We start from the raw sequence: 107,515 nt of genomic DNA, 5'->3' as shown, positions 1-107,515 counted from the left end.
GCCGCGCTCGCCAGCGCCGCCTTCCCCCCCCCCCCTCCAGGCCTTGTGGGGGGGGCGCCGGGGGGCCCCCCGGGGGGGGCCCCCCCCGCCCCCCCCCCCCCCCCCCCCCGACCCTCTGAGGCGGCTGATGGCCGCGTCAGAGGGCCGGCCGTACGGCCGGGAGCCGTCCCGTCAGCGGTCGTCGCCGCCGTGACCGCCGTGACCGCCGCGGTGCCGGTCGCGGTCATGTCCACCGTCGTCACCGACGTGGTCGTCACCCGCGTTCAGGTGGTCGTCCCCGCCGGCGTGGACACCGTGGTCGTCACCCGCGCGGTCGTCGCCGACGCCCGTGGAGCCACCGCGGTCGTCCCCCGGCAGGTCGTCCCGTCCGCGGGTTCCGCGCCCCCGGTCGTCCCCTGCCGCGTCGCGCGCGCCATGGTCGTCGGCTCCGGTGCGCCCCCCGTGGTCGTCACCCGCGCGGTCGCCGCCGCCGCGCCGGTCCAGGACGACGGCGCCCGTACTGATGTCGACGCGCACTTCGCGGAGGACGTGGTCGGCGCCGACGATGTGCACCTCCCAGTAGCCCGGGTGGTCGTCGTCGGGTCCGACCTCGACGACGGTGCCCGGGTACGCCTTCCGTGCGGCGGCCTCCGCCCGGGCGGCGGTCAGGGAGGCCGACGACGGTGACGGTGAGGATGCCGGCGCGGCCGTGGCGGAGGGCCGGTCCTCGGGACCGCCCCCGTGCCGGTCGGTGCCGCCCGTGGCGAGCGCCGAGTACCCGCCGCCGCCGACGAGTACGGCGGCCACGAAGACGGTGGCGATGGAAGCGGTGCGCTTCATGTCGAACCTCCCCGGCCGGACGGCTGTCCGGCCTGTGTCGTATCTGTGTCCTGCCTGTTCGGTGACGCCCAATGTGCCGAGGGCAAGCTGAAGGGGACCTGAAGCCACCTGAAAATCGCTTCAGGTTCCGTCTGGGAGGCTGGGCACATGCGCCTGTTGATCGTGGAGGACGAGAAGCGGCTCGCGCTCTCGTTGGCGAAAGGCCTGCGGGCCGAGGGTTTCGCCGTGGACGTCGTCCACGACGGGAACGAGGGCCTGCGTCTGGCAGCCGAGGGCGTCCACGATCTGGTGGTGCTCGACATCATGCTGCCGGGCCTCAACGGCTACCGCGTCTGCGCGGCCCTGCGCGCGGCGGGCCACGACGTGCCGATCCTGATGCTCACGGCCAAGGACGGTGAGTACGACGAGGCGGAAGGCCTGGACACCGGCGCCGACGACTACCTGACGAAACCGTTCTCGTACGTCGTGCTGGTGGCGCGGGTGAAGGCGCTGCTGCACCGCAGCGGCTCCGCCGGCGCGTCGCCGGTCCTGCGTGTCGGCAGTCTCGTCGTCGACACTGCGGCCCGCCGCGTGTGCCGGGACGAGACGGAAGTGACGCTCACCGCGAAGGAGTTCGCGGTGCTGGAACAGCTCGTGACACGGGCCGGACAGGTGGTGGGCAAACCCGAGATCCTGGAGCACGTCTGGGACTTCGCCTACGACGGCGACCCGAACATCGTCGAGGTGTACGTCAGCACGCTGCGCCGCAAACTCGGCACGGACACGATCCAGACCGTGCGCGGCGCCGGGTACCGACTGGTGGCCTCGTGAGGCGGCGGCGGTTCGGTTCCGTGAAGGCCACGATGGTCCTGTGGGCCACCGCCGTGGTGACGGTCGCGCTGGTGGCCGCCGGGATCGCGGTACTGATGTCGCTGCGCGTGAACCTCACCGAGCAGGCGCAGAGCGAGGCCAACGACACGGCCCGCAGGATCGCCCTCGGGGTCGCCACCTGGCGCGGGGGTGACGCCCGGCTGACGCTGCCGGAGGGCGCGCGGGAGGGAATCCCGGTGCAGGTGACGGACGAGGACGGCCGTCTGCTGGCGGTCGGCGCGGGGCTGGAGAGCGTCAGCGGCACCGGCGTGACGGCCGTGCGTGTGCCGCGGACCGCCGCCTCCCCCACTGCTCCTGCCCCGTCGCCGTCCCCGTCCGTTTCCCCGGCGCAGGCCCCGAACACCGCCACCCAGCTCGGCACCGGAACGGCCGACGACCACGGCGGCCGCGGCCGGGACAGGAACCGCGGCAGCGACGACAGCGGGTCGGGCAGCCACGGTCCGGACGACCGCAGTACGGACGACGATCACGGCGCGGACGACCACGGCTCCGTCGGCAGTCCGGCACCCCGGGCGAACGATCCGGCCATCGGAACCATCGGCGACACCGTCCTGGAGGGCTCCGGACACGCGGTGGTCTACGGGCGCGGTGCCCCGTACCGGTTCGCCACCGTCAAGGCCACGGATCTCGGCGGCCGGACGGTGCTCGTCCACGCGGGCGCCTCCCTGGCGGCACGCGAGAGCGCCGTCCGCAGCGCCGCGGTGGCGATGCTCGCGGGACTGCCGCTGGTGCTGCTGGTCGTCGGCGGCGTGACCTGGCTGGTGACACGGCGCGCTCTGGCCCCCGTGGAGGGCATCCGGCGGGAGATGGCGGCGATCACCGCCTCCGAGGACCTCTCCCGCCGCGTACCGGAACCCGCCTCGCACGATGAGGTGGCCCGGCTGGCCCGCACCACCAACGAGACGCTCACCGCGCTGGAGGCCGCCGTCGACCGGCAGCGCCGCTTCGTCGCCGACGCCTCCCACGAACTGCGCAGCCCCATCGCCTCGTTGCGCACCCAGCTCGAGGTCGGCTCGGCGCACCCCCAACTGCTGGACGTACCCGGCGCGGTCAAGGACACCGAGCGGTTGCAGCACCTCGCGGCCGATCTGTTGCTGCTCGCCCGGCTCGACGCCGGGGAGCGGCCGGGGCAGGGGCGGGTCGACCTGGGCGAGCTGGTCCGCGAGGAGCTGGAGCGCCGCCCCGCCGACCGCGCGCCGGTGTCCTTCCGGACGGACGGTGTACCTCAAGTGGCGGGTTCACGCGGTCAGTTGGCCCGGGTCATCGGCAATCTCCTGGACAACGCCCAGCGGCACTCGCGCGCCGGGGTCGTCGTGCGCGTAACGGCCCGGGGCGACCGGGTCGTCCTCACCGTCGCGGACGACGGAAGCGGTGTGCCGGCCTCCGAACGAGAGCGGATCTTCGAACGGTTCGTACGGCTGGACGACGCGCGCGCTCGCGACGACGGCGGCGCGGGTCTGGGTCTGGCCATCGCCCGTGACGTGGCGCGGCGTCACGGTGGCACGCTCACCGTGGGCGAGGCGCCTTCCGGAGGCGCGCTCTTCGAACTGCGCCTGCCCGTGGCGGCCGTCCCCTCCCCGGCGCACACGGCCCCGGAGCACTCCCGGGAGTCCTGACCCGGCCGACGCCCTGCGCGGCGGAGCCCGGCCGATGAGACGCCTGTCGGCGCCTCGAGAAGCACGACGGCCTCGCGACGGCCCGACAGCTCGCGGAATCGTCCGTTCCGAAAGGCCCCCGGGCAGGCGCTGCGGCCGCTCCCCCGGACCGCACCCACAGCCGCCCACGCGGACGTGCGGGCTTGCCGGGCGGGCGTCCGGATCCGTCGGGCTTCCATTGAAACCGTTCAATGTTCGGGGACGCGAACCGGCCGGATTCCGCGATGACACGGATCAGCATGGCCGAATTCAGGAAAATACAGCCGCACTTGTTGACCTCAGCCTCCCCCCACCCTACCTTCACCGCCGTGAATCGATTCATAACTCCTAGGTGAGGGGCCGCAGTTGATCAGCAGGAGGAACATCCTGGCGGGTGCGGCGGGCGCCGTTGCCGCGACGGCCACCGGAGCGGGACCGGCCGCAGCCGCACCCGGGTCCGCATCCGCGCCCACGTCCGGACCGGCCGGGGCGCGCGCACGGCGCGGAGCCCCGCGCATCACCGCTCCGACCGTCGAGTACGTCCAGAACCCCTTGGGGCTCGACGCGCAACACCCCCGGCTGAGCTGGCCGATGGTCTCGGACGAGCCGGGGACGCTGCAGAGCGCGTATCGGATCAGGGTCGCGTCCAGTGCCTCGGGCCTGTCCCGGCCCGACGTGTGGGACAGCGGGAAGGTGACGTCCGATCAGTCCGTCCTCGTCCCGTACGCCGGTCCGCGGCTCGCCCCGCGGACGCGCTACTTCTGGTCCGTGCAGGTCTGGGACACCGACGGCTCGGCCTCCGACTGGAGCGCTCCGTCCTGGTGGGAGACCGGGCTCATGGACGCGGGATGGTCTGCGGACTGGGTCTCGGCTCCCGCGGCCCTCACGGACGCGCCCTCCCTCGAGGGCAGTTCCTGGATCTGGTTCCCCGAGGGGGATCCGGCGAGCAGCGCTCCGGCGGCCACGCGGTGGTTCCGGCGGGTCGTCGACGTCCCCGAGGGTGTCACGGCGGCGAACCTGGCCATCAGCGCCGACAACGTTTTCTCCCTCTCCCTCAACGGTGCCGAAGTGGCCCGCACCGACCTGGCGACGGAGCACGAGGACTGGCGCCGTCCGGCCGTCGTGGACGTCCTCGGACGGCTGCACCCGGGGCGGAACGTCCTCGCGGTCGCGGCGGCCAACGCGACGGTGGGACCCGCCGGCCTGGTCGCCGTTCTCACCCTGGGCACCACCTCCGGTGAGCTGCGGATCGTCACCGACGCCTCCTGGAGGAGCACGGACACGGAGCCCTCGGGCGACTGGCGCGGGGACGGCTTCGACGACAGCGGCTGGCCGGCGGCGAAGGTGGCCGCCCGGTGGGGGGCGGGCCCCTGGGGCAGGGTCGTGCCGGTGTCGTTCGCCGCCAACCAGCTGCGGCACGAGTTCACCCTGCCCCGCAAGAAGGTGGCCCGCGCACGCCTGTACGCCACGGCCCTCGGCCTGTACGAGGCCCACCTCAACGGCCGCCGGGTGGGCCGCGACCAGCTCGCCCCCGGCTGGACCGACTACCGCGAACGCGTCCAGTACCAGACCTACGACGTCACCTCGCTCCTGCGGCCCGGCGCCAACGCCATCGGCAGCTATGTGGCGCCGGGCTGGTACGCGGGCGACGTCGGCATGTTCGGGCCCCACCAGTACGGCGAACGCCCCGCGCTGCTGGCGCAGTTGGAGGTGGAGTACGCCGACGGGACCAGTGAGCGCGTCACTTCGGGCACCGACTGGCGGGCCGCGGCCGGGCCGATCGTCTCGGCCGACCTGCTGAACGGGGAGACGTACGACGCGCGTGCGGAGAACGCCGGCTGGACCTCACCCGGTTTCGACGACCGGACCTGGCTCGCGGTCCGCGCCGCAGGCGACGGCACGCCCGCCCGGATCGTCGCGCAGGTCGACGGCCCGGTGCGCGTGGCCGCTGAACGGCCGGCCGAGAAGGTGACCGAACCCGCGCCGGGCGTCTTCGTCTTCGACCTGGGCCAGAACATGGTCGGCTCGGTCCGGCTGCGCGTGTCGGGCGACGCCGGGACGACCGTGCGGATGCGTCACGCCGAGGTCCTCAACCCGGACGGCACCCTGTACACCGCGAATCTGCGCTCGGCCGCGGCGACCGACACGTACACCCTCAAGGGGGGCGGCGAGGAGACGTACGAGCCGCGGTTCACCTTCCACGGGTTCCGCTACGTCGAGGTCACCGGGTTCCCCGGCACTCCCACCGCGGAGGCCGTGACCGGCCGCGTCATGCATACGTCGGCGCCCTTCACCCTGGAGTTCGAGACCGACGTCCCGATGCTCAACCAGCTGCACAGCAACATCACCTGGGGGCAGCGGGGCAACTTCCTCTCCGTCCCGACGGACACGCCCGCGCGCGACGAGCGGCTGGGCTGGACCGGTGACATCAACGTCTTCGCCCCCACGGCCGCCTACACGATGGAGTCGGCCCGCTTCCTGGCCAAGTGGCTCGTGGACCTGCGGGACGGCCAGACCGCCGAGGGCGCGTTCACCGACGTGGCGCCCATGGTCGGAACGGTCGGCAACGGTGTCGCGGGCTGGGGTGACGCGGGTGTCACCGTGCCCTGGGCGCTGTACCAGGCCTACGGGGACAGACAGGTACTGGCCGACGCCTGGCCGTCCGTCCGGGCTTGGCTGGCCTACCTGGAGCGCCACAGCAACGGCCTGCTGCGGCCGGCGGACGGATACGGGGACTGGCTGAACGTCTCGGACGAGACGCCCAAGGACGTCGTCGCCACCGCGTACTTCGCGCACAGCGCCGACCTCGCGGTCCGCATGGCCACGGCGCTCGGCGAGGATCCCGCGCCCCACGCGCGTCTCTTCGAGCGCGTCCGCGAGGCGTTCCGGAACGCCTATGTCGACGCCGGCGGGAGGGTGAAGGGCGACACGCAGACGGCGTACGTGCTCGCCCTGTCGATGAACCTGGTGCCCGACGCCCTGCGCACGGCGGCCGCCGGACGTCTCGTCGACCTGATCCGCGCGAAGGACTGGCACCTGTCGACGGGCTTCCTCGGTACTCCCCGGCTGCTCCCGGTCCTCACGGACACCGGGCACACCGACGTCGCCTACCGGCTGCTCCGGCAGCGCACCTTCCCCAGCTGGGGCTACCAGATCGACAGGGGCTCCACCACGATGTGGGAACGCTGGGACTCCATCCGGCCCGACGGCGGCTTCCAGACCCCGGACATGAACTCCTTCAACCACTACGCCTACGGCTCGGTGGGCGAGTGGATGTACGCGACCGTCGCCGGTATCTCGCCCGGCCGGCCCGGCTACCGGGAGACCGTCGTCCGCCCCCGGCCGGGCGGCGGCGTCACCTCCGCGCGGGCCACGTTCACCTCCGTGTACGGGCCGGTGTCCACCCGGTGGCACCAGCGCCCCGACGGCTTCGACCTGACCTGCGCCGTGCCCGCCAACACCACGGCCGAGGTGTGGATTCCGGCGTCCGGCCCGGACGCGGTCTCGCACACCGGCGCGGCCTTCCTGCGTACGGAGGACGGCTGCGCGGTGTACCGCGTGGGCTCCGGCAGCCACCGGTTCACCACCTGACCGGGTGTTTTCGGGGGAGACAGGGTGGCCGCCCGCCGACAGCGGCGGACGGCCACCCGGTCGCTACGGCGTCGCGTCCACGGTCACCGGGATCTGCTCCTCGTCCGGCCGGCCGGTCCTGAACTGGGTCCGGTACAGCTCCGCGTAGCGGCCGTCCGCCGCGAGCAGATCCTCGTGGGTGCCGCGCTCGACGATCCGGCCCGCCTCGACGACCAGGATCAGGTCGGCGGCCCGGACCGTCGACAGCCGGTGCGCGATCACGACGGCGGTGCGGCCCTCCAGTGCCTCGGTGAGCGCCTCCTGGACGGCAGCCTCCGAGGTGTTGTCGAGATGGGCGGTGGCCTCGTCCAGGATGACGACGCGCTGGCGGGCGAGCAGCAGCCGGGCGATGGTCATGCGCTGGCGCTCGCCGCCGGAGAGCCGGTAGCCGCGCTCGCCGACCACGGTGTCGAGGCCGTCGGGCAGGGACCGGACGAGTTCGTCGAGACGGGCCCGGCGCAGCACGTCCCACAGCTCGTCCTCGGCCGCCCCGGGCCGGGCGAGGAGCAGGTTCTCCCGGACCGAGTCGTGGAAGAGGTGCCCGTCCTGGGTGACCATGCCGAGGGTCGCGCGCATCGACGCGGCGCTGAGCTCGCGGACGTCGACGCCGCCGATGCGTACGGCCCCGGCGTCGGTGTCGTACAGCCGCGGCAGCAGTTGGGCGATGGTCGACTTGCCGGCGCCGGAGGAGCCGACGAGCGCGATCGTCTGGCCGGGTTCGGCGCGGAAGGAGATGCCGTGCAGGACCTCGTCGCCGCCCCGGGTGTCGAGGGCGGCGACCTCCTCCAGGGAGGCGAGGGAGACCTTGTCGGCAGACGGGTAGGCGAAGCGGACATCCTCGAACTCGACGGCCGCGGGCCCCTCCGGGACGGTGCGCGGCTCCGGCTTCTCCTCGATGAGCGGCTTCAGGTCGAGCACCTCGAAGACGCGCTCGAAGCTGACCAGGGCGCTCATGACCTCGACGCGCGCCCCGGCCAGCGAGGTGAGCGGCGCGTACAGACGGGTGAGCAGCAGCGCCAGTGAGACGACGGCGCCCGGCTCCAGGGTGCCGCGCAGGGCGAACCAGCCGCCGAGCCCGTAGACGAGGGCGAGGGCGAGGGCCGACACCAGGGTCAGGGCGGTGATGAAGGCGGACTGCGCCATCGCCGTACGCACCCCGATGTCCCGCACCCGCCGGGCGCGCGCCGCGAACTCGGCGGACTCCTCCCCGGGCCGCCCGAAGAGCTTGACGAGGGTGGCGCCGGGCGCGGAGAAGCGCTCGGTCATCCGGGTGCCCATGGAGGCGTTGAGGTCGGCCGCCTCCCGCTGGAGCTTGGCCATGCGGCTGCCCATCCGCCGGGCGGGGATCACGAACACCGGCAGCAGGACCAGCGCGAGCAGGGTGATCTGCCAGGACAGGGTGAGCATCACGACCAGGGTGAGCAGCAGGGTCACCAGATTGCTGACCACCCCGGACAGGGTGTTGCTGAACGCGCGCTGGGCGCCGATCACGTCGTTGTTGAGTCGACTGACGAGCGCGCCCGTACGTGTACGTGTGAAGAACGCGACCGGCATGCGCTGCACATGATCGAAGACAGCCGTCCGCAGATCGAGGATGAGTCCCTCGCCGAGCGTCGACGAGAGCCAGCGGCCCAGGATCCCGAACGCCGCTTCGGCGACCGCGATGACGGCGATGAGCACGGAAAGACGGACGACGGTGCTCTCGTCACCGTGGGCCACGATCGTGTTCACGACGTGCCCCGCGAGCACCGGCGTCGCGACGGCCAGCAGCGCGGTCACCACACTGAGGAGGACGAACTGCGCGATACGGCGGCGGTGCGGGCGGGCGAAGGCGGCGATGCGGCGCAGCGTCGCGCGGTCGAAGGGTCGACGCTCCTGTTGGGCGTTCATGACACTGTGCAACTGTGTCCAGGCTGTGGTCTCCATGCTCATGGGAGAGACAGTAGGACCTCAAGCTTTGTTGAGGTCAATGGATCCGGGCGCCGGAACCTGCGCGGGCGCTCTCCCGCGCGCGCCGGGGCGGACATCGCACCCGGCACCGGAGTCGGCACCGTGGTCGGCGTCGAGGTGCACGGCCGGGGCGGCACGCGGCACCCGGGGGCCGTCCCTCCCCCGGCTTGCCCGGCGTGTCAGCCGCCGTCTCCGTGCCCGCAACCTCACGTTGGCGCGGCGCGGAAAGCCTCTCCCGATGTGACAGCCGTACGACTTCCCCGGGCGCTGCCCCGGCTCCCCCGCCGCCTCACCCTGCGGCCCGCCGTCCGGCCGGTCCTGTGCCTGCTCCCGCTGGTGCTGGTCCTCGTGGTGGCCGTGCGCCACCGCTCCGTGCTCGCCGAGGGTTTCGGTCAGCTGCGGTCGGCCGAGTGGCCCTGGCTCGTCGCCGCGGCCGCCGCGACCTGTCTGACCTGGGTGGCCGCGGCCGTGACCCGCCAGGGGGCGGTCGTGGAACGGCTGCCCGCGCGCCGGCTGCTGGCCGCGCAGTTCGCCGCGGGCGCCGCGAACCATCTGCTGCCGACGGGGCTCGGCGCCGGGGCGGTCAATCTGCGGTTCATGACCGTGTGCGGGGTGCCCCTCGCCCGTTCCTCGGCCGCGCTCGCGCTGTACCTGCTGGCCGAGGCCGTCGCCCGGCTGACCCTGCTCGTCGGTCTGCTGATCGCGTTCCCCGGGGCGCTCCGGGTCGACGGTCTGATCCCGGACGGCGCGGTCGGACCGCTGCTGCTCGGAGCCGGCCTGGCCGTGTGCGCCGCGCTGGCCGTGCTCGCTCTCGTACGACGGCTGCGCGCGGCCGTCCTCTCCTTCCTGCGCACCGCCTTCGGCGAGGCCCGCTCGGTGCACGCGCGCCCGTCCCGGGCCTTCGCCCTGTGGGGCGGCTCGCTGGCCTTCCCGCTGCTCCAGGCCGCAGGACTGGCCTCGGTGGGACGGGCACTGGGCCTGCCGGTGTCCCCCACGCACATGATGACCGCCTACCTGGCGGCGACGGTCGCGGTCGCGCTGGTACCGACACCCGGCGGGCTCGGTTCGGTGGAGGCGGCGCTGATCGTGGCCCTGGTCGCCGCGGGCGGCCCGGTGGCCGTGGCGACCGCGGTCGTGCTGGCGTACCGGATCATCACGGTGTGGCTGCCGCTGCTGCCGGGGGCGCTCACGCTGGGCGCGCTGGTCCGCTGGAAGGTGATCTGAGGCGAAGGGCCCCGGGGGATCCGGGCGCCCGTCCGCCCCGGGCCCGCGCGTCACGCCGGGCGCTGTGCGTTCCGCCGTGAACCATGGCTGCGCCCGGTGCCCCGCATGCCGCCCGTCCCGGGCCGTGCGTTCCACCGCCGACCGCGCGTTGCTCGGTGAGCCGTGCGCCGTGTCCGCTCCGCGCCGTGCGTTGCGGCGCATGCCGCGCGTTTCGCCGCGGGCCGTGCGTTTCGCCGCGGGCCGTGGTTGCGGCACAGGCCGTGCGTTCCGCCGCCGGCCGTGATACCGATGAGTAACTACGGCGTGCGGTGGGGCGCGTCGGCCGCGGAAAGGGACAGCACGATGCCGGTCCGTATCGAACGTCAGGGTCACGTCACCACCGTCGTCCTTTCTCGGCCCGCGGCCCGCAACGCGGTGGACGGGCCGACCGCCGCCGAACTCGCCGACGCCTTCCGCGCGTTCGAGGCGGACGAGACGGCCCGCGTCGCCGTGCTCTGGGGCGAGGGCGGCACCTTCTGCGCGGGGGCGGACCTGAAGGCCATCGGCACCGAGCGGGGGAACGCAGTCGCCGAGGACGGTGACGGGCCGATGGGGCCCACCCGGCTGCGCCTGACCAAGCCGGTGATCGCGGCGGTCGCCGGGCACGCCGTGGCCGGTGGTCTGGAGCTGGCGCTGTGGTGCGATCTGCGGGTCGCCGAGGAGGACGCCGTCTTCGGGGTGTTCTGCCGCCGCTGGGGCGTACCGCTGATCGACGGGGGCACGGTACGGCTGCCCCGGCTCATCGGCACGAGCCGGGCGATGGACATGATCCTCACCGGCCGTCCGGTCGCCGCCCGGGAGGCGTACGAGATGGGGCTCGCCAACCGTCTCGTCCCGGTCGGCCGGGCCCGCGCCGAGGCCGAGCGGCTGGCCGCCGAGATCGCCGGCTTCCCGCAGTCCTGCCTGCGCAGCGACCGCGCCTCGGTCCTCGACCAGGAGGGGCTGACCGAGAGGGAGGCCATGCGGACCGAACTCCGTCACGGCACGGGCGTGCTGGCGGAGAGCACGGAGGGCGCGGCCCGGTTCGCGTCCGGTGCGGGACGGCACGGTTCCTTCGGCGGGCTCTGACCTCCGCGCACCCGCCGATGCGGGACGGCGGGGCCTGCGGCGGCCCGGGGACGTCGGCGCCGTGCACCCCGTCCGAGCAGGCCGGTCGCGGCAGTTGGGCAGGGGGCTGTCCATGGACCCCCAAGAGTGGTCCCCCGTGGGGCTGGTGACGGAGGGGCAGCCGGATGCGGCAGGATGAGCGGTCTCCCCGGACGACGACGGACACCCGTCCGGGCATGATCGCGCGTTCCCGGATTCGAGCAGGTGGCAAGTGACGACACAGCACATTCGGCCCGCGGGCCCTCACCCCGGCCCCGGTCCGCGAGGAGGTCACCGATGAAGCGCTCCGTCACCCTGGACGACCTGATGATCGCCGGAATAGCCGTGGCGGCCGGGCTGCTGGCGGCGTTCCTGCTGCGGATGCTGCTGCGCTGGCTGGGCAAGCACGCCGAGCGCACCCGCTGGAGCGGCGACGACATCATGGTGGACGCGCTGCGCACCGTCGTCCCGTGGTCGGCGGTGGCCGGAGGTGTCGCCGCGGCGGCCGCGGTGCTTCCGCTGACCGCGCCGATCGGCAAGACCGTCAACCGGTCGCTGACCGTCCTGCTCATCCTGGTCGCGACCATCACCGCGGCCCGGCTGATCACCGGCCTGGTCCAGTCGGTGACCCAGTCCCGCTCGGGCGTCGCCGGTTCGGCCACCATCTTCGTCAACATCACCCGGGTCGTGGTGATGGCGATCGGCTTCCTGATCGTCCTGCAGACCCTGGGGATCTCGATCGCGCCCCTGCTGACGGCCCTGGGCGTGGGTGGTCTGGCCGTCGCCCTCGCGCTCCAGGACACCCTCGCCAACCTCTTCGCGGGCGTGCACATCCTCGCCTCGAAGACGATCCAGCCGGGCGACTACATCCAGCTGAGCAGCGGGGAGGAGGGGTACGTCGTCGACATCAACTGGCGCAACACCACGGTCCGTCAGCTCTCCAACAACCTGGTCATCATCCCCAACGCCCAGCTCTCGGGCACCAACATGACCAACTTCACCCGGCCCGAGCAGCGGATGACGCTCACCGTGCAGGTGGGCGTCGGCTACGACAGCGACCTCGACCATGTCGAGCGGGTCACGAACGAGGTCGTCGCCCAGGTGATGACCGGGATCGACGGCGCCGTCCCGGAGCACGAACCCGCCGTGCGTTTCCACACCTTCGGCGACTCGCGCATCGGTCTCACCGTGATCCTCGGTGTGGGTGAGTTCAGCGACCAGTACCGGATCAAGCACGAGTTCATCAAGCGCCTGCACAAGCGCTACCGGGACGAGGGCATCCGGATTCCGTCGCCCGCCCGGACGGTCGCGCTCCAGCCCGGCGGCGCGGGCTTCCTGGAGACCGCGATCCCCCATCAGCGCGAAGCCGCGAAGCGGCCCTGAGGAACCGGCGGGGGCCGGGCGGAGTGTTCCGCCCGGCCCCCGCTTCCCTGCTCCGGTCCTGCCTCGGGGCTCCGGCCCGCCTCTCGGCTCCGGTCCCGCCTCGCGTCTCCGGCCCCGCCGGTCGCGGCCGACGGGGCCGGTCGCCGGCTCGGTCAGAGCGTGGCGGTCGAGTCCGGGTAGTGGCCGGGCGCGCGGTGGCGCGGCGCGACCAGGCTCGACACCACCGGGGTGACCGTCCAGTCCGGGTGGTTCGGCATGCGCGGTGTCGTCGTCCCGTAGAGCCAGTCGTTCAGGAAGCCCGACTGGTCCGTTCCGGAGATCTCGGTGGCGACCGCGATGTAGTCCGCGGTGGTCGCCGAGCGGTTGCGGTGGCGGTCCAGGAAGGTGCGCTCGATGCGGTGGAAGACGTCCTCGCCGACGAGCTCGCGCAGCGCGTAGAGGACCAGGACGCCGCCCAGGTAGCGCTGGTTGTCGAACAGGTTGACGGCGTTCGGCGCGGCCACGGGCCCGGAGGACTGGCGCCACTGGTCGCCCCTGGCGTACGTGTCCTTCATCCGGGCTTCCATGGTGGTCAGCCCCAGCGAGTCGGCCCAGCCGCGCTCGTAGCGGTAGAGCAGCCCGTAGAAGTCCGCGTGGCCCTCGTTCAGCCACAGATCGGCCCAGTTGGCGGGGCTGACGCAGTTGCCGAACCAGGAGTGGACCAGCTCGTGCATCATGTGCGAGCCGATCTTCTTCTCCTCCTGGAGCAGGAAGTTCGGCTTGTAGAGCGTCAGGGTCTGGGTCTCCAGGCCCGTGAAGTCGAAGGCGTTCGGGTCGTCGGAGTTGCAGGGCAGCAGCCCGTACGTCTCGAACGGATAGGCGCCGAGCCGCTGCTCCAGCCAGTCCAGCAGGCCGGGCGTGAGCGCGAGCGCCGGCTCCAGCGCGGCGGCCCGCGCCGTCGGGACGACGTCCCGCAGCCCCAGCCCGTTCGGACCTTGGCGCTCCTTGACGGTGTAGTCGCCGACGGTGATCTGCACCAGCTCGGTGGCTATCGGGTCGGCCGAGCGGTAGATGTACGCGGTCCGGTCGCCGTCCAGCTTCTCGGTGCCGATCAGCGAGCCGTTCGCGACCCCGCGCAGGGTGTTCGGCACGGTGATGCGGAAGCTGAAGTCCGCCTTGTCCGTCGGGTGGTCGTTGCACGGGAAGACGGTGTGCGCGGCGTCCGGCTGGGGACACACCGCGAAGCCGTCGGGGGTGGGAACCCAGGCGGTGTGCGTGAGCTTCCTGGCCGGGTCGGCGCCGTACTCGACACAGACCGCGACCGCGCAGTCCTTCGGCAGGGTCCGCGCCGGGGTGATCCGCAGCTTCTCGTCCGCCTGCTCGAAGCCGGCCGCGACGGCGCCGACCCGCACCGCACGGACGTCCAGGCCGAGCGCGTCGAGGGAGAAGCGCGAGAGGTCCTGGGTCGCCCTGATCATCAGGATGGCCTTGGCGTCGACCAGCCGGGTCGTCGCGTCGTACGAGAAGTCGAGGTGGTACGCCTCGACGCGGTAGCCGTCGTTGCCGAGGGCCGGGAAGACGGTGTCACCGAGGGTCTCCGCACCCGGGGTGCCCTGAGCAGGCTTTAAGGCCAGCGGCCGGGCCGAGGCGGTGGGGGCGACGGCGAGCGCGGCGGCGGTGCCGAGCAGCGCGGCCGCGGGGGCCGTCACTCTGGTGCGATATCTCATGGTTCGCTTTCGTTCGGGCGACGGAGGGCCGGAAGGTCCGCCGCAAGATCAAGTGCCGGGTCACTCTCAGGTACGTCCGGGCGGGCCGTCCGGTTGCCTCCGGAGGGCCGTTCCCGTTTTCACATCGGCCGTCGTGTTCACATCCGCGGGACCGGCCGGACGGCGTGTTCACGTCCGCGGGCGCGACAGGACGGCGACGGCGGTGGTGGTCGGCGCGGGGGCCCGCTGCGGCACGGAGGGCGTTTTTCCACCACGCCCGGCCCGACGCGGAACGGACCCCTGTCGAGCCGGGGGCGCTCACGAGATATCTTGATGTCGAGCAATGTTGCAGACGTGGAGCGGAGCACCCGGTGACTGACTCGACCATCATTTACACGCACACTGACGAGGCCCCGGCCCTGGCGACGTATTCGTTCCTGCCGGTCGTCCAGGCGTACGCCTCTCAGGCGGGTGTCACTGTGGAGACCCGTGACATCTCGCTGGCCGGGCGCATCATCGCCCTCTTCCCGGAGTTCCTCCAGGAGGACCAGCGCATCGCGGACGCCCTGTCCGAGCTCGGTGAGCTGGCCAAGACCCCCGGCGCGAACATCATCAAGCTGCCGAACATCTCGGCCTCGATCCCCCAGCTGAAGGCCGCGGTCGCCGAGCTGCAGGCCCAGGGCTACGCGCTTCCGGACTACCCGGACGACCCGAAGTCGGACGAGGAGCGCGACATCCGCGCCCGGTACGACAAGGTCAAGGGCAGCGCCGTGAACCCGGTCCTGCGCGAGGGCAACTCCGACCGCCGCGCCCCCGCGTCGGTCAAGAACTACGCCAAGACCCACCCGCACCGCATGGGCACGTGGTCGTCCGAGTCGAAGACGAACGTCGCCACGATGGGCGTCGACGACTTCCGCTCCACCGAGAAGTCCGCGGTGATCTCCGAGGCCGGCACGCTGCGCATCGAGCTGGTCGGCGACGACGGCTCCACCACCGTGCTGCGCGAGTCCGTACCCGTCCTCGCGGGCGAGGTCGTGGACGCGTCCGTCATGCACGTCGCGCCGCTGCGCGAGTTCCTGACCGCGCAGATCGCCCGCGCGAAGGCCGAGGGCGTGCTGTTCTCGGTGCACCTCAAGGCCACGATGATGAAGGTCTCCGACCCGATCGTCTTCGGTCACGTGGTGCGCGCCTTCTTCCCGAAGACGTTCGCGGCGCACGGTGAGACGCTCGCCGCCGCCGGTCTGACCCCGAACGACGGTCTCGGCGGCATCTTCAAGGGCCTCGAGGCGCTCCCGGAGGGTGCCGAGATCAAGGCGTCCTTCGACGCCGAGCTCGCCGAGGGCCCGGCCCTCGCGATGGTCGACTCCGACAAGGGCATCACCAACCTGCACGTGCCGTCCGACGTCATCGTCGACGCCTCGATGCCGGCCATGATCCGCACCTCCGGCCACATGTGGGGCGCGGACGGCCAGGAGGCCGACACCCTCGCGGTCCTGCCGGACTCCTCCTACTCCGGCGTCTACCAGGCCGTGATCGAGGACTGCCGCGCCAACGGCGCCTACGACCCGTCGACCATGGGCTCCGTCCCGAACGTCGGCCTCATGGCGCAGAAGGCCGAGGAGTACGGCAGTCACGACAAGACCTTCGAGATCCCGGTCACCGGCACGGTCCGCCTGGTCGACGCGGCCGGCGACGTGGTCCTGGAGCAGGCGGTCTCCGCCGGCGACATCTTCCGCGCCTGCCAGACCAAGGACGCGCCGATCAAGGACTGGGTGAAGCTCGCCGTCACCCGCGCCCGCGCCACCGGCTCCCCGGCCGTGTTCTGGCTGGACGCGACCCGCGCCCACGACGCCAACCTGATCGCCAAGGTCGAGCAGTACCTGACGGAGCACGACACCGAGGGCCTGGACATCCGCGTCCTGGCCCCCGTCGAGGCCACCAAGCTGTCGGTGGAGCGCATCCGCCGCGGCGAGGACACCATCTCGGTGACCGGCAACGTGCTGCGTGACTACCTGACCGACCTGTTCCCGATCCTGGAGCTGGGCACCAGCGCCAAGATGCTGTCGGTCGTCCCGCTGATGGCGGGCGGCGGCCTGTTCGAGACCGGCGCCGGCGGCTCCGCGCCGAAGCACGTCCAGCAGCTCGTCAAGGAGGACTACCTGCGCTGGGACTCGCTCGGCGAGTTCTTCGCGCTGGTGCCGTCCCTGGAGCAGCTCGCGAACACCACCGGCAACGCCCGCGCCCAGGTCCTCGCCGACACCCTCGACCGCGCCACGGCGACCTTCCTCGACGAGGACAAGTCCCCGACCCGTCGCGTCGGCGGCATCGACAACCGCGGCAGCCACTTCTACCTGTCCCTGTACTGGGCGCAGGAGCTGGCCCGCCAGACCGACGACGCCGAGCTCGCCAAGGCGTTCGCCCAGTTCGCCGAGACGCTGACCGCGCAGGAGCAGACGATCGTCGGCGAGCTGAACGCGGTCCAGGGCAACGCGGCCGACATCGGCGGCTACTACCAGCCCGACCCCGCCAAGGCCGCGAAGATCATGCGTCCGTCCGCCACCTGGAACGAGACGCTCGCGACCCTCGCCTGATCCACCGCACCACCCCGCACGACTCCGCGGGCACAGCTCCGCACACGCCGCCCCGGCCGGATCCTCCGGCCGGGGCGGCGCCGTCGCGGGGGTCTCCCGGCGCGTCACGGTGACGGAGCGGGCCACCTGGGCGAGCAGCGGTGGCGGGGCGGAACGCCCCTTCATAGCTTCGGCCCATGACCAGACAACAGATGGCCTACCTCGCGTGCACGGCGGTCGTCGTGGCGTCGGGCGTGGGCGCCGCCCTGCCCTCCGACCACCCGTCCGTGCACCTGGTACGGCCAGGTGAATCCATCCAGAAGGCCGTGGACTCGGCGCGAGCGGGTGACACCGTCGTCGTCTCCCCCGGCACCTATCGCGAGAGCGTCACCATCACGGTGAAGGATCTGACCCTGCGGGGCGCGAGCGCGAGGTCCACCGTCATCGTGCCGAACACGGCCGCCACCGACGCCTGCGCCAAGGCGGGCAACGGCATCTGTGTGACCGGGACCGACAGCAAGCGCCTCGGCGGCGTCACCGTCGCCTCCCTGACCGTCAGGGGCTTCTCCAAGCAGGGCCTGTGGGCGACCGGGACCGACAGGCTGACCGTGCGCGGGGTGACCGCCGAGAAGAACGGCCAGTGGGGCATCGCCGAGGAGCGGTCCGTCCGGACCAGATTCGTGCGCAACATCGCGAAGGACAACGGCGACGCCGGTGTCTTCCTCTCCAACACGGTCGCCACCGAGGAGGGCGCCCGCGACACCCGGGGAACGGTGGTCGCCCACAACCAGCTGAGCGGCAACCGGATCGGCATCACGGTGCGGCGGCTGCGCAACCTGACCGTCGCCCGCAACGACGCCACCGGCAACTGCACCGCGGTGTTCGTCGTCGGTGACGAGAACAAGCCGCGCGTCGGCGACCTGTCCGTGCGCGGCAACTACATCCACGCCAACAACAAGTCCTGCCCCAAGACCGCCCGGCTGCCCGCCCTCCAGGGCTCGGGGATCGTCCTGACCGGCGCGGAGGACACCCGGGTGACGCACAACAGGGTCGAGGACAACGTGGGCACCTCCCCGCTCTCGGGCGGCATCGTGCTGTTCAAGAGCTTCGTCGGCGCGCTCAGCGAGCGCAACGAGGTGCGCGACAACGTGCTGCTGCGCAACGGCCCGTCCGACCTCGCCAACCGCGACACCGCCGGCAAGGGCAACACGTTCCGGGGCAACTCCTGCAAGGTCTCCGAGCCCGCCGGCATGTGCTGAGCACAGCGCGACATCAGAATCGAGGCACTGAATGACAACGGTCGAACAGAGTCCCCCGCCGTCCTCGCAGCTGCGGGAACTCGTCTTCGGCGCGGCCCGCGCCGCCGCCGTACGCGCCGCCGCCCGGCTGGGTGTGGCGGACGCCCTGGACGACGTCCCCATGAGCGTGGAGGACCTGGCCTCCGCGGTGAAGACCCAGCCGGGCACCCTGCGCCGGCTGCTGCGCGCCCTGACCTGCCAGGGCGTGTTCACCGAGCGTCCCGACGGCACGTTCGCGCACACGGAGATGTCCCGGCTCCTGCGCGAGGACGATCCCAACAGCCTGCGCTACATCGCCCTGTGGTGCACCGAGCCGTGGACGTGGAACGTCTGGCCGAAGCTCGACGAGGCGGTCCGCACCGGCGGCAACGTCTTCGTGGACGTGTACGACAAGGAGTTCTTCCAGTACCTCAACGAGGACGCTCCCGAATCCGCGTACGTCTTCAACCGGGCCATGACGACGTCCAGTTCGCAGTCGGCGCAGGACGTGGCGAAGCTGCTGGACCTCAAGGGCGTGACGTCGGTCGCCGACATCGGCGGCGGCCAGGGTCACGTCGTGGCGAGTCTGCTGGAGAAGCACCCGGGCCTGCACGGCACCCTGCTCGACCTGCCGGGCGTGGTGGAGAACGCCGATCCGCGTCTGCGTGACGGCGGGGCGCTGGCCGGCCGGGTGCGGATCGTGGCCGGGGACTGCCGTGAGGACATCCCGGTCCAGGCGGACGTGTACATCATCAAGAACATCCTGGAGTGGGACGACGAGAGCACCCGCAGGGCGCTCGCGAACGTCCGCGCGGCGGCCCGGCCCGGTGCCCGGGTCGTCGTCATCGAGAACCTCGTGGACGACACCCCGTCGATGCGGTTCACGACGGCCATGGACCTGCTGCTGCTCCTCAACGTCGGCGGTGCCAAGCACACCCGGCAGAGCATGGTCGACCGGCTCACGGCCGCGGGCCTGGTCATCGGCGAGATCCGTCCGGTGAACCCCTATCTGCACGCCTTCGAGTGCACCGTCCCCGGCTGACCGGGCGGCGCACAGGACACGACCCGAGGCCGCCGGTTCCGCTTCGTCGCGGAGCCGGCGGCCTCGGGTCGTGTCACAGGGTCCGCTCAGGAGGCGGTGTCCCGCTCCCAGCGGTAGAAGCAGTGCGCCATGGCGTCCTTGGGGCTGCGCCATGTCTGCGGGTCGTACGCGCTGACGTACGCCGACAGTTCCTCGCTGATGCTCCGGAACTCGGGGTGCCCGGCCACCTTCGCGATGGCGGGACCCGGGTCCCGTTCCGATTCGATGAGGTGCAGGTACACGTCACCGAACTGGAAGAGGCTGCGCCGGTTGACCCCGATGAGGTGCGGGAGCTCACCCCGGTCGGAGGCGGCGAACACGTCGGAGATCGCCGGAGCCGAGTCGGGCGCCATGCGGGCGACGATCAGGGCGTGGTGCATCGGGTGTCCTTTCCTGTGCCGGTTCCGGCGGTCAGCGGGGCATCGCGGCGGGGCTGCGGCGCTCCCGGGCGGCCTGTTCGATCCGGTCCCGGATGAGGGCCATCTGGACGACGGAGTTGCGGTTGATGTTGTCCGTCATCCAGTCGTCGTCGACCGGGGCGTCGGGCTTCATCGCGAAGTCCTGCACCCAGCGCATGTGGGTGCCGGCCGGGGTCTCCTCGTACTCCCACCGGATGTTCATGTGCGCGAACGGTCCCGTCTCGACGCGGCGCGCCCGCACGGTCCGCCCGGGACGGTCGACGGTGCGCTGCGAGACCCAGCTCCACACCTTGCCGTTGTCGTCCGGGTGCATGGTGAGGCGGAAGGTGGTCGTGTCGCCGTCCCGGGTCAGGACTTCGAGGGACGCGTACTCGCTGAACAGCTGTGGCCAGTTCTCGATGTCGTTCGTGATGTCCCACACGAGGTCGAGCGGGGCGTCGATGACGATGCTGTTCTCGGTGTGTCCGGGCACTTCAGGCTCCAGCCTTGAGGGTGTCGTTGACGAGATCGAGGAACTCCCGCGGGGTCTTGCAGCGCTCCGCGTCGGGGGGCAGGGGCCGGCTGTACCGGTTCTCCAGTTCGCCGACGATGCCGAGCAGACCGAGCGAGTCGAGTCCGAGGGTGCCGAACGGCGCGTCGAAGGACTGCGCGAGTTCGAGGGGGTCGACGGTGATCCCGGCGGCCTTCTTCATGAGCGCGGCCAGTTCGTCGACGGTCACTTCGGTGGTGATCATGCGGTTGTTCTCCTCACGTGCGGCCCGGGCTACCGGGCGTGTTCGCCGCCGCGGCGCACGACCAGGGCCGCGTTGGACCCCATGAGTCCCCTGCTGAGGACCAGGGCCGTGCGCAGTTCGGCGGGGCGGGCGTTCGACGTCACCAGGTCGATGTCGTGGCAGATGTCGAACACGTTGGGGGTGGGAGGGACCTGGCCGTGTTCCATGGCGAGGACCGCGGCGGCGGTGTCCAGCAGGGGTGCCCCGCAGTAGGCCCGTCCGATGCCCGTCTTGGGTGCGGTGACGGGGACCCGGGTTCCGTGCGCGCCGAGGGCGTCGGCGATGGCCAGGGCTTCGGCGCGGTCGGCGGCCGGGACGCCCAGGGCGTCGGCGAAGACGACGTCGATCTCCTCCGGGGCGCAGCCGGCCTCGGCGAGGGCGCCCCGGATCGCGTGGGCGAGCCCTTCCCGGGACCGCTCCCACTGCGAGGCGCCGGTGAACGTGGCCGCGTGTCCGGCCACCAGGGCCCGGATCTCGGCCCCCCGCTCGCGCGCGCGCCGCTCGTCCTCCACGACGAGCATGGCACCGCCTTCCGCGGGCACGAAGCCGCAGGCTCCCTCGGTGAAGGGGCGGTAGGCGCGGCCGGGGTCCTCGACGGTGCTGAGTTCGGGGTAGCCGAGCTGGCAGACCATCGAGTACGGGGCGAGCGGCGCCTCCGCGGCGCCGACGAGCATCGCTCCGGTGCCGCGCCGTACGCCGCGGGCGGCGTGGGCGATGGCGTCCAGTCCCCCGGCCTCGTCGCTCGCGACGACTCCGCAGGGTCCCTTGAATCCGCCGCGGATGGAGATCTGGCCGGTGCTGGCGGCGTAGAACCAGGCGATGGACTGGTACGGGCCGACGAACTTGGAGCCCTGGCCCCACAGTTTCTGCAGTTCGCGCTGGCCGAACTCGCCGCCGCCGGATCCGGCGGCGGTGACCACGCCGACGTCGTACGCGTCCTCGGGGGCGCCCGCTCCGAGGCCCGCGTCGTCGAGGGCCAGGACGGTCGCGGCCATCGCGAAGTGGCTGAAGCGGTCGGTCTGGACGAGGAAGCGCTCCTCGATCAGGTCGGCGGCGTCGAAGGCCCGTACCTCGCCCGCGACGCGCAGCGGAAGGTGTCCGCAGCCCTCGCGGGTGATCCGGTCCAGGACGCCGAGGCCTTCCCTGACGGACTTCCAGTAGGCGTCGGCGCGCAGTCCGTTGGGGGCGATGACACCGATTCCGGTGATGGCCGCGTTCCGGGGGCGCTGAGTGCTCATCGTGTCCTCCCAGCCGGCTCGGTCAGGAGCACCGCGGACTGGAATCCGCCGAACCCGCTGCCGACGGAGAGCACGTTCCTGAGCTTCCGCGGGCGGGCGGTGCGCGGCACGTAGTCCAGGTCGCACTCGGGGTCGGGGGTCTCGTAGTTCGCCGTGGGCGGCACCACCTGGTGCTTCAGGGCGAGGACGCAGGCGACGACCTCGATCGCGCCGATCGCGCCCAGCGAGTGGCCCACCATGGATTTGATGGAGCTCATCGGCGTCCGGTGGGCGTGCTCGCCCAGGGAGCGTTTGACGGCGGCGGTCTCGTGCCGGTCGTTCTGCCGGGTGCCGGAGCCGTGCGCGTTGACGTAGTCGATGCGCGTGGGGTCGAGCCGGGCCTGGCCGAGCGTGCTGTCGATGGCCCGGGACATCTCCAGGCCCTCGCTGGTCAGACCGGTCATGTGGTAGGCGTTGCCGTAGGTGGCGTAGCCGCCGAGCTCGCAGTAGACGTGCGCGCCGCGGGCCCGGGCGTGTTCGTACTCCTCCAGGACCAGGACGGCCGCGCCCTCGCCCATGACGAAGCCGTTGCGGTTGGCGTCGAAGGGCCGGGAGGCGTGCTCGGCGTCGTCGTTGTCGGGCGACGTGGCCTTGATGGCGTCGAAGCAGGCCATCGTGATCGGGGATATGGGCGAGTCGGACGCCCCGGCTATGCAGACGTCGGCGCGGCCTTCCTCGATGGTGTGGAAGGCGTATCCGACGGCGTCGAGTCCGGAGGTGCATCCGGTGGAGACGGTCTGCACCGGTCCCTGCGCCCCGAACTGTTCGGCGACGACCGAGGCGAGCGTGCTGGGCGCGAACGCGAGATGGAGTTTCGGGTCGGCCGCGTGGTGGTCCACGTCCCACCGCCGGCCCGACTCGCTGACCTGGACGTAGTCGTGTTCCAGACGGGTGGTGCCGCCGACGGCGCTGCCCAGGGAGACCGCGACGCGCCAGGGGTCCTCCCGGCCCGTGTCGAGGCCGGAGTCGCGGACGGCTTCCCCGGCCGCGACCACGGCGAACTGGATGTACCGGTCGGCGTGTTCGATCAGCTCCGGGTCCAAACCGTGCGCGAGCGGGTCGAAGTCGCATTCGGCGGCTATGCGTGAGCGCAGGCCCGCCGGATCGAAGAGCGTTATCCCCCGGGTCGCGGTGCGGCCGCCTTCGAGGAGGTCCCAGAACGCCTTTGTCCCGATACCTCCAGGAGCGACCACACCGATGCCGGTGACGGCCACCCGCCGCGTCACTTTATGGCCCCGCTTCGTTCGGACGGCTGTCCGTGGTCCGGCGTGGACAGGTGGGGCACGGCCGTCATGAACTCGGGACTCGGCACGGTGTCGTCGGTGGCCTCCGTGTCGACGTGGCCGAGGCTCGGACGGGGGGCGAGCGGGCCGAGGTGGAAGACCATGCGGGCCTCCTCGTCGCCGACGTTGCGGAAGCGGTGCCGCATGTCGATGGGGATCAGCAGGCCCTGATCGGGCCGGAGCGCGAACGCCTCACCGTCCAGGTCCACTTCGAGGGCGCCGCTGACGACGTACACGAACTCCTCGGAGTACGGGTGGTAGTGCTCGCCGATGCGCTCGCCGGGCTGGATGATGGCCAGGCCCATGAAGCCGCTGGTGGACCCGGCCGTGGCGGGTGTGAGCAGGGCCCGGATGTCTCCTCCGCGTCTGCGGTTGGGCTCCGTCTCGCTCAGGTCCACGATGCGTGGATGGTGCTTGATCATGCTTGAACCTCCGGGTGTGGCGAGGACGTCGGATGGACGTCCGGGAACGCGGGCTGCGGCGGTCCGTCAGGCGGGACCCGAGCTCCGGTCGGTGATGGGCAGCATGTCGGCGTGCGACAGGAGGCGGTTGATGTTGCGTTCCGTCCCCAGGGAGCCCTCGACGCCGATCGCGGCGCCGTCGAGGAGACGCTCCAGCTCGGCCGCCTTCTTGGGGCCCTTGAGGCCGAGGGAGGCGACGGGGTCGAGATCGAGGTCGCCGGTGATGTCGATGAGCCGCACCACGATGTCGTCGCGCTGGAAGACGGTGCTGCTGTACACCGGGCTGTTCCTGTCGTCGGCCGCGGCCTCGTCCTGGTGGGCGAGCAGCCGGGCCAGTTCCATGCCGCAGCCCTTGCGGGCCGGGTAGAACAGCGCGTGCCGGGTCACCTTCGCGGGTTCCTCACCGCCGGAGACCACGTGGTGCACGGCGGGGAGCGCCGCCCGGGTGAAGAAGACCCGCGCGGATTCGGGGTCGCTCAGGTCCCGGTCCTGCTCCAGGTAGGGGTTGATGGCTTCCTCGACCGCCCGCACCTCGGGCTGGCGCGACACGTGGCGCAGTGCGGCGAGCAGGTCGCCCTCGACCTCCACGGCCCGCACGACGCGGTTGCCGTGCATGAAGAGCGAGGTGCGGCGCAGCCGGGTGGTGTCGTCGACCTGGGCCTGCGGCGACTGGTAGCCGGCCAGGATCTCCGCGACCTTCGACTCGGATCCGGGCTTGACGGTGAAGGTGAGGGCGTGGCGCGCCACTCCGGTGCCCACGCGGGCCTCGACCTGCCGGGGCCTGGCCGGCCGGGCGGTCTGCTGTTCGGCGGGGCTGGTCTCGCGCAGGATGCTGTAGCGCATCGACCGGGTGTCCCGGACGCAGCTGTGCATGGGCCGGACGGTTTCGACGTGCTCCTCGCTGTTCACCCAGGCCAGGAAGGGCGGGGCGCTCTCCCACTCGCTGGTGATGAGCCACTGCGAGGGGTTCTCGATCGACTGGCAGAGCTGGTCGCTGAGGTGACCGGGGACCGAGGCGACCTGGTTGCGCATGAGTTCGTAGGCGTCGAGGAACTGCTGCTGGGCGCCTTCGTACAGGTCGAGCAGCAGGATCACCCGCAGCTTCGAGCCGTCGAAGGCCGACTGCGCGATACGTCCCGAGTTGGACATTGCGGCACACCTCTCCTTTTCGTCACGGAAGTCAGGAACGACCGCGGTATCCGAAACGCCGGGGCCGCCATGAGCTGATCGTTGCCGGGTGCCCCGGACTGCGCGAGCCCCGCGGGTCAGGCGGGTGAACCGCGCGCCATCCGGGTGCCCCTGCCGCGCGAAGGGGCCCGTACCGGGCATGGAATCTGCATCCCATCCCTGACTCGCGTCCCCGGAGGCGCTGGAGGCAATCGATGAACCGATTCGAAGAGGCCGGCGAGAACGGTCTCCACACGCCTGTCCTCATCGTCGGCGGCTCACTGGTGGGCCTCTCGACCTCACTGTTCCTGGGGCGCCTCGGAGTGCCGCACGTCCTGGTCGAGAAGCACGCGGGCACCTCGATGCACCCGCGCGGGCGCGGCAACAACGTGCGCACCATGGAGATCTTCCGGGTGGCCGGCGTGCAGCGGCGCATCGAGGAGGCGGCGTCCGTCCTCGCGGACAACCACGGCATCCTGCAGACGCCGACCCTGGTGGGCGACGCCGGGGAGTGGCTGTTCAAGGAGATCGACCCCGGCGGCGGGCTGGCCCGCTTCAGCCCGGGGGCCTGGTGCCTGTGCAGCCAGAACGACCTCGAACCGGTGCTGCTGAGGAGCGCGCGGGAGCTGGGCGGCGATCTGCGGTTCTCGACCGAGCTGATGTCCTTCGAGCAGGACTCCGACGGGGTGACGGCGAAGGTCAAGAGCCGGGAGACCGGCGAGCACACGACGATCCTCGCGGACTACCTCGTCGCGGCGGACGGTCCGCGCAGCCCGATCCGCGACACGCTCCGCATCGGCCGGACGGGTCCGGGCGACCTGTTCCACAACGTGAGCCTGACGTTCACCTCGCGCGGTCTCGCGGAGGTCGTCGGCGACCGCCGGTTCATCGTCTGCTACCTGACCGATCCGGCGGCCGACGGGGCTCTGCTGCCCGTCGACAACAAGGAGCACTGGGTCTTCCACGCGCCCTGGCACCCCGAACACGGGGAAACCCTCGAGGAGTTCACCGACGAGCGCTGCGTGGAGCACATCCGGCGGGCCGTCGGCGTACCGGATCTCGATGTGGAGATCACCGGCCGGGCGGCCTGGCACGCGGCCGAGCGGGTCGCCGAACGGTACGCGCAGGGGCGGGTGTTCCTGGCCGGCGACTCGGCCCACGAGATGTCCCCGACCGGGGCGTTCGGCTCCAACACCGGTATCCAGGACGCCCACAACCTCGCCTGGAAGCTGTCCGCCGTGCTGGCCGGCTGGGCGGGCCCGGGACTGCTGAAGTCCTACGACGCCGAGCGCCGGCCGGTCGCGGAGGCGACGAGCGCGCGCGCCTCGTCGCGTTCGGTCGAGCACAGCCACCCCGGGTACACCCCGGAGCCCGGAGCCGGCGGGCAGGGCGGCCCCGGCGGCAGGAAGGGCGGGATCCTCAACGTGGCGCTCGCCTACCGTTACCCGCGGGGCGCGGTCCTGGGCGCCGACACGGCCGCTCCGGTCGTGCCCGAGGGCGTACGGCTGACGGGCGAGCCGGGAAGCCGGGCGCCGCACATGTGGCTGACCCGGGCCGGCTCCCGGATCTCCACCCTCGATCTGTACGAGCGGTCCATGGTGCTGCTGAGCTCGGCGGACGGCGCCGGTGCCTGGCACGCGGCGGCGAAGGACACGGCCCGGCAGTTGTCCGTCCCGGTCGACTCGTACCGGATCGGCGACGGCCCCGAGGCCGACCTGGTCCCGGCCGGCGACGCGGACTGGGCGCAGGTCCACGGCGTGAGCGCGGAGGGCGCGGTGCTCGTGCGCCCCGACGGCTTCGTCGCCTGGCGGTCCGAGGGGCCCTCCAAGGACCCCCGGACGACCCTGCGGAAGGCCTTGGCCACCCTGCTGGACCAGGCCTGATCCGCACCGCACGGGCGGCGGTCCGCGGCCGGCGGCAGAGTGCGGGGCCCGCCGCACCGGCGGCGCACGGAGGAGAAGAACCGGAGGCCGTATCGGAATCCCGATACGGCCTCCGGTCATGATTTCGGTGCCGACCCCGGTCACCCGCCTCGCACCGCCTCGGGAAGAGCCCTCCCCGGCCGACCTGGCTCCATGCGCCGTCCGTCGTGCGCGTGAGCCGATATTCCCCGGCGCTCCGGGCGAGGTGGCCGCGATACTGGGGCGGTGATCGTCATACACGCCGTGCTGGAGACCAGAGCCCTGCCCGACTTCTCGTTCTGGCCGGTCGCCGAGCAGCCGCCGTACCACCTCATGTCCTTGAGCGGTGCCCTGAGCCCCGACCGGATCGGCACCGCCATGGCCACCCTCGCCGACTACAACAGCCGCCGGGCCGACGTGAGGCAGGCCGGGCCGGCCGCCGCGTTCCTGAGCTCACTGCTGCACGAAGAGGGCTTCGTCGCCCCCGGCGGCCTGCGGGTCCAGGACACGGAAACCGGTACGGCCGTCACGCCCGGGTGCTGCTGCGGGCTGGAGGACTGGCGGGAGTGGCTGGAGATCGCCGACGGAGGGGAGACATGGCTCGGCCACGACCCCACTCCGTGGACCGAGCAGCTCGGCGAGACGGTTCTGCTGCGCCCGGACGACAGGACGCCTGAACCCGTGATCGAGATTCCCCGAGCGGAGCTCACCCGGCTGCTGCTCCGCGTGCAGCAGGACCTCGCCGACTTCCTCCTGCTGGTCTCGGCCTGGGCCGCCCGGCACGCCCCTGAGTCGGCCGAGGCCGTGGTCGAGGCGTTCGACCGGTCCCTGGCGATCACCGCACCCTTGCGAACGGCCCGCGTCCGACGGCCGGCTTCCTGACTCGTCACCGCATCGCCCTCGACTCGACGCTGCCGGTCCGGCGCCGCCGCGCGGCACTGCGGACCTGTCTCACGCTGCACGCCCCGTACGGCTTCCGGGCCCAGCCTTCGGTGTCCCGTTCGACCGGTCACGGATTCATCGACATGTGCCGCGCCTGCGGGGCGGTGCCGCGCTCCTGCACGTGCGGCCGAATCCACCGTCCGCGTCCCCGGGAGAACACCCCGCGGCTGTCACCGACGAGCTGTTCACCGGCCGGACAGGACGGCAAGTGCCACCGCTTCACAGGGGTGTTGACGCACGCGGGTGGTCAGGGCGACGGAGTGGCCGTTGAAGACCACTTCCCCAGGCGGTGTGCGAGGTGGAGCAGATCCGCCAGGTGCAGTACTCGCCCGTCGAATCCGGGGAGGGGAACGTGGAGGGGCCGGGTCCAGTGGGCGGGGATCGCTTCCAGGCCGTAGTACGCCCCCGCGAGGCCCCCGGTCACCGCGGCGACGGTGTCCGTGTCACCGCCGAGGTCGATCGCGGCGCGCAGCGCGTCCTCGAAGCCGGTGGTGGTACGAAGGGCCCATACGGCGGAGCCCAGGCAGGGCCAGACGGCGCCGTTGAACTCGGTCGCCCGATCGGGGTGCCAGTCGGGCGCGAGGACCGTCGCGTAGCGCACGCGGTGGTCGGGATGGACGAGGGCGAGGACGTCCGGGAGCGCGGCGAGGGGGTCGGTGCCTTCGAGCACGACACGGATGAGTTCGTGGAAGATCGCGGTGCCTTCCCAGGCCGCGCGGTCGCCGTGGGTGAGGGCGGCGATGCGGCGGGCCGCGTCCATGGTGGCCTCCCGGCCCGCGGGAGCGAAGTGGACCGCGGACGTCGACGCCCGCATCAAGGAGCCGTTTCCGGCGGCTCGCCGGTTGACCTGGAAGTGGACCGCGGCGGCGAGGTCCCAGGTCATGCCGTTGGTGAGGACGTCCTCGGTCTGCAGGCCGATGTCCTTGGGTTCCGACGCCGCCCACCGCTGAAAGCGGGCGAAGATGTCCGGCGGATCCAGTCCGCCCCGCTCCAGCAGGGACTCCGCGACCAGGACGGCCATCTGCGTGTCGTCGGTGGCCTCCCCCGGGTCCCAGCCGCCGCCTCCGCTCATCTCGTCACCGGCGCCCGGCACGGGAAACCGTGCGGTGAACACTCCCGGGAGGCCGAACTCGAAGGGGGCGCCCAACGCGTCACCCACCGCCGAGCCGACGACCGCGCCGGCGACCCGCTGGATCCGCTTCATCCGCTCTTTCCATGCGGGCTGTCCGCGCTCAGGGTGTCGGCCGCCGTCCGAGGCATGAACTGTTCCCGCGCAGGCGGCCTCTCCTCCCGGACGTCGGGCGCTTCGGCCGGGGCGGATACCGTGCGCAGGAATACGCGGTCGTCGGGAGCGACCAGGTCCCGTGGGCCGGCGGCCCGCAGAACGACCTCCAGGACGCGGTCGGGATCGGCCGCGTAGCCATGGGCGAACCAGGGCATGTTCGCCTCGACCACCGCCCACCGTTCGCCACCGGTGTCGGGATCCTGGCTGAGGCCGACGTCGACGGCCACGGCGCCGGGCAGCGAGCCCCGCCGGCTGCGCAGGAGCAGATCGGTGAACGCGCGGACCTCCCGCTCGTGGGCGTCGTCCTCCAGTGCCGCGACGTCGAGCCGCCCGAAACGGGCATAGCGGCTGCCCGTGACGATGCGCCCGTCGAGGACGAACAGCCGGTACTCGACGGCGAAGGTCACCACCTCCGAGACCAGCACCGGGGTGTCGGGGCCGATCCGCTCGCCTTGCCGCGGCAGCCGGGTGCCGTCTGGGTAGACGGCCGCGGGGAACTGCTTGTCGCTCGGTGGTTTGACGAACAGCGGGCGACTCGCGGTCCACGCCTGCGAGAGCGTGGTCAGCGTGATGCGTCGGCCGGTGAACTCCTCGGGCAGCTCGGCGAGCCAGGCGTCGGCCGGCTCCAGCAGCGCCAGGCCCAGCCGGGCGGCGACCCGGTCCGCCGCCAGCGGCCCGCCGTACCAGTGCACGGCGCGCCCGGCCAGGGCATCCACCACGTCCGGGCCGTCCAGTACGACGTGCTCCAGACCGCGCCTCCGCGCCGCTTCCGCGAGGAGCAGTGCGGTGCTGGTCTCCTGGGCCGTGGTGAGGAACACCGGCCGCAGCGCCGTCGCCGTCGCCGTCTCCGTCTCGGTCATCGCCGTCCCTCTCCAACATGGCCGGCCACCCACCGTAGCCACTCCTCGACCGCCGGGACCAGCGGATATCCACCACGGCGGCGGACCGCCCACCCCGCGCCCTTCACGACGGCGCAGGGTGCGGGAGTCAGTTCCCCGGAACGCCGGAGGCCGCTTCCCCGTGAACGAGGAAACGGCCTCTTATCTGCGACAACGGGGCGAACCCCGGTCGGGACGACAGGATTTGAACCTGCGACCCCTTGACCCCCAGTCAAGTGCGCTACCAAGCTGCGCCACGTCCCGATGCGTCTCACTCGCGGTTGCCCGCGTGTTCGCGCACCCGAACCTTACCGCACGTCGGTGGACGACCGCACACACACGGTCATCGCCGCAGCGCAACGGGGGTCATCGCCGCAGCGCAGAAGGGGTTGGTGCCGGACGGAACGGAGGCTCGGCGCCGGGCGCGACGCACGGGGTCGGTGTCCCGGGGCCGGTCAGGCGTTGGGGTCGAAGGCGATGCCGGCCGGCTTCGCCTTCGCCAGGTGGGAGTTGAAGCTGTCGTCCCTGAGGCCGAAGTGGGCGCTGCCGAAGTCGTACGAGGTCAGCTTGTCGCGGAGTCCGGCGGGGTAGCCGTTCCAGCCGACCAGGGTCGGGAACTGCCAGGTGTGGTGGGCGTTCTCCGGCGGCTCGTCGTTGGTGTTGGCGGGCCGGAAGCAGTGCGTGCCGATGCCGTCCTTGTGGTAGACGACCTTGGGGTGGGTTCCGTCCCAGCGGATCCGGTCCCGGTCGTAGATGTTGAAGTTGCCGTGCGCCGACGTGGAGACGTACTTGGCCTCGTTGTCCTGGACCCACACCACGACGTGTTCCCAGTCGTTGCGGTGCCCGCCGAGGCCGCTGCCGACGACGGCCTGGTCCTTCTCCATGTAGAGGCCGTAGATGATGGCGCACCAGCCGTTGTTGCACTTCTCCCGGGAGTACCCGTTGGTGTTGTCGAGGTCCCAGGGGTCGTGACAGTGGCCGTTCAGGGCCCCGGAGGGCTTGAGGCCGGGGTTGACGGTCCCGTCGGGGCCGATGGCGGGGGTCGGGTAACAGCCGTCGGTGTCGTAGTCGAAGGCCGGCTGGAACGTGCTCTCCAGCGCGTCCGCGTTCCCGGGCAAGGCCGCGGGCGGGTCGGCGAGGGCGCTGCCCGGGAAGGCGACGACCAGCGCGACGGCGCTGCCGAGGACGAGCGAGACCTTGCGGGTCCGCGAGCTTGATGTCACTGCTTTCCTCCAGATCGACCGCTGCGTGGGGGCAGGGCAGACCAGGCGGTCATCTTGGCATGCCCAGATCAGACTTCCGGGCGGGCGGGAAAAGCGCCAGAGGCGGCGGGTCTCGGAGCGGTGAAGGATTCACCGACAGGGAGGAAAGGGCAGCCGACCGAAGGGCTCCGCACCGCGCGCGGAGCCCGACTCCCTTGTCCCACCGCCTGGTTACGCGTCCTCGGCGCGCGGCTCCCAGCCTTCGTACGCGGCCGTCAGCAGCCCGAGGACACCGTTCGCGGTGACCTCGCGGGGGTTGGGGTAGGACTCGGCGGCCACCTGGGCCGCCGCACGGGCCAAGTCGGCCTCCTTCAGGCCGAGTTCGGCCAGGGTGCGGGGAGCACCGAGGCGCCGCGCGAGCTCCTGGAGGGCGCGGGGGGCGTCGGGGGCGTCCAGGGCCCGCGCCAGGACGGCCATCGCCTCGGGCGCGGCGGACGCGTTGTGGGCGAGGGTGTACGGAAGGACCACGGTGTGGGTCTCGGCGTGCGGCAGACCGAAAGTGCCGCCGAGGACATGGCACAGCTTGTGGTGCAGGCCCATGGTCGTCGCGCCGAGGCAGGAACCGCAGAGCCAGGCGCCGTACAGGGCCCGGCCGCGCGCCCACGCGTCACCGGGGTCCGCGGCCACGCCGGGAAGCGCGCCGGCCATCGCCCGTACGCCCTCCTCCGCCATGAGGGACACGAGCGGGGAGGCATCGGGGGCGTACAGCGCCTCGGCCGCGTGCGCGAGGGCGTTGACCCCGCTGGTCACCGAGAGCGGGACCGGGAGGCCGAGGGTGAGGTCGGGGTCGTAGACGACACAGCGCGGCTGTACGGAGGAGTCGCGCCCGGTGCGTTTGACGCCCCGCTCGGTCAGGCCCCACACGGACGTCATCTCGGAGCCCGAGTAGGTGGAGGGCACGGCGATCAGCGGCAGGCCGGTGCGCAGCGCGATCGCCTTGCCGAGGCCGATCGCGGATCCGCCGCCGACGGCGACACACCCGTCGGCGCCCGCGGCGCGGGCCACCTCGACGGCCCGGTCGGCGACCTCGACGGGCACGTGCATCCGGGCGCCGTCGTGCACCCCCACACAGCTGTCGCCGAGCGCGTCGGCCACCGAGCGGGCGGCCTCCGCACCCCGGCCGCCGCACACCACGAGCACCCGGTGCAGCCCGAGCCGCGCGGCCTCCCCCGGCGTCGCGGTCACCGAGGCACCGGACCGGAAGACGACCCGGACGGGCCGGGTCTCGTGGGTGAAGTCGAGCGGGGCGCTCGGCGGGGTCGTCATGCGGGCTCCAGTACGAGGTCGAAGCGGGCGTGCCTGAAGGGGTTCGGGACGCCGAACTCGCGTGCCAGGGAAGGGTCGTCGGTCTCGGCGAAGTCCTGGACGAGACTGCTCTTCACGGCGAAGACGGCGTCGGAGTCCAGGTAGGGGCTGCCCGCCACGAAGATGTGCGTGGTGACGGGGGCGTGGCCCTCGGCCGAGACGATGAAGTGAATGTGGGCGGGGCGCCAGGGGTGGCGGCCGGCGGCCCCGAGCAGGGCGCCGACCGGACCGTCCGTGGGAATCGGGTACGGGCTCGGTACGCAGGTGCGGAAGCGGAAGCGGCCCTCGGCGTCCGCGGTGAACAGCCCGCGGCCGTTGCCGGGCGGCTGGACGTCCGGCCGCTGGACGTCGTAGAAGCCCTCGCCGTCCGCCTGCCACACGTCGAGGACCGCGCCCGGCAGCGGACTACCGTCCCGGGACAGCACCCGGCCGCTGACCACACACGGCTCGCCGGTGCCCACCAGGTCGACGGTCGCGCCGAGTTCCCGCGCCGGCGACCGGGTCATGTGGAACGGTCCGAGGACCGTCGACTCCGTCGCACCCGGGCCGCCGTGCCCGTTCAGGGCCTCCACCAGCATGGACACGCCGAGCACGTCCGACAGGAGGATGAACTCCTGCCGGGTGTCCGTGCACATGTGCCCGGTCTCCGCGAGGAAGGCCATGGCGCTCTCCCACTCCCCCGTCGTCGGCCGCGTCTCGCGGACGAAGGCGTGCAGATGGCGGGTGAGCGCGCCGAGCAGCTCGCGCAGCCTCGGATCGGCCGCGCCCGCGAAGCTGTCGACGACCGCGTCGGTGATCTCGGTGGTGCGTTCCCTGGCCATGCCGCTCCCGTGGTCCAGCCCGTCGTCCGCCGGTCGTCCCGTTGATCGTCCCGCCGGTCGTGCACCAGGCTACGAGGCCGGCGGGGCGCTCCGCCCGGAGTCCGCGGACCTCCGCGCCACGCCCGGCCTCCCGGGGCCGAAACGTCGCGGCCGAAGCCGAAGAACACACAATGACCCTTTCCGTGAGTCATCGTTGACCTGGAGCATCACGCCCGCACCGGACGCACGGAAAGTATGATCAAGCAATGTCTGACTTGACCGATACCACGCCCGGCTGGCTGTCCCGCGACGATCTGGAATCGGCCCGCGCCCGCATGCCGATCCTGTACGTCGAGGCCGTTCCGGTGCGCGTCGACGACAGCGGCGAAGTCACCCACATCGGGCTCCTGCTCGGCATCGGTCCGGACGGGACGGTCACCCGCTCCCTCGTCTCGGGCCGGGTGCTGCACCACGAACGGGTCCGCGACGCCCTGCTGCGCCATCTGGAGAAGGACCTCGGCCCGGTGGCCCTCCCCCGGATCCCGGCCTCCCTGCAGCCCTTCACCGTCGCCGAGTACTTCCCGACGCTGGGGGTCACGCCGTTCCACGACCCGCGCCAGCACGCGGTGTCCCTGGCGTACATCGTGCCGGTCACGGGCGACTGCCGCCCCCGTCAGGATGCCCTGGACCTGGTGTGGTTCAGCCCGGAGGAGGCCGCGTCCCCCGTGGTCACGGACGACATGCCGGGCGGTCACGGTGTACTGCTGCGGCAGGCGCTGGCGCACGTCGGACGGATCGCCTGAGGCGGGTGCCGGTGCGAGGCCCCCGGACATCGAGGGCGGGAGCGATCCCGCCCGCAGCGGCGGCCGGGGCGCCCGCTCACTCCTCGTCGCCCGCCTCCCGGCGCGCCGGGAGGCGGACCGCACCGGCGGTCAGACCGCCGCGGCCGCGGCATGCGGGCGCAGGACCATGAGCGAGTCCTCCGCGGCCGCCACCATGGCGAAGGGGAAACGGTCGAGCTCCAAGCAGAGCGCGACGTCATCGGGATGAACTCCTTGACGCACGCCCGTCGCCAGCTCGGCCGCGGCGCGCGACCCGGCGGCACGGCGGAGGAACCCGGCCGCGTCCGTCCCGGCCTCGCCGGCCCTCCGGGCGATGTACTGGGCGCACGCCAGATCCTCGTCGGCTCGCCCGTCCTCGCCGGTGACCACGAACGTGACGCTGTCGCACCCGCGTGCCCGCAGGAGCCGCGCCGTCGCCTCCGCCACCACGAAGGCGGCGCACAGCACCAGCGACGCGTCCTTGACCGCGAGGGCGCCGACCGTCCCCGCCGTGGTCTTCTGCACCACGGTCCGTCCGCCGAGGTCGAGGGACCGCAGCAGGCCCGGTGAGTTGACGGTGTCGAAGCCGGGCGCGGGCGGACCGTCCTTGAGCGCCACCCAGTCCGGGTGGCGGGCCTTGAGCGCCAGGACCTCGTCCGGCGACTCGGCGAGAACGATCTTCTCCGCCCCCTGGGCGAAGGCCCAGGCGGCCACCGTGAAGGCGCGCATGACGTCGACCACGACCGCCACGGACGGGGTTTCGGCCAGCTCGGCGATGCCGAGGAAACGGGCGTCCATCCGGTCATGATCGCGCGGATCCGACCCGGAACACCGGGCGAGTGACCCGCATCACATCGACGGACCCGGGGATCCGGGCCGAGGCCCGCGGGCGCCCCACAACCGTGCGGGCCGGGGGCGTCCGGCGTCGGCCACGTCTCCCGGAACAACGGAAAAGGCCGTTCCCGCATCTGCGGAAACGGCCTGCGACCTGCGTCGAGCAAGTCGGGACGACAGGATTTGAACCTGCGACCCCTTGACCCCCAGTCAAGTGCGCTACCAAGCTGCGCCACGTCCCGGTGCCTTCACCCGCGGTGACCCGCGTGATCGTGCGAACAGAACTTTACCCCACGCCGGGCGCTGCTCCGCCGGGGGACGGGGCGCGCGACAATCGGCGTATGACCGGGACACCGAAGACGCGACGGGCCGACGGACGCGACCGGGACGCCGAGGGACGGGCTCGCAACGCCCGGCCCCGCGACGGACTGGGGCGCCCGCTGCCCTACGGCGCGGCCGGGGTGGAGCGGGCGCCGGAGGGCGTCGTGCGCCGTCCCGAGGAGACGGTCGCCGAGGCGCAGGCGCTGCTGGACGCGGGCAGGCCGTTCCACGCGCACGAGGTGTTCGAGGACGCCTGGAAGTCCGGTCCCCAGGACGAGCGCGGGCTCTGGCGGGGGCTGGCCCAGCTCGCTGTGGGACTCACCCACGCGGCGCGGGGCAACGTGACGGGCGGGGCACGGCTGCTGCGGCGGGGAGCCGGGGCGGTCGAGGAGTGGACGGCGCAGACGGGACGGCTCGGGCCGTACGGCCTGGACCTCGCGGACATCACCGGCTGGGCACGGGAGTTGGCGGCCGTCGTGGAGCGCGACGGCGGACGGATCGACGCGGCGGAGGCGGCGCCACGGCTGCGGGGCCGGACCGCCTGACGAGGGCGTGCCGCCGGCTCCCGAGCAGGCACGCGTTCCGGTGACGCTCGCGCACCGACGGGCGGTGCGTCCACTGTCAGTGGCGTACGGCAGACTCCCGGTGTGCGAAAGATTCATGTCATCGGCATCGGAGCGGGCGACCCCGATCAGCTCACGCTGCAGGCGGTCAAGGCGCTGAGGAGCACGGACGTGTTCTTCATCCTGGACAAGGGCGAGGTGAAGTCGGACCTCGTCCGACTGCGCCGCGACATCCTCGACGCGCACGTACCCGAGGGGGCGTACCGCCTGGTCGAGGCACGGGACCCGGACCGGGACCGGACCGCGGGCGGCTCGGCGTACTCGCCCGCCGTCGGGGACTGGCGCAGCGCCCGCGCCGCCATCTACGAACGGCTGATCGCCGAGGAGCTGGGCGAGGACGAGAGCGGCGCGTTCCTCGTGTGGGGCGATCCGGCCCTGTACGACAGCACGCTCGGCATCCTGGAGGAGATCCTGGACCGGGGCGCGGTGACGTTCTCGTACGACGTGATACCGGGGATCAGCAGTGTCTCGGCGCTCGTCGCCCGGCACCGCACGGGGTTGAACCGGGTCGCGCGGCCCGTGCAGATCACCACCGGGCGGCGCCTGGCCGAGGGCTTCCCGGACGGGGTGGACGACGTGGTCGTGATGCTCGACGCCCATCAGACGTTCCGGCGGTACGCGGACGAGGACATCGACATCTACTGGGGCGCCTACATCGGCACACCCGACGAGATCCTCGCCTCCGGTCCGCTGGCGGAGGCCGCCCCCCGCATCGAGCGGCTCCGCGCAGAGGCCCGGGAGCGCAAGGGATGGATCATGGACACCTATCTGCTGCGGAGGAATCCGGGAGGCTGAGCAGGGGCCGGGGGCCGGGAACACGCCGGGGGACCACGAGCGGGGCCGGGAAGCCGGGATCGCGCCGCGAAGCCGGGAACGGGCCGGCCGGCCCGTCCACCGGGCGGATCGCCCCGCATGCACCGGGAGCCCACCGGTGTGAGGGTGGCGATGTGACGATCACGGAGGACACCGCGCCGGCCCCGGCGGGGGCGCCCGGACCGCCGGTGCTGGACAGCCGCCGCCGCAACGTCGTCTTCGCGACGATCTCGCTGGGTCTGCTGCTCGCCGCCCTGGACCAGACGATCGTGGGCACCGCGCTGCCGACGATCGTGTCGGATCTGGGCGGCGCCGCGCACATGTCCTGGGTGGTGACCTCGTACCTGCTGGCGGAGACCGTGGCCACGGTGCTCGTCGGCAAGTTCGGCGACCTGTTCGGCCGCAAGGTGGTCTTCCAGGCGTCGGCGATCATCTTCATCACGGGGTCGTTCCTGTGCGGGCTCGCCACGAACATGTCGCTGCTGATCGCCTGGCGGGGTCTGCAGGGCGTCGGCGCGGGCGGTCTGATGGTGACCTCCATGGCGCTGATCGCCGATGTCATCCCGCTGCGCGAGCGGGGCAAGTACCAGGGTGCGATCGGTGCCGTCTTCGGTGTGGCCACGGTCATCGGGCCGCTGCTCGGCGGCCTGTTCACGGACCATCTGACCTGGCGCTGGGCGTTCTACATCAACGTGCCCCTCGCGATCCTCGTGGTGATCACGGCGGCGCGCACCATTCCCGTGGTCAAGTCGGCGACCCGGCCGGTCATCGACTATCTGGGCATCGCCCTGGTCGCGGTGGGGGCCAGCGCCCTGATCCTGGCGACGAGTTGGGGCGGCAACGAGTACGCCTGGGGATCGCCGGTCATCATCGGCCTGTTCGTCGGCGGTCTGGTCGCGCTCGGTCTGTTCTGTCTGGTGGAGACGCGTGCCGCCGAACCGATGCTGCCGATGCGGCTGTTCTCCAACCCGGTCTTCTCGGTCTGCTCGGTCCTCAGTTTCATCGTGGGCTTCGCGATGCTCGGCGCGATGACGTATCTGCCGACCTATCTGCAGTACGTCGACGGGAACTCGGCCACCGTCTCCGGGGTGCGCACGCTGCCGCTGGTCATGGGGCTGCTCATCGCGTCGGTCTTCAGCGGCAACGTGGTCAGCAAGACCGGGCAGTACCGGATCTTCCCCATCGTCGGCTCCCTCGTGATGGCCGTCGGGCTCTATCTGATGTCGCGCATGGGGCCGGGCACCGGGGCGTGGCTGGAATCCCTGTACATGTTCGTGCTCGGCACCGGGATCGGACTGTGCATGCAGGTACTGACGATCGCGGTGCAGAACACCGTCGAGTACACCGACCTCGGCACCGCGACGTCCGGGGTCACCTTCTTCCGTACGCTGGGCAGTTCGTTCGGCACGGCCGTCTTCGGCACGATCTACACCAACGCGCTGAAGCCCAACCTGGCCGAAGGGGTCAGGGCCGCCGCCGAGACGGGTGCGGCCCCGCCCGCCGTCATCGCCCGGGCGGCGCAGAGCCCGGAGGGGCTGCACAAACTGCCTCCGAGAGCTGCCGCGCCCATCGTCGACGCGTACGCCGACACCATTCACACGGTGTTCCTGTGGACGGTCCCGGTCGCGGTGCTCGGCTTCGTCGTGGCCCTGTTCCTCAAGCAGGTGGAGCTGCGCGACAGCGCGCGCATGGGGTCGACGGACATGGGCGAGGGGTTCGCGTCGCCGTCCACCGCGGACTCCCGCAGGCTGCTGGAGGCCGCGGTCGGGAAGATCATCGGCACCACGGAGATGAACACCGCGCGCCGGATCGTGCTGGACTCCGACACCCGGCTGGATGTGGCGGGCGCCTGGGCCGTGATGCAGGTGGAGCTGTTCACCCGCATGGTCGGTCACGCCAACCTCGCGCTGATCGCCGCCCGGCGCCGGCTGCCGCCCGAGGTGCTTCTCCCGGTCTTCGACCGCATGGTCGAGGAGGGCTATCTGACCCGGCACGGATCACTGTTCTCGCACACGACGGCGGGCGAACGCGAGGCACGGGTGATCAGTGAGGCCTGGGGCCGCTGGCTCGCCGCACGGGTGGAACGGGACCTCGGCCGCCCGTCGGGCACGGAACTGCGCGCCGCCGTCGACACCATCGCCAAGCGGCTGCTCGTCGAGGACCTGACACAGGGTCTGCAGCCCGACCGGCCCCCGGAGCTGACCTCGGCCACCACGGGCTGACCGGCGCCGCGCCGCCGAGGCGGGGACGGCCGAGCAGGGGCGGCGGTCAGCGGAGCAGCAGCTGTACTCCGCCCACCACCGTCGCCGCGATCACCAGACGGTCGAAGAGCAGCTGGTTGATGCGCTTCACCGCCCACTTCCCGAGGAACGCCCCCGGCACCACGAAGACGGCCAGCGCCGCGTCCAGCAGCAGCGAACGGCCGTCGATCAGGCCGAGGCCCGCGCTGAACGGCAGCTTGGAGACGTTGACGATCAGGAAGAAGAAGGCGGAGGTGCCGAGGAAGCCGAGCTTGCGGAAGCCCGCCGAGAGGAGATACATCGACATGACCGGGCCGCCCGCGTTGGCGACCATGGTGGTGAATCCGCCGAGGACGCCGTAGGAACGCGCCCTGACGCGGCCCGCGCGGGTCACGACGGCGTCGGGTTCCTCGTCCTGGACGGCCGCCCGGCGGCGCCACAGCGTGATCCCGGTCATCAGCAGCAGGGTCACGCCGATCGAGGCCCGTACGACGGCGTCGTCCGCCCACACTAGGAACACCGTGCCGAGCACGACACCGGCGGCGACCGCCGGGAACAGCCGCCACAGCGTGGGCCAGTGGGCGTGGCGCCGGTAGGTGGCGACGGCGAGCACATCGCCGACGATCAGGAGGGGCAGCAGAACGCCCGTCGAGGCGCGAGCGGGCAGTACGGCGGCGAAGACCGCCAGACTGACCGTGTTGGCGCCGCTGACGGCGGTCTTGGAGAAGCCGACGAGCATCGCCGCGGCGGCCAGAGCGGCGAACTCCCCCATGGATATGTGCCAGAGCGTCATCGTGTTCATGCGGGGGTCGATGCTATGCCCACGCTTCTCGCCGCCCCGACGAGGGTCCCGCGGGGTGTTCGATCCGGGCCTCCGGCGGACCGGGGCGACCGGCGGACCGGGGCGGGCGGGTCCACCCAGGTCGGCCTGTCCACCCGGGTCAGCCGGTGTCCGAGGTCGTCCGGTGTACCGGGCGGACCCGGCCGGGCGGGCGCGCGCGAGGGCGTACGGCCACCCGTGACGTCCCCGCTCCGCGTAGTGACGCCCCCGCGTACGAGACCCGCGGCCCGGGATCCGGAGCCCGGGACGTCAGTGGCGCTCCACCAGGACCGCGCTGCCCTGCCCCACACCGACGCACATGGTGGCCAGTCCGCGCTCGGCGCCCGTGCGGCGCATGCGGTGCAGCAGGGTGGCGAGGATGCGGGCTCCCGAGGCGCCGAGCGGGTGCCCCAGCGCGATGGCGCCGCCGGTCGGGTTGACGAGGTCGGGGTCGATGCCGAGCTGGTCCACGCAGGCGAGGGCCTGGGCGGCGAACGCCTCGTTGAACTCGGCCTCCTGGATGTCGGCGACGCTCCAGCCGACGCGTGCGAGCGCCTTGCGGGTCGCGGGCACCGGGCCGATGCCCATGACGTCGGGATGGACACCGGCCGAGGCCCCGGCGACGTAGCGCCCGAGGGATTCCAGCCCGAGGTCGTTCAGGGCTTCCTCGCTGACGAGCAGCACGCCCGCGGCGCCGTCGTTCATCGGCGAGGCGTTGCCCGCGGTGACGGTGCCGCCGGCTCGGAACACCGGCTTGAGACGGGCCAGTTTGTCGAGCGAGGTGTCCTCCCGTACGCATTCGTCGCTGTCGACGATCACGCCGTCGGCACGCTCCACCGGAAGGAGTTCGGCGTCGAAGCACCCGTTCTTGCGGGCGTCCGCCGCACGCCGGTGGCTGCGCAGCGCGAACGCGTCCTGCCGCTCGCGCGAGACGCCGTAGCGCCCGGCGACCTCCTCGGCGGTCTCCCCCATGGACAGGACGCCGTGCAGGTCCTTCATCGCCGGGTTGACCAGGCGCCAGCCGAGCCGGGTGTCGACGGTCTCGATGCGGTGCGGCAGCGCCTCGTCCGGGCGGGGCAGCACGAAGGGGGCCCGGCTCATGGACTCGGAGCCGCCGGCCAGCACGATGTCGGCCTCGCCGGAGGCGATGGCGCGGGCCGCCGTCGTGATGGCTTCGAGGCCGGAGGCGCAGAGCCGGTTGACGGTGGCGCCGGGCACGCTGTCGGGCAGTCCGGCGAGCAGCGCGGCCATCCGGGCGACATTGCGGTTGTCCTCGCCGGCCTGGTTGGCCGCGCCCCAGTAGACGTCGTCGACGCGGGCCGGATCCAGTGTCGGCACCTCGGCGACCAGAGCGCGGACGACGCCCGCGGCGAGGTCGTCGGGCCGTACGGAGGACAGGGCACCGCGCAGCTTGCCGATGGGCGTGCGGCGGGCGGCCGCGAAGTGGACGGGACGCACGACAGGACTCCTGACGGACACCGGCGACCGGGCACCGGACGTTGACGAGGACAAGCCAGCACCAGCATTAATTAGCACTGCTAGTTTTGGACTATATCGCCGCACCGGCCCCTTGGGAAGATCCCCTGCCGCCGGTATCCGCTCATCCACCCATCCGCCCCGAACACCCGAGTCCGTACGGATCGTTCCACGGCCGTGGCGACCTCGGCGGTGGCCGGGGATCGACGGCCGCCGGCTCCGCCCCGCGCACGGATGGCAGACTGCTCGCGCACCCCGCCGGACCCAGGCCGACGGGGCGAACAGGCCCAGTGGAACGGGGAGTTGTCGCATGACGGGGACGGGGTCCACCGCGGACGGGATCGACACCACCCGGCCGCATCCGGCACGGGTGTACGACTGGTATCTGGGCGGCAAGGACAACTATCCGGTCGACGAGCGGCTCGGGCAGCAGATCACGGCGCGTGATCCCGGGGCCAAGCGGGCCGCGCGCAGCAACCGGTGGTTCATGCAGCGGGCCACCCGCCACCTGGTCCGCACGGCGGGAATCCGCCAGTTCCTGGACATCGGCACCGGCATTCCCACCGAGCCCAATCTCCACCAGATCGCGCAGGGCACCGCTCCGGACGCGCGGGTGGTGTACGTCGACAACGACCCGATCGTGCTCGCCCACGCCGAGGCGCTGCTGCGCGGCACGGACGAGGGCATGACGGCGTACGTCCAGGCGGACGCGCGCGAGCCGCGGAAGATCCTCGACGAGGCCGCGCGCGTGCTGGACCTCGACCGGCCCGTGGCCCTGTCGCTGATCGCGCTGATGCACTTCATCGCCGACGACAGCGGCGCGTACGAGCTGGTCGGGACTCTGGTCGACGCGCTGGCGCCGGGCAGCTACCTGTCGCTGTCCGCGATGACCGCCGACTTCGAGCCGGAGGAGGTCCGGCAGGGCATCGAGGCGTACGCGCGCGGCGGCGTCACCCTGGTGGGCCGTTCGCACGCGGGCGTGAGCCGCTTCTTCGAGGGGCTCGACCTGGTCGAACCGGGCATCGTCTCGGTGAAGGACTGGCGTCCCGAGCTCGCGGAGGGGGAGCACGCGATCGGCGACGAACCGGTGTCCCTGTACGGCGGGGTCGGCCTCAAGAGCCGGTGAGGCCCGGGCCGGGAATGCCGGGACCGGATCCGTGGACCTGCCGGCCGGGATGCTCCGGCCCCCGCTGAGGACGCTCCGGCCCTCGGCCGAGGACGGTCCGGCCCCTAGCCGAGGACGATCGGCCCCTGGCCCCGGACGCGCCGGCGCGGAACCATGGAAAGCCGTCCGAGCAGGAAGCGAGGTGGCGAGATGACCCTCATCGTCGGGCAGGTGATGACCAGCGAGGTCGTCGGGGCGCATCGGAGGATGTCCTTCAAGGACGTGGCCCGGCTGCTGGACCGGTACCGGATCAGCGGGCTGCCGGTCGTGGACGACGACGACAAGGTCGTGGGCGTGATCTCGGAGACCGATCTGCTGCGCCTGCAGGCGGCCCGGTCCGGGCGCGGTCGGGAGGCGCGCCGCCTGCTGCCGTCGCTGCGCCGCGCGCTGCCGTGGCCGCCCCGTCCGGAGCGGGCGGCGCGCCGCGCGGCGACCGCCGGGGCGGAGCCCGGCCGGTCCACGACCGCGGAGCAGCTGATGTCGTCGCCCGCGGTCACCGTGCATCCGGAGCTGCGCGTGGCCGATGCCGCCCGGGTCATGGAACGCCATGGCGTCGAGCGGCTTCCCGTGGTGGACGAGGAGGACCGGCTGATCGGGATCGCCACCCGCCGCGATCTGCTGCGGGTGTTCCTGCGGACGGACGAGGAGATCCGCCGTGAGGTCGCGGACGACGTGATGGGGCGGGCGCTGTCGCTGCCGCCGCATTCCGTGATCGTCTCGGTCGGCGACGGAGTGGTGACGCTGGAGGGGCGGCTGGAGCACCGCAGCGAGATCCCGGAGGCCGTCCGGCTGACGTGGCGGGTCGACGGCGTGGTGGGGGTCATGAACAGTCTGACCTTCCGGATCGACGACACCCGCCCGGCGGAGCGGCACCCCTCGCACCGGATCGACCACCAGTGGCTGCCCGAACGCTGAGCCCGAACGCCGAGCGCCGCGCGGGCCACCGACGGACGGGACGCACGGCCGTCGGTGGACGGGACGCGTGGGCCGTCGGCAGACGGGACGCACGGGCCGTGGACGGATCGGGACGCATGCCCGTCGGCAGACGGGACGCACGGCCGTCGGCGGGCGTGCGGACGCCTCCTGAACCATTCGCGCGTGTTCCTCCCTTCCGCTCTCCAAGCCGTCGCCGCATTCCGTACAGGTGCCCGCCCTCGGGCACGGGCGGTCGGGCATCATGGCTTCGACGGGCGGTAAGTGGAGGGGATCTCGAATGGACCAGAGCGCGCACCTTCCGGAGGAGGCGTCGGCCCCGCAGTTCCGGCTGGACGCCCTGCTGGAGGACCTGCAGGAGCAGGTGCAGCGTGTGCGCGGCACCCAGAACCGGGTGCACACCCTTCTCGAGGCGGTTCTCGCGATCGGCAGCGACCTTGACCTCGACGTGGTCCTGCGGCAGATCGTGGAGTCCGCGGTACAGCTCGTGGACTGCCGCTACGGGGCGCTCGGCGTCCTCGGTGACGAGGGCGGCATCAAGCAGTTCATCACGGTGGGGATCGACGAAGAGACCATCGCGCGCATCGGGAACTACCCCCGGGGAGAAGGCATCCTCGGCCTGCTCATCCGCGAGCCGCACGCACTGCGGCTCCCCGTTCTGAGCGACCACCCGGACTCCGTCGGCTTCCCTGCCGGTCACCCCCCGATGACCACGTTCCTCGGCACCCCCGTACAGGTCCGCGACAAGATCTTCGGCAATCTGTACCTCACGGAGAAGCACGGTGGAGCCGAGTTCGACGCCGAGGACGAGGCGGTCCTGCGCACGCTCGGCGCGGCGGCCGGTGTGGCCATCGACAACGCCCGGCTCTACGACGACGCCCGGCGCCGTGAGCGCTGGCTGGCCGCGAGCAGCGACCTGACCCGCACCCTGCTGTCGGGCGCCGACCCAGTGGAGGTCCTGCACGCGTTCACGGCGACGGTCCGAGAGCTGTCCGACGCGGATCTGGTGACTCTGGCACTGCCGGTGACCGGCACCACGGACCTGGTCATCGAGTCCGCCGAGGGACGCGACGCCGACCGGGTGCGAGGCCTGACCCTGCCCGAGGGAACGAGCCTGGCGGCCAAGGTGTACGCCTCCGGCGAGACGATCGTCAGCCCCTCGCTCAGTCAGGACCCGCGCACCGGCACGGGCAGCGCGTCGGTCCTCGACCTCGGTCCGGCGTTCGTGATCCCGCTCGGCACCCCTGAGCGGGTGCGGGGCGTCCTCCAGGTCGCGAACCGGCAGGGCGCCCCCGCGTTTCCCGACGCCACCATCGACATGATCGCCGGGTTCGCCGGCCACGCCGCGCTGGCCCTGGAGATCGCCGAGCACCGCCGCGACGCGGAACAGCTGCTCGTCCTCAACGACCGTGACCGCATCGCGCGCGACCTGCACGACCTGGCCATCCAGCGGCTCTTCGCGGGCGGCCTCAGCCTGCAGTCGGTCCTCAACCGGCTCGCCGACCGGCCCGACGTGGCCGAGCGCGTCCAGCGGGTGGTGGACGATCTCGACGACACGATCAAGGTCGTACGCTCCACGATCTATGCCCTGCGGGAGAGCGACCGCTCGGACGCCGACACCGGTCTGCGCGCCCGGCTGGTCACCGAGGTGGCCCGCGCGGCCGAGACGCTCGGCTTCGCCCCCGCGCTGCGCATGAGCGGCCTGCTGGACACCGACGTGTCCGTCGAGCAGCGGGAACACGTGGTGGCGGTCCTGCGCGAGGCCCTGTCCAACACGGCCCGGCACGCCCACGCCACCGCCGTGGAGGTCACCGCCGAGGCCACCGCCGACACGCTGCGGCTGCGGGTGGCGGACAACGGCCGCGGCATGGGCCCCGACGTCACCCGCCGCAGCGGTCTCGGCAACATCGGCACCCGCGCCGAGCACCTGGGCGGCAGCTGCGCCCTGACGTCCAACGAGCCGAGCGGCACCGTCCTGGAGTGGACGGTACCGCTGCACCACGACGACCCGGCCTGAACCGCGACGGACCGTCCCGGCCCCGGACGGACCGGCCTGATCCCGGACGGACCGGCCCGGGTTCAGCGCCGGTCGGCCGTGGCGGGGCTGTCGTCGATGAAGCCGCCGGACTGATGGCGCCACAGCTTCGCGTAGGCGCCGTCCGACGCGAGCAGTTCCTGGTGCGTGCCCTGTTCGACGATCTTTCCGTGGTCGAGGACGACGAGCCGGTCCATGCCGGCGACCGTGCTCAGCCGGTGCGCCACGACGAGCGCCGTACGCCGTTCCATGAGCCGCCACAGCGCCGACTGGACGAGGATCTCGCTCTCGGAGTCCAGGGCACTGGTCGCCTCGTCGAGCAGCAGGATCGGCGCGTCGCGCAGGATCGCGCGGGCGAGGGCGACCCGCTGGCGCTGGCCGCCGGACAGCTTGATGCCGCGCTCTCCGACCATGGTCGCGAATCCGTCCGGCAGGGCGTCGGCGAACTCCGTGACGTGTGCCGCCTCGGCCGCGCGGCGGATCTCCTCCTCGGTGGCGTCCGGGCGGGCGAAGGCGATGTTGTCCCGCAGCGTGCGGTGGAACATCGCCGGGTCCTGCGGCACGTACGCGATCAGGCTGCGCAGGTCGGCCTGGCGCAGCCTGCTGATGTCCTGGCCGCCGATCAGGATCCGGCCGCCCTCGATGTCCGTCATCCGCAGCAGCAGCCGGGTGAGCGTGGTCTTGCCGCCGCCCGACCGGCCGACCAGACCGACCTTCGCCCCGCTGGGCACGTCCAGTTCGAGCCCGGTGAAGAGCGGTTCGGCGCCGCCGTGGGTGAAGGTCACCTGTTCGAAGCGGACATCGGCGTCGCTGGAGCGCAGCGGCTCCGGGGCGACCGGGTCGAGCACGGTAGGCGGTGTCATCAGCAGCTCGGTGAACTGGGCGGCCTCCGTCATCGAGCTCTCCAGACGCCTGTAGATCTGGTTGAACTCGAACATGATGCGGGTCGCGTTGGCGTAGTAGGTGAAGGCGACCACCACCGCCTCCACGCCGTGCGCGCCCCCGCCGAGCGTGACCGCGAGCAGCAGGCCGAGCGCGTTGGTCAGGACGGACATCGGCGCGACGAACGTGTCGATGCGCAGGTTGCCGTAGTCCCAGGAGCGCAGGGTGAGCCGCCGCGACACCGCGACCCGGGAGCGGTGCTCCGCGGCCTCGCGCTTCTCGGCCGCGAAGGCCCGGACGGTGTCCATGTTCATCAGGCTGTCGGCGACATGGCCCGAGACCCGGGCGATCGCCTCCTCGCGCTCGTCGACGAGTGCCTGGCGGCGGCGGATGAGCGGCACCACGCACAGCCCCGTCACGGCGATCATCACCAGGAGTCCGACGACGAGCAGCGGTTCGTAGCGCCACAGGACCACCGAGCCGAAGAGGAGCGGTACGAGGCTGCCCACGACCTGGAACGTCATCGTGTCGACGAACTCCTCGTAGCGGGAGGCGAAGCTCAGCACCCGTTTGGTCAGCGAGCCGGCGAAGTTGTCGTGGAAGAACGAGGCGTCCTTGGCGAACAGTTCGTCCATGCCGATCACGTACAGCCGCTCGATGCCGAGGGCGTCGAGGCGGTTCAGACAGTGCAGACCGAGGCGCCAGAACGCCTCCGCGAGGAGCAGGATGCCGCCGAAGGCGAGGACGTAGGGCAGTGCGGTACCGGCGGAGACGCCGCCGTCGCCCGCGATCCGGCCGACGAGCTTCGCGACGACGAGCGGCGCGACGTAGCTGATGCCGATGTTGCCCAGCGCCGGCAGCAGCATGCCCGGCACGGTCAGCCGCCGGAGCCTGCGCAGCTCCCTCCCGTAGTAACGGAGGGCGAGGAGCACCGGCCCCTTGCCCGGCAATGCCTTGCGTGATTCAGGAGACGTCATCACAACCCTGTGTCGTCGTACGGCTGCCCGCCGCGTCGTCCGAGGGCACATCGCCTCGGCTCCCCAAGGCGTCGATGTCCGGACATGGGAAGGCAAGAAGTCACATCGTCCCGTGGCGGCGGCCGCACGGTCCAAGCGTTTTTCTCGGCCATCGACGGCCCCGCTCCGGTGGGGGCGGCCTCGCTCCGGTGGCAGGAGCCCGCCGACGGAGGTTGGATCGGTCCGACGGATCGTTGCCGACCCATCGAGGTGTTCCGTCGTGACCGATGGATACCGCCCGAAAGCCGACCCGGCGGGCGAGGAACTGGGGGACGCGCTCCTGGACGCGCTGTTCTCCCGGTCTCCGGCCGGTCTGCACGTCTACGACCGGCACCTGCGACTCGTACGGGTGAACCCCGCCGCGCGCATGATGCGCGACTTCCCCATCCACCACATGGTCGGGCGCTCGCTGTCCGAGATACTCCAGGCCTTCGACATCCCCGACCGTGGTGTCATCGAGCGGACCGCCCGGCAGGTGCTGGAGTCCGGCGGCCCCGTGTTCGACCTGCTCGTCCGGCTCCGCAGCCGGAGCGGGCCCGCCGTCGAGGCCGTTGCCTCGGTCGACATCCTGCGGCTCCAGCACGCCGACGGAACCGTGCTCGGGGTCGCCGCCGCCCTGACCGACGTCACCGCCCGCGTACGGGCCGAGGCGGGTCTGCGTCTGCTGAACGAAGCGGCCACCCGGGTCGGCACCACTCTGGACGTGTTCCGCACCGCCGCGGAGTTCAGCGACCTCGCCGTCCCCCGTCTGGCCGACACCGTGACCGTCGACGTCTACGACACCGTCGTACGCGGCCACGCGCCCACGCCGGAGTCCCGCGACCAGGGGGCAGCCCTGCGGCGCGCGGGATTCCGCTCCGCGGCCGGTCCCGACTTCCAGGGCGTGCCCAGAACGGGCGAGGTCACCTCCTACCCGCCCGCCACGCCCTACCGAGCCGCCCTGGACACCCTGGCGCCCAGGCTGATCAGCCGGCTGAACCCGGACGCCACCTGGCTCGACCCGGACCGGCGACGCGACGCCCGGATCCTGACCACCGGGGTGCACTCGATGCTGCTCGTCCCCATCCGCGCCCGGGGCCTGGTGCTCGGACTCGCCTGTTTCTACCGATGGCGCAATCCGACCCCGTTCGACGACAAGGACCTGGCCCTGGCGGAGCAGCTCACCACCCACGCCGCCCTCTGCCTGGACAACGCCCGCCAGTACGGACGCGAACGCTCCACGGCCCGCATCCTCACCGGCCGCCTCACCCATCCGGCGACGCCCGGAGCCGCCGCGATCGACCTCGCCCACACCTACCTGCCCGCGGGGACGGGCGGAGCCTGGTTCGACGTCATCCCCCTGTCCGGCGCCAGGATCGCGCTCGTCGCCGGGGACACGGCCGCGGAAGCAGGCACCGCCGACCCCGCGGCCATGGGCGAACTACGGGCCGCGATCGAGGCGCTGTCCGACCTCGACCTGCCACCCGACGAGATCCTGGAACGCCTGCACGACCTCGCCAGCCGCCCCCAGCCTGTCCCGCCCGGCACGCCCGGCCTCCCGCCCGACACCGCCCCGGCGAGCTGCCTCTACGTCGTCTACGACCCGGTCACCCGTCTCTGCACGGCGGCGAGCGCGGGACACCCGGCACCCGTCCTGATGCACCCGGGCGGTGACACCGAAGCCCTCGACGTCGACCCCGGCCCCCCGCTGGGCCAGGGCATCGCCCAGTACCGGTCGACCGAACGCGCCCTGCCCGCGGGCAGCACCCTGGTGCTCTACAACACCGCTCTCCTGGCCGATCCCCCGGTCATGGAGCGGTCGCTGCCGAGCCGGATCGGCGAGGCCGCGCCCGGCCTCTCCCTTCAGGCGCTGTGCGACTCGCTCGCCCTCGATCTGGTTCCCGACCGGCTCGACCACGACGCCTTCCTGCTCCTGGCCCGCACCCGCACGCTCGGCCCCGACCGGACCAACACCTGGACCTTCCCCAACAACCCCGCGATCGTCTCCATGGCGCGCAAGGCCGCGACCACCCAACTGGCCCACTGGGACATCGACGCCGATCTCGTCGACAACACCGCGCTCATCGTCAGCGAACTGGTGACCAACGCCGTCCGGTACGCCGAGGGACCGATCCGGCTGCGGCTGATCCTCGGCGACACCCTCACCTGCGAAGTCGCCGACGACAGCAGCACCGCCCCGCATCTGCGCCGGGCCCTGGACACGGACGAGCACGGGCGCGGGCTCTTCATCACCGCACAGCTCACCCGCCGCTGGGGCGTCCGGGGCGTCGACCGGGGCAAGGCGATCTGGGCCGAACAGGACCTCGTCCCGTCACCTCCGCCGCCGGTGCCGGAGAGGCAGGCACCCGTCGGAGCGGGGACACCGTGAGACATGCGGGTCCGGGGCAGGCCCGAAAGACGCCGAAGGCCGTCCTCTCGTGAAACGAGAGGACGGCCTTCGACCTGCGACTTCGGAGAAGACTCCAGTCGGGACGACAGGATTTGAACCTGCGACCCCTTGACCCCCAGTCAAGTGCGCTACCAAGCTGCGCCACGTCCCGATGCCCGTCTGACCTGGGGTTTCCCCTGGTTGGACGCGCACGGAAACAATACCGCACTCACGCCCGTGGTCGCGCACCCGTTTTGCGCGGGCCGGGTCGGTGACCGGCCCGTTCGAGCGGCGCGCCGGCGAGCGGCGACCGGGGCGCGGAGACGTCGACCCGCACCAGGTCCCGTATCGCGGGCACCGAGAGCAGGGCCATGGAGACGACGAGGGACATCACTCCGGCCACGAGAAGGACGTTGCCGGCGCCGAGGGCCGCGGCGGCCGGCCCCGCGAGCGCCTGGCCGACGGGCATCATCGCCAGGGAGCCCGCCACGTCGTAGGCGTGGATGCGGTTGAGGACGTCGGGCGCGACCTGCGTCTGCACACTGGTCGCCCACATCACGCCCCAGAACGAGGTGCCCGCCCCGGCGATCACCGCGCCCGCCGAGATCGCCGCCAGGCCGAACCCCGCCCCTACGGACGCCGGGAAGCAGGCGAAGGCCAGGAGGGCGAGGGAACCGGCGCGCAGCATGCGGCGCGGGCGCAGCCGCAGGGCGGTGAGCCCGCCGAGGACCGTGCCCGCGCCGAGGGCGGAGTTGATCAGGCCGTAGGCGCGCGGGCCGTGCCGCTGCACCACCTCGGTCGCCACCAGGGGAACGGTGGGACCCCAGACGGAGATCATGTACACGCACCAGATCACGATGACGGCCCACAGCCACGTACGGGATCTGAACTCCCGCCATCCTTCGGCGAGGTCGGCCTTGAAGCTGCCGCTGCGGGTCCGGCTTCCGGGGGCGGCCGGGGGCAGCCGGAGCAGCAGCAGGCACAGGGCGCTCAGCGCGTAGGTGCCGGCGTGGGCCACGAAGACCCCTCCGGCGGAGGCGAACGCGACCAGCAGACCCGCCAGGGCGGGTCCGGCGAGCTGGGCGGCGGACTCGGCGATCCGGATGGCGCCGTTGGCCCCCTGTATGTCGGTGGCCAGGCGCGGAACGGTGCTGGCGACACCGGGCTGGAAGACGGCGCCGGCCACGCCGTTGACCGCGCCGATCACGCAGATCTGCCAGAGGATCACATGGCCGGTGAAGAAGAGGGCGGCGGCGATCGACTGGGACACGAGCCGTACGAGGTCGGCGCCGATCATCAGCCTGCGGGTGCTGAACCGGTCGGCGATCACTCCGCCGAAGACGACCAGTCCGGCGAAGGGGGCGGCCGACGCCGCCATCGCGAGGCCGACGGCCCCCACTCCGTACCCGTACCGCAGCAGCCCCGCGGCGAGCGCCACCGGCAGCATGGTCTCGCCGAGCCGGGCGAGGGCCCGTGCGACGAAGAACAGGGCGAAGTCCCGCGACCAGACGGGCCGCGGAGGCCGGTCGTCGGGGAGATCGGCCCGTGAGCGGTCCGGGCCCGGCACCCCGGGACTCTCGGACCCGCGCCCGCCCGAACCGCCCCCGCCGTCGCCGGCGTCCGCCGTGCGGCCCCCCGCCGCACGCTCCGAAGGCTCTCCCGTCCACGGCTCCTCGCCCGATGACGTCCTGGACATCCCGCTCGTGCCCTCCCCCAGCCCCGGCCGCTCCCCCACGAAGCAGCCCGCCCCACGCTTCGTTCCCGTTCCGGATCACTCCGCGATGCGGATCATTCCACGGGGCACCGGCGGCGCAGAGGGTATTTCAGTCGGCGGACGGCAGGCCCAACTCGGGGTGGGCGTCGACGAGTCGGGGCGGGGCGGCCTGGCGCCAGGAGTCGGCGAGGACGGCATGGAGTTCCTCGTCGTCCTCCAGGGCCGCGAGCCGGGCCCGGACCCAGGCGAAACCGGCCTCGTGGTCGGCGATCCAGAACTTCTCCGGCTCGGCCAGGACCAGTTCGTCGCGCTCCTCCTTCGGACACCGCACCGCGATGGAGGTCTCCGCCTCGGGCAGCGTGGCGAACATCTTTCCCGCGACCCTGAAGGTGGGCATGCTCCAGGCGATCTTCTCCGTCGTGTCCGGCAGGGAAAGGGCGATACGGCGTACGTCTTCGGCATCCGGCATGAGACGCACGCTAGTCAATGCCACTGACATCGACGCGGCGAAGCACGACGTCAGCGGTGGACCGGCGGTACCGCCCGGGCATCCGGCGGCAGTACCTGCTCACGACCTCACGGGCCCGCGGCCTCCGCAGGAGTCCGGGCCCCGTCAGGCACCGTCGGCGAACGCTCCCGGCCGCTTGTAGAAGATCGTCGTCGAACGCAGTTCGCCCGACGGCGCCGCCGCGTAGTCCGGTATCGCCCCGATCCGGGTCCAGCCCGCCGAGAGGTACAGCGACTCGGCGGGGCTGCCGGTCTCGGTGTCCAGGTGGAGGAGGGTGATGCCCGCGGCGGCCGCTTCCGTCTCCGCGGTCGCAAGGAGCGTACGGCCGACGCCCTGTCCGCGGGCGTCCCGGTGGACCATCAGCTTGACGAGTTCGGCGCGGTGGCGGCTGTTGGGCTTGTCCGGGAAGGCGAGGGCGACCGTGCCGAGCAGCCGGCCCTCGGCGTGGGCCACCCAGACCGTCTGGTGCCCGGCCGCGACGGCGTCCACGCGCTCCCGCCAATGGGCGACGGCGTCCGCGCGGCCGAGCGGGGCGAGGAATCCGACCGAGGCGCCGCCGGCGACGGTGTCGGCGAGCAGGTCCGCCAACTCGTCGGCCACGTCATGGAGTTCGGCCGCGGTGAGGCGCGTGACGGTGATCACGGCAGCACCACCGCCAGCACGTAGCGCACGTCCGCGGGGCCCGGGCAGTGGAAGCGGGTCGGCCCCCATACGCGCAGCCGGAGGCAGTCACCGGTGCCGAGGCTGTGCCCGATGTCCTGCGCGGTCACGTCGAGCCGTCCGTCGAGGACCCAGATGTGCTGCTCCAGGCCGGGTACGGGAGGTCTGTCGTACGCGATGTCGGCGCCGGCCGTGAGCCGCCCCTCGACCAGTTCGCCGCGCAGTCCCGGGTACGGCGGCGACACCGATCGCCGGACGAATCCGGAGGCCCGGTCCGTCCAGACCGTCTGGTCGGCGGCGCGCACCAGGAGCGCGGCTTCCCGTTCGACCTCGCTGAGCAGCTGGGACATGGTCCGCCCGTACACGTGGCAGAGGCGGTTGAGGAGGGAGGCCGTGGGGCTGATCTCGGCACGCTCGGCACGGGAGAGGGTCGATCTGCTGATCCCGCTCCGCTCCGCCAGTTCGCCCAGGGTCCAGCCGTGTTCGGCCCGCAGCTCGGCCAACCGCGCCCCGAGCCGGACGTCGACGGCGCCATCGTCCTCGATTCCCATATCCGGGATGCTATCCCAGATGCGGGAATCGGTGGGGTCAGTCGACCGTGGCCGCCCGCGCCAGCGCGTCCAGGACGGGACGGATCAGGGGGTGGTCCTCGGCGCCGCGGCGTACGGCGGCGAAGACGCGGCGGGTGGGGGCGACGCCGTCCACGGGACGCACGACCACGCCCGCGAGCTCCATGCCCCGCAGCGCCGAACGGGGGACCAGGGCGACGCCCGCGTCCGCGGAGGCGAGGGCGACGACGGCCCGGAAGTCGTCCGAGGAGTGTTCGAGGCGTGGCTGGAACCCGGCGTTCTCACAGGCCAGGACGACCACGTCGTGGCAGGGGTTGCCCGGGTACGGGCCGATCCACGGGTCCTTGGCCAGCTCGGCGAGCGGCACCTCCTCGGCGTCGGCCAGGCGGTGGGTGACGGGGACGACCGCGTCGAAGGGCTCGGCGTAGAGCGGGACGTGGGTCAGGCGCGGGTCGTCCGCGTCCGGGGCGCCCCGGTACTCGACGGCCACCGCGATGTCGACCTGCCGGTCGAGCACCATCGGCAGACTGGCGTCGCCCTCGGCGTCCTGGACGCGGACGAGGATGCCGGGCGAGGTGACGGCGAGGCGGGCCAGTGCGGGGGCCACGACCAGGCCGATGCCGGTCGCGAAGGAGGCCACCGTGACCGTGCCGGCGGAGCCCGCGCTGTACGCGGCCAACTCCGCCTCCGCGCGCTCCAGTTGAGCCAGGACGGCGTTGGTGTGACTGAGCAGGATCTCGCCGGCGGGCGTCAGCCGTACGCCCTTGGCACCCCGCTCGACGAGCCGGTGGCCCGTCTCCTGTTCGAGCGCGGTCAGCTGCTGCGAGACCGCCGAGGGGGTGAGATAGAGCGCGGCGGCCGCCGCCGTCACCGTGCGGTGGTCGGCCACCGCACGGAGGATGTGGAGCCGCCGCGCTTCGATCATGCGACCGATTCTCTCAGGTCACACGCGTTTTCCGGCCATCGGACCGGTGTGCGCCCCCGGTGTGGGGGGGCGCGTGTCCGCCGTCAGGCGGCGAGTTCCGCCCGCGCCGCCACGAAGGCGTCCACGGCCCGGTTCACGTCCTCGGTGGAGTGCCCCGCGGACAGCTGGACGCGGATACGGGCCTGCCCCTGCGGGACGACCGGGTACGAGAAGCCGATCACGTACACGCCGCGCTCCAGGAGCAGCTCCGCCATGCGGCCGGCGACGGACGCGTCACCGATCATGACGGGGGCGATCGCGTGGTCGCCGGGGAGGATGTCGAAGCCCTCCTCGGTCATGCGGGAGCGGAACAGCGCCGTGTTCTCCCGCAGCCGCACCCGCAGGTCGTCGGCCGACTCCAGCAGGTCGAGGACCTTCAGGGAGGCCGCGGCGATCACCGGGGCGAGCGTGTTCGAGAAGAGGTACGGGCGGGACCGCTGGCGCAGCAGGGCGACGATCTCGGCGCGGGCGGCGACATAGCCGCCGGAGGCGCCGCCGAGGGCCTTGCCGAGGGTGCCGGTGATGATGTCGACGCGGTCCATGACCCTGTGCAGTTCGGGGGTGCCCCGGCCGCCGGGGCCGACGAAGCCCACGGCGTGCGAGTCGTCGACCATGACCATCGCGTCGTAACGCTCGGCGAGGTCGCAGATCTCCTGGAGCGGGGCCACGTAGCCGTCCATCGAGAAGACGCCGTCGGTGACGATCAGACGGCGGCGGGCGCCGGAGGCCTCCTTGAGCTGCGCCTCCAGGTCGGCCATGTCGCGGTTGGCGTACCGGAAGCGGCGCGCCTTGGACAGCCGGATGCCGTCGATGATCGAGGCGTGGTTGAGGGCGTCGGAGATGACCGCGTCCTCGGCGCCGAGGAGGGTCTCGAAGACACCGCCGTTGGCGTCGAAGCAGGAGGAGTAGAGGATCGTGTCCTCCTGGCCGAGGAACGCGGACAGCCGCGCCTCCAGCTCCTTGTGCACCTCCTGCGTACCGCAGATGAAGCGCACGGAGGCCATGCCGTAGCCCCAGCGGTCGAGCGCCGCGTGGGCGGCGGCGACGACCTCGGGGTGGTCGGCGAGACCGAGGTAGTTGTTCGCGCAGAAGTTGAGGACCTCACCGGGGCGGCCGCCCGCGGTGACGTTCACGGTCGCGGACTGCGGGGTGCCGATGACCCGCTCGGGCTTGTGCAGCCCGGCGGCGCGGATCTCGTCGAGGGTGGTGCGCAGGTCGTCACGGACGGAGTCGAACATCATCAGTTCCTTAAGTCCTCAGAGGGTCCAGTCGAGAATGACCTTGCCGCCACGGCCGCCGGCCGCGTCGTCGAACGCCGCCTCGTAGTCCCGGAACCCGTAGCGGCCGGTGATCACGGGCATGAGGTCGAGGCCGCTCTCCAGGAGGACCGACATCGCGTACCACGTCTCGAACATCTCACGGCCGTAGATGCCCTTGATCGTGATCATGGAGGTGACGATCCGGGCCCAGTCGACCGGGAACTCCGCGGACGGCAGACCCAGCATCGCGATCCGCCCGCCGTGGGTCATGTTGGCGATCATGTCGCGCATCGCCTCGGGGCGGCCGGACATCTCCAGGCCGATGTCGAAGCCCTCGCGCAGGCCGAGGGTGCGCTGTCCGTCGGCGATCGTCGAGCCCGAGACGTTGAGGGCGAGGCTGACGCCGATCTTGCGGGCCAGCTCCAGGCGCTCCTCGCTCACGTCGGTGATGACGACGTTGCGGGCGCCCGCGTGACGGGCCACGGCGGCGGCCATCAGGCCGATCGGTCCGGCACCGGTGATCAGGACGTCCTCGCCGACCAGCGGGAAGGACAGCGCGGTGTGGACGGCGTTGCCGAACGGGTCGAAGATCGCGGCGACGTCGAGGTCGACCGGGACGCGGTGCACCCACACGTTGGTGGCGGGCAGCACGACGTACTCGGCGAACGCCCCGTCGCGGCCGACGCCGAGGCCGACGGTGGCACGGCAGAGGTGGCGGCGTCCGGCGAGACAGTTGCGGCACTTGCCGCAGACCAGGTGCCCCTCGCCGCTGACCCGGTCGCCGATGTTGATGTCGGTGACGTCGCGGCCGGTCTCGACGACCTCGCCGACGAACTCGTGGCCGAGCACGAGGGGCGTCGTGATGGTCTGCTGGGCCCAGCCGTCCCAGTTGCGGATGTGCAGGTCGGTGCCGCAGATCCCGGTCCTGAGGACCTTGATCAGTACGTCGCCGGGACCGGCCTGCGGCTCCGGGACGTCCTTGAGCCAGAGTCCGGGCTCCGCCTTCTCCTTGACCAGCGCCTTCACTCGTGCGGCTCCTGTGCGTGCGGCCCGGGAAAGGGCACGCCGAAGCGGGCCCGCACCGGGGAGAGGGGTGAATTCACCCAGGAATCTGCCGTACGACGGTGCCCTGGGTCCATCGAGGATTTCTTAAGCGCGGCCCCAGCTTTCCTTCACGCCCGCGTTCTCCCGGCCGTCCCGGGGACGGTCGCCGGGCCGCCGAAGCGGCACGGAGGCAGGCGCACGAGGTGGGGACGGTGGTGTCAGGCACGACTACGCGGCCATGCGTCACCCCCGTTCCACGGGAGCTCGTCACCTACGTCTGGGTCGGGATCCGGCATACGTCACAGGATGGGTCCCGGGCGGCCGACAAGGCCGGACCCGCGCCCCGGCGCGTCGTCAGATCCCGTGGACCTCTTCCCGCCTCTCGAGCTGTCCGGTCAGCTCGGCCGCCATCGCCTTGATGGTCTCCAGGCCCGCCCTTCCCCAGGGGCGCGGCTCGATGTCCACGACACAGATCGTGCCGAGGGCGATGCCGCTGGAGTCGAGCAGCGGGGCGCCGAGGTAGGAGCGGACACCGAACTCGTCGACGACCGGATTCCCGGCGAAGCGCGGGTAGTCGCAGACGTCCTCCAGGACGAGCGCCTTGCGGCGCACCACGACATGGGGGCAGAAGCCGTGGTCGCGGGCCATGTAACGGCCCAGGTCGAGTTCGCTCCCGCCCGCGGACGCCGCGGGACCGCCCCTGGCGAAGCCGTCCGGGGTGTGCAGACCCGCGAAGAACTGCTGTTGCTCGTCGATGAAGTTGACCATCGAGTACGGCGCCGCGGCGACGTGCGCGAGACGGTCGGCGAAGGCGTCGAAGGCGGGCTCGGAGCGCTCCCCGAGCCCCAGTCGGCGCAGCCGTCTCACCCGGGCCGGAGCGTCCTTGTCCTGCGGCGTCAGCAGCAGACGACCGGCCGGCCGCGGCGGGTCGTACCTCATGCACGGGCTCCATGGCTCGGGGAGTGGGCGGGCGCGTGGGCGAGAAGGTGCCGGACCAGGGTGAGCAGGGTCTGCACGCCCGAGCTGGAGATCCGGGCGTCGCAGCACACGACGGGGATCTCGGGGTCGAGATCGATGGCCGCGCGCACCTCGGCCGGGTCGTAGCGGTACGAGCCGTCGAACTCGTTGACCGCGACGATGAACGCGAGACCGCGCTGCTCGAAGAAGTCGACGGCCGCGAAGCAGTCCTCCAGGCGCCGTGTGTCGGCGAGGATCACCGCGCCGAGCGCGCCGTCGGACAGCTCGTCCCACATGAACCAGAACCGCTCCTGCCCGGGTGTGCCGAACAAGTAGAGCACGTGTTCCGGGTCCAGGGTTATGCGGCCGAAGTCCATGGCGACGGTCGTCTCGACCTTGTTCTCGATGCCGTCGAGCCGGTCGGTCGAGGCGCTGACCGTGGTGAGCAGCTCCTCCGTGCTGAGCGGCGCGATCTCGCTCACCGCGCCGACGAACGTCGTCTTGCCGACCCCGAACCCTCCCGCCACCAGGATCTTCAGTGCGGTGGGGAAGGGGTCAGAGCTGTCGTCGTAGTCCATCGAGCACTGCCTCCAAAAGGGATCGGTCAGTGGGGTTGTGGTGGAACTGCGGCGGCTTCGTGGTCAGCGCCCCGCAGTCGACGAGGTCCGACAGCAGCACCTTGGTGACCGCCGCCGGCAGCTTCAGATGGGCGGCGACCTCCGCGACCGAGACGGGTGCCCGGCAGCGTTCGAGCGCCTGGCCGTGCTCGGGGCCGAGGTAGCCGAGGGGTGTGGCTCCCGTGGCCATGACCTGGGAGAGGAGGTCGAGCGCGGTGCTCGGCCGGGTCCGGCCGCCGCTGACGGTGTAGGGGCGCACCAGGCGTCCCGCCGCGTCGTCGAGCCAGGGCCCGTCGCCGGCCGCGGCCCCCTTCAAGACCTCATCGCCGAGGGTTCGACGGCGGGCTGCCGGGGCGCGGTGACCAGATAGGGCCGGACGCTCTTGACCAGCATCGCCATCTCGTAGCCGAGGACGGCCGCGTCGGCCTCGCGGCCGGCGAGCACGGCGAGGCAGGTGCCGGAGCCGGCCGTGGAGACGAACAGCAGGGTCGAGTCGAGTTCGACCACGACCTGGCGCACCTCACCGCCGTCCCCGAAGCGCACGCCCGCGCTGCGCCCGAGGGCGTAGAGACCGCAGGCGAGCGCCGCCATGTGGTCGGCGCTGTCGGGGTCGAGGCCGTGGAGCGACTTCACGAGCCCGTCGCTGGAGAGCAGGACGGCGCTCGTGGTGTGGGGTACGCGCTGGACGAGACCGCTCATCAGCCAGTCGAGATCGGACACGTGGCCGGTCGGGGCATCGCTCGCCATGGGGGATCGACTCCTTGAGGTACGAAGGTCTGCGGGAGCGGTGGGGGTGGGTACGGGGATGGTCATCCGGCCGGTGCGCTCCCGTCGTGCCGGGTGGTGCGGTCGCGGTCGTGGCCGGACGCGATGCCGGGGGCTCCCCGCGGCGCCTGTGCGTGCGTCGCGGGCGACAGACCCGGGTGGGCTGTCGGTGTGCCGTCCTCCGGGGGGACGTCCAGGGGTGCGCGGCCGGTGGCGGGCGTGCCCGTGGGCAGCTCCCCGCGGGCCGGGACCGCGCCGTCCTCGCGCGCTGCCTCCAGGTGCGCCCGGTCCGGGAACGAGGCCGGGGCGGCCGGCCGGAGCGCGGGCGAGAGCTCCCCGGACGGCTCCGGGAACTCCTGGCCCGCCGGATCCGCGTGGGCGGCCTCCGCGAGCCCGATCCCGCGCTGGAACGCGGCCATGAGGCCCGGGTCGTGGCCGACGAGGTGCTCGGTGTCCGGGCGGGGCGCCTGTCCTTCGCGCAGCTGGGGGACGAGGTGCTCCTGGGCGCGCCGCTTGGGCAGGTTGGGCTTGCCCATGGTGCCGCGCACGACACCGGCGCGCGGTGTGGGCGGCATGGCGGCGTTCCCGGCGGCGGCGAGCCGGTCCTCGGGGCGGATGCCGGGCACGGCCTCGGCCGGGTTGGGCCGTTCGGCACGGGCGCCGCGCACCGGAAGGGGTGTGGCGGCGCGTCCCGGGGCCGGCACGTCCGCGGCACGCGGAGACGCCCGTTCCGCTCGTACGGGCTCGGGCACCGGCCCACGCGGCGACTGCCGTGGCACCACGGGAGCCGCCGGGCGGCCGCCGGGCAGCACCGGGACCTGCGCGGGCGGCGTGTGTGCGGGCCCGGGGCCGAGGGCCGACCGGTGCCCTCCGTTCGTGCCGTTCGGTGGCGCCTGGGTGACGCCCGCGTCCTCGGCGGCGTCCTGTGCCGAGCCCAGCACGCCCTGCGGAACCACGAGCACGGCCTGGACTCCGCCGTAGATGTTGTTCTGGAGCCGTACGTGGATGCCGTGCCGGCGGGCGAGCTGCGAGACCACGAACAGGCCGATGCGCCCGTCCTGGAGCAGACCGGCGACGTTGACCTGGTCGGGGTCGGCGAGCAGGGCGTTCATCCTGTCCTGTTCGGCCGCCTGCATGCCGAGCCCGCGGTCCTCCACCTCGATGGCCAGGCCCGAGGTGACGTGGTCGACGCGCAGCAGCACCTGGGTGTGCGGGGCGGAGAACAGGGTGGCGTTCTCGACGAGTTCGGCGAGCAGGTGGATGACGTCGGCCACGGCGTGGCCGCGCAGGGTGCCGTCGATCGGAGGCACCAGCTTGACCCGTGAGTACTGCTCGACCTCGGCGATCGCGGAACGCAGCACCTCGGTCATGGAGACGGGGTTGCTCCACTGGCGGCGCGAGACGGCGCCGCCGAGCACGGCGAGGTTCTCGGCGTGGCGCCGGATGCGGGTGGCGAGGTGGTCGACGTGGAAGAGGCCCTTGAGGAGGTCCGGGTCCTCGATCTCGTTCTCCAGCTCGTCGAGGATGGAGATCTCGCGGTGCACGAGGGACTGCAGGCGCCGGGCCAGATTGACGAAGACCTCGACCTTCTGTTCGCTGCCCGTCCGGCTGGAGAGCCGCGAGGCCTGCACGACGGCCGCGACGGCGCCGTCGTGGGCACGGGAGAGGTCGGCGGCGAGCAGGTCGAAGTCGTCGGCGTCCACGGGCGGGCGACGGCGCTTCTTGCGCGCGGGCGGGTCCTCGCCGCGGCGCAGCGCCTCGACGACGGCGTGCAGGTCGGTCTCGGTGCGGGCACTCGTGCGGCGCAGGGCTCCTATGCGTTCGCGTACGGAGGTGGCGGCGCGGTTCGCGGCCACGGCGGCGATCAGGATGCCGGCCAGGGCGACGCCCGCCGCTCCGGCGAGGACGGCCCACAGCGCGGGGCCGGGCCGGGCGCCGGTGGAGCGGACGGTGAACAGGACGGCGGCGCACGCGCTGAGGGCCACGGCGGTCGGCGGCAGGACCGCGAGGCGCAGCAGCTGGGGCCGCAGGTGCGTCTCGGGCGGCGCGAGGGTGGCGCGGGCGGCCGGTCGGCCGTGCCGCCCGCCCTCGCGGCGGTCTGCGCGTGCGGCCGGTGCGCGGAGATGAGACATCGGCGTCCTCGTACTGGATGCGTCGGGGGCGTGGAGCTCCCGCGGTTCCGCGACTCGGGCGTGCGCCATCGCGGTGCCGGTCGAGAGAGCCGAAAAAATCGGCCCTGCGTCGCCCGTCGGCAACTGACAGTAGTCGCCAACGCATCATGTGCGGTGGGCTGTTGACAAACTCCCCCTGGTAGCGTCCCGCTCTGGTATGAGGCGTCGTACGGCTGACCGATAACCCTGCCGGACACGCGTTCGCACCGACCCCGGGATTCGATCAGAGCTGGTCGGAAGCGGTCGCGAGCAAAAGGCGAGGGCCGGGGAGCGTCGCGCTCCCCGGCCCTCGCCATCGGTCGGCGGATCAGCCCGCGGACACCGTCTCGGGCTCTCCGGTGCCCTCCGTCGAGCTGTCGGCGACGTCACCCGGCGTGTCGGTGACGGCCTCCTCGACGGCCGGCCAGCCGCCCCTCGGCGCACGCGCCACACCGCGCCACCACGGTGCGGAGGGGACGGCCTCGGCCGTGGGCTCGAAGGGCTCACCGGGGCGGGGCAGCGCGACGCGCGCCCCCGCCGCGCGGGCGGCGGCCAGCGTTCCCTCGCCCGGGTCGGCCCAGGCGTGGGTGGACAGGTTGAAGGTCCCCCAGTGGATCGGCAGCATCACGCCGGAGGGCTGCCCGCCCTGGAGGTCCAGGTGGGAGCGCATGCCCTCCTGGGGCGTCATATGAATATCGGGCCAGAAGTCACTGTATGCACCGATTTGGATCATCGTGGCGTCGAACGGGCCGTGGGCGGCACCGATGTCCTTGAAGCCCTGGAAATAACCGGTGTCACCGCTGTGGTAGATCCGGTGCGCTTCGCCCTCGGCGACCCAGGAGGCCCAGAGGGTGTGCTGGGTGTTGCGCAGACCGCGCCCGCAGAAGTGACGCGCCGGTGTCGCCGTCAGGGTGATCCCGCCGACCTTGGTCGACTCGTTCCAGTCCAGCTCACGGATCCGGTCGGCCGGGATGCCCCAGTGCTCCAGATGTGCGCCGACGCCGAGCGGAACGGCGAACACGGTGTCCGTGCCGCCCAGGGTCTTGATCGTGGTCATGTCGAGGTGGTCGTAGTGGTCGTGCGAGATGACCACGACGTCGACCGGGCCGAGCGCGGCGAGCGGCAGGGGAACCGGGTGCAGTCGCTTGGGACCGGCGAAGGCGAACGGGGAGCAGCGCTCGCCCCAGACCGGGTCGAACAGCACGCGGTGGCCGTCGATCTCGGCGAGGACGCTGGAGTGCCCCATCCAGGTGAGCCGCAGCCCGGTCGCGGCGGGCCGGGCCAGGTCGGCCAGTGTCGTCGCGTGCACCGGCACGGTCCCGGCCGGGGAGCGGTGGGCGCGCTCCTCACTGCGGAAGTAGACCTTCGCGAACTCCACCATGGAGCCGTCGGGACGGGTCCGGGCGGTCTCCGGGTTCTGGAAGACTCCGTCCGCGAAGTTGGGCGAATTGCGGATGCGCCGCATGCGCGCACCAGCCGGATCCGCGCCGAAGGCGGCGGGCCGCAGCGCGCGGAGCCCGGAGCTCAGGGTACGGAAACCGGTCACGGATACCTCCAGATGGAGTCGGTCAGGCCTTCATTATGGTCGTCGCCTCTGACAGCGCCGGGTCACCCCGGCCACAACGCGGCGTCCGTGACCCTGGGTCTGTAAGTGCTCAACCCCGCCGCGCCCCCGCTTCTTCCGCAACACGGAAGTGCGTCCGCTCACCACCGTGCCCCGGCGCCCGCCGGCGGCCCGCCCGCGCCCGGTGCGGGCCGGTCCCACGAAGCCGGCCCGACCCTTCGCGCCCGGCTGACCGGGCCTCTCGCACGCACCCGGCCGACCCCTCCGGCGGTGGTCGCCCCCGTACGTTGACACGACCCGGCACCCCTTCCGATACTGACTCATGGTTCAGTAGCCAGGTATTCGTCCCGCCGGCCCGCCGCCCTGAGGGGCGCGCCGGCCCGTCCACGTCTGGAGACACCGTGTCCGACCTCCACGCCGAACCGGCGACGGCCGAGGGCGCCTCGTACGCCGTACGGCGCGCCGTCGTGCGGAGCCTGTGATGGGCGAGAGGCTCACCGGCGGCGAGGCCCTCGTCCGCGCGCTGTGCGGGCACGCCGTGACCCGGGTCTTCGGCATCCCCGGCACGCACAACCTGGAGATCTACCGCCACCTGTCCGCGTACGGCATCCGGCACGTCCTGACGCGCCACGAGCAGGGCGCCGGATACGCCGCCGACGGCTACGCGCGCGTGACCGGACGCCCCGGTGTCGTGATCACCACGACCGGGCCCGCCCTGCTGAACGCGGCGGCCGCCGTCGGCCAGGCCTACTCGGACAGCGTGCCGCTGCTCGTCGTCTCCCCCGGGATGCCGCTGCGCCACCCGCGGCTGGCCACCGGCCTGCTGCACGAGACACGCAGCCAGACGGAGGCCCTGCGGGGCGTGGCCGCGTTCAGCCACCGCGTGTCCTCGGTCGCCGAGATCGACGCGGCGGTGGCACGCGCCTTCACCCTGTTCCGCACCGGCCGGCCGCGGCCCGCGCACATCGAGATCCCCCTCGATCTGCTGGAGGCCGCCGAGGAGACCGGCCCCGTCCGCGTCACCCCTCCCGTCGCTCCCCCCGCCCCGGTCCCGTCGGCGGTGAGGCGGGCCGCCGAAGCCCTGCGCGAGGCCCGGCGTCCGGCACTCGTGCTCGGCGGCGGAGCGCGCGGCGCGGCCGCCGAGGGCCTGGCCCTGGCCGAGCGGCTGGGCGCTCCCGTCCTCACCACGGCCAACGGCAAGGGGACCGTCCCGGAGACCCATCCGCTGGCCCTCGGCGTCTGTCTGCACAGCCCCTCGGTCCGGCGCTGGCTCACGGAACGCGACACCGTCCTCGCCGTGGGCACCGAACTCGCCGAATCCGACTTCTGGTCCGCGCCGCCCGACCTGAACGGCACCCTGATCCGCGTGGACCTGGACCCGGACCAGATGTACGCGGGCCTCGCCGCCGACATCCCCGTCGTCGGCGACGCCCGGCTCTCCCTCACGGCCCTGCTCGCCGCCGTCGACGAGGGCGAGGGCACACACGGGCACGCGCGCGTGCCCGACGAGGACCCCGCCCGGCTGGCCGGAGAACTGCGGGCCGCGCGGAACGCCGAGACCGCCGGGCGCGACGCCCGCTGGATCCCGTACCTGCGGGCGATCCGTTCGGTCCTCCCCGACGACGCCGTGATCACCTCGGACAGCGCCCAGTGCTGCTACTACGGAGCACTCCCCCACCTCCCGCTCGGCCCCGCGGGCCGCTATCTTCACCCGACCGGCTACGGCACGCTCGGCTACGCTCTGCCCGCGGCGATCGGAGCCAAGGCGGCGTGCCCCGGCCGTGAGGTGGTGGCGCTCAGCGGGGACGGCGGCCTCCAGTTCACGGTGCAGGAGCTGGCGACCGCCGTACAGCTCCAGCTCCCGCTGCCCGTCGTGGTGTTCGACAACGGCGGCTACGGGGAGATCCGCGACGAGATGGCCGCCCGGGGCGACACCCCCACGGCCGTCGACCTCGCGCCGGTCGACCTGCCCGCCCTGGCCCGCGCCTACGGAGGTCAGGGCACGCACGCGTACACCCCCGACGAGCTGAGCGCCGCGCTCGCCGAGGCACTGCGCACCCCAGGCCCCACCCTGATCGCCGTTCCCGAGGAGACCCCATGACCGCCGCCCCCCTGATGACGCTCACCTGGACGGACCACGTCACCGGCCGTCAGGGATTCCTCGTCGTCGACCGGCTCGTGCGGGGTGTCTCCAGCGGCGGTCTGCGGATGCGGCCCGGCTGCACGCTGGAGGAGGTCGCCGGGCTCGCCCGTGGCATGACCATGAAAGAGGCCCTGCACTACAACCCCGAGGGCCGGTACATCCCCCTGGGCGGTGCCAAGGGCGGGATCGACTGCGATCCCCAGGACCCGGCGGCGTACGGCCTGCTGGTGCGCTATCTGCGCGCCATGCGCCCCTACATCGAGTCCTTCTGGACCACCGGTGAGGACCTCGGGCTCAGCCAGGACCTGGTCGACCGGGCCGCCGCGGAGGCCGGCCTCGTCTCGTCCATCCAGGCCGTGTACCCGCTGCTCGACGACGAGACGGCGGCCCGCGAACGGCTCGCGGACGCCTTCGCGGTCGAGGTGGACGGCATCGGCCTCGACGAACTGGTCGGCGGCTGCGGCGTCGCCGAGTCGGTGCTCGCCGCCCTGGACCGGGCCGGGACACCGTACGCGGGAACGCGGGTCGCCGTGCAGGGACTCGGCACCATGGGCGGGGCCACCGCGCGCTTCCTCGCCCGCGCCGGCCTCAGGATCGTGGCCGTCGCCGACATCAAGGGAACCGTCGTGAACCCGGACGGCCTCGACGTCGAGGCACTGCTCGCGGCCCGGGACGCGTACGGGACGGTCGACCGCGCGGTGCTGCGCCCAGCGGACCGTGAACTCCCCGGTGACGCCTGGCTGTCGGCCGATGCCGAGGTGCTGGTGCCCGCCGCGGTCTCGTACGCGATCGACGCGGCGAACCAGCAGGCGATCAAGGCCCGTTGGATCGTCGAGGCGGCCAACATGCCCGTCCTCGCGGACGCGGAGGAGCTGCTCGCCGCGCGCGGGATCACCGTCCTGCCGGACGTCGTGGTCAACTCCGGTACGAACGCCTGGTGGTGGTGGACCCTGTTCGGTGACATCGGCGCCGACGCGGAGGAGGCGTTCGCCCACACCCGGCGCTCCATGCGCGCCCTGATCGACCGGACCCTCGCCCGCGCGGAGGCCGACGGCACGACCCCGCGGGCCGCCGCCCACGCCATCGTCACCGACCGGCTGCCGGTCATCGCGGAGCGGTTCGGCTGGTACCGCTGAGAGGGGCGGAGCCACCGGGCGTCCGCTCCAGCGGGGGAGCCGCGCCGGGTACGGCGATTCCCCGGCGGGAATTGAGGAGCGGGGCCGGGCCGAAGCAGAGTCGGTGACGTCACAGGAACCGCGCGAGAGCGCACACCGACCCGCACGAGGAGCAGCATGTCCGCCATCGACGCGCAGGACCTGATCGAGCGCTACATCGGCGTCTGGAACGAACCCGACCCCGCGATCCGCCGCAGGACCGTGCACGAGCTGTGGGCCGAGGACGGCGTGCACCTCCTGCGTCCCCCGCAGGAGGTGCACGACAGGGCCGTGTCCCTCGGCTTCGGCACCGCCGTGCTGCAGGCCCGCGGTCACGCGGAGCTGCACGCGCGCGTGACGCGTGCCCACGAGGAGTTCGTGGCGCCCGGGACGTACGTCTTCAGGATCCGGGAGGCCGCCCGCAGGCTGGACGACGTGGTCACGTTCCGCTGGGAGTCCTTCCACACCGGGGACGGACAGGTCACGGGTGGCGGGCTGGAGTTCCTCGTCCTGGACGAGGAGGGCCGTATCAAGGCGGACTATCAGTTCGTCGACTGACGGCGGGCGGGCGGTGGGGCGCCCTCGGCGGAGGCGGGGCGCCGGGAAGGCGTCAACTCCTGTCGGGTCCTGTTCCGCGAGGGCTGTGTAGGGTTGCCGCGTGGCGAGAGTCCGGTTGAGCGTGGCGGAGCGGCGCGAGGAGTTGCTGCGGGCCGCCGTCGAACAGATCGAGGCGCGGGGCGTCGCGGCGGTACGGATCGCCGACGTGGCCTCGGCCCTCGGCGTGAGCAACGCGCTGGTGCTGTACCACTTCTCGACGAAGGAGAAGCTGGTCGCCGCCGCGTTCACCTACGCGGCCGAGGACGACCTCGCCCGTCTGCGCAAGCTGCTCGGCCGCCGTACGACGGCACTGCGCCGCCTTCGGGCCGCCGTGCGGTGGTACGCCCCGACAGGGCAGGCGAAGGGCTGGCGCCTGTGGATCGAGGGCTGGGCGGTCGCCCTGCGTGAGCCCGCGCTGTGCGAGGTCACCCGCGATCTCGACCGGCAGTGGAAGGCCGCGATGACCGAGGTGATCGCGGAGGGCGTGGCCGCGGGCGAGTTCCGCTGCCCGGACCCCGAGAGCGCGGTCCTCAGGCTCACGGCGCTGCTGGACGGACTGGCGGTCCAGATGACGGCGTACTCCGGAGCGGTGTCGCGGGCGCGGACCCAGGAATGGGTGGACGAGGCCCTCGCCCGCGAACTGGGCCTGGAGCGCCAGGCGTTGATGGCAGCGATCCGCTAGCGGCCCGGCCTCCCGCTCACCGGCACGAGGGGGCACGGTCTCCAGCCCCACCCCGCCGACACGACAGCACGGTGTCCGGCCCCGCTCCACCGGCACCGGGTACGGTGTCCGGCCCGCGCACTCCGCTTCGCTCGCTCCTCCGGTTCCGCCGACCGCCGGGAGGACGGTCGCCCCGGGTCTCGCCGGAGCGACCGGCGTTCGCGACCCGCCCTGGCTCAGGGCGGTCGCGGCGGCCGGCGCTGGCCGCCCCGAAGCCCGGCACGGGCCTGGCCCGTCCGTGAACCGGCACGGTCACACCGCTCGGGCCCGGCCTCCGGCCCCGCCGCCCGACCGGGCCGGTCCCGGCTCAGGGCACCGGTCGGATCGCGAGCAGCCCTCAGGCCACCGACTCGATGCGCAGCTTGATGTCGTCCGGGGAGAGGGCTCCCTTGGCGGAGACGTGATCGCCCGAGGACTCCCCGCGCAGTCGCCGTCCGATCCACGGGACCAGGTATTCGCGCGCCCACTGGATGTTGTCGCGGCGCACCTCGAGCGTGCCGCGCGGCGGGAGGGGCGGCCAGGGCTGGTCCGGGTCGGCCGGCACCTCGAGGCCGAGCACCTGGCCGGCACGGAGCGCCACCCGGGTGTGCCCCTCGGGCGAGAGGTGCAGCCGGTCGCCGTCCCAGGCCCTGCGGTCCTGGACCGTCTTCAGGGACCAGAGGTCGAGGACCGGACAGCCGTAGCGGTCCGCGATGGCCCGCACATGTCCGTTGTACGTGGCGATCTTGCCGCGCAGGTGCTTGAGCACGGGAACGCCACGGGTGTCGAAGCCGGTGGTCACCATGACCGTGCCGATGTTGGAGGTGAGGTCGGCGACCGCGCGCTCGAAGCGCTCCGCGACCTCGTCGGGGTCGGTGCCGGGGCGGATGATGTCGTTGCCGCCGGCGCAGAACGAGACCAGGTCCGGGCCGAGTTCCTTTGCCCTCTGGAGCTGGGACTCGACGATCTGGTCGAGCAGTTTGCCGCGCACGGCGAGATTGGTGTAGTTGAAATCGCCCTCGGGCCTGCGGTCCGCGAGAAGTACCGCGAACCGGTCGGCCCAGCCGACGAACGCTCCGTCGGGCCCAGGGTCGCCGACGCCCTCGGTGAAGCTGTCCCCCACCGCCACGTACGACCCGATCACTGATCTGTTGTCACTCTTCGAATCGTCTGCCACATCGAGCCATGATTCACCTTTCGATGTGAGCTACGCGACCGTAGGGAAGGGTTGACGGACGGTGAGATAAGCCACGCGCCAAGCATTGGTCAACTCCGGAATAAGGCTCGCATCAAGGGTGTTGAAGCAGCGATCACCCGGAAGCCCCCGGAATCCGGCCCCACGGGAACCCCGAAGGCCCCACCGGAACAGCGGAAGTCCCGCGGGAACGCCGAAGGCCGGACCCAGGGAATCACGGGGTCCGGCCTTCGGGGCGATCCTGCCGTCAGGAGCAGGAGGCTGGGGGGGTCAGCCCACGGCGACACCGTGCGAGCGCAGGTACGCGACCGGGTCGACGTCGGAGCCGTAGTCCGGCGTGGTGCGGATCTCGAAGTGCAGGTGCGGTCCGGTCACATTGCCGGTCGCACCGGAGAGACCTATCTGCTGGCCCTCGGTCACGGTCTGGCCCGCGGAGACGGACAGCGACGACATGTGGGCGTACTGGGAGTACTTTCCGTCGGCGTGCTGGATGACGACCTGGTTGCCGTAGGCGCCGCCCCAGCCCGCGGAGACGACGGTGCCCGCGGCGATGGACTTGATCGTGGTGCCGGTCGGGACCACGAAGTCGACACCCGTGTGGTAGCCGCTGGACCACATGCTGCCCGCCACCTTGTAACCGGTGCCGACGGTGCTGCTGTCGACCGGCAGGGTGTACCCGGAGGAGCTGCTGCTGGAAGCAGTGGTGGGGGCGGTGGTGGGGGCGGCCGTGTCGGCGGCCGGGGTCGCCTGCTCGGACTTCGCCGCGGTGGACGTCCGGGTGGCCGCGTGGGCGGCGTGGGCGGCGTGGGCGGCCTTCTTGCCGAGCGAGAGCTTCAGACCGGGGTGGATCAGCGACGGGTCGCCGCCGATGGCGGAGCGGTTGTCGGAGTAGATCTTCTTCCAGCCGCCGCTGACGTTCTGCTCCTCGGCGATCTTCGAGAGGTAGTCGCCGGACCTCACCGCGTACGTCTTCGTCGTGGCGGCCGGGGCGGCCTTCTCGGCGGGGGCGGCGGTCGCGGCCTTCTCGGCGTGCTGCGCGACGGCGGTGGCCTGGGTCGCGGCGTGGGCGCCCGTGGCCCCCATCAGCGGCAGCGCGAGTGCGGCGCCACCGGTTCCGGCCACGGCGATCGAGCGGCTGAAACGCAGGGACTTGGGACGGCGGTGCTTACCCTTTGCGGGCATGGCGAATTCCTCTCCGTCGCCTGCGGGGTGAGCTGTCGGGTGCGGGCTGGAGATGCCCGGCCACGCTGCTGCGCGGCTGTACCCCAAGCCTGTTCCGGGAACCGGACCAGGCACGGAACCTGTGGGTCCCCCGCTCCTGCCGTGTGCGGGTGAGTGTGCGGATTCCGGGCGGCGGCAGGATTGGGCGTCCGTCCGGATTGAGGCAGAACGTAAGCGACATGAGAGCGCGTCGACAACCGAGTCCGGTTTCTGTGCGCTCGCCCTTCTTGATCCATGCGGAATCCACCGTCACCCTCCGTGGAACCACGATCTTCCGGACCTCCCAACGCGCCCGGAAAAGCGGACCGGTTGAGAAGTGGCGACGGCAACGCATCGTCACGAATATGACGCTCCTCACGCGACTCGCACCAGGACGCCTTATTCCAGGGCCAGTTGTAATGAAGGTGCTTATTCGGACAGAACAGCCAGATGCGACACGGGCGGATAACCGACACATCCGGCCCTCCGCCCGGAACGGCACACAAAACGGCACGCATCAATGCCCCATATCGATGCAATTCGCCCGCACGGTCGACGCGACCGGGGCGCGCGACCGACCCCTCGATCGATATGAACACCAGTTCGATATCGAAGGTCGATGAAGCGGCACCGAAACGTCATCGTCGAGGGCGTCCCCGGCCGGTGAACCCGCGCCTGTGGACAACTCATTGCCTCAGGAACCCATGTCGTATCGTCGAGAGCGCGAGCCGGTACAACTGCCGACGAGCGGCGCCACGTCCAGGTCGGCGACGCCGGCGGCCGAACGAGAGGAGCCCCCGTGACGCAGCAGATCCCGTCGACCGAGCCCGAGCTCGGCGGAGTGCGCAACTTCCGCGACGTGGGCGGACTGCCCACCGTGGACGGTCGGCGAGTGCGCTACGGGCATCTGTTCCGCAGCGGCCACCTCGCGCACGCCACGCAGGAGGACGCCGCGTTCCTGTCCTCCCTGGGACTCCACACGATCTTCGACTTCCGCAACGCCGCGGACCAGAAGCTGGAGGGCCCGGACGTCGAACTGCCCGGCGTGCGGAACGTGAACCTCCCGCTGAGCGACCCGGCGGACGGCAGTGAGTTCTGGAAGATGGTGCGCGACGGCGATCTCGACCAGCTGCGGGCGCTCCTCGGCGACGGCAAGGCCGCCGACCGGATGATCGGCTCGTACCGCACGATCATCAGGGAGCGCACGGCCGAGCACTCCCAGGTGCTGCACGCCCTGGCCGAGGACAGTGTGCCCGCGCTGATGCACTGCGCGGCGGGCAAGGACCGCGCCGGGCTGTCCATCGCGGTCACCCTCCTCGCCCTCGGAGTCGAGCGCGAGGCGATCGTGGCCGACTACCTGGAGTCGAACGCCGCGCACCGCCGTTACAAGGTGCACCGCAACGGCTCCTCGGCCGGCACCTACTCCCCCGAGGTGATGGAACTGCTCAGCCCGCTGTTCGACGCCCGCGCCGAGTACCTGACGGCCGCGTTCGAGACGATCGAGGAGACCTGGGGCGGCGTCGAGGCCTACCTGGAGCAGGGGCTGGGGCTGACCCCGGAGCTGCGGGAGCGCCTGCGCGCGCGGCTCCTGGACTGAGCCGGGCGACGGGACCGGCCGCCTACTGGTTCTGCGCGCCCAGAGCGAAGAGCAGGTAGATGAAGGCCGCGAAGAGATGGCCGACGGCGATGTAGATGATCAACCGCACCCACAGGGCGCGCGGGAACCTGTCCTCCATGGACCGGCGGGGCTCTGTGGGTTCGGTCATGACGTCTCTCCCGAGGTGGGGTGGCCCGTCGCCGGGCCGAGGCACAGCGCGGCGACGGGGCTCTGCAGCAGGGTGTGTACGAAGAGGAGCTCGGCTCCGTCGCGCTCGGCGGCGGCGATCCGGTGCGGGGTCAGCGAGTCGAAGTGGGCGCTGTCCCCCGGCGCGAGGACGTGCGCGGTGTCCCCGAGGCGCAGACTGAGCCGCCCCTGGAGGACGTACAGCCACTCCTCGCCCGGGTGGACGCGCACGATGTCGCCCTGCGAGCCGTACGGGACGCGCACGCGCAGCGCCTGCATCCCGCGGCCCGCGGAGCCCGCCTGCCAGTAGGTCCAGCCGCCCGCGGGGGCCGGTTCCATGTCGGCGGCCCGGACGATCGCGTCACGGTCGGCGACCGTCTCGCCGAGCAGTTCGGAGACCGTCGTACCGTAGACCCTGGCCAGCGTGAGCAGCATCGGCAGCGAGGGCTGGCGCTGCCCGGTCTCCAGCCGGGAGAGATGGGCGGGCGAGAGCCCGGCGGCGCGCGCGGCGGCCTCCAGCGTGAGGGAGGCGGTGCGGCGCAGGGCGCGGAGCTGGGGCGCCACGGCGTGCAGCTCGGCGGACGGCTCGTCGGCCGCCCCCGGATCGGCAGTGCTCATGGGACCATTGAGCCAAACAATTGCCCCCGGGGCAATTTCCTTGCCCCAGAGGCAAAAGTCTCCGTGGGTCCGGCGCGTCCGACGGGGCCCGGTGTCCGCGAGCCACCACGGTGCGCGGCTTTCAGCGGTTCGCCACCGCCTGCTTCACCAGCGTCTTCCCGAAGTCCCACATCAGCCCGCCGCCGCTGTGCGCGTCCTCCATCACCGCGGTGAAGGCCTCCACGAACCGGTCGACGTCCCGCTCGTCGACGACCAACGGCGGGATCAGCTTGATCACCTCCAGGTGGTCGCCGGAGACCTGGGTGAGGATGCGGTGCCGCTGGAGCAGCGGTACGACGACCATCTGCGCGAACAGCCCCTTGCGCGCGGCCTGCAGCATGGTCCATCGGCCGCGCAGCTTGAGCGACACGGGCCGGCCGAACTCGATGCCGATCATCAGACCCCGCCCGCGCACCTCGCTGAGCAGTTCGTACCGGTCGACCAGGGCCGCCAGCCGGGACTTCAGCAGTTCTCCGGTGACCCGCGCGTTCGCGACGATCTGCTCGTTCTCCATCACGGAGAGCACCGCGAGCCCCGCCGCCATGGCCTGGGCGTTGGAGCCGAAGCTCGCCGAGTGCACGAGGACGCGGTCCATGGAGGAGTAGACCTTCTTGAAGATCCAGTCCTTTCCGAGGGTCGCGCCCACCGGCACATAGCCGCCGGAGAGCGCCTTGGCCACGCACACCAGGTCCGGTTCGACACCCTCCTCGTGCTGATAGGCGTAGAAGTCGCCGGTGCGGCCGAGGCCGGTCTGCACCTCGTCCGCGATGAGCAGCGCCTTGTGCCGGTGCAGCAGTTCCTGGGCGGCGCGCAGATATCCGGGCGGGGGCTCGTGGACGCCCTTGCCCTGGATGGGCTCCACGATGAGCGCGGCGACGTCGCCCTTCTTCAGCTCCTTCGCCAGGGCGTCGAGATCGCCGAGCGGGACGGCCGTGTCGGGCAGCAGCGGTGCGAAGCCGTCACGGAAGCCGGCCTCGCCGTTGACCGACAGGGAGCCGGTGGTCAGCCCGTGGAAGGCGTGCGCGCAGTACAGGATCCTCGGCCTGCCGGTGGCGTACCGGGCGAACTTCAGCGCGGTCTCGACCGCCTCCGTACCGCTGTTGCCGAAGAACACCCGGTCCAGGTGCGGGCTGTGGGTGAGCAGCCGCTCCGCGAGCAGACCCGGCAGCGGCTGGCAGTCGAAGCGGGTGAGGTCGGCGAGCGAGGCGTCGAGGACGTCGTGCAGCGCCTGCCGGACGACGGGGTGGTGGCGGCCGAGGCCCATCACCCCGAAGCCGGCGAGCATGTCCAGGTAGTCGTTGCCGTCGGCGTCCCAGAAATGCGCGCCCTCGGCCCGTTCGTAGACCTTGTCGAAGCCGATGGTGTGCAGCATGCGCGGGAGCTGGTGGTTCAGGTACTTCGTGTGCAGTTCGTAGCGCTCGGCTCCGCGCTCGGCAAGGAGTGCGCCGAGGTCGAACTCGCCCTTGCGGGCAGGGTCGGTCATTCCTGTTTCTCCTTGGACGACTCGTCCTCGGCCGGCCGGTCGGCGGCCGTCGACAGCACGTACGCGGCCTTGGCCCGCTCGTCCCCGACGGCCAGGGCGGCGCTGATCCGGCCGGCGACCTCCACGGGCGTGAGCCCGATGTCGGCGAGCACCTCGGACCGCTTGGCATGCGCGAGGAACTGCTCGGGGATGCCGAACCGCCGTACGGGTACGTCGACCTCCGCGTCCCCGAGGGCCAGCGCGACGGCCGCGCCCACGCCCGACGCCCTGCTGTTGTCCTCGACGACGGCGACGAGCCGGTGGCCGGCGGCGAGGCGGGGCAGCTCCGGGTCGACGGGCTTGACCCAGCGCGGGTCGACGACGGTGCAGCCGATGCCGCGGGACTCCAGCAGGTCGGCGGCCTGGAGGCAGACCGGGGCCATGACGCCGACCGCGACGAGCAGGACCTCGGGGCGCTCGCCGCGGTGCAGGACGTCGAGCCCGCCCACCCGGTCCACCGCGGGGATCACCGGGCCGACCGATTCCTTCGGGAAACGGATCAGGGTCGGCGCGTCGTCCACGGCGACCGCCTCCCGCAGCTGGGCCTTGAGCTGGTCGGCGTCGCGCGGCGCGGCGATCCTGAGGCCGGGCACGACCTGGAGGATCGACATGTCCCACATGCCGTTGTGCGAGGCGCCGTCGACCCCGGTGACCCCGGCCCGGTCGAGGACGAAGGTCACGCCGCAGCGGTGCAGCGCGACGTCCATGAGGAGCTGGTCGAAGGCCCGGTTGAGGAAGGTCGCGTACACGGCGACGACGGGATGCAGGCCACCGGTCGCGAGTCCGGCCGCGGACACCGTGGCGTGCTGCTCGGCGATGCCGACGTCCCACACCCGGTCGGGGAATCTCTCGGCGAACTTCCCGAGCCCGACCGGATGCAGCATGGCCGCCGTGATGGCCACCACGTCCGCGCGCTCCTCGCCGATCCTGACGATCTCGTCGCCGAACACGGAGGTCCAGGAAGGGCCGTTGGAGGGTGCGAGAGGTTCGCAGGTGAGCGGGTTCATCACCCCGACGGTGTGGAAGTGGTCCTCCTCGTGCGCGAGCGCGGGTTCGTAGCCGCGTCCCTTCTCCGTCAGACAGTGGACGAGCACGGGTCCGTGGAAGCGTTTGGCGCGGCGCAGCGCGGACTCCACGGCTCCCACGTCGTGACCGTCGATCGGGCCGACGTACTTGAGCCCGAGGTCCTCGAACATGCCCTGCGGTGCGAACGCGTCCTTGAAGCCCTTCTTCGCGCCGTGCAGCGACTCGTAGACGGTGTTGCCGACGAGGGGGGTGCGCAGCAGGACCTTCTTGCCCCAGGCGAGGACCTGCTCGTAGCTGTCAGTCGTCCGCAGGGTCGCGAGATGGTTCGCGAGTCCGCCGATGGTGGGGGCGTAGGAGCGTTCGTTGTCGTTGACGACGATGATCAGGGGCCGGTCCTTGGCCGCGGCGATGTTGTTCAGCGCCTCCCACGCCATGCCGCCGGTCAGCGCGCCGTCGCCGATGACCGCGACGACGTGGCCCTTCTCGCCCTGTACCTGCCGGGCCTTGGCGAGCCCGTCCGCCCAGCCGAGCGCCGTGGAGGCGTGGCTGTTCTCGATGACGTCGTGCTCGGACTCCTCGCGGGAGGGATAGCCGGACAGGCCGCCCTTGCCCCGCAGCTTGGAGAAGTCCTGACGTCCGGTCAGCAATTTATGCACATAGCTCTGATGGCCGGTGTCCCACAGGATGCGGTCGACCGGCGACTCGAAGACCCGGTGGAGGGCGATGGACAGCTCCACCACTCCCAGGTTGGGTCCGAGGTGTCCGCCGGTCCTGGCGACCGCCTGCACCAGGAACTCCCTCACCTCTTCGGCCAGTTCACCGATTTCCGCCTCGGACAGCGCCTTCAGGTCGCGTGGTCCCCGGATGTTCTCCAGAATCGTCACGTCGGGCCCCCTCTCGGTCCGTGCTGATCAGCTCACGGTGACGGCCGGTTCCCCGGACGCGACGCCGTCGTTCTCCATCTGCTCGGCGAGCTTCATCGCCTCGTCGATGAGGGTCTCGACGATCTTCGACTCGGGGACGGTCTTGATGACCTCGCCCTTGACGAAGATCTGCCCCTTTCCGTTGCCGGAGGCGACCCCCAGATCCGCCTCCCGCGCCTCGCCGGGACCGTTGACGACGCAGCCCATGACGGCGACGCGCAACGGGACCTCCATCCCCTCCAGACCGGCCGTGACCTCGTCGGCCAGCTTGTAGACGTCGACCTGGGCGCGCCCGCAGGACGGGCAGGAGACGATCTCCAGGCGCCTCTGCCGCAGTCCGAGCGACTCCAGGATCTGGATGCCGACCTTGCACTCCTCGGCGGGCGGCGCGCTCAGCGACACCCGGATGGTGTCGCCGATGCCCTCGGAGAGCAGGGCGCCGAAGGCGACGGCCGACTTGATGGTGCCCTGGAACGCCGGCCCCGCCTCGGTCACGCCGAGGTGCAGCGGGTAGTCGCAGGCGGCGGCCAGCTGACGGTAGGCGTTCACCATGATCACCGGGTCGTTGTGCTTGACCGAGATCTTGATGTCCCGGAAGCCGTGCTCCTCGAAGAGCGAGGCCTCCCACAGCGCCGACTCCACGAGCGCCTCGGGCGTCGCCCTGCCGTACTTCTCCAGCAGACGCCGGTCGAGCGAGCCGGCGTTCACCCCGATGCGAATCGGGATCCCGGCGTCGCGGGCGGCCCGCGCGATCTCCTTCACCTTGTCGTCGAACTGCTTGATGTTGCCGGGGTTGACGCGGACTGCGGCACAGCCTGCGTCGATCGCCGCGAACACGTACTTCGGCTGGAAGTGGATGTCCGCGATCACCGGGATCTGCGACTTCCTGGCGATCGTGGCGAGCGCGTCGGCGTCGTCCTGCGTGGGACAGGCGACCCGGACGATCTGGCAGCCGGACGCGGTCAGCTCGGCGATCTGCTGGAGCGTGGCACCGACGTCGGACGTACGGGTCGTGGTCATCGACTGGACGGACACGGGAGCCCCGCCGCCGACCGCCACCGGCCCGACCTGGATCCGCCGCGAGACGCGGCGCTCCGCGATCGGCCGGACCGGTACCTCGGGGAGGCCCAGGGAAACGGCGGTCATGACATCACCCGCGGCTTTCCGTGAAGGTCTCGCGGGCGGCGCGGATCGACTCCTTGAGGGAGCCCATGGTGGCGAGGACCGCGGTCGGCTCGTAGCCGCAGTGGGCCATGCAGTTCGCGCACCTCTCGTCCTTGCCGCGGCCGTAGGAGTCCCAGTCGGTCTCCTCCAGGAGCTGCTTGTACGTCTGCACGTACCCGTCGCTCATCAGGTAGCAGGGCCGCTGCCAGCCGAAGAGCGAGTAGCTCGGGATCGCCCACGCGGTGCACGGGAAGTCGACCTTGCCCTCCAGGAAGTCCAGGAAGAGCGGGCTCTGGTTGAGCCTCCAGCGGCGCCGGTTGCCGCCCGCGAAGGCCTTCTTGAACAGTTCCCGGGTCTGCTGGACGCCGAGGAAGTGCTCCTGGTCGGGAGCCTTCTCGTAGGCGTAGGCGGGCGAGAGCATCATCTCGTCGACCTTCAGGTCGTCGTTGAGGTAGTTCAGCACCTCGATGACGGTCTGCGGGGTGTCGGTGTTGAAGAAGGTCGAGTTCGTCGTGACGCGGAAGCCGCGCCGCTTGGCCTCCTTGATCGCCTCGACGGCCTCGTCGAAGACGCCTTCCTTCGCGACGGACTCGTCGTGCCGTTCGCGCAGCCCGTCGATGTGCACGGCCCACGCGAAGTACGGCGAGGGCTTGAACTTGTCCATCTTCTTGCGCATCAGCATGGCGTTGGTGCAGAGGAAGACGAACTTCTTCTTCGCCACCAACTGGCGGACGATCTCGTCGATCTGAGGGTGCATCAGCGGTTCGCCGCCGGCGATGGACACCATCGGCGCGCCGGATTCGAGGACCGCGCCCACCGCCTGGGCGACCGGCATGCGCTGCTTGAGCACACCGGCGGGGTGCTGGATCTTGCCGCAGCCCTCGCACGCGAGGTTGCACGCGAAGAGCGGCTCGAGTTCGACGAGCAGGGCGAACTTGTCCCGCTTCCTGAGCTTCTGTTCAAACAGGTATGCAGCGACCTTCATGGACTGCCGAAGCGGCATGGCCATACGGCTCACCTCCGAGGGAGCGACAAAGAACGGTGCCATTCGAAAAAAGCGGGAAGCACGGAACGAAGAACGCGGAAGGCTGATATTCCACCGCGGAACGTGCCGATTCGGACGAGTTCATGTTCTGGAGCATCCACGACCACCCGGACGGCCGCAACGGGACGGGTGCCCGAGCGGACGGCGCCGAGCAGCGTGGCCGCCGACTCCATGTCGACGGCGATGGCGCCGGTGGCGAGCAGATCGGCGCGCTCGTGACCGCGGACCACGTGGTCGGAGCCGGTGAGCGGCCCCGTGTGGACGGTGCGCCCCGGCACGGCGCGGACGAGTTCCTTGACCAGCAGATCGGTGCCCACGCACGGCGTGGTGCCGCCCGGGTCCCGGGTCTCCTCGGCGACGACCAGGTCACCGGGGTGCATGCCCGGGGCGAGCCCCGCGCAGAATCCGGTGGCCAGCACGGCCGCCCCGGTCAGCGCCGGGTCGGCGAGCACCCGGGTGACCGACCGGTCGGCGGCCCTGGGTCCCATGCCGGTGCGCAGCACGGTGACCGGCCCGCCCGCGCCGCTCCGGTCGCCGCTGCGCAGGGCGAGGTGCTCGATGCCGAGCGCGCAGGCGATCAGGAGCGGGTCCGGGGCGGGCGGCCTGTCCATCAGCCCCCCTTCGCCGCGGAGAAGGGCTCCCCGTGGACGTAGCGGCCGAGTGCGGTGAGCGGGAAGACCTGGCGGTAGAGGTGGTAGTTGATCGAGAAGTCCCACGGGAAGCCGGTCCCCGTGAAGTACGGCTCGTCCCAGGTGCCGTCGGACAGCTGGGTCTCCGCGAGCCAGACCACCGCGCGCTCGACGGCCTTGGAGTCGCGCTCCCCCGCGGCCAGCAGGGCGAGCAGCGCCCAGCCGGTCTGCGAGGCGGTCGAGGCGCCGCGTCCGCTCCAGCCGGCGATGTCGTCGTAGGAGCGCATGTCCTCGCCCCAGCCGCCGTCCTCGTTCTGCACGGACTCCAGCCAGGCCACCGCGCGGCGGATCGCCGGATGCGAGCCGGGCAGGCCTGCCGCCGTGAGCGCCGGGACCACCGACCCCGTTCCGTAGATGTAGTTGACGCCCCAGCGCCCGAACCACGAGCCGTTCGGCTCCTGGTGGGCGAGCAGCCACTCGATCCCCCGGCGGGTGCGCGGGTCGTGCGTGAGCCCCTCGACCGCCAGCATCTCCACCACGTGCGCCGTGACGTCCGCGGAGGGCGGGTCGATCACCTCCCCGAAGTCGCAGAACGGCAGCCGGTTGGGAAAGGCGCTGGTGTTGTCGACGTCGAACGCGCCCCAGCCGCCGTCCTTGGACTGCATGCCGAGATTCCAGCGGACCCCGCGTCCGATGGCGTTCTCGACGCGGTCCGGGTCGTGATGCCGGACGCGGCGCAGTGCGAGGACGACCTCCGCGGTGTCGTCGATGTCAGGGTAGTTGTCGTTGTGGAACTCGAACGCCCAGCCGCCCGGAGGCAGTTGGGGCCGCTTGACGGACCAGTCGCCGGGCCGGACGATCTCCTCCCCGAGCATCCAGTCCACGGCCTTGACGAGCTGTGGATGGTCGGCGGGCACGCCCGCGTCGGCCAGCGCGATGGTGGCCAGGCAGGTGTCCCACACCGGCGACTGACAGGCCTCGATCATCCGGGCGCCGTCCTCGCGCCACACGGCGAAACGGTTTAGCGAGGCCAGCCCCTCGCGCATCACCGGGTGCTGGAGGTCGTAGCCGAGCAGATGCAGCGCGATGACCGAGTAGACGGCCGGAGGCTGGATGCCTCCCCAGCAGCCGTCGTTCTCCTGGCGCTCGATGATCCATCGGCCCGCGGTGTTCATCGCCGCTCTGCGCAGCGCGCGCGGTGCGACTCTGCGGTACTGGTGCAGTGCCTTGTCCAGGCGCTGGAAGACCCCGTCCCAACTGGCCACGGGCGCAAGGGGCCTGACGGGATTGGGGTGACGGGCGTCGGTGTGCAGTTCGTCCAGCGCGAACGGCGCTGGCCGCACCGGACGCTTCGCCGAGACGACGGTGAGCGGCACGATGGTCTGCCGCGCCCAGCATCCGAAGTCGTAGATGTTCAGCGGCATCCACTTGGGCAGGTAGATGAGCTCCGGCGGGAGTTCGGGCAGGTCGTCCCACTTCCACCAGCCGAACAGGGCGAGCCAGATCCGGGTGAAGACACGGGCCGCGGCGATGCCGCCGTGCCCGCGGATCCACGCGGCCGCCCTCGCCATGTGGGCCTCGTCCGGGGCGTCCCCGGCCAGCCGCAGGGCGACGTACGCCTCGATGGTGGTGGACAGCTCGCCCGGACCGCCGTAGAACGAGGCCCAGGTGCCGTCCTCGCGCTGCTCACCGCGGATGAACAGCGCCGCGCCACGGGTGGTCGGCTCGTCGCGGATGCCCAGGAACTGGCGGAGCAGCAGGTCCTCGGCGTCCATGGTGACGTTCGTCTCGAGGTCGCCCTTCCACCAGCCCTGGGCGTCCTGCCGGGCGAGCAGGAAGTCCGTGGCGCGCTCCATGGCGCGCGTGGCGGCGTCTCGGGTCTCGACTGTCCCGGCCGCCTCGGGAGTCGTCTCGCGTACGGTCTCGTTGGCCGAGGCAGCGCGGGGAGGAAGTGCCCCGGTGCTTCCGTCGGTCGTCGCTGTCATGGCTTCCCCTTCGTGCAGTGGTGTGTCTCTGCTGTGGGTCCGCCGTCGGCCGGTGCGTTCGTTCGGATGGATATCCCCCCGCTCGAACGAGGTTCGAAGCTTGGGGAAGGCACCGGCCGGCGACTACGCGAGGTTTATTCGACCGATAACGATCATCTCTTCCGCACGACGACGAAGTCGGCCAGCGCCACGAGCTGGGCGCGGACCTGTTCGGGCATCGGTACGGCGTCCAGCGCCTCGATGGCGATCGCGTGCTGGCGGCGTGCTTCCTGGGCGGTCCACTCGCGGCCGCCCGCCTCCTCGATCAGCGCGGCGCGCACGGCGAACTCCTCCTCGGAGAAGTTCTCGAAGTCGCTGGCCTTGGCGTCCTCGGCGAGCAGGGCGCCGAGCCGCTCGGAGGCGGCGCCGCCGGCGGCGAGCGCGGCCACGACCGGCAGGGACTTCTTGCGCTGGCGCAGATCGCTCCAGGTCTGCTTCCCCGTGGCCTCCGGGTCGCCCCAGATGCCGAGGAGGTCGTCGACGGCCTGGAAGGCGAGGCCGAGGTGGTAGCCGTAGCGCTCCAGCGTGTCGGCGGTGAGGTCGTCGGCGCCGCCGAGGACCGCGCCGATGGAGCAGGCGCAGGCGAGCAGGGCGCCGGTCTTGTTGCCCTCCATCTCCAGGCACTCCTCGACGCTGACGCGGTCGCGGTGCTCGTAGGAGATGTCCTGGGCCTGGCCGTCGATCAGGGCCCGGGTGGCGGTGGTCAGACGCCGGGTGGCCCGGCCGGCCTCGACGGTGCCGAGTTCCAGGAGGACCTCGCTGGCCAGCGCGAACAGGGCGTCGCCGACCAGGATCGCCTGGGCGGGGCCGTGCACCTTCCAGACGGTGTCGCGGTGGCGGCGCTGCTCGTCGCCGTCCATCAGGTCGTCGTGCAGCAGCGAGAAGTTGTGCACCAGTTCGACGGCGACGGCGCCGGGGACGCCCACCTCGGGAGCGGCGCCGGCGGCCTGTGCGGAGAGCACGGCGAGCGCGGGGCGCACCGCCTTGCCGCCGTCGCCGTCCGCGGGGTTGCCCTCGGCGTCGATCCAGCCGAAGTGGTAGGCGGCGACGGTGTCCATGGGCGGTGCCAGACGGTCGACGGCCGCCTTGAGCACCGGTGTGGCCAGGGTCCGGCCGCGCTCCAGGAGCGCGGTCACGTCCACCGCGTCGGCAGCCGTTTCGGCCGGGGGCACAGTGGGCACAATCTCTCCTCTTGTTGCGGTACCGGGGGTGCGGGGGCCTGCCAGGCTCCGGTCGAGCGTCATGCCGCCTCCTCGAAGAGTCCGAGGAGATGGTCGCGGGGCCGGCCCAGGGCGCTCAGCGCGGCGTCCGCCGCACCGACTCCACTGCGAACCGCACTCTCCATGGTTGCGGGCCACCCTGTGGCGGTCCACGCTCCGGCCAGGTACAGGCCGGGGGCTTTGGTACGGGCGCCGGGCCGCAGCCGCCCGACTCCCGGGGCGGGGGCGAACGTCGCGGTGCGCTCCCGGGTCACGAAGAAGTCCTTCACGCCGGCGCCGCGCGCACCGGGCAGCAGTCGCTCCAGTTCCGGCAGGTAACGCTCCCGGAGCACGGCGACGGGCTCGTCGATCTCGTCCTGCGCGGCCGACTGCGACAGCGCCACGTACTGTCCCTCGCGGAGCCCCGACGCCTCGGTGCGGTCGAAGACCCACTGCACCGGGGAGCCGAGGGCCGCGAAGAACGGCGCGGTGAGGACCTTGCGGTCGTAGACGACGTGGATGTTGAGGATCGGCGCGGTGCCGATGTCCAGAAGCCGCTCGGGGGCGTCGAGCGCCCCCTCGGGCAGCAGGTCGTACGCCTCGCGCTGGGGTACGGCGAGCACGACGGCGTCGGCGTCGATGCGCTCGCCGGGAACCTGAACGCTCCAGCGGCCGTTCTCGTAAGGGGAGACGGAGGTGACGCGTGTACGGATCTCGGTACGTACGCCCGCGGAGTCGAGAGCCTTGCGGGCCAGGGTGTCGTGCAGTTCGCCCAGCGGGACGCGAGCCCAGCCGATGTCGGCCGCGCCCGGGTCGGACAGCAGACCCGTCTTGAACACCATCGCGGCGAGCCCCAGCGAGGAGTCCTGGGCCACCGCGTTGAGGGTGGCGACCCCCACGAGGTCCCACAGTGCTTCGACGGCACGTCGCGACTGACCGTGCCCAGCGAGCCAGTCGCCGAAGTTCTGCTCGTCGAGTGCCGGATCGGTGAGGTCCAGGCCCTTGAGCGCGAGCGCGGCCCGGCCGACCCTGGCGCGTTCGGCGAGCGAGAGGTGCTGGTAGGTCGCGAGGCTGCGCGCCAGGTGGAGCGGTACGGGCAGCGCGGAGCGGCCGATCCTGCCGAGCCGTCGTCCCTCGGGTGCCTCCAGGTCGAGAACGGGCACGTCGAGACGATCCTGCAGGGGCGCGAGTGCGGTCGCGTCGACGCGGTCGAGGAACCAGCGGTAGGCGGTGCAGCAGCGCAGGAAGACGTGCTGTCCGTTGTCCACGGTGAGCTCGCCGCGCTGGAAGGAGAACGCGAGACCGCCGAGGCGCGGCCGGCCCTCCAGCAGCGTCACCCGGAGCCCGGCGTCGGCCAGCGCGAGCGCGGCGGTGATGCCGGCGAGCCCGCCGCCGATCACCACGGCGGTGGACCGGCCGGAGTCGTCCGTGGACTCGACCTCGCTCATCACGCACCCTCCCCTGCGGCCGCGCCGTGCCGGCCGGACCATCCGCGGCAGGCCGTTGCAGTCAGGGACGCCGCCCGGCACCGGAGGGTTGCCCGCCACTTCTCGCCGGCCGCATCGCCTGCGCCCCTTTCGTCCATCAGACACGCGTCCATTCAGACACGCCTCCGGACGGTACGGCGGGAGACGTTCCGGGCGTCGAGACCGGAGAGGCCGCGCACGGCGACGTACGCCTTCTCGCGCCCCGGCAGGGACACCCGGCCGCGCAGCACGGCCTCCGGCTCGCGCTCGATGCGGTCGAGGAGACGCCGGTAGATGCCCGCCATGGCCGCGACACAGGCGCCGCTGCGCCGGTCCAGCATGGGCAGCAGCCGGTAGCCCTCCGCGAACAGGGCACGCGCCCGTCGCACCTCGAAGTGGACGAGGCCCGCGAAGTCGGAGCCCTCGGGCGGGGTCGGCCCGTCGAACCCGGCCGAGCAGCCGAACTTGGCCAGGTCGTCGGAGGGCAGATAGGTGCGCCCTCCCTCGGCGTCCTCCCGGACGTCCCGGAGGATGTTGGTGAGCTGGAGCGCGAGCCCGAGCGTGTCGGCGTACTCCGGGGCGCGCTCGGCGCCGCGCGCTCCCGGTTCGGTGCCGAAGACCCCGAGCGAGAGCCGCCCGATCGCTCCGGCCACGCACCGGCAGTAGACCTTCAGGTCGTCCCACGTCTCGTACGTCTCACCGCGTACGTCCATGAGCACGCCGTCGATGAGCTCGTCCAGGCCTCCGAGGGGTACCGGGAAGTACTCGGCGGTGTGACTGAGGGCGACCGCGACCGGGTCGGTGTCGTCCTCCTCGACCTCGCCCGCACGGACACGGGCGAGCAGCGCCCGGGTCTCCTCCAGGCGCACCCCCTTCACCTCCGGTGCCAGCGTGCCGTCGCCGATGTCGTCGACGCGCCGGGAGAACGCATAGAGCGCGGACATCGCACGGCGCTTGGACGTCGGCAGAAGCCTGATGCCGTACGCGAAATTACGGGCCTGCTGACCGGTCACCGCCTCGCAGTAGCTGTACGCGGCGAGTACCGGTGCGGACACGTGCTGGTCCGACTCCACGGTCCGGATCACCCCTCTCCTCGCAGAGTCACTCCCACCTCGCGCAGCAGCTGGAGCTTGCCGGGCTTGGGCGGGCCGGGAAGTACGTCGTATTCGGCGGCGGCGATCGCGCGGACCGCCGCCCTTCCCCCTGCGACGAACCCCGCGAGCAGCAGTTTCAGCCTGCCGTGGACGCTACCCACGAGGGGGGTGCCTTCATTCAGGAGGTTCAAGGCGCGTTCTGCTTCGTATGCAACCAGTGCTCGCACCGATGCGCCTGCTGTGGCGACGGCGAGATCCGCTTCGACGACGTGAAAGCGCTTCATGTCCTCGGCGGGCAGGTAGACGCGGTCGCGGCCGAGGTCCTCGGCCACGTCCTGGAGGTGCTCGACGATCTGCAGCCCCGTGCACACCGCGTCGGAGCGGCGGACCCGCTCGGGCGTGGACGTTCCGGTGACGGAGAGGACGAGACGGCCGACGGGGTTCGCGGACAGTTCGCAGTAGGCGAGCAGATCGTCCCAGGTCTCGTAGCGCTGGACGAGCTGGTCCTGGCGGTTGGCCGCGATCAGGCCGAGAAAGGGCTCGGGGGTCAGGCGCGCGCGGCGGGCCGTGGGCCGGAGCCGGCGCAGCAGGGGGTGGCGCGGGACCGAGTCGAACACCCGGTGAAGATCGGCTTCGAGCGCGTCGAGGAGGACCAGGCGGTCACCGGCGTCCGCGTCCGCCACGCCGAGGAGGCGCGCGTCGGCACCGCCGGGGGCGAGATCGCCGTCACCGATGTCGTCCACGAGCCGGGCGAAGCCGTACACGGCCATCAGGTCGTCGCGCCAGGCCCTGGGCAGGAAGAAAGGGGCCACGGGAAAGTTCTCGTCCGCGGCTTTGTCGAGGGTGCCGCGCTCCGGATCGCCGGTGCGGGCCGTCCCGGCTTGGATCACCGCTGGCCGCCCGGCGCGAGGACGGCACACGCATCGCGGAGCTGGAGAGTCACCGTAGCCATTGCCGTCACATCTCCCGTTCTACACTGCCGACCCAACACTGCCCATTTCGGACACGCCGCCCGGAGATCCGCCTCGGCGTGACGGTGCCGGGTGTCGCGTATTATCGCCCTACTTGACGCGTTTCAGCACCGGTACAGCTTACGTTGTACAACGCGGCACACTCCGCCGGGGTGTCCTGCACATCACAACAACACACCGATTGGCGTCAAGATTCCTCACGCTGACGGGAGTTGGCGTTTCCTTTGCAGACGCGGGGCCCCACCGGAGAGTTCCGGCGGGGCCCTGGGCGAATCGGGCTACTTGCCCGTGAACTTCTCGTACTCCTTGAGGACGTCCTCGGTCGGGCCGTCCATGCGCAGCTCGCCGCGCTCCAGCCACAGCACGCGGTCGCAGGTGTCGCGGATCGACTTGTTGTTGTGGCTGACCAGGAACACCGTGCCCGCGCTCTTGCGCAGCTCGCGGATACGGGCCTCGGACCGCTTCTGGAAGGAGCGGTCACCGGTCGCGAGGGCCTCGTCGATCATCAGCACGTCGTGGTCCTTGGCCGCCGCGATGGAGAAGCGCAGCCGCGCCGCCATGCCGGAGGAGTAGGTCCGCATCGGCAGCGTGATGAAGTCGCCCTTCTCGTTGATGCCCGAGAAGTCGACGATCTCCTGGTAGCGCTCCTTGACCTGCTCGCGGGACATGCCCATGGCGAGCCCGCCCAGGATGACGTTGCGCTCGCCGGTCAGGTCGTTCATCAGGGCCGCGTTCACCCCGAGCAGCGAGGGCTGGCCGTCCGTGTAGACCTTGCCCTTCTCGGCGGGCAGCAGACCGGCGATGGCCCGCAGCAGGGTGGACTTGCCGGAGCCGTTCGAGCCGATCAGGCCGATGGCCTCGCCGCGGTAGGCGGTGAAGGAGACGCCCTTGACGGCGTGCACCTTGCGCACACCGCGTTCCTCACCGCGCTTGAGGATGCGGCTGAGGGCCGCGGTGGCGCTGCCCTTGCCGGTCTTGGCGCCGTTCACGCGGTAGACGATGTGCAGTTCGTCCGCGATGACGGTCGGGATGTGCGACCTCTTGTCGAGCTCAGCCACGGCCGTACCTCTCTTCAGCCTTCCAGAAGTAGACGAAACCGCCGACGGACGTGACCACGGCCCAGAAGACGGCGATGGCCCACACGTGCGACGGCAGGTGGGAGGCGCCGTAGCCGTCGATGAGCGCGAAGCGCATCAGGTCCATGTAGACGGCGGCCGGGTTCGCCTGGAGCGCGCGGGCTACCCATTCGGGGCTTTCGGCCAGCATGGTGCTGATGGAGAACATGACACCGGAGGCGTACATCCAGGTGCGCAGGATGAACGGCATGAGCTGGGCGAGGTCGGGCGTCTTGGCACCCATCCGCGCCACGATCAGCGCGAGGCCGGTGTTGAAGAGGAACTGGAGGAACAGCACCGGGACGATCAGGAGCCAGGACAGGCCCGGGTAGCTGCCGAAGCCGATCGCCACGATGAACAGCACGATCATCGAGAACAACAGCTGCTGGAGCTGCTGGAGGGCGAACGAGACGGGCAGCGAGGCACGCGGGAAGTGCAGCGCGCGCACCAGTCCCAGGTTGCCCGAGATCGCCCGGACGCCGGCCATGACCGAGCTCTGCGTGAAGGTGAAGACGAAGACACCCGTCACCAGGAACGGGATGTACACGTCGTGCGACATCCCGCGGTCGGCCTTCAGGATCAGGCCGAAGATGAAGTAGTAGACGGCCGCGTTGAGCAGCGGCGTCGCCACCTGCCAGAGCTGGCCCAGCTTGGCCTGGCTGTACTGGGCGGTGAGCTTGGCCTGCGAGAAGGCGAGGATGAAGTGCCGCCGGCTCCACAGCTGACGGACGTACTCGGCCAGTCCGGGCCGGGCACCGCTGACCGCGAGGCCGTACTTGGCGGCCAGGTCGGCCGCGGACAGCCCGTCGTCGGGCGAAGGTCGGTCGCTCACGGCGATGCCGCCGTCTTGCGTCGTACTCACAAGGGGAAACTTTCGTCTTCGAGAGGCGCACGGCCGGCCGGTCACCCGGCATCGGCCGGGGACCGGGTTGTGCCCGGGTGCTCTCAGGATCGAGCTTGTCAGATGACCGGAGGTCGGCCCAGTCGGGCTTGTCAGATGACCGGAGGCCGGCCCAGTCGGGTCAGCCGCCACACCGTGCGCCACCTCATGGGACGCCTCGGTCCGCACGGACTCCTCCAGCCTTCCCGGAATCCGCCGAACCAGGCCCGCAGCGCGGCCCGCGAGGGACGGCGCAGCAGCGTCAGGAGCATCCAGACGCCGAGGTAGACCGGGACGAGAGGCGCGGGAAGGTTTCGGCGTGCCAGCCAGACCCGGTTGCGGGCCACCATCCGGTGGTACACCGCGTGCCGTGACGGGGCGGTCGTCGGGTGGTACAGCACCATGTCGGAGCGGTAGTCGATCATCCAGCCAGCGTCGAGGGCCCGCCAGGCCAGGTCGGTCTCCTCATGGGCGTAGAAGAAGGCGTCCGGGAGCCCGCCGACCTCGGCGAGGACCTTCGTACGGACCGCGTTGGCGCCGCCGAGGAACGTGGTGACGCGCGAGGAGCGCATCGGGTCGGAGGCGCGCAGCCTCGGGACGTGGCGGCGCTGGGTCTCGCCCGTCTCGGGGTCGGCGATCCGGAAGCTGACGATGCCGAGCTCGGGGTCGTCGGCGAAGGCGCGGCGGCACAGTTCCGCCGTGTCGTGGCGGGCCAGCAGGCCGTCGTCGTCCAGGAAGAGCAGGACGTCCACGTCGGTGCCGCCGGGGCCGAAGGCCTCGATGCCCACGTTGCGGCCGCCGGGTATGCCGAGGTTCTCGGGCAGCTCGACGGTCCGGACGCCCGCGGGGACGTCCGGGACGGGTGAGCCGTTGCCGACCACGACCACCTCGACGCGGTCGCCGTCCTGCTTGGCGACCGAGTCGAGAAGGGCCCTGAGCTCGTCGGGGCGGTTGCCCATGGTGATGATCACCGCACCGACCTTCGTCGCCGTACTCACTTGAGCCTGCTCGAGGCGAGGATGGACACCAGGTGCAGCACGGTCTGCACCAGCGCGATGCCGGCGAGCACGGCGGTGCCGAGCCGGGTGAAGAACAGGTCGCCCCTGATCTGGTCCGCGATCGCGAGGACCAGGATCAGCAGGGTCGCCTCGATGCCGAGGATCAGCCGGTGGAACTTGAGCGCCGCGGCGGCCCTGCGGGCCAGCGCCACGCCCGACGAGCGGGGTTCGGACGCGGACTCCTTGACCGGCGGCAGCCCGCCCTGGTGGCGGGCGACGCCGACGAGATCGGTCTCCGCCTTGACCAGGATCGCGCCGAGGGCGGCCAGCGTGCCCAGGAAGGCCCACAGCCAGTCGACGCGTCCGCTGCCCCACAGGTCCGCGGCCCGCAGGCCGAGGCCGACGAGGACGGCCGCGTCGGTCAGGTAGGCGCCGACGCGGTCGAGGTAGACCCCGCCGAGGGAGTACTGCTTCTTCCAGCGCGCGACCTCGCCGTCGACGCAGTCGAGCAGCAGGTAGAGCTGGACCATCACCACGCCGAGCACCGCGCCCGCGATCCCCGGCACCAGCAGGGCGGGGGCCGCGAGCACGCCGCAGAGGGTCATCAGGTACGTGAGCTGGTTGGGCGTGATCCTGGTGTTCACCAGGTAGCGGTCGCAGCGCAGCGAGATCTCTCGCATGTACAGGCGTCCCGCCCAGTGCTCACCGCTGCGCCGGTCCTTCACCCCGGGGGGATGGACGACAGGGCGGAGTTCAGCTACCGATGGCCTTGGCATAGTCGGAGTAGATGTCCTTGATCTGGTGGGTTTTCAGGTCGAGATGTTCGAGGATCGTGTAGCGGCCGGGCCGGGTCTGCGGAGCGAACTCCACGACCTCGACGAACTCGTCCACGGTGAAGCCGATCTCCTCGGGCAGCACCGGCAGTCCGTGCCGCCGCAGCACCTCGGCCATGAAGGCCGCGTCCTCGTGGGCGCCGCGCAGATACATCGCGAAGGCCGCGCCCAGGCCGCACTGCTCGCCGTGGCTCGCCGCGCGCTTGGGGAAGAGGAGGTCGAAGGCGTGGTTGATCTCGTGGCAGGAGCCGGAGGCCGGACGGGAGTCGCCCGAGATCGACATCGCGATGCCGGTGAGGACGAGCGCCTCGGCGAGCACCTGGAGGAAGTCGTTGTCGCCGACCCCTCCGGGGTGCCTGAGCACGGCCTCGCCGGCCTGGCGCGCCATGGCGGCGGCCAGCCCGTCGATCTTCTCGCCCGTGACGCGGTTGGACAGTTCCCAGTCCGCGATCGCGTTGATGTTGGAGACGGCGTCCCCGATGCCCGCCCGGACGAACCGGACCGGCGCCTCGCGGATCACGTCGAGGTCGATGACCACGGCGATCGGGTTCGGCACGCCGTAGGAGCCGCGGCCCGCGTCGTTGTCGAGGGTGGCGACCGGCGAGCACAGTCCGTCGTGCGCGAGGTTCGTGGGCACCGCGACCAGCGGCAGCCCGACCCGTGCCGCGGCGAACTTGGCACAGTCGATGATCTTGCCGCCGCCCAGGCCCACGACCGCGTCATAGTGTCCGGCCTTTATGTCGCCGGCCAGCCGGATGGCGTCGTCGAGCGTGCCGCCGCCGACCTCGTACCAGGTGGCGCCGGGCAGCGCCGGGGCGATGCGGTCGCGCAGCCGCGCGCCCGAGCCGTTGCTGACCGCGACGGCCAGCTTGCCCGAGTGCGAGATGCGCTGGTCGCTGAGTACGCCCGCCAGGTCGTCCAGGGCACCGGGACGGATGTCGACGACGACCGGCGAGGGGATGAGCCTCGTCAGTACTGGCACGCGATCTCACGTCCCTTGGCGAGGTCGTCGTGGTTGTCGATCTCGACCCACTTGACCTCGCCGATCGGCGCGACGTCGATCCGGAAGCCGCGGTTGACGAGCTCCTGGTAGCCGTGCTCGTAGAACTGCTGCGGGTCGGTCTCCCACACCGTCTTCAGGGCGTCGGCCAGCTCGGCGGCGGCAACGCCCTCGATGAGGGTCACACCGATGTACTCGCCGGTGGCCTCGGAGGGCTCCATCAGCTTGGTGATCTTCTGGACGCCCTTGTCGGGGTCCACGACGACCTTCATCTCCTCGTCGGCGAGCTTCTTCACCGTGTCGAGGGCGAGGATGATCTTCTTGCCGTCGCCGCGGGCGGCGAGCAGCGTCTTCTCGACGGAGACCGGGTGCACGGTGTCGCCGTTGGCGAGGATCACACCGTCCTTGAGGGCGTCACGACCGCACCACAGGGAGTAGGCGTTGTTCCACTCCTCGGCCTTGTCGTTGTCGATGAGGGTGATCTTGAGGCCGTACTTCTCCTCGAGGGCGTCCTTGCGGTCGTAGACGGCTTCCTTGCGGTAGCCGACGATGATGCCGACCTCGGTCAGACCGATCTCGGCGAAGTTGCCGAGGGTCAGGTCCAGGACCGTGATGGAGTCCTCTATGCCCGCGGGGCCCACCGGCACGAGAGCCTTCGGGAGGCTGTCGGTGTAGGGGCGCAGACGCCGTCCGGCGCCGGCCGCCAGCACGAGGCCGATCATGCGGGTTCTCCTTCATCGTGTACGGCGGGGGCCCCGGAGGACACCCAGAAGCGGATGCTCTCGACGAGCACCAGCAGCGCCACGGCCACGGCGAGAGCCGTGAGCGCGACCTTGAACTGTGCGGCGGCGAGCAGCGCGGCCAGGACGGTGACCAGCAGCGTTCTGCCTTCGTGCCCGCCGATCGCCCGCACCAGCCAGTGCGGGGGGGCTCCGGCGTTTCCGCGAATGCGGTACACCGTGTCGTAGTGATGGTAGGCGACAGCGGCCACGAGGCCGAAAGCCGCCGGAAGCACTCCGTTCATCCCGGCGTTGACCGCCAGTGCCAGAACGGTGAGGTATTCGGCCGCGCGGTAGAACGGCGGGACCAGCCAGTCCAGGGCGCCCTTGAGCGGCCTGAGCAGGGCGGCCGGCGACAGCAGGACGTACACGACGGCACCGAGCACGGGCAGCCAGCTGCCGTACGGGGCGAGTGCGGCGGATGTCACGACGGCCGCTCCGGCGGCGAAGGCGACCACGGCCGGGGCGACGCGCGGGAGGCGGCCCGCGTGGCGGGTCAGGTACTCGGCGAGCGCGCCGGAGTCGGTGAGGTCCGCCAGGGCCCGGGCGGCGCGGTCCGTGCGGCGCGCCTTGCGGGTCAGCGAGCGCAGGACCCGGCCCGCGGTGGTGTAGGTGGCCGCGAAGGCACAGCCCACGAGCAGCGCGTAGAAGGTGATACGGGGGGTCGTCAGCGCCGTCAGGACGGCGATCATCGCCCATCGCTCGCCGATGGGCAGGACTATCATCCGGCGCACCCAGACCGTCCAGCCGACGCTGTCGAGCTTGTCGGAGAGGGCCGCGGTGGGGCTGGTGTTGGCCGTGGCGTCGTGGTTGGCCTCGTTGAAGGAGAAGTCCACGACGTGCCGGCAGGTCTGGAGGATCATCGCGCCGAGGGCGAGCGCCCACACGTCGTCGCCGCCGCGGGCCGCGCCGAGCGCGAGTCCCGCGTAGTAGGCGTACTCCTTGGCGCGGTCGAAGGTCGCGTCCAGCCAGGCGCCGAGCGTCGAGTACTGCAGGGAGTAACGGGCGAGCTGTCCGTCCGTGCAGTCCAGGACGAAGGAGAACAGCAGCAGCAGACCGGCCGCGACGAAGCCGACGCGGGTGCCGGTGGCGGCGCAGCCCGCGGCGATCAGCGCGGTGATCAGCGACGCGGTGGTGACCTGGTTCGGGGTCAGACCGCGGCGGGCGCACCAGCGGGCGATGTAGCGCGAGTACGGGCTGATGCAGTACGTGGTGAAGAAGCCGTCGCGGGCCTTGACCGCGCTGCGCAGCCGTACGGCCTCGTCGTCGACGGCCAGGACGGCCTGGCGGACGCCGTTGCGCTCCTGCGGATCGGCGGGAACCGCGGCCACGAGGGTGCCGAGTTCCGGCCGGTACACGGTGAGGTCGTCCGCCTCGAGTGCCTCGCCGAGGCGCTCGGCGAGGTTCTCCGGAGCCACGGCGGTGTTGCCGGCCGCCACGTTCTCCCGGGTCACGGCACGGGTCAGGGCCCGCCGGGCCTCGGGCTGCACGGACACGGCGCCGGGAAGGGCGGAGGCCGCGAAGCGGGGGTCGGTCAGCCCCAGACGCAGGGCGTGCACATGCCCGACGAAGCGGGCGTCGACGACGGCGACCCGATCGTTCGCCGGCACGGCGGCGAGCAGGGTCTCGGTCTCGCCCGCGTCGAGCGCGTGGCGCACGTCGAAGCCGAGCGACCGCAGATCGCCTTCGAGCGACGATCCGGGGACCGGCTGGCCGGTGAGGATGGCGGTCGGCAGCGAACTCACTCCCTGGGTGCCGGCGCGACCTGGCGCCCGGCGTGTGCGTGGTGGGATGGCCGCCGGCTCATGGCGACGGCCCCGGCGGCATGTCGGCAGAGGCTATCGGATGAACGGAAGCGGGGGTTCACCGCCTGTTCACGGCCCGATCAACCGATTTTGTCCGGCGGCGCCGCGATCATCATCGGGGATCCCGGGCCCGCGTCACAAGCGCGGCCCTGCGGACCGGCACATTCCCGGCACCGCGCACGGCGCCCGGCCTTCTCCGGAACGGGGCACACCGGACACGGCCGCGGACCCGCATAGGGTGTTCGTCCATGACATGGCTGATCACAGGCGGGGCCGGATACATCGGGGCACACGTGGCGCGGGCGATGGCGGAGGCCGGAGAGCGCGTCGTCGCCCTCGACGACCTGTCGTCCGGGACACCGGACCGGCTTCCGGGGAGCATTCCCCTCGTGCAGGGGTCGTCGCTGGACGGTGATCTGCTCAAGCGGGTCCTGGCGGAGCACGGGATCACGGGTGTGGTGCACCTCGCCGCCCGCAAGCAGGTCGGCGAGTCCGTGGCCGAGCCGACCCGCTACTACCAGGAGAACGTGGGCGGTCTCGCGACGCTGCTGGAGGCGGTGGCGGAGGCGGGCGTCCGGCGGTTCGTCTTCTCCTCCTCAGCGGCCGTCTACGGCAATCCCGGCGTGGACCTCATCACGGAGGGCACCCCCTGTGCCCCGATGAGCCCCTACGGCGAGACGAAGCTCGCCGGCGAGTGGCTGGTGCGGGCGGCGGGGCGCGCGCACGGGATCGCCACGGTGTGCCTGCGCTACTTCAACGTGGCGGGCGCGGCCGCGCCCGAGCTCGCCGACACCGGGATCTTCAACATCGTCCCGATGGTGTTCGACCGCCTCACCCGCGGCGAGGCCCCGCGGATCTTCGGTGACGACTACCCGACCCCGGACGGCACCTGCGTACGCGACTACATCCATGTCGCCGACCTCGCCGAGGCGCATCTCGCGGCGGCCCGGCTGCTGACGGACGGGGCGAGCGGAGATCTGACCGTGAACATCGGCCGGAGCGAGGGCGTCTCGGTACGGGAGCTCGTCACGCTCATCGCCGAGGTCACCGGGAACTCCACGCCGGCCCTCGTCGAAGCGCGCCGCCCCGGGGACGCCCCGCGCGCGGTCGCCTCGGCCGCGCTGGCCGCCCAGGAGCTGGGCTGGGGCGCGCGGCGCGACGTGCGCGAGATGGTGGAGTCGGCCTGGCGCGGCTGGCTGCTGCACCACCCGGAGGCCGCCGGCGCATGATCGCGCCGGTGCTCTGACCTGCGCATCGTTTCCGCAGGTCAGAGCATATGACAACGGTGTTCAGTGCCGCGTTGCCCGATACCCCCCGCCCGTAGTTGACTGGCACGACCGAGCGAAACACAGGAGGCGGCTTTCATGGGGGCTGGGCAGGACCACGGGCACGCGCACGGCGCGCCCCCGGCCGGTACGGCGACGGCCGCGTACCGCGGGAGGCTGCGTGTCGCGCTGGCGATCACGCTCACCGTCATGGTCGTCGAGATCTTCGGCGGTCTCCTCGCCGATTCGCTCGCGCTCGTCGCGGACGCCGCGCACATGGCGACGGACGCGCTGGGGCTCGGCATGGCCCTGCTCGCGATCCACTTCGCGGCGCGCCCGCCGAGCGAGAAGCGGACCTTCGGCTACGCGCGGGCCGAGATCCTCGCCGCGCTCGCCAACTGTCTGCTGCTGTTCGTCGTCGGCGGTTATGTGCTGATCGAGGCGATCCAGCGTTTCATCACGCCCGCGGACACCCACGGCGGGCTGACGATCGCGTTCGGCGTGTTCGGTCTGGTCGCCAACACGGTCTCGCTGACGCTGCTGATGCGCGGGCAGAAGGACAGTCTGAACGTACGCGGCGCGTTCCTGGAGGTCGCGGCGGACGCGCTGGGCTCGGTGGCGGTCATCCTCGCCGCCGTGGTGATCATGACCACCGGCTGGCAGGCGGCGGACCCGATCGCCTCGATCGCCATCGCGCTGATGATCGTCCCGCGTACCTGGAAACTGCTCCAGGAGACCCTCGACGTGCTCCTGGAAGCGGCGCCCAAGGGGGTCGACATGGCGGAGGTGCGCGCCCACATCCTGGCCCTCGACGGCGTCGAGGACGTCCACGACCTGCACGCCTGGACCATCACCTCCGGCATGCCGGTGCTCTCCGCGCACGTGGTCGTCAGCTCCGACGTCCTGAACGCGATCGGCCACGAGAAGATCCTGCACGAGCTCCAGGGCTGCCTGGGCGTCCACTTCGACGTCGAGCACTGCACGTTCCAGCTGGAGCCGAGCGGACACGCCGAGCACGAGGCGAAGCTCTGCCACTGACACGAATCCGGAGGCGGCGCCCGGGCGGGCGCTGCTAGCGTGGCGGAGGGTCCCAGGAGGTGGGTTGATGACGGCCGTGACAGGCGCTGCCGCGCGCAGCGACTTCGGTGTCCCCGTCTCCCGGGCCCGGGGCTGACCCGCCGGCATCGTCGACGCGTCGGCCGGGCCCGTCACCCAAGGGTTTCCACGATGACCGACCACACAGCACACAGCACTGCCTGGCGCATCCGCCAGGAGACCTCCGCCGACGTCGCCGAGGTGCACGCCGTGACCGCCGCCGCCTTCGGACGGGCCGAGGAGGCCGACCTGGTGGACGCGCTGCGCGCCGATCCCGGGGCGTGGCTGCCCGGCCTGTCGTACGTCGCCGAGGCACCGGACGGCACGATCGCGGCGTACGCCCTGATCACCCGCTGTCATGTCGACGAGGCCCCGGCCGCCGCGCTGGCGCCGGTCGCCGTCCGTCCCGACCTGCATCGCCGTGGCGCCGGATCGGCCGTCGTCCGCGCGGTGCTGGAGGCGGCACGCGCGCGGGGCGAGGCGCTCGTCCTCGTGCTCGGGCATCCCGGGTACTACCCGAGGTTCGGCTTCGGGCCCGCCGCCGGCCATGGCATCCGGCCCGGTTTCGACGTGCCCTCCGAGCATCTGATGGCCCTCGTCCTCGACGATTCCGTGCCGGTGGCGCCGGGCACGATCAGGTATCCGGCCGCGTTCGGCGTCTGACCCAGACCGGCCGCGTGTCCCGCCCTGGTGCCCCGGGGCGGGACATGCGGAGAGACGAAGTGCCGGGAGTGCCGGTTTCGTACGGCAGACTTGGGGCTGGAAAACCGATGCGAAGGATGGGTATGCCGATCACACCTGCCACCGCGACGCACAGTTCGTCGAACGGCACCGCTGACGCGATCTTGCTGGAGCTGGTCGACGAGGACGGCAATACGATCGGTACGGCGGAGAAGCTCGCGGCCCATCAGGCCCCGGGACAGCTGCACAGAGCGTTCTCGGTGTTCCTCTTCGACGAACAGGGCCGGCTGCTGCTGCAGCAGCGCGCGCTCGGCAAGTACCACTCCCCCGGTGTGTGGTCGAACACCTGCTGCGGCCACCCCTACCCGGGCGAGGCACCCTTCGCGGCGGCGGCCCGGCGCACGTACGAGGAACTCGGGGTCTCCCCGACGCTGCTCGCCGAGGCGGGCACGGTCCGTTACAACCACCCGGACCCGGACTCGGGCCTGGTGGAGCAGGAGTACAACCACCTGTTCGTCGGGATGGTGCAGTCCGTGCCGCGGCCCGACCCCGAGGAGGTCGGCTCGACGGTCTTCGTGACCGCCGCCGAGCTGGCGGAGCGGCACGCGAAGGACCCCTTCTCGGCGTGGTTCATGACGGTGCTGGACGCGGCCCGTCCGGCGATGCGGGAGCTGACGGGTTCGTCCGCGGGCTGGTAGCCGGTCCGCCGGGCGCTCAGAGGCCCGGAGCGAGCGGCAGGGCGGCCCAGATCACCTTGCCGCCGCCCGCGGTGTACTCGACGTCGCACCCTCCGCCGAACTCCCTGGTCACCTCGCGGACCAGCAGCAGGCCCCGGCCTCCGGTCTGCCCGTGGTCGGCCTCCAGCGCGGTCGGACGGTAGGGGTGGTCGTCCTCGACGGACACCCGGACCCAGTCGGCGCCGACCGCGACCTCCACGGCGAGCATCGGCGACAGAAGTGCCGCGTGCTTGACGGCGTTCGTGACCAGTTCGGAGACGATCAACAACAGTCCCTGAACGACATCGTCCGAGACCGGCACCGCCTGGCGGACCAGCAGATCGCGGACGGCGTGCCGCGCCTGCGGCACCGAGGCGTCGACGGCGGCGGCGGTGAACCGCCACACCCCCTCGTACGGCAGCGGTTCCGGCGATCTGACGTCGGGAGTCACGACTCCACCTTCGGGGCTCGGGTCGGACCCCCGCCCGAGGTTCTCCATCGTCCGGTCGCCGCCCTTGCGCTCGATTGTCACCACACGTCGAGTGTTGGTAATGCGCCGGTCCGTACCGGTTGACTGAACAGAAGTCAGCAATTATCGCCGATAATTGATCGCCTATGCATGAAAAAGAAAACTTTACGACAACTCCAGTCGCTTTCGCGTCGACTTCCGAAACTATTCGGGTTGTACGGGTTTGCCCGCCCAGTGACCCGATTCGTTCCTCGCGCCTCCGGCACCCGCGCGAGGGCCCGGGAACGGGTCCGGGACAGTCCGGGAAACGGGTCCGGGACCATGATCGGAGTCCGGCCGGCCCGTGCGGATAGCATCCGGCTTATGGAGCCGCAGCTGTTGCACCACGTCGGCGACGGAGTCGCCACCGTCGTCATCCATCACCCCGCCAAGCGGAACGCCATGACGACGCCGATGTGGCGCGCGCTGCCGCCGCTGCTGAACGCCTTGAGCGCGCGAGCCGATGTGCACGCGCTCGTCCTGACCGGCGAGGGCGGCACGTTCTGCGCCGGGGCGGACATCTCGACGCTGCGGGAGTCCCCGGACGAGGCGCAGGGCCTCGCCGTGCTCGCCGAGGAGGCCCTCGCCGCGTTCCCGAAGCCGACGCTGGCCGCGATCCGCGGTTACTGCGTGGGCGGCGGGTCCCAGCTCGCGGCCGCCTGCGATCTGCGTTTCGCGCAGGAGGGCGCGCTGTTCGGAGTGACTCCCGCGAAGCTCGGCATCGTCTATCCGGCCTCCTCCACCCGGAGGCTGGCGGAACTGGTGGGTCCGTCCGCCGCCAAGTACCTGCTTTTCTCGGGTGAGTTGATCGACACCGAGCGCGCGCTGCGCACCGGCCTGGTGGACGAGGTGCTGCCCGAGGGCGAACTCGACAAGCGGGTCGCGGAGTTCACCCGTGTGCTGGCCGCCCGCTCACTGCTGACACAGGCGGCGGCGAAGGAGTTCGTGAACGGGCGCACCGACCGCGACGCCCACTGGACGCAGCAGGCGCGCGCGGGCGGCGACACCGCCGAGGGGGTCGCCGCCTTCCTGGAGCGCAGGCAGCCGCGCTTCACGTGGGCTCCGTGAGCGCTCGCCGGACCCTCTCGGCGCGGTGAGCGGCACCGGGAGTCCCCGCGTCTACGTCAGCAGGAAACGGCTCTTGCCCCGGAACTCCTCGACGAGGTGCGCGGGTGCCTTCTCCGGGGACCCGGCGTCGTAGGGCGGCTGCGGGTCGTACTCCGTCAGCAGTTGGACGGCCTGGGCGTGTTCGTCCCCGGCGATCCGGCCGAGCAGCGTGAGACCCATGTCGATGCCGGAGGAGACACCGGCCGAGGTGACGTACTTGCCGTCGAACACGACCCGCTCCCCCGTGGCCCGGGCCCCGAACCTCCCGAGTTGGTCGAGGGCCAGCCAGTGGGAGGTGGCCCGGCGCCCGTCCAGCAGCCCCGCGGCGGCGAGCAGCAGGGAGCCGGTGCACACCGAGGTCGTCCAGAGGCTGGTGGCGTCGGCGGTCCGCAGCCAGTCGAGCAGGACCGGGTTGTCCATCTGGTCGCTCTGGCCCGGCCCTCCCGGCACGACCACGATGTCCGGGCGCGGTACCTGCGCGAGGCTCCTGTCCGCGGTCAGTGCGAGCCGACCGGTGTCGGAGCGGACCGGGCCGGTGCGCTCGGCGACGAAGACGGTGTCGGCGTCCGGCAGCCTGCCGAGCGTCTCGTACGGGCCCACGGCGTCCAGGGCGGTGAAGCGGTCGTAGAGGAGGGTGGCGATCTGCATCGGGGTCCTTTCGTCGAAGTCGAAGTCGAAGGGGTGTGCCGCAGGCCGGCGGGGGCCGTCGGCCTGCGGGGCCCTCAGCCGGTGGAGGCCGGCCGGAAGCGGCGCCGGTACTCCGCCGGTGCCGAGCCGAGGAGTTTCACGAAGGCGCGGCGCATGGCCTCGGGGGTGCCGTAGCCGCAGGCCCGGGAGACCTCCTCGATGCCGTCGGCGGTGTCCTCCAGGAGACGGCGGGCGTGTTCGAGCCGCACCCGCTCGACGTACCGGCCGGGTGTCGTTCCCGTCTCCGTCCGGAAGGCACGGGCGAAGTGACGGGGCGAGAGACGGGCACGGACCGCGAGCGACTCGACGCTCAGATCGTCGCCCGGATGCTCGGAGATCCACTGCTGGACCTCCCTCAGCGGTTCGCGTGCCGCGGTCTGGGCGGCGAGCTGGGCGCTGAACTGCGCCTGGTTGCCCGGCCGCCGGAGGAAGACGACGAGATGACGGGCGATGACGAGGGCGGTGTCACGGCCCAGGTCCTCCTCCACGAGGGCGAGGGCCAGGTCGATGCCGGAGGTGACGCCCGCCGAGGTGGACACGTTCCCGTCGCGCACGTAGATGGGGTCGGGATCGACCGTGACCGCCGGATGGTCGCGGGCGAGCCGGTCGCAGTGGGCCCAGTGGGTCGTCGCTCGACGGCCGTCGAGCAGGCCCGCCGCCGCGAGCAGGCCGGCGCCGGTGCACACCGAGACGAGGCGCTCGGCGCCCGGGCCGTGGTCGCGCAGCCAGCCGATCAGGCGGGAATCCGGGCGCCGGGTGCCGCTGCCGCCCGGAACGAGCAGGGTGTGCGGGTCCGGCGCGTCGGCGAGCGCCCGGTCCGGGACCAGGACGAGGCCGCTGGAGGAACGGACCGGGCCGCCGTCCAGGGAGGCCGTGCGGATGCCGTAGGAGCCGCCGCGGTGGGCCTCGGCGCCCGCGAACACTTCGAGGGGGCCGGTGACGTCGAGGCTCTGCACGCCGTCGAAGAGGACGATCAGGACCGTTCGCATGTCACGATTCTCGGCCGGTCCGCGGGTGGCGGCAATGACGAGAACCCCACCTTTCCTGCCATCCGGGACGCGGGAGTTCACGACATACCGACCAGTCAGTAATGTGCTGGGTATGAGCCTCCCCCTGCCGGAGCGCGCCGGTCGGCGCTGCCACAACGTCCTCAACCCGCTGCACTCGACGCACTACTTCTCGCCCGATCTGGGCCGTGAACTGGCCGCGATCGGCATCGAGAACGAGCGGACCGCCTACTTCGCGGTGCGCGCCGCCGCGATGGGCGCCGTCGGCCCGGGCACGGTCACGGCGACATTCTTCAACTTCCGGCACGAACTGGTCGCCGGGCACGTGCCCGCCGTGTGGCGCACCGCGTCCCCGGAGACGGTGCTCGCGGCCCGTCTGCGCGCCGTGGACGCGACGCTCGGGCGGCTGCTCGGTGAGGACGTCATCGCCTCCGGGGAGGTGGCCGAGGCCGCGAAGCTCGCCCTGCGCGCGGTCGAGGCCTGCACCCGCGCCGCCCGCCCGCTGTACGCCGCGCACGCGGACCTCCCCGTGCCCGAGGCGCCGCACCTGGCGCTCTGGCACGCGGCCACCCTGCTGCGCGAGCACCGGGGCGACGGGCACCTCGCGGTGCTGCTGGACGCCGGGCTCGACCCGGTGGAGGCCCTGGTGAGCCACACCGCGACCGGCAAGGGCATGGTGCCCCAGTGGGTGCTGGGCACACGCGGCTGGTCCCGGCACGACTGGGATGCGGCGTCCGGGCGGCTGCGCGAGCGCGGGCTGCTCGACACGGACGGCGAGCTGACGCGGGCCGGCGAGGATCTGCGCCGGGACATCGAGGACCGGACGGACCGCCTCGACCGGGCTCCCTACGAGCACCTGGGTGCCGCCGGGGTCGAACGGCTCACCGAGATCGCGAAGGGCCTGCTGATGACGGCGTTCGCCGCCGGGGCGTTCCCCGAAGGAATGATCGGCAAGGGCTGAGAGGGGGCGGGGCAGCACCGGGCCGTGTGCCGGGAGCCGGGAGCCGGGCCCGATCGGCGCCCCGGCTCGCGGCGCGCGGCCCCCCTCGAGTGTCGCCCTGAGCCCCCGTTGTCGGCGTCACCTGCCACAATTGCCGCGCAACCTCAGTGGAGAAGGCGGTACGGGATCGTGACGACACCCCTCGTAGGGTCCATCGAAGGCAGGATCGCCGAAGAACTCGGCGTACGGGAGCGGCAGGTCAAGGCAGCCGTCGACTTGCTCGACGGCGGTTCGACGGTGCCCTTCATCGCCCGCTACCGCAAGGAAGCGACCGAGATGCTCGACGATGCGCAGCTGCGCACCCTCGAGGAGCGGCTGCGCTATCTGCGGGAGCTGGAGGACCGGCGGACCGCGATCCTCGACTCGGTGCGCGAGCAGGGCAAGCTCAGCGTCGAGCTGGAGGCGCAGATCCGGGGCGCCGAGACCAAGGCGCGTCTCGAGGACATCTATCTGCCGTTCAAGCCCAAGCGGCGCACCAAGGCGCAGATCGCGCGCGAGGCGGGTCTCGAACCGCTGGCCGAGGGCCTGCTCGGCGACCCGTCCGTGGAACCGCTCGCCGCGGCGGCGGCCTTCGTCGACGCCGACAAGGGCGTCGCCGACCCGCAGGCCGCCCTGGACGGCGCCCGGGCGATCCTCACCGAGCGGTTCTCCGAGGACGCCGACCTGATCGGCGAGCTGCGCGAGCGCATGTGGGTGCGCGGACGGCTGGCCGCCAAGGTGCGCGAGGGCAAGGAGGAGGCGGGCGCCAAGTTCGCCGACTACTTCGACTTCGCCGAGCCCTTCAAGGCGCTGCCCTCGCACCGGATCCTCGCCATGCTGCGCGGCGAGAAGGAGGACGTCCTCGATCTCGTCCTGGAGCCGGAGGAGCCCACCGAGGGACCGTCCTCGTACGAGGGGATCGTCGCCCACCGCTTCGGCATCGCCGACCGCGGCCGTCCCGGCGACAAGTGGCTGACGGACACCGCCCGCTGGGCCTGGCGCACCCGCATCCTCGTGCACCTCGGCATCGACGTTCGGCTGCGGCTGCGCACCGCCGCCGAGGACGAGGCGGTGAACGTCTTCGCGGCGAACCTGCGCGACCTGCTGCTCGCCGCCCCGGCGGGCACGCGCGCGACGCTGGGCCTGGACCCCGGTTTCCGTACGGGCGTCAAGGTCGCCGTCGTCGACGCGACCGGCAAGGTCGTCGCCACGGACGTCATCCACCCGCACGTCCCGGCCAACCGGTGGGACGAGGCCATCGCCAAGCTCGCCCGGCTCGCCAAGGAGCACGCCGTCGAGCTGGTCGCGATCGGCAACGGAACCGCCTCCCGCGAGACCGACAAGCTCGCCGGTGACCTGATCACCAGGCACCCGGAGCTGAAGCTCACCAAGGTGATGGTGTCGGAGGCGGGCGCTTCGGTGTACTCCGCGTCCGCGTTCGCCTCGCAGGAACTGCCCGACATGGACGTGTCGCTGCGCGGCGCCGTCTCCATCGCGCGTCGGCTCCAGGACCCGCTGGCCGAGCTGGTGAAGATCGACCCGAAGTCGATCGGTGTCGGGCAGTACCAGCACGACCTGTCCGAGGTGAAGCTGTCGCGCTCGCTCGACGCGGTGGTCGAGGACTGTGTGAACGGCGTCGGTGTGGACGTGAACACCGCCTCCGCCCCGCTGCTGGCCCGGGTCTCCGGCATCACCTCCGGCCTCGCCGAGAACATCGTGGCGCACCGCGACGCCAACGGCCCCTTCACCTCCCGTACGGCTCTCAAGAAGGTGGCCCGGCTCGGCCCCAAGGCGTACGAGCAGTGCGCGGGCTTCCTGCGGATCCGGGGCGGCAGCGACCCGCTGGACGCCTCCAGCGTGCACCCCGAGGCGTACCCCGTGGTGCGGCGGATGGTGAAGACGGCGGGCAGCGAGGTCGCGTCGCTGATCGGCAACACGAGCGTGCTGCGCTCGCTGAGGCCGGCCGAATTCGTCGACGAGACCTTCGGTCTGCCGACCGTCACGGACATCCTCAGGGAGCTGGAGAAGCCGGGGCGCGACCCGCGGCCCGCCTTCAAGACGGCCACCTTCAAGGAGGGCGTGGAGAAGATCTCCGACGTGGCGGCCGGGATGGTCCTGGAGGGGGTCGTCACGAACGTGGCCGCGTTCGGCGCGTTCGTGGACATCGGCGTCCACCAGGACGGGCTCGTGCACGTCTCCGCGATGTCCAAGACCTTCGTCAAGGACCCGCGGGACGTCGTGAAGCCCGGTGACATCGTCAAGGTGAAGGTGCTGGACATCGACATCCCGCGCAAGCGGATCTCGCTGACGCTCCGGCTGGACGACGAGGCGGCGGCCCCGGAGGCCGAGAGCGGCGGCCGGCCCCAGCGGGGCGGGCGTCCGCCCCAGCAGCGCGGCCAGCAGCGGCAGGGCCGCGGTGGCGGCACGGGAGGCGGCGCCGGGGGCGGCTCCCGGCAGGCTCCGCCGCCGGCGAACAGCGCCATGGCCGACGCCCTCAGGCGCGCGGGCCTGACCGGCCCCGAGCGGGGACGGAAGTGACACCGGGCTGACACACGGAAGGGGGCGACCGCCATCGGGCGGTCGCCCCCTTCCGCTTCCGGCCGGGAGGCCCGAAGGCTCAGTGCTCCGTCACCTTGCCGTCCGCCACTTCCAGGCGGCGGGTGGTGCGGACCGCGTCCAGCATGCGGCGGTCGTGGGTGACCAGCAGGAGGGTGCCCTCGTAGGAGTCCAGGGCCGATTCCAGCTGCTCGATGGCCGGCAGGTCGAGGTGGTTCGTCGGCTCGTCCAGGACCAGCAGGTTGACGCCGCGGCCCTGGAGGAGGGCCAGCGCGGAGCGGGTGCGTTCGCCCGGGGAGAGTGTGGCCGCCGGGCGCAGGACGTGGTCCGCCTTCAGGCCGAACTTGGCCAGCAGGGTGCGGACGTCGGCGGGTTCCATGTCCGGGACGGCCGCGCCGAAGGCCTCCAGCAGGGCCTCGGAGCCGTGGAAGAGCTTGCGGGCCTGGTCCACCTCGCCGACGATCACACCGGAGCCGAGTGCGGCGTGTCCGGCGGACAGCGGCACCCGGCCGAGCAGCGCGCCCAGCAGGGTCGACTTGCCGGCGCCGTTCGCGCCGGTGACGGCCACCCGGTCCGCCCAGTCGATCTGGAGGGTCGCCGGACCGAAGGTGAAGTCCCCGCGCCGCACCTCGGCGTCGCGCAGCGTGGCGACCACCGCTCCCGACCGCGGGGCCGCCGCGATCTCCATGCGCAGCTCCCACTCCTTGCGGGGCTCCTCGACGACGTCGAGGCGCTCGATCATGCGCTGCGTCTGCCGGGCCTTGGCGGCCTGCTTCTCGCTGGCCTCGCTGCGGAACTTGCGGCCGATCTTGTCGTTGTCGTTGCCCGCCTTGCGCCGCGCGTTCTTCACGCCCTTGTCCATCCAGCCCCGCTGCATCTGGGCGCGGCCTTCGAGGGCGGAGCGCTTGTCGGCGTACTCCTCGAAGTCCTCGCGTGCGTGCCGGCGGGCGGTGTCGCGCTCTTCCAGGTACGCCTCGTAGCCACCGCCGTACAGCGTGATCTGCTGCTGTACCAGGTCGAGTTCGAGGACCTTGGTGACCGTGCGGGTGAGGAACTCGCGGTCGTGGCTGACGACGACGGTCCCGGCGCGCAGGCCGGAGACGAAGCGCTCGAGGCGCTCCAGGCCGTCCAGGTCGAGGTCGTTGGTGGGCTCGTCGAGGAGGAAGACGTCGTAGCGCGAGAGCAGGAGGGAGGCGAGTCCGGCCCGGGCCGCCTGGCCGCCGGACAGGGACGTCATCGGCTGGTCGAGGCCGACGCCGAGCCCCAGGGAGTCGGCGACCTCCTCGGCACGTTCGTCCAGGTCGGCGCCGCCGAGGTCGAGCCAGCGCTCCAGGCTGTTCGCGTACGCGTCGTCCGCGCCGGGCGCTCCGTCGACGAGCGCCTGCGTCGCCGCGTCCATCACCCGCTGGGCCTCGTCGACACCCGTCCGGCGGGCGAGGAAGTCCCGTACGGTCTCGCCCTCCCGGCGCTCCGGCTCCTGGGGCAGGTGCCCGACGGTCGCGGAGGGCGGGGAGAGCCGCAGTTCGCCCTGTTCCGGGGCGAGCAGGCCGGCGAGCATCCGCAGCAGCGTGGACTTGCCCGCGCCGTTGGCGCCGACGAGCCCGATCACATCGCCGGGCGCGACGACGAGGTCGAGTCCGGCGAACAGCGCGCGGTCGCCGTGTCCGGCGGTGAGGTTCTTGGCGACGAGAGTGGCAGTCATCAGGGAGCCGATTTTAACGGCCCGCCGCGGCCCCTCTCACCGCCGATCCCCACGGCCTACGGCCCGCCGGTGGGTCACCGGTTCCACCGGCACGCTCCCGGAGGTCCGGGCCACGATGAACGACTCCCCCTTGACGGCCCTGGCCTCCAACGGGATCCGGTGGTGGCCGGTGTGCAGGACGCCGTCGAACACGTCGTGCGCGCGGGTGCGCGCGAGGCGGTCCCGGCGGTAGACGGTCAGCCGGACCCGGCAGGTGGAGGTGACCTCGACGCCGGCCTCGCGGTCGGCGGCGACCAGGCGGGTGAGCCGGCGCTGCTCCACGGGGCTGCGGTCCAGGGCGTGCTCGATCTGGGCGACCAGCAGCGGGACGATCGGGGCGAGACCCTCGACCTGGGCGACGTCGACGCCCGCGCCGCGGAAGGACTCCCGTACGGCGGCCCGTTCCGCCTCGGGGACGGCCCGGCCGAACAGCACCGCGCCGTAGGCGCGCAGTTCGTCCACGGTGACCCCGACGGTGTCGCGGGCGATGTCGGCGCCGATGCCGATGGCGCGCAGGGCCGCGGCCGGCTTGGCGAGGGGGGCGCCGCGGGCACCGATGAGCAGGACGCGGCGGGAACCCGCGGCACCGCCGAGCAGGGCGTTCAGCGCGTCGCGGTACTCGGGGCCGTGGAAGCGGAACGGCCCGACTCCGTGGTAGCCGTTGCGTTCCAGGTCTGCTCGCTCTCCGGTCTGCCAGGCGAAGTCCCGCCAGACGTAGTCGTCGCCGTCCCGCTCGACGAGCGCGGTGACGGCGCCGCATTCGACGCTCTCGCACTCGGGACAGCCGTAGATGACGTACCGGCCCCCGTGGAGCGGGGCGCCGGCCTCCAGGAGAAGGCCGCGCGCCTGCGCGGTGAAGATCGCAGGCGGTACGTCGGAGGCGAGCGGGGAGACCGCGCCGAGGTCGCAGAGCCGGGACAGCAGCGGGTGCCCGTCGACGATGAAGTCGACGAACTCCCGGTGTGCGTGGTCGTCACCGCCGGCGAGGGCCCCACCGGCACGCATCGCCGGTGCCAGGCCGAAGGCGGCGTACTCGGAGGACATGCTGCGAGTATCCCCGGACGGAGAGTGACGGGACCGCATCGCCGCGCGTTCGGTTAACGTCCCGGCATGGAGAAGTCCGGGAGCGGTGATGTGATCGTGGTCGGCGGCGGGGTCGCAGGCCTGACGACGGCCGTGGTGCTGGCCGAGGCCGGCAGGCGGGTGCGGGTGTGGGCGCGGGAGCCCGCCGAGCGGACCACCTCGGCTGTTGCGGGGGCGCTGTGGTGGCCGTACCGCATCGCGCCGGAGGTGTCGGCCCGCGCGTGGGCCCTCGAGTCGCTCGGCGTCTACGAGGAGTTGGCGGCACGGCCCGAGGAGAGTGGCGTACGTCTGGTCGAGGGGGTCATGGGCGAGACGCGGCTGGACGAACTCGGGTCGTGGGCGGCCCGGGTGCCCGGACTGCGCGCGGCGACGGCCGAGGAGTACCCGGGGACAGCGCTGCGGGCGCGCCTGCCGTTGATCGACATGCCCGTGTATCTGCGCCATCTGCGGGAGCGGTTCCTGCGGACGGGCGGGACGGTCGAGGAACGTACGGTGACGGATCTCGCGGAGCCGGACGCGCCGGTCGTCGTGAACTGCTCGGGCCTCGGCGCCCGCGATCTCGTCCCGGACCCGGCCGTGCGGCCCGTGCGCGGGCAGCTCGTGATCGTCGAGAACCCCGGGATCCGCGAGTGGCTCGTCTCGACGGACCCGGCGGCCGGGACGACGACGTACGTCTTCCCGCAGCCGGACCGGGTGGTCCTCGGCGGCACGACGGACGAGGACGACTGGTCGCAGGTCCCCGATCCGCAGGTGGCGGCGCGGATCGTCGAGCGGTGCGCGGCGCTGCGCCCCGAGGTGGCCGGGGCTCGGGTGCTCGGTCACCGGGTGGGGCTGCGGCCGGTGCGCGAGACGGTCCGGCTGGAGCGCGAAGTCGGGCCGGACGGAAGGGTTCTGGTGCACAACTACGGGCACGGGGGCGCCGGAGTCACCGTGGCGTGGGGATGCGCGCGCGAGGCGGCCGGACTCGTCGGTCCGGCCGCCTCCTCGTGACCTCGGCGACTGCGGTCGCGGCTGGTCGGATGATCCGCGGGTCAGCGGATCAGGTCAGCGCACCAGGTCAGTGGATCAGCGGGGCTCCCCCCGGGATGCGGAGCGCGGTGCGCGGTGCGCGTACGCCGTCCAGGACGGACGCGGCGGGGGCCGCCTCGGAGCCCGCCGTCGCCTTCTCGAAGGCGCCCGCGCCGCCCACCAGGGGCACCCGGGCCGAGGTGCGGGACAGGTCGAGGGCCAGGGTCGGGGTTCCGGCGGGAGGGTCGATCAGGTCCTTGTCGGTGCCCGCGACGATCAGCGCGAGCCGGTGCCCCTTCGGGACCACGTGGTCCGTGGCCGCCAGGTCCAGAGTGATGGTGTACGCCTTCCCCGGGGTGAGCGCGACGCCCTTGTCCGAGGCGTAGTTGCCGAGGTCGGCCCAGCCGCGGCTGACGACCGTGTAATCGACGTCGGTCCTGGCTGCCTCGGTCACCTTGTAGCAGGAGCTGTCGCCGGTCGTGCTCGCGCCCCAGCAGGTGCGGTCGGTGAGGGTGTCGATGCCCTCACCGGATCCGGCGTAGTCGCGGACGGTGTCCGGGCCGAGGTCGACGAGCACCGCCGAGAGGTGGGCCGTCGAGGTGGTTGGCGTGGCGGTGACGGTCACCTCGGAGGAGCCGGAGAGCCGCAGGTCGCGGGTGAGCGGCCGGGTCGTGAAGCCGGCCTTGTCGGCGGTCGGTTGGTCGATGTGCGCGGCCCAGTCGGTCTCGCTCCGCGTCGGGTCGTCGGTGAAGGTCTCGGTGCCGGACCGGCGGGCGAGCCCGAGGGTGCCGACTCCGGGCCGCGCTCCCGCACCTGGCCGCAGGGTCGTGGCGCTGGTGGCGCGGGGCGGCCAGACCGAGGAGGTGGTCCACTGGTCGGGGTGGCGTTCGACGTCGGCCATCGGTTCGTGGTCGATGCCGTTGTCGTAGCCGAGGAGTTCGTGGTCGAACCAGCGGTGCAGGGTGTCGACCCAGGCGCCGCGACGGAAGTCGAACGGGTCGACATGGCCGGTCTGGGAGAGCCAGATCTTGCGCTCGACCCCGTTCCTGGCGAGGGCGTCC

At 72.0% G+C, this 107,515-nt stretch carries 92 protein-coding genes, 3 tRNA genes and 1 riboswitch (1 of these 96 only partly in view); of the genes, 32 read left to right on the top strand and 63 right to left on the bottom strand.

Features of this window, described 5'->3' with window-relative positions:
- Positions 1 to 171: 171 nt before the first annotated feature.
- Complete coding sequence (locus tag ACH4S8_RS00965; RefSeq protein ID WP_398389630.1) at positions 172 to 819, bottom strand: PepSY domain-containing protein; 648 nt, start codon at positions 817 to 819, stop codon at positions 172 to 174.
- Positions 820 to 966: 147 nt separating this feature from the next.
- Between ACH4S8_RS00965 and ACH4S8_RS00960 the strand changes: the two genes are divergently transcribed.
- The 3 genes from ACH4S8_RS00960 to ACH4S8_RS00950 all read left to right on the top strand — a co-directional run bounded on the left by ACH4S8_RS00960 (position 967) and on the right by ACH4S8_RS00950 (position 6,914).
- A complete protein-coding gene (locus ACH4S8_RS00960) occupies positions 967 to 1,629 on the top strand; it encodes a response regulator transcription factor (protein WP_398389629.1) in 663 nt (220 codons plus the stop codon).
- A gap of 32 nt (positions 1,630 to 1,661) precedes the next feature.
- Positions 1,662 to 3,305, top strand: coding sequence for a sensor histidine kinase (locus ACH4S8_RS00955; RefSeq protein ID WP_398390685.1), 1,644 nt, complete (start codon positions 1,662 to 1,664; stop codon positions 3,303 to 3,305).
- A gap of 384 nt (positions 3,306 to 3,689) precedes the next feature.
- Positions 3,690 to 6,914: an alpha-L-rhamnosidase gene (locus ACH4S8_RS00950; RefSeq protein ID WP_398389628.1), complete on the top strand. Its 3,225-nt coding sequence runs from the start codon at positions 3,690 to 3,692 to the stop codon at positions 6,912 to 6,914.
- A 63-nt stretch (positions 6,915 to 6,977) separates the two neighbouring features.
- Here ACH4S8_RS00950 and ACH4S8_RS00945 read toward each other — a convergent pair whose 3' ends face one another.
- Positions 6,978 to 8,879: an ABC transporter ATP-binding protein gene (locus ACH4S8_RS00945; RefSeq protein ID WP_398390683.1), complete on the bottom strand. Its 1,902-nt coding sequence runs from the start codon at positions 8,877 to 8,879 to the stop codon at positions 6,978 to 6,980.
- A gap of 264 nt (positions 8,880 to 9,143) precedes the next feature.
- Between ACH4S8_RS00945 and ACH4S8_RS00940 the strand changes: the two genes are divergently transcribed.
- From ACH4S8_RS00940 to ACH4S8_RS00930, 3 genes are all read left to right on the top strand, one after another.
- On the top strand, positions 9,144 to 10,127 hold the full coding sequence (locus tag ACH4S8_RS00940) for a YbhN family protein (protein WP_398389626.1): 984 nt from the start codon (positions 9,144 to 9,146) through the stop codon (positions 10,125 to 10,127).
- 342 nt (positions 10,128 to 10,469) lie between these two features.
- A complete protein-coding gene (locus tag ACH4S8_RS00935) occupies positions 10,470 to 11,234 on the top strand; it encodes a crotonase/enoyl-CoA hydratase family protein (RefSeq protein ID WP_398389625.1) in 765 nt (254 codons plus the stop codon).
- A 315-nt stretch (positions 11,235 to 11,549) separates the two neighbouring features.
- Entirely contained in the window at positions 11,550 to 12,635 is a 1,086-nt protein-coding gene (locus ACH4S8_RS00930) for a mechanosensitive ion channel family protein (protein ID WP_398389623.1), read from the top strand.
- A gap of 152 nt (positions 12,636 to 12,787) precedes the next feature.
- On the opposite strand, the gene ACH4S8_RS00925 is transcribed toward ACH4S8_RS00930, so the two are convergent.
- A complete protein-coding gene (locus ACH4S8_RS00925; protein ID WP_398389622.1) occupies positions 12,788 to 14,341 on the bottom strand; it encodes a M1 family metallopeptidase in 1,554 nt (517 codons plus the stop codon).
- Positions 14,342 to 14,691: 350 nt separating this feature from the next.
- Here ACH4S8_RS00925 and ACH4S8_RS00920 point away from each other — a divergent pair, with 350 nt between their 5' ends.
- The 3 genes from ACH4S8_RS00920 (at position 14,692) to ACH4S8_RS00910 (ending at position 19,209) form a co-directional block, all read left to right on the top strand.
- The gene (locus ACH4S8_RS00920; RefSeq protein WP_398389621.1) at positions 14,692 to 16,911 is read left to right on the top strand and encodes an NADP-dependent isocitrate dehydrogenase; all 2,220 of its coding nucleotides are present in this window, start codon (positions 14,692 to 14,694) and stop codon (positions 16,909 to 16,911) included.
- Between the two features lie 176 nt (positions 16,912 to 17,087).
- Positions 17,088 to 18,149 (top strand): nitrous oxide reductase family maturation protein NosD, encoded by a 1,062-nt coding sequence (locus ACH4S8_RS00915; protein ID WP_398389619.1) that lies wholly within the window; start codon positions 17,088 to 17,090, stop codon positions 18,147 to 18,149.
- Between the two features lie 31 nt (positions 18,150 to 18,180).
- Positions 18,181 to 19,209: a methyltransferase gene (locus ACH4S8_RS00910; protein ID WP_398389617.1), complete on the top strand. Its 1,029-nt coding sequence runs from the start codon at positions 18,181 to 18,183 to the stop codon at positions 19,207 to 19,209.
- Positions 19,210 to 19,295: 86 nt separating this feature from the next.
- Here the strand turns inward: ACH4S8_RS00910 and ACH4S8_RS00905 are convergent, their stop codons facing one another.
- The 7 genes from ACH4S8_RS00905 to ACH4S8_RS00875 form a co-directional block, all read right to left on the bottom strand.
- Complete coding sequence (locus ACH4S8_RS00905) at positions 19,296 to 19,628, bottom strand: TcmI family type II polyketide cyclase (RefSeq protein WP_398389615.1); 333 nt, start codon at positions 19,626 to 19,628, stop codon at positions 19,296 to 19,298.
- Between the two features lie 31 nt (positions 19,629 to 19,659).
- Positions 19,660 to 20,139 carry an SRPBCC family protein gene (locus ACH4S8_RS00900; RefSeq protein ID WP_398389614.1) on the bottom strand — a complete coding sequence of 160 codons (480 nt, stop codon included), beginning with the start codon at positions 20,137 to 20,139 and terminating at the stop codon, positions 19,660 to 19,662.
- A 1-nt stretch (position 20,140) separates the two neighbouring features.
- On the bottom strand, positions 20,141 to 20,401 hold the full coding sequence (locus ACH4S8_RS00895; protein ID WP_037617929.1) for a phosphopantetheine-binding protein: 261 nt from the start codon (positions 20,399 to 20,401) through the stop codon (positions 20,141 to 20,143).
- 29 nt (positions 20,402 to 20,430) lie between these two features.
- Positions 20,431 to 21,678, bottom strand: a complete 1,248-nt coding sequence (locus ACH4S8_RS00890) for a ketosynthase chain-length factor (RefSeq protein WP_398389612.1) — start codon at positions 21,676 to 21,678, stop codon at positions 20,431 to 20,433.
- Positions 21,675 to 22,943 carry a beta-ketoacyl-[acyl-carrier-protein] synthase family protein gene (locus ACH4S8_RS00885; RefSeq protein WP_398389610.1) on the bottom strand — a complete coding sequence of 423 codons (1,269 nt, stop codon included), beginning with the start codon at positions 22,941 to 22,943 and terminating at the stop codon, positions 21,675 to 21,677. Before ACH4S8_RS00885 ends, ACH4S8_RS00890 begins: the two co-directional genes overlap by 4 nt.
- Positions 22,940 to 23,422 (bottom strand): cupin domain-containing protein, encoded by a 483-nt coding sequence (locus ACH4S8_RS00880; RefSeq protein ID WP_398389608.1) that lies wholly within the window; start codon positions 23,420 to 23,422, stop codon positions 22,940 to 22,942. The genes ACH4S8_RS00885 and ACH4S8_RS00880 overlap by 4 nt, the downstream gene beginning before the upstream one ends.
- A 66-nt stretch (positions 23,423 to 23,488) precedes the next feature.
- Positions 23,489 to 24,610, bottom strand: coding sequence for a SchA/CurD-like domain-containing protein (locus ACH4S8_RS00875; RefSeq protein ID WP_398389606.1), 1,122 nt, complete (start codon positions 24,608 to 24,610; stop codon positions 23,489 to 23,491).
- Positions 24,611 to 24,843: 233 nt separating this feature from the next.
- On the opposite strand from ACH4S8_RS00875, the gene ACH4S8_RS00870 reads away from it, so the two are divergent.
- Both ACH4S8_RS00870 and ACH4S8_RS00865 read left to right on the top strand, forming a co-directional pair.
- Positions 24,844 to 26,511 carry an FAD-dependent oxidoreductase gene (locus ACH4S8_RS00870; protein ID WP_398389605.1) on the top strand — a complete coding sequence of 556 codons (1,668 nt, stop codon included), beginning with the start codon at positions 24,844 to 24,846 and terminating at the stop codon, positions 26,509 to 26,511.
- Positions 26,512 to 26,775: 264 nt separating this feature from the next.
- Positions 26,776 to 27,411, top strand: a complete 636-nt coding sequence (locus tag ACH4S8_RS00865) for a hypothetical protein (RefSeq protein WP_398389603.1) — start codon at positions 26,776 to 26,778, stop codon at positions 27,409 to 27,411.
- Positions 27,412 to 27,718: 307 nt separating this feature from the next.
- Here the strand turns inward: ACH4S8_RS00865 and ACH4S8_RS00860 are convergent, their stop codons facing one another.
- The 6 genes from ACH4S8_RS00860 to ACH4S8_RS00835 all read right to left on the bottom strand — a co-directional run bounded on the left by ACH4S8_RS00860 (position 27,719) and on the right by ACH4S8_RS00835 (position 33,022).
- Positions 27,719 to 28,675 carry an ADP-ribosylglycohydrolase family protein gene (locus tag ACH4S8_RS00860; protein WP_398389602.1) on the bottom strand — a complete coding sequence of 319 codons (957 nt, stop codon included), beginning with the start codon at positions 28,673 to 28,675 and terminating at the stop codon, positions 27,719 to 27,721.
- Positions 28,672 to 29,616 carry an ATP-grasp domain-containing protein gene (locus ACH4S8_RS00855; RefSeq protein WP_398389601.1) on the bottom strand — a complete coding sequence of 315 codons (945 nt, stop codon included), beginning with the start codon at positions 29,614 to 29,616 and terminating at the stop codon, positions 28,672 to 28,674. The genes ACH4S8_RS00860 and ACH4S8_RS00855 overlap by 4 nt, the downstream gene beginning before the upstream one ends.
- 208 nt (positions 29,617 to 29,824) lie before the next feature.
- A tRNA-Pro gene (locus ACH4S8_RS00850) sits at positions 29,825 to 29,898 on the bottom strand.
- Positions 29,899 to 30,089: 191 nt separating this feature from the next.
- Entirely contained in the window at positions 30,090 to 30,857 is a 768-nt protein-coding gene (locus ACH4S8_RS00845; RefSeq protein WP_398389599.1) for an NPP1 family protein, read from the bottom strand.
- Between the two features lie 210 nt (positions 30,858 to 31,067).
- Positions 31,068 to 32,162, bottom strand: a complete 1,095-nt coding sequence (locus ACH4S8_RS00840) for a maleylacetate reductase (protein WP_398389597.1) — start codon at positions 32,160 to 32,162, stop codon at positions 31,068 to 31,070.
- Positions 32,159 to 33,022 carry a dioxygenase gene (locus ACH4S8_RS00835; RefSeq protein ID WP_398389595.1) on the bottom strand — a complete coding sequence of 288 codons (864 nt, stop codon included), beginning with the start codon at positions 33,020 to 33,022 and terminating at the stop codon, positions 32,159 to 32,161. Before ACH4S8_RS00835 ends, ACH4S8_RS00840 begins: the two co-directional genes overlap by 4 nt.
- A 245-nt stretch (positions 33,023 to 33,267) precedes the next feature.
- Here ACH4S8_RS00835 and ACH4S8_RS00830 point away from each other — a divergent pair, with 245 nt between their 5' ends.
- Positions 33,268 to 33,804, top strand: coding sequence for an NUDIX hydrolase family protein (locus ACH4S8_RS00830; RefSeq protein WP_398389593.1), 537 nt, complete (start codon positions 33,268 to 33,270; stop codon positions 33,802 to 33,804).
- A gap of 129 nt (positions 33,805 to 33,933) precedes the next feature.
- On the opposite strand, the gene ACH4S8_RS00825 is transcribed toward ACH4S8_RS00830, so the two are convergent.
- Entirely contained in the window at positions 33,934 to 34,620 is a 687-nt protein-coding gene (locus ACH4S8_RS00825) for a 2-phosphosulfolactate phosphatase (RefSeq protein ID WP_398389591.1), read from the bottom strand.
- Positions 34,621 to 34,824: 204 nt separating this feature from the next.
- Positions 34,825 to 34,898: transfer RNA gene (locus tag ACH4S8_RS00820), tRNA-Pro, on the bottom strand.
- A 99-nt stretch (positions 34,899 to 34,997) separates the two neighbouring features.
- On the opposite strand from ACH4S8_RS00820, the gene ACH4S8_RS00815 reads away from it, so the two are divergent.
- From ACH4S8_RS00815 to ACH4S8_RS00805, 3 genes are all read left to right on the top strand, one after another.
- Entirely contained in the window at positions 34,998 to 35,522 is a 525-nt protein-coding gene (locus tag ACH4S8_RS00815) for a DUF309 domain-containing protein (protein WP_398389589.1), read from the top strand.
- Between the two features lie 102 nt (positions 35,523 to 35,624).
- Positions 35,625 to 36,395, top strand: coding sequence for a precorrin-6A synthase (deacetylating) (gene cobF, locus ACH4S8_RS00810; RefSeq protein ID WP_398389587.1), 771 nt, complete (start codon positions 35,625 to 35,627; stop codon positions 36,393 to 36,395).
- 152 nt (positions 36,396 to 36,547) lie between these two features.
- On the top strand, positions 36,548 to 38,635 hold the full coding sequence (locus tag ACH4S8_RS00805) for an MDR family MFS transporter (RefSeq protein WP_398389585.1): 2,088 nt from the start codon (positions 36,548 to 36,550) through the stop codon (positions 38,633 to 38,635).
- Positions 38,636 to 38,681: 46 nt separating this feature from the next.
- On the opposite strand, the gene ACH4S8_RS00800 is transcribed toward ACH4S8_RS00805, so the two are convergent.
- Together ACH4S8_RS00800 and ACH4S8_RS00795 are read right to left on the bottom strand one after the other, a co-directional pair.
- On the bottom strand, positions 38,682 to 39,455 hold the full coding sequence (locus ACH4S8_RS00800; RefSeq protein WP_398389583.1) for a sulfite exporter TauE/SafE family protein: 774 nt from the start codon (positions 39,453 to 39,455) through the stop codon (positions 38,682 to 38,684).
- Positions 39,456 to 39,743: 288 nt separating this feature from the next.
- Complete coding sequence (locus ACH4S8_RS00795; RefSeq protein ID WP_398389581.1) at positions 39,744 to 40,931, bottom strand: thiolase family protein; 1,188 nt, start codon at positions 40,929 to 40,931, stop codon at positions 39,744 to 39,746.
- A 328-nt stretch (positions 40,932 to 41,259) separates the two neighbouring features.
- Here ACH4S8_RS00795 and ACH4S8_RS00790 point away from each other — a divergent pair, with 328 nt between their 5' ends.
- The 3 genes from ACH4S8_RS00790 (at position 41,260) to ACH4S8_RS00780 (ending at position 45,064) form a co-directional block, all read left to right on the top strand.
- Complete coding sequence (locus ACH4S8_RS00790) at positions 41,260 to 42,075, top strand: SAM-dependent methyltransferase (protein WP_398389579.1); 816 nt, start codon at positions 41,260 to 41,262, stop codon at positions 42,073 to 42,075.
- 189 nt (positions 42,076 to 42,264) lie between these two features.
- Positions 42,265 to 43,029: a CBS domain-containing protein gene (locus tag ACH4S8_RS00785; protein WP_398389577.1), complete on the top strand. Its 765-nt coding sequence runs from the start codon at positions 42,265 to 42,267 to the stop codon at positions 43,027 to 43,029.
- 298 nt (positions 43,030 to 43,327) lie between these two features.
- The gene (locus ACH4S8_RS00780; protein ID WP_398389575.1) at positions 43,328 to 45,064 is read left to right on the top strand and encodes a GAF domain-containing protein; all 1,737 of its coding nucleotides are present in this window, start codon (positions 43,328 to 43,330) and stop codon (positions 45,062 to 45,064) included.
- 62 nt (positions 45,065 to 45,126) lie between these two features.
- Here ACH4S8_RS00780 and ACH4S8_RS00775 read toward each other — a convergent pair whose 3' ends face one another.
- Entirely contained in the window at positions 45,127 to 46,941 is a 1,815-nt protein-coding gene (locus ACH4S8_RS00775; RefSeq protein ID WP_398389573.1) for an ABC transporter ATP-binding protein, read from the bottom strand.
- A 259-nt stretch (positions 46,942 to 47,200) separates the two neighbouring features.
- On the opposite strand from ACH4S8_RS00775, the gene ACH4S8_RS00770 reads away from it, so the two are divergent.
- Positions 47,201 to 49,348: a SpoIIE family protein phosphatase gene (locus ACH4S8_RS00770; RefSeq protein ID WP_398389571.1), complete on the top strand. Its 2,148-nt coding sequence runs from the start codon at positions 47,201 to 47,203 to the stop codon at positions 49,346 to 49,348.
- Positions 49,349 to 49,446: 98 nt separating this feature from the next.
- Here ACH4S8_RS00770 and ACH4S8_RS00765 read toward each other — a convergent pair.
- The 14 genes from ACH4S8_RS00765 to ACH4S8_RS00700 all read right to left on the bottom strand — a co-directional run bounded on the left by ACH4S8_RS00765 (position 49,447) and on the right by ACH4S8_RS00700 (position 62,101).
- Positions 49,447 to 49,520 (bottom strand) — tRNA-Pro (locus ACH4S8_RS00765).
- Between the two features lie 57 nt (positions 49,521 to 49,577).
- Entirely contained in the window at positions 49,578 to 50,915 is a 1,338-nt protein-coding gene (locus tag ACH4S8_RS00760) for an MFS transporter (RefSeq protein WP_398389569.1), read from the bottom strand.
- Between the two features lie 256 nt (positions 50,916 to 51,171).
- Positions 51,172 to 51,531 (bottom strand): MmcQ/YjbR family DNA-binding protein, encoded by a 360-nt coding sequence (locus ACH4S8_RS00755; RefSeq protein ID WP_398389567.1) that lies wholly within the window; start codon positions 51,529 to 51,531, stop codon positions 51,172 to 51,174.
- A 144-nt stretch (positions 51,532 to 51,675) separates the two neighbouring features.
- Positions 51,676 to 52,209 (bottom strand): GNAT family N-acetyltransferase, encoded by a 534-nt coding sequence (locus ACH4S8_RS00750; RefSeq protein ID WP_398390681.1) that lies wholly within the window; start codon positions 52,207 to 52,209, stop codon positions 51,676 to 51,678.
- Positions 52,209 to 52,781, bottom strand: a complete 573-nt coding sequence (locus ACH4S8_RS00745) for a helix-turn-helix domain-containing protein (protein ID WP_398389565.1) — start codon at positions 52,779 to 52,781, stop codon at positions 52,209 to 52,211. The genes ACH4S8_RS00750 and ACH4S8_RS00745 overlap by 1 nt, the downstream gene beginning before the upstream one ends.
- 37 nt (positions 52,782 to 52,818) lie before the next feature.
- Positions 52,819 to 53,724, bottom strand: coding sequence for a LysR family transcriptional regulator (locus ACH4S8_RS00740; protein WP_398389563.1), 906 nt, complete (start codon positions 53,722 to 53,724; stop codon positions 52,819 to 52,821).
- Between the two features lie 83 nt (positions 53,725 to 53,807).
- Positions 53,808 to 55,001 carry a glycine C-acetyltransferase gene (locus ACH4S8_RS00735; RefSeq protein ID WP_398390679.1) on the bottom strand — a complete coding sequence of 398 codons (1,194 nt, stop codon included), beginning with the start codon at positions 54,999 to 55,001 and terminating at the stop codon, positions 53,808 to 53,810.
- A gap of 18 nt (positions 55,002 to 55,019) precedes the next feature.
- Positions 55,020 to 56,048, bottom strand: coding sequence for an L-threonine 3-dehydrogenase (gene tdh, locus ACH4S8_RS00730; RefSeq protein ID WP_398389561.1), 1,029 nt, complete (start codon positions 56,046 to 56,048; stop codon positions 55,020 to 55,022).
- A gap of 372 nt (positions 56,049 to 56,420) precedes the next feature.
- Positions 56,421 to 57,005 (bottom strand): GAF domain-containing protein, encoded by a 585-nt coding sequence (locus tag ACH4S8_RS00725; protein WP_398389559.1) that lies wholly within the window; start codon positions 57,003 to 57,005, stop codon positions 56,421 to 56,423.
- The gene (locus ACH4S8_RS00720; protein ID WP_398389558.1) at positions 57,002 to 57,601 is read right to left on the bottom strand and encodes a GTP-binding protein; all 600 of its coding nucleotides are present in this window, start codon (positions 57,599 to 57,601) and stop codon (positions 57,002 to 57,004) included. Before ACH4S8_RS00720 ends, ACH4S8_RS00725 begins: the two co-directional genes overlap by 4 nt.
- Positions 57,579 to 57,956 (bottom strand): DUF742 domain-containing protein, encoded by a 378-nt coding sequence (locus tag ACH4S8_RS00715; protein ID WP_398389556.1) that lies wholly within the window; start codon positions 57,954 to 57,956, stop codon positions 57,579 to 57,581. Before ACH4S8_RS00715 ends, ACH4S8_RS00720 begins: the two co-directional genes overlap by 23 nt.
- Positions 57,953 to 58,387, bottom strand: coding sequence for a roadblock/LC7 domain-containing protein (locus ACH4S8_RS00710; RefSeq protein WP_398389554.1), 435 nt, complete (start codon positions 58,385 to 58,387; stop codon positions 57,953 to 57,955). The genes ACH4S8_RS00715 and ACH4S8_RS00710 overlap by 4 nt, the downstream gene beginning before the upstream one ends.
- A gap of 62 nt (positions 58,388 to 58,449) precedes the next feature.
- Positions 58,450 to 60,537, bottom strand: coding sequence for an ATP-binding protein (locus tag ACH4S8_RS00705; protein ID WP_398389552.1), 2,088 nt, complete (start codon positions 60,535 to 60,537; stop codon positions 58,450 to 58,452).
- Positions 60,538 to 60,883: 346 nt separating this feature from the next.
- Positions 60,884 to 62,101 (bottom strand): MBL fold metallo-hydrolase, encoded by a 1,218-nt coding sequence (locus ACH4S8_RS00700; protein ID WP_398389551.1) that lies wholly within the window; start codon positions 62,099 to 62,101, stop codon positions 60,884 to 60,886.
- A 499-nt stretch (positions 62,102 to 62,600) separates the two neighbouring features.
- On the opposite strand from ACH4S8_RS00700, the gene ACH4S8_RS00695 reads away from it, so the two are divergent.
- The 4 genes from ACH4S8_RS00695 (at position 62,601) to ACH4S8_RS00680 (ending at position 66,695) form a co-directional block, all read left to right on the top strand.
- Positions 62,601 to 64,220 carry a 5-guanidino-2-oxopentanoate decarboxylase gene (locus ACH4S8_RS00695; RefSeq protein WP_398389550.1) on the top strand — a complete coding sequence of 540 codons (1,620 nt, stop codon included), beginning with the start codon at positions 62,601 to 62,603 and terminating at the stop codon, positions 64,218 to 64,220.
- Positions 64,217 to 65,398 carry a Glu/Leu/Phe/Val dehydrogenase dimerization domain-containing protein gene (locus ACH4S8_RS00690; protein ID WP_398389548.1) on the top strand — a complete coding sequence of 394 codons (1,182 nt, stop codon included), beginning with the start codon at positions 64,217 to 64,219 and terminating at the stop codon, positions 65,396 to 65,398. Before ACH4S8_RS00695 ends, ACH4S8_RS00690 begins: the two co-directional genes overlap by 4 nt.
- 156 nt (positions 65,399 to 65,554) lie before the next feature.
- Positions 65,555 to 65,974: a hypothetical protein gene (locus ACH4S8_RS00685; RefSeq protein WP_398389546.1), complete on the top strand. Its 420-nt coding sequence runs from the start codon at positions 65,555 to 65,557 to the stop codon at positions 65,972 to 65,974.
- Positions 65,975 to 66,074: 100 nt separating this feature from the next.
- On the top strand, positions 66,075 to 66,695 hold the full coding sequence (locus ACH4S8_RS00680) for a TetR/AcrR family transcriptional regulator (protein ID WP_398389544.1): 621 nt from the start codon (positions 66,075 to 66,077) through the stop codon (positions 66,693 to 66,695).
- A 376-nt stretch (positions 66,696 to 67,071) separates the two neighbouring features.
- Here the strand turns inward: ACH4S8_RS00680 and ACH4S8_RS00675 are convergent, their stop codons facing one another.
- Positions 67,072 to 67,857, bottom strand: a complete 786-nt coding sequence (locus tag ACH4S8_RS00675; RefSeq protein WP_398389542.1) for an SGNH/GDSL hydrolase family protein — start codon at positions 67,855 to 67,857, stop codon at positions 67,072 to 67,074.
- A gap of 321 nt (positions 67,858 to 68,178) precedes the next feature.
- Positions 68,179 to 69,090 carry a peptidoglycan DD-metalloendopeptidase family protein gene (locus tag ACH4S8_RS00670; protein ID WP_398389540.1) on the bottom strand — a complete coding sequence of 304 codons (912 nt, stop codon included), beginning with the start codon at positions 69,088 to 69,090 and terminating at the stop codon, positions 68,179 to 68,181.
- Positions 69,091 to 69,094: 4 nt separating this feature from the next.
- Positions 69,095 to 69,252: riboswitch (cyclic di-AMP (ydaO/yuaA leader) on the bottom strand.
- A gap of 655 nt (positions 69,253 to 69,907) precedes the next feature.
- Here ACH4S8_RS00670 and ACH4S8_RS00665 point away from each other — a divergent pair.
- Complete coding sequence (locus ACH4S8_RS00665; protein ID WP_398389539.1) at positions 69,908 to 70,705, top strand: tyrosine-protein phosphatase; 798 nt, start codon at positions 69,908 to 69,910, stop codon at positions 70,703 to 70,705.
- Positions 70,706 to 70,727: 22 nt separating this feature from the next.
- Here the strand turns inward: ACH4S8_RS00665 and ACH4S8_RS00660 are convergent, their stop codons facing one another.
- From ACH4S8_RS00660 to ACH4S8_RS00565, 20 genes are all read right to left on the bottom strand, one after another.
- A complete protein-coding gene (locus tag ACH4S8_RS00660) occupies positions 70,728 to 70,844 on the bottom strand; it encodes a DUF6126 family protein (RefSeq protein WP_398390677.1) in 117 nt (38 codons plus the stop codon).
- 26 nt (positions 70,845 to 70,870) lie between these two features.
- On the bottom strand, positions 70,871 to 71,509 hold the full coding sequence (locus ACH4S8_RS00655) for a helix-turn-helix domain-containing protein (protein ID WP_398389537.1): 639 nt from the start codon (positions 71,507 to 71,509) through the stop codon (positions 70,871 to 70,873).
- A 121-nt stretch (positions 71,510 to 71,630) separates the two neighbouring features.
- Positions 71,631 to 73,031 (bottom strand): aspartate aminotransferase family protein, encoded by a 1,401-nt coding sequence (locus ACH4S8_RS00650; RefSeq protein ID WP_398389535.1) that lies wholly within the window; start codon positions 73,029 to 73,031, stop codon positions 71,631 to 71,633.
- Positions 73,028 to 74,980 carry a 1-deoxy-D-xylulose-5-phosphate synthase gene (gene dxs / locus ACH4S8_RS00645; protein ID WP_398389533.1) on the bottom strand — a complete coding sequence of 651 codons (1,953 nt, stop codon included), beginning with the start codon at positions 74,978 to 74,980 and terminating at the stop codon, positions 73,028 to 73,030. The genes ACH4S8_RS00650 and dxs overlap by 4 nt, the downstream gene beginning before the upstream one ends.
- Positions 74,981 to 75,007: 27 nt before the next feature.
- The gene (ispG, locus tag ACH4S8_RS00640; protein ID WP_398389531.1) at positions 75,008 to 76,165 is read right to left on the bottom strand and encodes a flavodoxin-dependent (E)-4-hydroxy-3-methylbut-2-enyl-diphosphate synthase; all 1,158 of its coding nucleotides are present in this window, start codon (positions 76,163 to 76,165) and stop codon (positions 75,008 to 75,010) included.
- 4 nt (positions 76,166 to 76,169) lie between these two features.
- Positions 76,170 to 77,192, bottom strand: coding sequence for an adenosyl-hopene transferase HpnH (hpnH, locus tag ACH4S8_RS00635; RefSeq protein ID WP_384793070.1), 1,023 nt, complete (start codon positions 77,190 to 77,192; stop codon positions 76,170 to 76,172).
- Between the two features lie 5 nt (positions 77,193 to 77,197).
- Positions 77,198 to 77,839: a 1-hydroxy-2-methyl-2-butenyl 4-diphosphate reductase gene (locus tag ACH4S8_RS00630; RefSeq protein ID WP_398389529.1), complete on the bottom strand. Its 642-nt coding sequence runs from the start codon at positions 77,837 to 77,839 to the stop codon at positions 77,198 to 77,200.
- Positions 77,839 to 79,842: a squalene--hopene cyclase gene (gene shc, locus ACH4S8_RS00625; RefSeq protein ID WP_398389528.1), complete on the bottom strand. Its 2,004-nt coding sequence runs from the start codon at positions 79,840 to 79,842 to the stop codon at positions 77,839 to 77,841. Before shc ends, ACH4S8_RS00630 begins: the two co-directional genes overlap by 1 nt.
- Positions 79,843 to 79,994: 152 nt before the next feature.
- Positions 79,995 to 81,062 carry a polyprenyl synthetase family protein gene (locus ACH4S8_RS00620; protein WP_398389526.1) on the bottom strand — a complete coding sequence of 356 codons (1,068 nt, stop codon included), beginning with the start codon at positions 81,060 to 81,062 and terminating at the stop codon, positions 79,995 to 79,997.
- A 59-nt stretch (positions 81,063 to 81,121) separates the two neighbouring features.
- On the bottom strand, positions 81,122 to 82,528 hold the full coding sequence (gene hpnE, locus ACH4S8_RS00615) for a hydroxysqualene dehydroxylase HpnE (RefSeq protein WP_398389524.1): 1,407 nt from the start codon (positions 82,526 to 82,528) through the stop codon (positions 81,122 to 81,124).
- On the bottom strand, positions 82,528 to 82,665 hold the full coding sequence (locus ACH4S8_RS00610) for a DUF6380 family protein (RefSeq protein WP_398389523.1): 138 nt from the start codon (positions 82,663 to 82,665) through the stop codon (positions 82,528 to 82,530). The genes hpnE and ACH4S8_RS00610 overlap by 1 nt, the downstream gene beginning before the upstream one ends.
- 15 nt (positions 82,666 to 82,680) lie before the next feature.
- On the bottom strand, positions 82,681 to 83,631 hold the full coding sequence (gene hpnD, locus ACH4S8_RS00605; protein ID WP_398389521.1) for a presqualene diphosphate synthase HpnD: 951 nt from the start codon (positions 83,629 to 83,631) through the stop codon (positions 82,681 to 82,683).
- Positions 83,628 to 84,530: a squalene synthase HpnC gene (gene hpnC / locus ACH4S8_RS00600; RefSeq protein ID WP_398389520.1), complete on the bottom strand. Its 903-nt coding sequence runs from the start codon at positions 84,528 to 84,530 to the stop codon at positions 83,628 to 83,630. The genes hpnD and hpnC overlap by 4 nt, the downstream gene beginning before the upstream one ends.
- 359 nt (positions 84,531 to 84,889) lie before the next feature.
- Complete coding sequence (locus ACH4S8_RS00595) at positions 84,890 to 85,669, bottom strand: ABC transporter ATP-binding protein (RefSeq protein ID WP_398389519.1); 780 nt, start codon at positions 85,667 to 85,669, stop codon at positions 84,890 to 84,892.
- Complete coding sequence (locus ACH4S8_RS00590) at positions 85,662 to 86,558, bottom strand: ABC transporter permease (protein WP_398390676.1); 897 nt, start codon at positions 86,556 to 86,558, stop codon at positions 85,662 to 85,664. The genes ACH4S8_RS00595 and ACH4S8_RS00590 overlap by 8 nt, the downstream gene beginning before the upstream one ends.
- A 161-nt stretch (positions 86,559 to 86,719) precedes the next feature.
- Positions 86,720 to 87,565 (bottom strand): glycosyltransferase family 2 protein, encoded by an 846-nt coding sequence (locus ACH4S8_RS00585; RefSeq protein WP_398390674.1) that lies wholly within the window; start codon positions 87,563 to 87,565, stop codon positions 86,720 to 86,722.
- Positions 87,566 to 87,600: 35 nt separating this feature from the next.
- Entirely contained in the window at positions 87,601 to 88,380 is a 780-nt protein-coding gene (locus tag ACH4S8_RS00580) for a CDP-alcohol phosphatidyltransferase family protein (RefSeq protein WP_398389517.1), read from the bottom strand.
- Complete coding sequence (locus tag ACH4S8_RS00575; protein ID WP_398389515.1) at positions 88,358 to 89,419, bottom strand: iron-containing alcohol dehydrogenase family protein; 1,062 nt, start codon at positions 89,417 to 89,419, stop codon at positions 88,358 to 88,360. The genes ACH4S8_RS00580 and ACH4S8_RS00575 overlap by 23 nt, the downstream gene beginning before the upstream one ends.
- Positions 89,407 to 90,159, bottom strand: coding sequence for a sugar phosphate nucleotidyltransferase (locus tag ACH4S8_RS00570; RefSeq protein WP_398389514.1), 753 nt, complete (start codon positions 90,157 to 90,159; stop codon positions 89,407 to 89,409). The genes ACH4S8_RS00575 and ACH4S8_RS00570 overlap by 13 nt, the downstream gene beginning before the upstream one ends.
- Positions 90,156 to 91,952, bottom strand: coding sequence for a DUF5941 domain-containing protein (locus tag ACH4S8_RS00565; protein WP_398390672.1), 1,797 nt, complete (start codon positions 91,950 to 91,952; stop codon positions 90,156 to 90,158). The genes ACH4S8_RS00570 and ACH4S8_RS00565 overlap by 4 nt, the downstream gene beginning before the upstream one ends.
- Positions 91,953 to 92,269: 317 nt before the next feature.
- On the opposite strand from ACH4S8_RS00565, the gene galE reads away from it, so the two are divergent.
- The 4 genes from galE (at position 92,270) to idi (ending at position 95,760) form a co-directional block, all read left to right on the top strand.
- Positions 92,270 to 93,250: a UDP-glucose 4-epimerase GalE gene (gene galE, locus ACH4S8_RS00560; RefSeq protein ID WP_398389512.1), complete on the top strand. Its 981-nt coding sequence runs from the start codon at positions 92,270 to 92,272 to the stop codon at positions 93,248 to 93,250.
- A gap of 135 nt (positions 93,251 to 93,385) precedes the next feature.
- Complete coding sequence (locus ACH4S8_RS00555) at positions 93,386 to 94,324, top strand: cation diffusion facilitator family transporter (protein WP_398389510.1); 939 nt, start codon at positions 93,386 to 93,388, stop codon at positions 94,322 to 94,324.
- Positions 94,325 to 94,513: 189 nt separating this feature from the next.
- On the top strand, positions 94,514 to 95,044 hold the full coding sequence (locus ACH4S8_RS00550) for a GNAT family N-acetyltransferase (protein ID WP_398389508.1): 531 nt from the start codon (positions 94,514 to 94,516) through the stop codon (positions 95,042 to 95,044).
- A 122-nt stretch (positions 95,045 to 95,166) separates the two neighbouring features.
- The gene (gene idi / locus ACH4S8_RS00545) at positions 95,167 to 95,760 is read left to right on the top strand and encodes an isopentenyl-diphosphate Delta-isomerase (RefSeq protein ID WP_398389506.1); all 594 of its coding nucleotides are present in this window, start codon (positions 95,167 to 95,169) and stop codon (positions 95,758 to 95,760) included.
- 16 nt (positions 95,761 to 95,776) lie between these two features.
- On the opposite strand, the gene ACH4S8_RS00540 is transcribed toward idi, so the two are convergent.
- A complete protein-coding gene (locus ACH4S8_RS00540; protein ID WP_398390670.1) occupies positions 95,777 to 96,277 on the bottom strand; it encodes an ATP-binding protein in 501 nt (166 codons plus the stop codon).
- Positions 96,278 to 96,610: 333 nt separating this feature from the next.
- Between ACH4S8_RS00540 and ACH4S8_RS00535 the strand changes: the two genes are divergently transcribed.
- On the top strand, positions 96,611 to 97,354 hold the full coding sequence (locus ACH4S8_RS00535) for an enoyl-CoA hydratase/isomerase family protein (RefSeq protein WP_398389504.1): 744 nt from the start codon (positions 96,611 to 96,613) through the stop codon (positions 97,352 to 97,354).
- A gap of 51 nt (positions 97,355 to 97,405) precedes the next feature.
- Here the strand turns inward: ACH4S8_RS00535 and ACH4S8_RS00530 are convergent, their stop codons facing one another.
- Both ACH4S8_RS00530 and ACH4S8_RS00525 read right to left on the bottom strand, forming a co-directional pair.
- On the bottom strand, positions 97,406 to 98,041 hold the full coding sequence (locus tag ACH4S8_RS00530; RefSeq protein WP_398389502.1) for a DJ-1/PfpI family protein: 636 nt from the start codon (positions 98,039 to 98,041) through the stop codon (positions 97,406 to 97,408).
- 74 nt (positions 98,042 to 98,115) lie between these two features.
- A complete protein-coding gene (locus ACH4S8_RS00525) occupies positions 98,116 to 99,069 on the bottom strand; it encodes a GlxA family transcriptional regulator (RefSeq protein WP_398389500.1) in 954 nt (317 codons plus the stop codon).
- 112 nt (positions 99,070 to 99,181) lie between these two features.
- Here ACH4S8_RS00525 and ACH4S8_RS00520 point away from each other — a divergent pair, with 112 nt between their 5' ends.
- Both ACH4S8_RS00520 and ACH4S8_RS00515 read left to right on the top strand, forming a co-directional pair.
- Entirely contained in the window at positions 99,182 to 100,048 is an 867-nt protein-coding gene (locus tag ACH4S8_RS00520; RefSeq protein ID WP_398389498.1) for a hypothetical protein, read from the top strand.
- A 168-nt stretch (positions 100,049 to 100,216) separates the two neighbouring features.
- Positions 100,217 to 102,604: a Tex family protein gene (locus tag ACH4S8_RS00515; protein WP_398389497.1), complete on the top strand. Its 2,388-nt coding sequence runs from the start codon at positions 100,217 to 100,219 to the stop codon at positions 102,602 to 102,604.
- 79 nt (positions 102,605 to 102,683) lie between these two features.
- Here the strand turns inward: ACH4S8_RS00515 and ACH4S8_RS00510 are convergent, their stop codons facing one another.
- Positions 102,684 to 104,324, bottom strand: a complete 1,641-nt coding sequence (locus tag ACH4S8_RS00510) for an ABC-F family ATP-binding cassette domain-containing protein (RefSeq protein ID WP_398389495.1) — start codon at positions 104,322 to 104,324, stop codon at positions 102,684 to 102,686.
- Positions 104,325 to 104,360: 36 nt separating this feature from the next.
- Positions 104,361 to 105,407 carry an oxidoreductase gene (locus ACH4S8_RS00505; protein WP_398389493.1) on the bottom strand — a complete coding sequence of 349 codons (1,047 nt, stop codon included), beginning with the start codon at positions 105,405 to 105,407 and terminating at the stop codon, positions 104,361 to 104,363.
- A 66-nt stretch (positions 105,408 to 105,473) separates the two neighbouring features.
- Here ACH4S8_RS00505 and ACH4S8_RS00500 point away from each other — a divergent pair, with 66 nt between their 5' ends.
- On the top strand, positions 105,474 to 106,436 hold the full coding sequence (locus ACH4S8_RS00500) for an FAD-dependent oxidoreductase (RefSeq protein ID WP_398389491.1): 963 nt from the start codon (positions 105,474 to 105,476) through the stop codon (positions 106,434 to 106,436).
- Between the two features lie 67 nt (positions 106,437 to 106,503).
- On the opposite strand, the gene ACH4S8_RS00495 is transcribed toward ACH4S8_RS00500, so the two are convergent.
- Positions 106,504 to 107,515 carry the 3' portion of a Xaa-Pro dipeptidyl-peptidase gene (locus ACH4S8_RS00495; RefSeq protein ID WP_398389489.1) on the bottom strand. Its footprint extends 956 nt past the window's final position, so 1,012 of the gene's 1,968 nt are visible here — the last part of the coding sequence; its start codon lies beyond the right edge, outside the window; its stop codon occupies positions 106,504 to 106,506.

The organism is Streptomyces sp. NPDC021080, from assembly GCF_044333225.1.
Taxonomy (GTDB): domain Bacteria; phylum Actinomycetota; class Actinomycetes; order Streptomycetales; family Streptomycetaceae; genus Streptomyces.
This window is presented reverse-complemented; position numbering and strand designations above follow the sequence as displayed.

Excerpts from the sequence above, each read along its gene's own strand:
- ACH4S8_RS00610 (WP_398389523.1), bottom strand. The coding sequence starts at position 82,665 with ATGGACGAAAGGGGCGCAGGCGATGCGGCCGGCGAGAAGTGGCGGGCA.
- ACH4S8_RS00915 (WP_398389619.1), top strand. The coding sequence starts at position 17,088 with ATGACCAGACAACAGATGGCCTACCTCGCGTGCACGGCGGTCGTCGTG.
- ACH4S8_RS00650 (WP_398389535.1), bottom strand. The coding sequence starts at position 73,031 with ATGACCGACCCTGCCCGCAAGGGCGAGTTCGACCTCGGCGCACTCCTT.
- ACH4S8_RS00540 (WP_398390670.1), bottom strand. The coding sequence starts at position 96,277 with ATGGAGAACCTCGGGCGGGGGTCCGACCCGAGCCCCGAAGGTGGAGTC.
- ACH4S8_RS00735 (WP_398390679.1), bottom strand. The coding sequence starts at position 55,001 with ATGTTCGACTCCGTCCGTGACGACCTGCGCACCACCCTCGACGAGATC.
- ACH4S8_RS00570 (WP_398389514.1), bottom strand. The coding sequence starts at position 90,159 with ATGATCGGCCTCGTGCTGGCGGCCGGCGCCGGACGGCGTCTGCGCCCC.
- ACH4S8_RS00960 (WP_398389629.1), top strand. The coding sequence starts at position 967 with ATGCGCCTGTTGATCGTGGAGGACGAGAAGCGGCTCGCGCTCTCGTTG.
- ispG (WP_398389531.1), bottom strand. The coding sequence starts at position 76,165 with ATGACCGCCGTTTCCCTGGGCCTCCCCGAGGTACCGGTCCGGCCGATC.
- ACH4S8_RS00930 (WP_398389623.1), top strand. The coding sequence starts at position 11,550 with ATGAAGCGCTCCGTCACCCTGGACGACCTGATGATCGCCGGAATAGCC.
- ACH4S8_RS00660 (WP_398390677.1), bottom strand. The coding sequence starts at position 70,844 with ATGGAGGACAGGTTCCCGCGCGCCCTGTGGGTGCGGTTGATCATCTAC.
- shc (WP_398389528.1), bottom strand. The coding sequence starts at position 79,842 with ATGACAGCGACGACCGACGGAAGCACCGGGGCACTTCCTCCCCGCGCT.
- ACH4S8_RS00780 (WP_398389575.1), top strand. The coding sequence starts at position 43,328 with ATGGACCAGAGCGCGCACCTTCCGGAGGAGGCGTCGGCCCCGCAGTTC.
- hpnE (WP_398389524.1), bottom strand. The coding sequence starts at position 82,528 with ATGAGCGAGGTCGAGTCCACGGACGACTCCGGCCGGTCCACCGCCGTG.
- ACH4S8_RS00720 (WP_398389558.1), bottom strand. The coding sequence starts at position 57,601 with ATGGACTACGACGACAGCTCTGACCCCTTCCCCACCGCACTGAAGATC.
- ACH4S8_RS00785 (WP_398389577.1), top strand. The coding sequence starts at position 42,265 with ATGACCCTCATCGTCGGGCAGGTGATGACCAGCGAGGTCGTCGGGGCG.
- ACH4S8_RS00800 (WP_398389583.1), bottom strand. The coding sequence starts at position 39,455 with ATGAACACGATGACGCTCTGGCACATATCCATGGGGGAGTTCGCCGCT.
- ACH4S8_RS00955 (WP_398390685.1), top strand. The coding sequence starts at position 1,662 with ATGGTCCTGTGGGCCACCGCCGTGGTGACGGTCGCGCTGGTGGCCGCC.
- ACH4S8_RS00505 (WP_398389493.1), bottom strand. The coding sequence starts at position 105,407 with ATGTCCTCCGAGTACGCCGCCTTCGGCCTGGCACCGGCGATGCGTGCC.
- ACH4S8_RS00585 (WP_398390674.1), bottom strand. The coding sequence starts at position 87,565 with ATGGGCAACCGCCCCGACGAGCTCAGGGCCCTTCTCGACTCGGTCGCC.
- ACH4S8_RS00685 (WP_398389546.1), top strand. The coding sequence starts at position 65,555 with ATGTCCGCCATCGACGCGCAGGACCTGATCGAGCGCTACATCGGCGTC.
- ACH4S8_RS00705 (WP_398389552.1), bottom strand. The coding sequence starts at position 60,537 with ATGTCTCATCTCCGCGCACCGGCCGCACGCGCAGACCGCCGCGAGGGC.
- ACH4S8_RS00690 (WP_398389548.1), top strand. The coding sequence starts at position 64,217 with ATGACCGCCGCCCCCCTGATGACGCTCACCTGGACGGACCACGTCACC.
- ACH4S8_RS00905 (WP_398389615.1), bottom strand. The coding sequence starts at position 19,628 with ATGCACCACGCCCTGATCGTCGCCCGCATGGCGCCCGACTCGGCTCCG.
- ACH4S8_RS00875 (WP_398389606.1), bottom strand. The coding sequence starts at position 24,610 with ATGTCCAACTCGGGACGTATCGCGCAGTCGGCCTTCGACGGCTCGAAG.
- ACH4S8_RS00710 (WP_398389554.1), bottom strand. The coding sequence starts at position 58,387 with ATGGCGAGCGATGCCCCGACCGGCCACGTGTCCGATCTCGACTGGCTG.
- ACH4S8_RS00745 (WP_398389565.1), bottom strand. The coding sequence starts at position 52,781 with ATGGGAATCGAGGACGATGGCGCCGTCGACGTCCGGCTCGGGGCGCGG.
- ACH4S8_RS00510 (WP_398389495.1), bottom strand. The coding sequence starts at position 104,324 with ATGACTGCCACTCTCGTCGCCAAGAACCTCACCGCCGGACACGGCGAC.
- idi (WP_398389506.1), top strand. The coding sequence starts at position 95,167 with ATGCCGATCACACCTGCCACCGCGACGCACAGTTCGTCGAACGGCACC.
- ACH4S8_RS00725 (WP_398389559.1), bottom strand. The coding sequence starts at position 57,005 with ATGAGGTACGACCCGCCGCGGCCGGCCGGTCGTCTGCTGCTGACGCCG.
- ACH4S8_RS00840 (WP_398389597.1), bottom strand. The coding sequence starts at position 32,162 with ATGACGACCCCGCCGAGCGCCCCGCTCGACTTCACCCACGAGACCCGG.
- ACH4S8_RS00775 (WP_398389573.1), bottom strand. The coding sequence starts at position 46,941 with ATGACGTCTCCTGAATCACGCAAGGCATTGCCGGGCAAGGGGCCGGTG.
- ACH4S8_RS00815 (WP_398389589.1), top strand. The coding sequence starts at position 34,998 with ATGACCGGGACACCGAAGACGCGACGGGCCGACGGACGCGACCGGGAC.
- ACH4S8_RS00500 (WP_398389491.1), top strand. The coding sequence starts at position 105,474 with ATGGAGAAGTCCGGGAGCGGTGATGTGATCGTGGTCGGCGGCGGGGTC.
- ACH4S8_RS00630 (WP_398389529.1), bottom strand. The coding sequence starts at position 77,839 with ATGGACAGGCCGCCCGCCCCGGACCCGCTCCTGATCGCCTGCGCGCTC.
- ACH4S8_RS00830 (WP_398389593.1), top strand. The coding sequence starts at position 33,268 with ATGTCTGACTTGACCGATACCACGCCCGGCTGGCTGTCCCGCGACGAT.
- ACH4S8_RS00895 (WP_037617929.1), bottom strand. The coding sequence starts at position 20,401 with ATGATCACCACCGAAGTGACCGTCGACGAACTGGCCGCGCTCATGAAG.
- ACH4S8_RS00695 (WP_398389550.1), top strand. The coding sequence starts at position 62,601 with ATGGGCGAGAGGCTCACCGGCGGCGAGGCCCTCGTCCGCGCGCTGTGC.
- ACH4S8_RS00530 (WP_398389502.1), bottom strand. The coding sequence starts at position 98,041 with ATGCAGATCGCCACCCTCCTCTACGACCGCTTCACCGCCCTGGACGCC.
- ACH4S8_RS00935 (WP_398389625.1), top strand. The coding sequence starts at position 10,470 with ATGCCGGTCCGTATCGAACGTCAGGGTCACGTCACCACCGTCGTCCTT.
- ACH4S8_RS00555 (WP_398389510.1), top strand. The coding sequence starts at position 93,386 with ATGGGGGCTGGGCAGGACCACGGGCACGCGCACGGCGCGCCCCCGGCC.
- ACH4S8_RS00855 (WP_398389601.1), bottom strand. The coding sequence starts at position 29,616 with ATGACCGAGACGGAGACGGCGACGGCGACGGCGCTGCGGCCGGTGTTC.
- ACH4S8_RS00860 (WP_398389602.1), bottom strand. The coding sequence starts at position 28,675 with ATGAAGCGGATCCAGCGGGTCGCCGGCGCGGTCGTCGGCTCGGCGGTG.
- ACH4S8_RS00550 (WP_398389508.1), top strand. The coding sequence starts at position 94,514 with ATGACCGACCACACAGCACACAGCACTGCCTGGCGCATCCGCCAGGAG.
- ACH4S8_RS00790 (WP_398389579.1), top strand. The coding sequence starts at position 41,260 with ATGACGGGGACGGGGTCCACCGCGGACGGGATCGACACCACCCGGCCG.
- ACH4S8_RS00580 (WP_398389517.1), bottom strand. The coding sequence starts at position 88,380 with ATGCCAAGGCCATCGGTAGCTGAACTCCGCCCTGTCGTCCATCCCCCC.
- ACH4S8_RS00925 (WP_398389622.1), bottom strand. The coding sequence starts at position 14,341 with ATGAGATATCGCACCAGAGTGACGGCCCCCGCGGCCGCGCTGCTCGGC.
- ACH4S8_RS00945 (WP_398390683.1), bottom strand. The coding sequence starts at position 8,879 with ATGGAGACCACAGCCTGGACACAGTTGCACAGTGTCATGAACGCCCAA.
- ACH4S8_RS00835 (WP_398389595.1), bottom strand. The coding sequence starts at position 33,022 with ATGGCCAGGGAACGCACCACCGAGATCACCGACGCGGTCGTCGACAGC.
- galE (WP_398389512.1), top strand. The coding sequence starts at position 92,270 with ATGACATGGCTGATCACAGGCGGGGCCGGATACATCGGGGCACACGTG.
- ACH4S8_RS00755 (WP_398389567.1), bottom strand. The coding sequence starts at position 51,531 with ATGCCGGATGCCGAAGACGTACGCCGTATCGCCCTTTCCCTGCCGGAC.
- ACH4S8_RS00825 (WP_398389591.1), bottom strand. The coding sequence starts at position 34,620 with ATGGACGCCCGTTTCCTCGGCATCGCCGAGCTGGCCGAAACCCCGTCC.
- ACH4S8_RS00965 (WP_398389630.1), bottom strand. The coding sequence starts at position 819 with ATGAAGCGCACCGCTTCCATCGCCACCGTCTTCGTGGCCGCCGTACTC.
- ACH4S8_RS00520 (WP_398389498.1), top strand. The coding sequence starts at position 99,182 with ATGAGCCTCCCCCTGCCGGAGCGCGCCGGTCGGCGCTGCCACAACGTC.
- ACH4S8_RS00910 (WP_398389617.1), top strand. The coding sequence starts at position 18,181 with ATGACAACGGTCGAACAGAGTCCCCCGCCGTCCTCGCAGCTGCGGGAA.
- ACH4S8_RS00880 (WP_398389608.1), bottom strand. The coding sequence starts at position 23,422 with ATGATCAAGCACCATCCACGCATCGTGGACCTGAGCGAGACGGAGCCC.
- ACH4S8_RS00870 (WP_398389605.1), top strand. The coding sequence starts at position 24,844 with ATGAACCGATTCGAAGAGGCCGGCGAGAACGGTCTCCACACGCCTGTC.
- ACH4S8_RS00670 (WP_398389540.1), bottom strand. The coding sequence starts at position 69,090 with ATGCCCGCAAAGGGTAAGCACCGCCGTCCCAAGTCCCTGCGTTTCAGC.
- ACH4S8_RS00890 (WP_398389612.1), bottom strand. The coding sequence starts at position 21,678 with ATGAGCACTCAGCGCCCCCGGAACGCGGCCATCACCGGAATCGGTGTC.
- ACH4S8_RS00525 (WP_398389500.1), bottom strand. The coding sequence starts at position 99,069 with ATGCGAACGGTCCTGATCGTCCTCTTCGACGGCGTGCAGAGCCTCGAC.
- hpnH (WP_384793070.1), bottom strand. The coding sequence starts at position 77,192 with ATGGCCATGCCGCTTCGGCAGTCCATGAAGGTCGCTGCATACCTGTTT.
- ACH4S8_RS00740 (WP_398389563.1), bottom strand. The coding sequence starts at position 53,724 with ATGATCGAAGCGCGGCGGCTCCACATCCTCCGTGCGGTGGCCGACCAC.
- ACH4S8_RS00655 (WP_398389537.1), bottom strand. The coding sequence starts at position 71,509 with ATGAGCACTGCCGATCCGGGGGCGGCCGACGAGCCGTCCGCCGAGCTG.
- ACH4S8_RS00535 (WP_398389504.1), top strand. The coding sequence starts at position 96,611 with ATGGAGCCGCAGCTGTTGCACCACGTCGGCGACGGAGTCGCCACCGTC.